This is a genomic window from Niabella aquatica, assembly GCF_054779315.1.
The window spans coordinates 350,434-465,776 of sequence record NZ_BAAGYM010000008.1; the positions used below are offsets into that span (position 1 = coordinate 350,434).

The following is a 115,343-nucleotide window of genomic DNA, read 5'->3' on the forward strand; positions in this document are numbered from 1 at the left end:
CGGCCGGTGCAGCAATCATAACCGCATCGGGGTTTTGCTGATATATTTTAAAAGCAATATAAGCGATACAGGGCGCTGTATTTTTTCTGAACGGCTCTGTTACAATATTCTCTTTTGGAAGGGCGGGCAATTGTGTCTGTACAATATCGGTATAATCTTCTGAAGTAACCACAAAAATATTTTCTATCGGTACAATTTTCCTGTAACGTTCCAGTGTGGCCTGGATAAGGGTTTTCCCAATCCCCAATATATCCAAAAACTGTTTGGGAAAGCGAGTGCGGCTTTTGGGCCAAAACCTGCTGCCGATTCCACCCGCCATAATAGCTACATACTGATTCTTATCCATTATATTAAACCTTCTTTTAATAAGTCGTGAATATGTATAATTCCTGTATATTTCTCACCATTAGTAACAACCAGCTGGGTTATTGAATTTTTCCGCATCATATCAAGAGCAGTTATTGCCAGCTCCTCTTCCAAAATACTTTTTGGATACTGCGTCATAATATCTTTTGCCGCAATTTTTTCAATATCCGTATTTTTTTCGAGCATTCTTCTCAGGTCTCCGTCGGTTATAATGCCTATAAGTTTTTGCTGTTCATCCACTACAGCTGTAACCCCCAGCCTTTTTTTTGTTATTTCAACGATCACTTCTTTTAATGACTGATCGGGCAAAACCGCCGGTTTTTCATTATGTGTAAAAACATCGGCAACGCGTAAATACAGTTTTTTACCTAAAGTGCCGCCCGGATGAAACTTGGCAAAATCACCATCTTTAAATCCTTTTAGCTCCATAAGCGTTACTGCCAGGGCATCGCCCATTACCATTTGGGCGGTGGTGCTGGTTGTGGGTGCAAGGTTATTGGGGCAAGCTTCCTGCGCTACTGTCGTATCTAAAAATATATCGGCCTGCATGGCCAGCTGCGACTGGCTGTTTCCGCAAATAGCGACCAGCTTATTTCCAAAATTTTTAATTAACGGAATAAGCGCTTTTATCTCGGGGCTATTGCCACTTTTGCTCAGTACAATTACCACATCATTTTCCTGTACAATGCCTAAGTCTCCGTGAAGCGCATCGGCAGCGTGCATAAAAATGGACGGCGTGCCGGTAGAATTAAATGTAGCTGCGATCTTTTGAGCGATGATGGCACTTTTACCTATACCACTTAATACGATACGTCCCTTACAGTTTTGAAGCATTTCAATGGCGCTATCATAATGATCGTTCACTAACCGGCCAAGTCCTGAGATGGCAGCAGCTTCCATAGCAATCACTCTTTGGGCAATATTTTTAGGAGTCGGATCCATTTTGCTAAAAAGGCAAAAGTATTGGTTATGGTACAAACCAAAAAGCTTTTTGAATTATTATCGGCAGCCTTAAAAAGTCTGTTAAAACTTTAACCTTTTCTCCTTTTTGTGGTTTCTTAAGTTACGCTAACTTAGCATCCCCTTTTTGAAAGATTATTTTTTTTATTAAAATAACTGGTGTATCTTTTTACACTTGTTTTTTAAAATATTATGGAATTATTATAATGGCAGTTAAATCAGCAAAAGCGGCTCCAAAAAAAGCTAAAAAGGAGCCTGAGCAAAAATCTAAACCTGCAGTGAACCTGCAAAGCGAATTGCAGAAAAATTTTGGTTTTAAACAGTTTAAAGGAAAACAGGGAGCAATTATCGAGTCTTTACTGGAGGGTAACGACACTTTTGTAATAATGCCAACCGGCGGTGGGAAAAGCCTTTGTTATCAGCTACCGGCTGTTATTTCTAAAGGAGTGGCCATCATTGTTTCGCCTCTCATTGCTTTAATGAAAAACCAGGTAGACCTGGTCAGGGGGTATAACAGCAATGACGAGATAGCGCATTTCCTCAATTCAACCCTGAATAAAAAAGAAATAAAGGAAGTGCATGATGATCTGCTTTCGGGTAAAACCAAATTACTGTATGTAGCACCGGAAACCCTTACCAAGCAGGAAAATCTTTCTTTTTTCAGCGACCTGGATATCTCTTTTTTTGCAGTGGATGAGGCGCACTGCATCAGTGAATGGGGACACGATTTTCGTCCGGAGTACAGGCGCTTACGTGAAATGATGGACCAGATCAACTCCGGGATACCGGTGATAGCGCTAACCGCTACTGCTACCCCTAAGGTTCAAAGCGATATTGTAAAGAACCTCGATCTGCGTAATCCTAATATATTTATTTCTTCCTTTAACAGGGAAAACCTCTACTACGAGATCTTACCTAAAATAAAAAAGAGCCAGACCGATGAAAGTATTGTACGGTTTATTAAAGGAATGAAAAATAAAAGCGGTATCATTTATACGCTTAACAGGAAGACCACAGAAGAGCTGGCAAGCATACTGGTAGCCAATGGGATTAAAGCAGTTGCTTATCATGCCGGGCTGGATGCCAAGCTCAGATCAAGGCGCCAGGATGATTTTTTGAGCGAAGAAGTGCAGGTGATTGTGGCCACCATTGCTTTTGGAATGGGAATTGATAAGCCCGATATTCGGTTTGTGATTCATTACAACATTCCGAAATCTATTGAAAACTATTACCAGGAAACAGGCCGTGCCGGAAGAGATGGCCTTGAGGGAAAATGTATTTTATATTATTCGCACAAGGATGTCAGCAAACTGGAGCATTTAATGCGCGACAAGCCTTTGAGCGAGCGGGAGGTGGGTGCACAGCTGATAAACGAAACGGTAGCGTATGCTGAAAGCGGGGTCTGCAGGCGAAAGGTCATTCTGAGCTATTTTGGCGAACATTATTTAGAAGAGAATTGCGGAAACTGCGATAACTGTAAGCATCCGAAAGAAAAAATTGAAGCTAAATCTGAAGTGGTAACCGCTTTAAAAGCCCTGAAAGAGCTCGATGAAAAGTTTGCTACAGAATATCTGGTAAATATACTTACCGGAAAACCTACGCCCCAGGTAAAAATGTTCAGGCACGAAGGCCTGCCAAGCTTCGGTTCAGGGAAAAACAGGGATGCCCATTTCTGGAATTCGCTTATCCGCCAGATGATACTTGAAGGGCTGATAAGAAAGGATATAGAAGAATACGGCGTTTTAAAGCTGCATGATAAAGGGAACGATTTTATTAAAAAACCGAAATCGTTTACCATTGTGTTGAATAATAAGTTTGAAGAAGCTTTGGGCGATGATGATGAAGGGGCTGATAATACCGGCGACGGTGGAGCTACTGATGAGAAGCTTTTTGAAATGCTGAAAGAGCTCCGGCATAAAGAAGCAAAGAAAAAAGGCCTGCCTCCGTTTGTAATATTCCTGGAAAATTCGTTAATGGATATGGCAACATTGTATCCTACTACTATACAGGAGCTGGAAAAATGCCAGGGGGTAAGCAAGGGTAAAGCCATCCGCTACGGCAAACCTTTTGTTGAATTAATTGCAAGGTATGTTGAGGATAATAATATCGAAAAACCCGATGACTTTGTAATGAAAAGCGTGGTAAATAAGAGCGGTAATAAAGTATACATCATACAGCAAACCGATAAAAAGATCCCGATCGAAACCATTGCCAGGAATAAGGGATGGAAACTGGCCGAATTGCTGGAAGAAATGGAGACCATTGCGGCAAGCGGAACAAAGCTTAACCTTGGATATGCCATAGACGAGATGCTGGACGAAGAGGAACAGGATGAAATTATAGAATACTTTAAAAGTTGTGAAACCTCATCGCTCGATGTAGCGCAACAGGAACTGGCAGATTTTGATTTTAACTGGGAGCAGTTAAAAATAATGCGTATCAGGTTTTTGGCAGAATATGGGATGTAGCTTGAAGTGCTGATATTTTTTTTCAAATATTCATATTTGTTCTAAAAAACCACTATTTTTGCAGCCCGTTTACGGATGGTGCGGTAGCTCAGTCGGTAGAGCAAAGGACTGAAAATCCTTGTGTCGCCGGTTCGATCCCGGCCCACACCACATAGAAAATCAAGCAGTTACGAACAAAAATCGTAGCTGCTTTTTTCTTGGGTTGAGAACAAATAAGCATTCCTTTTCGCTATACCGAAAGCAATAACGCCCGGGATTTTGTTTTGAACGGAGCTTTTACTTTTATAAATGCTTTAAAAGCGTTCATGAAAGTTAAAAATTTTGTAATTAGGGCTTTAAAGAAATAACCAAACTTAAGCCAGCAGTTTGAGACATCATACTATATCCCGGTTTAACTTTAAAACTTAAATCCGGAGACACATCAAAGCCACTTAAATGTTCATCAACAGTCGCATCTACTACGTTTAATGCCCAGGCGATAATGAAGTATATTGCAGAATAGTCAACATACTTTCTTATGTCATCTCGCTCCTTTCTAATATAGTTTGCCTGAATACCTTGAGTACTTTCAAAATAGACCCTTCTTATTTGTTCGTCTAATTTTTTATACGCTATGCTTCCTATTGTATCTTTTCCTTTTAGAATATTGTCAGCTACTCTATAGGCATCTCTAAGCCTTATATACCATTGTACATTGCTAACAAAAACGACTCCTGTTCCACCCAGCGCTGCATAAACAATAGGAACTTTCCAAATTTTCATGTTGTAGGTTTGTCCGAGACCAGGTAGAAACACTGAGCGAATAGCTGCGGTACGAGGCTTTCGTAAACTTCGATTTTCTATTTTTAGTGTATCTATTTCAATATGGTCTGTTTTTTTTTCTGAGGATTTGGCAACAGAATCTTTTACATTTATTCGTTGCTGCTTATTGGCTGAATATAGGAGTTGTGATTGCACTACTGATATATTCAGTAACACTACAGACAGGAAAACTAAAGAAAGTTTCTTGGATAAGCTCTTATATAAGTAAATAAAAACCAGTTGCGATTTTAACAGCATTTTCGCCATTTTTAAATAATGGACAATAGGTTATTAAAAACGCAAACATAGGCCTTGCCACTGTATTGTTTAGTTATATTTTAGCTAAATTATTGGGTGGGCTTACATCAAAACGTAGCTATTGATTTTTCATCCTCATCCCAAATGAACGACGAGCAATAGGCGTGCTTAATTTTTTGCAGCAATTCTTTAAAGGGTTAAAAGAAAAAAGGTCCTTCCGTAGAAACGGACTGACCTCTAACGATTGCTTGCCATATGAAAAAACTTGAAAAATCTTTTTTTATCTCTCTTCCTCTTTTCTTTTTCCTCTGAAATAACCCCTTTGTGTTATTGTTACACAAACTTAATCACTATTTGTACAACTGTAAAGCCAACTTAAGCTTCAAAATGTTATTTTCAAAGAGGAAATTTTTTTTGAAACCCATTACTGTATTGTCTTCCGGTATATTTATCATGTGATACCCAAATAGAAAATTTCTTGTTTTTGTAATTGGAAAAGCGTATAAGAAGTAAATAAATGGCGTCATTAACATAATGACGCTGAATTAAACTACAACAATTACGGGGTATAAAAATTTCTTTTGTACCCGCCCCTCAATATTGTGTGAGCTGCCATATACCCGGCGTAGTTGAAATAATAGAAAACTGAGAATTAAAAAGCGTAAAAATGAAAAAGGTCCCTCCGTAGAAACGGACTGACCTCTAACGATTGCTTGCCATATGAAAAAAAAACTTATAATCTGTTTTTGCTAACTGCTGCTTCCTAATACAAAGATAAAATGGTTAAAAGTATAAGAATAATAACTTAATGTTAAATTTTTGGGCTCAATCATGAAAAAAGATAAACATTTTCGATTTTCAATTAGTGGCCTATTTAAATTATTGATCTGAAACAAGGGTTTTTTTAACCAGATCTTAATAAAATGCAAAAAAAATCAAAGAAAAAGTTAACTCCGTATGTAAAATAATTATACCTTAGCGTCCCATACGTCAAAAAAAGAAGATTGATGTATGGGAAAATATCATCTTAACGTAGCTGATATTTCAAAAAAGACCTCTAATTGATTGCCTCTAACGATTGCAAGCCGTGTGCTTTTTCAAATTGTTGATCCGGGTTTCTTCCCGGATTTTTTATTTTTCATACAGTCCCGTTCATTAAACAAAAAGGGTCCTTCCGTAGAAACGGACTGACCTCTAACGATTGCTTGCCATATGAAAAAAACTTAAAAATCTGTTTTATCCTCTTCTCTTCACTTTCTCCACACTAAAATAACCTTTTGCGTTATTGTTACACAAAGTTAACTATGAACTTTAATGATTTAAAACCAATTTCGTGCCATTAATCTCATTCTCAACCAACCTTTATCTGCTGAAAGGCTGTAGCGGTAAGGAGTGCGTAAAATATATTGCATTATATCCAACGTAAATAATAACGTATAAAACGGCCTTTTTAAACAGTAGGGCAATTATATTTTCCTTATCTGCAGTCCTAATTATGTCACAAAAAATATCAAGAGCAATAAATAAAATAACCTGCAGTTTATAGCGTTTTATAAAACAGGGGGAATTTAAAATGGGCGTGATTAACATTTCCTTGCAATTAAAAATTATCCTAATATCAGTAGATTTGTAATATATGTCTAAGACTACTTCACAAAATCAGGGCGCGTTCTCCTTTTTTGATGAAGTGGAGAAAGTAGATCCACTTCCTAAACCCAGAAAGCATATCTTAAAACCTCCTGCCCAGATAGAAGCAGATGCGGTAACAGAAAAGTCTGTAGAAGATACGCCCGCAGCAGCAACCGGCAATGGTCAAAAAGAGGAATTACATACCAGGGAAGAAAGAACAGAAATGGGTGAAGCATTTCAGGAGATAGTAGTAAAGCATCCCATGGCTAAAACACAGCCCCTTGAAGACCAGCCGTTTGCTGTGAAAGAGGTTGTTTTGGAAACTGAACAGCCGGATTTTTCCGATGCTATATCCATTGCAGGCCCGGCTGCTGAGGACCGGACCTTTGAACGCAAAAGCACCCGGGGCCGGAAGTCAGTAAAGGAGCATACTATTGCAGCAGGCATGATAGAAATGCCGGATGATGAAGTGTTGTTTTCCAAGCAGTACTACAGCATGGGAGAAGTAACCGCAATGTTCCGGGAAAATCACTCTCTTATCCGGTATTGGGAGAGCGAGTTTGATATTTTAAAGCCTAAGAAAAACGGAAAAGGCGACCGCTTTTTTCGTCCTATTGATGTAAAAAATCTCTATCTTATCTATGACCTGCTCCGTCGCCGCAAGTTTACCATAGAAGGTGCGCGCGAGTATCTGAAAAACAATAAAAAGGCCGAAGAAAAATTTGCTGCGGTGCAATCGCTCGAAAAAATAAAAACTTTTTTTTTAGAGCTAAAAGCCAGTCTGTGACCTTTAAGACCGGTATGATTAAATCCTGGAAAGTTTATATTTTCGCTGATTCATACAACATCCTGGTTTAATGAAACATGTATTTTCCATTTTGCTGACAACAATTTTACTGAACTATTGCTACGCACAACAGTTTGAAGTAACAAAAGACCGTACCGGCAAAAAGATGCTCAAAGGCTTTGTAACTGATAGTGTGATGAAAGCAGATACGACTGCGTTTGCCTGGTATGCTGATAATGAGCGAGTTTATGAACCGTCAGCCGATATTGTAAGGAGCTTTTCCGGTCAAAAGGACAGCGTCGCTTTTCTTATTTTTTTTGGTACCTGGTGCCCAGATTCGCATTATGTAGTTCCACGCTTTTACAAAATAGTGGAACAGGCGGGCTTAGATAAAAGTAGGGTGACCTTATTTGCTCTTGACCGTACAAAAAACGACGCAGCCCACCTGGCAGCCAATTTTAATATATTGCATGTGCCTACCATTATTGTTCTTAAAAATGGCAAAGAGCAGGGGCGCGTGATAGAATATGGCGCTACAGGGAAATTTGATGAAGAGCTTGCCGGTATTTTAAAGAGAACTAATTAGTTTCCGATGGGCTTTGGTTTACAATACTGATATTGGTAGCTTTTCCGGCTGCATCTACACCAAGCCGCTCCATCAGTTTCAGAATTTCCAGGTTAACAGTTTGCTTTACTTCATTATAACGCGCAATATTACGGGGTTCTGTATAGTAATCGCCTGTTATTACCAATGCACCGGGCATAATATCGTTAAAAAATACATTATAATTCTGGATCTCTGGTTGGGAAAGAATGGCTTTTACACCAGTTAAAAGCTCATTAACTTTAGCAGGTTCGGTATCTACACCAATCTCCAGCCTTAAATCGGCACGGCGCTGTGAACGGTTGCTCAGGTTGTCGAGCACACTGTCTACCATTTGCTTGTTAGGTACGGTGATATAAGTTTTAGCGTCTGTTCTGATGCGCGTGCTTCTGAGGCCGATTTTTTCAACCACACCGCTAAAGCTGTTAACCTTAACGGCATCGCCTGTTTCAAATGGTTTATCAAAAAATATGATGAAAGAGGCAATCAGGTTTTCCAGGCTTTCTTTTAGCGCCAGTGCCACCGCAGCACCTACAATGCTTAATCCGGTGACCAATCCTTTTATATCATAATTAAACGTGTATTTTAAAAGTACCATAACGCCCACCAGTCCAACCACTACCTTAATAAAGTCTTTAAAGAAAAACACCAGCTGATGATTGCCTGCATCGCCATTTTGCATATAACGGTCCTTTATCAGCATTACTACAAAATCCATAGCTTTTATCAGGAACGTAAAAAAGGTAATAGTCATGAGCGCGGTACCTGTCATTCTTAATAGCTCCTGTAACTTCAGGCGATAGATCGAAATATCGAGTATTTTCGGAAAATTAAGGCGGTCTAAGGCAATAACGGTTATCAGCACTGCTATAAATATACCTAATGGTTTTACAATAAGATGTATAAAAGAGGTATTATCAATGTTCCTGTAACGCTTTTTCAGCAATAAAAAAATAAGTGTTGCAACATATTGTGCAATCAGCCGCTTTAATAAAAAGCCTAAAAAAATAATGGCAGCTACTATTAAATAGCTCTGTATGGTATTATCTAAAACTACATGTTGCAAAAACTTCATATCTAGAGGTTATTAAGATAAAAGTACTGTGTATATTGCAAAAAAACGCATTCCAAAACATGCTCGCTTTAAATATCTGCCTGGCAGCAAATCTCATTATTTTATTCATCGCCTTTTTTTTCAGAAAAAACAATGCTTTGCCCAATAAAATACTGGCGCTTATTTTATTGGATACAGCCATTTCATTTTTGGGCAATGCCAGCATTACGGGAGGTTTCTTTGAGTATTTTCCCTACTTTTTTTTCCTGTCCTGGTGTACCAGTACTTTTTTCGGCCCCCTGGTTTTTGCCTATACCTGTTCATTCACAGGGTCCGCAATACGCCTGAAGCATCCTGTATGGCTGGTAGCTTTCCTGCTTGGTATATTCGGGTTTTCATTTCCGGTTACTTACCTGATACTGCCGGTGCAGGAACGCCAGGGGTTCGCAGCCTCGCTGCTGCAGGAACCGTTGCCCTGGCAAATGACGGTTATCAATATTGTTGGAATGCTGCTTATCCTGGCAAGTGTATTTGCTTCGGCTGTAAAAATCGCCCGGTACAAAAGGCGGATGATTGCAACAGTATCTAATCTTGAAAAAACCAAATTGTCTTTTATCACAAGGTTTATCGCTCTTGTAGGCATCCTTACCCTGGCTACATCTGTTTTGTACCTGATCTTGCCACAATACCTGGTAGAATACCTGTACCTTCCTTGCCTTATTACGCTTATTTATTTTTTTATTCTATACTACAGCTCCCGGCATCACGCTATTTTTACTACTGCAACCTATGAGCAGTTTTTGGAGGATACGCGCCCGGTTATAGAAGGGCCAGTTGAGAAACAGTACGCTGTTTCTCAAAGTGAGCTGGAGATATTGGCTGGGCGTATTGAGGATTTCCTGGTGCGTTCCGGCATCTATACCAATCCTGATTTTACTATCAACACGCTTGCGGATAGTATGTATGTTCCGGTAGAAAAAATTTCAGCAGCCATCAATAAGGTAATGAATAAAAATTTTTTTGAGCTGGTTAATGAAAAACGCATTGATAAGGCAAAACTGCTTTTAGACAATAAAATAAACCAGATCACCATCGAGGCAATTGCTTACGAATCCGGCTTTAACAGCCGGGCCTCGTTTTACCGGGCTTTTAAAAAATATACTTCTCTAACCCCTTCTGAGTATTTGAACCAATAGTCCTGAAACAACCTGTTTCAAAGGAGATTTATATATGAAGGCGGTTTGTTGCGACAAGTTTTCGCTTCATTGCGACAAACCGGGAGGTGAGTAAGCATCCTATCCAGCTCAATCCTGGGTAGTTTTGCTGGTGTTTAGCTTCCGTTTAAATTCAGCACCACTTCATCTGAATCAGTATTCATAAACCCCCCGCTTACATGTGTATATTTTAAAAGTCCTAAAAATCCAGTCATGAACCGCAAACTAATTGCTTTTCTCTTTTTCTTTTTTACGGCATGCCATTTTGTGATTGCCGCGAACGAGCCTTTTACTACAATATGGCAAACTCCTAATGCAGCAATCCGGATAGACGCCATCGGCGAATTTACCTATAGCTGGAAAGACCTGAACAATGTATCCCATACCGGGAGTGGAAACGGCGGCTCCGCATCGGGAAGCGTATCGTCTACAAACATATCGTTTGGAGCCGCCGGCAGGTACCAGCTTGAAATCACTCCTGCAGCAGGCGCTTATCCATTTTCTCATATAGAAATGAACTATGGTTATCCCCATGCCAGTTATCTCCGCGAAATTGCTCAATGGGGCGATATAGCCTGGAGCAGCATGGCCTTTGCATTTATGGACGCCCAGAATCTTTCTGTTACCGCTTCCGATGTACCTGACCTGAGCAGGGTAACCGATATGAGCCAGATGTTCCTGGGGTGTTCTGCTTTAGCTACTATTCCCCATATTGACCAATGGGATGTAAGCCATGTAACCGATATGAGCCGTTTGTTCGGATTGTGTATGTTGTTAACCAATATTCCCGGTATCAGCAGCTGGAATGTGGGTAATGTAACAGATATGAGCGGTATGTTTGGCGCTGCACACCTGTTCAATGAAGACATTAGTGGCTGGAATGTGAGCCAGGTGGAAAATATGGAAAACATGTTTGCAGACGCATCTGCATTCAATATCGATATCAGCGGGTGGGATGTAAGCCGTGTAACAAATATGAGAGAAATGTTTTATGTTGCTACCTCATTTAACCAACCCATCGGCAAATGGAAAAGTAAGACCGGTAAGGTGCAATCTACGATGGCCATGTTTTCTTCCGCCACCGCTTTTAATCAGGATCTTGATGAATGGGATATGAGCATGGTAACGGATATGCAGCAAATGTTTTACGGGGCAACGGCTTTTAACGGAAATATCAGCAACTGGGATGTCAGCAAAGTAGAATATATGTCTTTTATGTTTGCGGGTGCCACTTCCTTTAACCGGGATATCGGGAGTTGGAATGTAAGCTCAGTGATGGATATGTCTTCCATGTTTGCAAATGCCACCTCCTTTAACAGGAATATTGGCGGCTGGAACGTGCGCAAGGTAACCAACACCAGCTATATGTTTTCTAGGGCCACGGCTTTTAATCAAAACCTCGGGGGGTGGGAGCTAAACGCATTAAAAGTCTCCATCTTCAGCTCTTCTGCAGAAGGGATGTTATCATACAGCGGTTTGGATTGCAGCAATTACAGCAAAACCCTAATCGGGTGGGCAGAGAACTCCGCGAATATGCTTATGAATATAAAGCTTGGTGCAGACGGGTTGGTTTATGGCACCGGGGGCCAGGCTGCAAGAGGAGTGCTTACCACAGTAAATAAATGGACGATAACGGGAGACAATTATGATGGAAGCTGCAGTATCCTGCTGCCGGTAAACTTTGGAGCGGTTACCGCTATATTTAAAAATAACAGGCTACATATTAGGTGGGCCACTCTTTCGGAAACCAATAACAGCTATTTTGATATAGAAGTTTCTAAAAATGGGAAAGTATTTACGAAGCTGGAAACTGTAAGCAGCAAGGCGGTGAATGGAATGTCGGATACGCTCCTTGATTATGAATATACTATAACAATGCAGCCGGCAGTATCCATTGCGGGACTGTCGGTTTTTATTTTGGGCTTATTATTTTTTGGCTCCTGCAGAAAAAGAAAAACAGTTTGTTTTGTAGCATTGATATTCGTTTTAGGTTTCACATCGCTTATATCCTGTCAAAAAAATAATAGCAGCGTTGAAGCGTCGGCACAAATGAGTCAGCTGTTTATCCGTATCAAACAGGTAGATAAAAACGGGAATTTTGAATACAGTAAGGTGGTGAAGGCGGTAATGGAATAGAACTTATAGGACGTAATATATTATAATTTCCTCGAAATAAACGCTTATATTAAATGCCGCTTTCTCCTAACTTTAGGGTCCGAAATCTATTGTATACATGACAGACTGGGAAGGGAAATCCAGGGGTAATAAAACCGGCTACGGGATATTTATTGCTATACTAAGACGTGCAGGAGTATTACCCGCATACGTATTGCTGATTTTTGTAGCGGCGTATTATTACCTGTTTAGCTGGCAATCGTCCAAAGCTATCTGGAATTATTTCAGGAAAAGGCTGAAGTTTCCTTTTTTCAGATCCGTTCTAAAATTATACAGCAATTATTATTGGTTTGGACAGGCAATCATTGACCGTATTGTAATGATGGCGGGAATTAAAAACAGGTTCACCTTTAATTTTGATGGTGAAGAACATTTACACCAGATGGTAGCCCATGGGAAAGGCGGGCTATTACTGAGCGCTCATATTGGCAATTGGGAAATAGCAGGCTACCTGCTCAAAAGGCTCAATACCCGCATCAATATTGTGATGTTTGACGGGGAGCACCAACAGCTGAAAGAGTATCTTGAAAATGCCGCTGGCAGGCGCAATGCCCATATTATTGTTATTAAAGATAACCTGTCTCATATTTACGAGATCATGGAAGCGCTGAACAATAATGAACTGGTTTGCATGCACTCCGACCGGTTTTTGCCGGGAAACAAAACACTGATGGCTGAGTTCTTGGGCAAACCCGCCCGGTTCCCGCAGGGACCTTTTGCGTTGGCCTCCAGGCTTCATGTACCGGTATCGTTTGTTTTTGCTTTAAAGGAATCTCTTTTTCATTACCATTTTTTTGCAACAGAAGCGATTGAGTATAAAAGTTCAGGAAGCGCTTTACCTGAAGCGGTATTGGCAGAATTTGTAAAAGCTATGACAGAGAAAGTGCAGCTGTACCCGTCTCAATGGTATAATTATTATGACTTCTGGAAATAATAGCGATTGGGTTAACGGGCAACGTTAAGCCGCCGCACTAACGTTACCCGTTAAGATCGCCAGGGAAAAATAAATTGATGCAACCGCACGCAATAAGCCTTCACGGGTGTTTAACAACGGCGTTAGTTTTGGAAATAAAATGTGTAGCTTTACAATAAATAGAACGTTATGTTAATAGCCAACCGAATAACAATAAATTCCGAAGTATGCAATGGAAAACCTGCCATCCGTAATACACGTTATACGATTGATTTAATTCTCGATTTGTTGAGTGCAGGAATGACGCCGGCAGAAATAATTGAAGATATTAGGGCAGGGTTGGCTTATGCATCACAACTATCGAAAGTAAAAACTATACATCGCATTGTAGCATGAAGTTTCTCGTAGATGCAAATTTACCTTTTAAGTTAGCCCAATCCCTGAAAGACAAGGGCTATGATGTGATTCATATAGATGACTTGCTGCATAAAGAACGCACAAAAGACAGGGAAATTCAGACTTTGAAAAGATTGTTATGCTTTTTAATTCTTATGATTTGATTGAATTAGACAATGAGCAAATTATTGGGCACGAAAAGTAAAAAGATCCTGGCTTGCTGAGTTTTGCTGCCCGATGAAATGATTAGAAACGATATAAAAAATACCTTCAATTTCCTTACTTTTAACGCCATTAATTCATTTTTTTTGAGCATAGCCACTGATATACTGCCTCTTATACCCCAGCGAGCCCCATTTGTAATGGTCGATACCCTGGAAACCTGCAATGAAACCGGCGCTTCAACCCGTTTTACCGTGAAAGAGGATAACCTTTTTTTATTCAATGGGCGGTTGACGGAACCGGCGTTAATAGAGAATATTGCACAAACGGCTGCCGCGCATATGGGGTACAGTTACCAGCAGCAACAAAATCCGGTACCTGTTGGATTTATTGGTGCTGTTCAGCAGTTAAAGATCAGCGCCCTTCCGGAAACAGGGGATGTACTTGATACGGTTATTAAGATTAAACATCAAATATTCAATGCAACGATAATCGAAGGAAAAATGTCTTTAAAAGATACATGTATAGTTACCTGCGAGATGAAAATTTTTACTCAACAATAAAGCCTGGTTATGAAAAGATTTTTCCTTAAAACGATGTTTTCTTCTGTAGTACTTTTCACAACGCTCTTTGCCAAAGCCCAATCATTAGATGAAGTGCTGACTGATAAAGAAGCCCCCATTCTTTATTATGGGATAGATTTTACCAAAGCAAAATTAATCGGAGATCCTGATGCAAAGCCTGATGACATTGTAAGCAGGCAGTTTGCGGGAATTAACCAGGTAATAGTTAATGAGGGGGATAAATATAATATTGCAAAAGCGTTTAGAAAAAGCCATATCAAAAGCAACCTGGATATTGTTAATGAAAGAAATATGAAAACAGATCCGGGCCAGTTGCTTTCATCTAATACAGAAGATTATAACAGGCTTTCAGAAAAGGATATATCGGCGCTTATTAAAAATTTTAATACCGGGGGAAGAACCGAAACAGGTTTGCTGTTTGTTGTAGATGGTATGAATAAGACGGGGAAATTATTATCTGTTTGGGTCACATTATTTAATAGTAAAACAAAAGAGATACTGCTTTGTAAGCGTGTAGAAGGAAATGTAGGTATGGCTTTTAGTTTTAGAAATTATTGGGCCGGAGGCTTTAAAAATGTGATAGACCAAATAGAAAAGGCCCGGTATAAAGAGTGGAAATCTAAATAATGAAAACATTGACCCATACTATCGAAATTCTGATCCGCTTCAATGAGGCCGATCCGCTGGGCATTGTATGGCATGGGCATTATATCCGTTATTTTGAGGACGGGCGAGAGGCGTTCGGAAAACAGTATGGTATCGGATACCTCGATTTTTTCAAAAAAAATGTGGTAGTGCCTATTGTACATGTAGAGTGCAATTACAAAAAATCCCTCAAGTTTGGCGATGTGGTAGTTGTGGAATCCACGTACCACCCCTGCGATGCAGCCAAAATCATTTTTACTTACCGGCTCTATAAAAAAGGAGAACCAGCAGTAATTGCCACCGGTTCCACCACACAGGTTTTTTTAGAAAAAGATGCGCAAACCCTATTGTTAAACAATCCACCTTTTTTCGAAGAGTGGAAAAAACTACAAGGTGTGTAACACTTTCTATGAACCCAGCAGCAATATTATTATCAACCATTATAAACCGGTGCATACATCAGCAAACAAAAATTGTCAGCAATAGGATGCCCTGCCCGGAGAGAGGGGCTGGAGAAGAACGATGAAAGCTGTTTACGCCATATCAGATAATATTGTTTCGCCACTGGGCATTACAACCAGCCAAAATTTTTCGCAACTGCTGAAAGGGGAGAGCAGTGTGCAACGGCATGAAGCAGGCGATAAAAGTCCTAAAACATTTTGCAGTTCACTTTTCCCTGAAAATTTCTGGCAGCAAAATACCGTTCTTTTTTTTACAAAATTTGAGCAATTGCTGGCTTTGTCTGTTAAAAATGTGCTGGAGCAAACTCAGCTCAACCCGGCAGATGGAAAAACCGGTCTGATCATTTCTTCTACCAAAGGAAATATCAGCCTGCTGGAAGAGCAGGAAATTACAGACCAGCTAAAACGCGAGATTGGCCTTACTTCATCGGCAGGGAAGCTGGCTGCGCATTTTGGTTTTGCCGCGGCACCTGTTATTATATCCAATGCCTGTATTTCCGGCATTGTGGCTTTAATTACTGCCAAGCGAATGTTGCAATCCGGCCAATATGAGCACATTATAGTTACTGGTGCCGACCTTATCACCAGATTTATCCTTTCCGGTTTTCAATCCTTCCAGGCCGTAAGCGATGAGGCTTGCAAACCTTTTGATGCTGAGCGGAAAGGCATTAACCTGGGCGAGGCGGCTGCATCCATTGTACTGTCTGTGCATCAGCCTGGTACAGAAAATACCATAGAGCTGGGCGGCGGTGCGGTAAGTAATGACGCCAATCATATTTCCGGTCCATCGCGTACCGGCCAGGAATTATTTAGTGCCATGCAGCAGGCTATGAATGAGGCAAAGGTTACCGCAGAAGAAGTAGATTTTATTTCGTTACATGGCACGGCGACATTGTATAACGATGATATGGAGAGTAAGGCGGTTCGCCTGGCCGGGTTACAAGCTGTGCCGGTGAATAGTTTAAAGGGCTACTATGGGCATACATTAGGTGCTGCGGGGCTGATTGAAAGTGTTATCAGTATCCAGTCGCTCAAAGAAAATGTAATACTTCCAACCAAAGGTTTTATTACTCCCGGAACTACTGAAGGTATAAACGTTTGCAGTACCTTGCAGTACACAGAACTAAATACCTGCTTAAAAACAGCATCCGGTTTTGGCGGCTGTAATGCAGCAGTGATTTGGAAGAAAGTATGGAAAAGCAGGAATAGAATAGGATTTAAATAATAGAGCAGGAAGAAACTTCAAACTAAAAAATAACAAATCACAAATCGAGCAGATGGCGAATTTTTACTCAAAAGACAAAAGATCGGCTTTAAATGCAAAACACTATGCCCAGGTAATAGCACATGGCCCTATTGTATTCCAGGTGGCAAAAGTGCTGAGGGATAAAGGAATTTTAAGCACGATTGAAGAGGCAAAATCGGGTATTGCGCTTTCTGAAATCGCTGAGAAAACCAGGGTTTCTGAATATGGGGCCAGGGTCTTGCTCGAAGCAGCCCTGGGTATGGAAATGGTAACTGTTGATGATAAGGGGAAATACTACCTGGCCAAAACCGGCTATTTTATTTTGCATGATCCGCTTACCCGTGTAAATATGAATTTTGTGCAGGATATTTGCTATAAAGGCTTGTTCCACCTGGAAGAAGCGATCGATACCGGTAAACCTGCGGGGTTAAAGGAGCTGGGTAACTGGAGCACGGTTTATGAAGGGCTTTCGCAGTTGCAGCCTCATCAGCAAAAAAGCTGGTTTGAGTACGACCATTTTTTCTCCGATATCGCTTTTCCGCTGGTATTGAAACATATTTATAAACCGGAAAATCATATTAAAAAACTGCTGGAAATTGGCGGGAATACGGGAAAGTGGGCGTTAGCTTCCACAAAGTTTGATAAGGAGGTAAGGATAACCATAGTGGATCTGCCCGGTCAGGCAGCAATGGCTCAAAAAAATATCGAAGACTTAGGGTTAAGCAACAGGGTTGATTTTTATCCTGCCAACGTGCTGGACGAAAGCGTTCAGTTTCCTGCCGGGTACGATGCGGTTTGGATGAGCCAGTTTTTGGATTGCTTTTCAGAAGAGGAAATCGTTTCTATTATGGCGCGCTGTGGTGCTGCGCTGAACGAAGAAGGCGCTATTTACATTTTAGAAGCTTTTTGGGACAACCAGCGTTTTGAAACGGCGGCATTCTGTATCCAGCAATTGTCCATCTATTTTACAGCAATAGCCAATGGTAACAGCCAGATGTATGATAGCCGGGTGTTTAAAAAATGTATTGACAAGGCGGGATTTGATATAGTTGAGGAAATAGAAGGTATTGGGCTCAGCCATACGCTGCTGAAGTGCAGGAAGAGGAGATAGTTTACAGTTGAAAAGTTTATAAGTTGAAAGAAGGGAATGTTATGTGATATATATTTAAGTAACCGGTATGGAACTCCAGGTAATACAAAATAAAATTTACGAATTAAGAGGGCTGAAAGTTATGCTTGATTTTGATCTGGCAGAACTGTATGAAGTGGAAACCCGGGCATTAAAGCAAGCGGTTAAGCGTAATATTGAACGATTCCCGGAAGATTTTATGTTCCAGCTTTCAAAAGCGGAATGGAAGAAGCTTATCACAATTTGTGATAACCTGCCCGAAGGTATTAAGTATAGTCCGGCTACTCCTTTTGCCTTTACCGAACAAGGGGTTGCTATGCTTTCGGGTGTCTTAAAAAGCACAACAGCGATCCAGGTAAATATTTCTATAATGCGGGCTTTTATTGTATTGCGACAGTATGCTTTATCTCATAAAGATCTTACAGAAAAATTAAAAAAGATTGAACGTAAATATAATAAACAGTTTAAGGACGTTTATGAGGCGCTAAACTATCTGCTTACAAAAGATAAGCAACAGGAGGAGCACAGGAACAGGGAGCGGATCGGTTTTAAAAGAAATAGCGAATAAATAAAAATATATTAATCACAATAAATTAAGGTTCAAACATGCAGCCCGAACAAACAGACGTACTTGTAATTGGTGCAGGCCCTGCCGGTACCGTGGCCGCTTCTATCGTAAACCAGGCGGGATATAAAGTGAGGATCGTAGAAAAACAAAAGTTTCCGCGTTTTGTAATTGGCGAAAGCCTGCTGCCGCGTTGTATGGAGGCGCTGGAAGAAGCCAAGTTTTTGGATGCGGTAAAAGCGCGCGGCTACCAGCAGAAAAACGGGGCCAAATTTGAAAAAAACGGGAAAATATGCAATTATTTTTTCAATGATCAGTTTACAAAAGGCTGGGAATGGACCTGGCAGGTGCCCCGTGCCGATTTTGACCAAACACTGGCCCAAACAGTTGAAAGCCAGGGTGTACGGGTAGAATATGAAACCACGGTAACCGCTATCCATTTTAACCCTGATGGAAGCTCAACTACAACTATAGAAGACAAAGAGGGCAATAAAAGGGAGATTTTTGCAAGGTTCATCATTGATGGCAGCGGTTATGGCCGTGTTATTCCTAAATTATTTGGCATGGAGCGCCCCAGCAATCTGCCGCCGCGCAAGGCCGTATTTACACATTTGGTAGACACCCGGCGCTCGATGGACGACGAGCCGGATAGGATTACCATTATTGTACACGAAAAAGCTGTGTGGATCTGGGTGATACCTTTTTCAACAGGAATAACCTCTGTAGGTTTTGTAGCGGATCCTTCGTTCTTTGAACAATACACGGGCTCGCAAGAAGAGATAATGCGGGCCTTGATCGCATCGCAACCTTATATTGCCGAACGCATGAAAGATACCGAACTGGTGTTTGAACCAAGGGTGTTACAATCCTGGTCGGCAACAACCGATAAGTTCTACGGAGAGGGTTTTGTGCTAACCGGTAACGTAACCGAGTTCCTGGATCCGGTATTTTCTTCAGGTGTTACACTGGCTACCGTTTCCAGCCAGATCGCCGGTAAGCTGGTAGTAAAAAAATTGAAAGGAGAACCGGTGGATTGGGAAAGAGATTATATGGAAGTAATGATGCAGGGCGTAAATACCTTCCGCAGCTATGTCATGGCCTGGTATGAAGGAACCTTAGATACTATTTTCTTTGCCGATAACCAGGATACCGAAATTAAAAGGAAGATCTGTTCGGTGCTGGCGGGATATGTATGGGATACAGATAATGATTATGTAAAAAACCACGATACGGCATTGCGAAAACTGGCAAAAACCATCCACCTGAGAGATAGCATTACTTATATCAATAACGGGTTTAAAGACCCGGAATAAAATTGCAACGAAACCAGTATGGTATCAGAAGAAAGCCCCGTTCATATCATATCTACCTGCCTTATCCGTAATAATAAAGTATGGAAGGAAAAGCAGCTCCTTTTTGAAGGCAGGGAGCGAGGTATAAATTTTTTACATTCTCTTTACGAAAAGCTGGATAATAATTATCCAAAGTTTTATAAGATGGACGCGCTCTGCAAAATAGGTACCATTGCGGCACATGTTCTTTTGCAGGCGTTTGATATAGCCCTTTACGAACCTGAAGAGATCGGGATTGTATTGTCTAATAAAAATGGCAGTATTGAGGCCGATATCAATTATTTCGAATCGTCCAAAACCTACCCCAGTCCTGCTTTATTTGTGTATACGCTGCCCAATATTGTAATTGGTGAAATAAGCATCAGGTATGGCTTTAAAGGAGAGAATGCTTTTTTTATTAGTGAAAAATTTAATGCAGACTGGCTGTATTTCTATGTAAACAACCTGCTGCAATATCATAATATTAAAGCCTGTATCTGTGGTTGGGTTGATGTAGCGGATGAAGAATATGATGCCTGCCTTTTTTTAGTTGAGAAAAAAACTGAGAATGGCATTAACTTTACTGCCGAAAATCTGGACATTTTATATAACCGCCCATAATAAAAATTAACATACAGCGATGGATAGGAATGAGCTGATACAGCAGTTGAAAGAGCAAATTATAAAGCAATTAAACCTTGCCGATAAAAAACCGGAAGATATCAGGGATGATGATCCGCTTTTTGTAGAAGGTTTAGGCCTTGATTCTATTGATGCACTTGAGCTGATTGTGCTGCTGCAGCAGGAGTACAACATTAAGTTAAAAAATGCAGAAGAAGGGCAGACTATTTTCCGTTCTGTAAGCACTATGGCCGATTATATTTTAGAACAACGGGCAGGATCTGCTAACTAATTTCTTATACGTAATAAATGGAGCGCCAGTTGCCGGATGTTGCTGATACCCACGTATCCTCCAGGAGTGAGGCCGTTTTCATAGCAGGGTTGGGTGTAATTTCTGCCATTGGTAACAATGTTGCCGAGAACCTTGATGCGCTGACCTCGGGTCGGGCCGGAATAGAGACCATGAAGCGCCTTGATTCCATACATAAAGAAGTACTGCCTGTTGCAGAAGTAAAACTTACCAATAAAGCCCTGTCGGATTTAGCACAATTGCCGGAGCATACCAGCAGAACCGCTTTGTTAAGTACAGTTGCTGCAAAAGAAGCTTTAGATCGTTCGGAGATAGATATTACCCAATGGCGCACCGGCTTCATATCGGCCAACTCGGTAGGGGGTATGGATAAAACCGAAGATTTCTTTAAAGATTTTTTACAAAACCCCGGCACCGGACATTTACGCAATGTGGTAAATCATGAATGCGGTGCGGTTACAGAAATTACGGCCGACGCTTTGGGCGTTAAAGATTGGGTAACCACCATTAGTACCGCCTGCTCTTCTTCTGCAAACAGTATTTTTTTAGGAGCCAGGCTTATAAGGCAAAACCGGCTGGATGTGGTAATTGCCGGTGGCGCTGATGCGCTTACTAAATTTACACTGAATGGCTTTAATACGCTGATGATATTAGATAACCAGTATTGCCAGCCTTTTGATGAGAACCGCCGTGGGCTGAACCTTGGCGAAGGCGCTGGTTATGTGGTGCTGGTTTCAGAAAAAGTAGCAGCAACTTTAGCTCGTATACCTGCTGTAACTATCAGTGGTTGGGCCAATGCTAACGATGCGCATCATCAAACAGCTTCTTCTCCCGAAGGGAAAGGCAACCTGCTGGCTATGAAAGGCGCTTTGCAAAAGGCTGGCCTGCAACCGGCAGATATAGATTATATTAACCTGCATGGTACCGGCACCAATAATAACGATATTGCTGAAGGTACCGCTATTAAAACTTTATTTGACGGTAATCATCCTCTCATGAGCTCTACCAAATCCTTTACGGGGCATACTTTGGGCGCCAGTGGTGGTATTGAAGCCGTATTTTCTGTTTTGGCCCTGCAGGAAGATAGGATATTTCCCAACCTTCGTTTTGAAACACCCATGAAGGAGCTTCCTTTCTGTCCGGTTACCGAACTGCGAAAAGCAGCCATTAAAAACGTAATGTCCAATTCTTTTGGCTTCGGAGGCAATTGCAGCTCGCTGGTATTTAGCAAATACACATCCCGGTAAAACCAAAAGGCAGTGGTTACCCTATTTTTTCACGTCACCACTTTTCAAAATAGGCTCATATTCCTTAAACCGGTGTTCCCTGATGGGTTTTACAAAGGGTTCCGTTTTAAAATACAACAGCAGGCAGGGGCTGATATTATTGTATTTTTCTACAAATTCGTAATTCACCAGTTCGCCGTTTTTTATACGTTGCTTTATTTTGTTGTGATAAGGGTACATAAAGAAGAATACAGATTCATTTAAAGAGGTTGCCCGTCATTGTTTATATTTCCCATCCACAAAATCCTGCAGGTAGCTGCATCTTGTTAATGCTTCCCTGTAAAATTTTGTATCTCCATAAACTTTTTTGAATTCTGGGAAATACCGGTTATTCATAAAAGAAATAAAATACGCTTTTTCTTTCTGGTCATACTCGTCATAATTTTCAAAATCGCTGTAATGGGGTTTGGCAATCTGTTTCTGGCTGCACTTTGCCATCATGAACAGGCACCGGGCCTTCAACTCTTTATCTGAGCTCGCCTCCATTGCTTTTTTAAAATATTCCAACGCGGTAAAAGCCCCATAATACTCCTTTTTAAAAGTAGTGGCGTTCCCGGGGATGAAGTAGCCATCAGCGCCGCTGCGCCAGTACTCTACCAGGTTCCAGGCATAGCCGTAGTATGTAACATTATAATAACCCAGCGCCAGCCTATACAGGTATTTGGCGGCATTGGCTCTGTCTGTTTTGGCAAGCTCATGCAGGCGTATCATTTCCTTGGCATAAGATATTTTTGTGGTGGTTTTTTTATCATCGGGCAGGCGCTCTTCCCTGTCGAACAGGATATCAATAAAAGGATCTTTCTCAATAACCATATCCTGACCGGGTACTTTTTGTAACCATGCTATGGCTTTACCGTAATCATAATCCCGCAAATAAGCGGTTCCTGCAAAATCTGCCACATCTTTTATCTTTAGGTGGTTACGGGCAACCAGAAATTGCTCGTAAGACGTAAATTTTTTTGACGATAAAAAAGTGTACAGCTCTTCTGCCTGCTTACCATTAAACACGTCCCTTAAAAATGCTACGGATTGCGTGGAGTAATATTCCGGCAGTGCCTTTTCGGCGGCGCCAATAGCCAGTACCGCTTTATTTAAGTCGCCCTGTGCTTTATAACGCTTGGAAAGAACATCTACCATCAGGTTCCTGTAAAACCGGGGCCACTGGTTTTTTTCGCTATTACCATAATAATAATAATCATAATCCTTCTCCTGCTTTTGCCCGGCTGCTACGGCTTTATTATATAACCATTGGAGCGAGGGGAGTATACCAGCTTCCAGGACAGCATCTATCTTTTCCTGTGAGCTGATGTTCACCAGTAAATTGGTAAGCATCCACTGATCCTGCAAACGCGGCGTTAATGTCATTGATTTTGTTTGGGCAAGATAATTCTTTGCCTTCGCAAAATCTCTAAGCATATAAGCGCCGTAAGCGGCAGCGAGCTGCATCAGCGCCGGGTCATCTACTTTTTTTTCAGCGGCTATATGGTTCAGAAAGCTTACCAGCCCGGCAAGCCCGGGTTTTTCTTTGCGCAGTAAACTGTCTGTTTCCTTATCGGTATATTGATAGTAATAGCTGATGCCTAATAAACCGCTGTTATATTCTTTACCGGTAAGTGGCGTTAAATATGCTTCTTCATATTTGTTGATCTCTCGCACTACCAGGGTGGATAACAGAGCAGAAGAAGGCCTGATCGTATAAATTTCTTTCAATGCAGGTAAGTCTGTTTCAGGGTTCTTTAATGCGAATAAAGAAAGCATATCTGCTTTTTCATCATTACTCTTGCATAAAGCAAGGTATCGCTGTTTGTCATCAGCTTTTACAACGGCCCAGTCGAACCCGTAATAATTGGAAACTTTTTTCGCGTGGCTTTGATGAAATGCTTTGGAAAACAGGTAAGCTGCTTCTTCATTCTTTCCCAGCCTGAATAATGCGCCGGCTTTTAAGGCCAGGCTCATAGGTTGTAATACAGAGGGGGTGTGGTTGTCGGCCACCAGCTCATCGTAATATTTAACAGCATCTTCATAACGTTCATTGTAATGGGCGAGCCTCACAATCTGGTAGGCATACTTTAGCTTAAAAAGATCGGTTTTGGCTGCATTATATAATTGCAGGCCGTTCTTCAGCAATTGATCCATCACCATGCTGTCGCGGGTTTCAGGCTCCCAATGGTTGCTGCTTATTACATAAGGCTCTACTTTTTTTGCATACAGGATATATCCTAAGGCTTCTAAATCTTTTCCTTTTATAAAAAATTGCGACATCGTGTTCTTGCTAATGGAATCTGGCAGCATGGCCGGCTTCTTCTTTTCAATATGGTAATAAAGTGTACTGATATCCTTTGCAGGAAACCTCATCACGAAAGTCTTTACATCTTTTACAGAAGTACTATTGTTGGTAAAACCAGCCCATTCTTTTACCAGCAGCTCTTCGCTGCTGACCGGCTCCTCATAATCAAACAGAAACTGTTCGTTGGTATAAAAGAACGGTTTGTATTGAATTTGAGCTGCGGCATACTGGTTAAAAAAGCTCAGGTAGTAATCATAAGGGTCAATGCTTCCGCCACAACCAATAATATTTTGCGGAACCGAAACCAGTACAGCGCTAATAACGGCGCAGGTTGCGGTAAAAGCTTTCCAGTTCATGTAAAGAATATTTATTTAAAATTACCGAATCGCAATGATACAAAACTACATGCAGGCTTTTTGCCGTGAGTTTTTTATTCAGCAGCCGTATCACGTTCTGCACGGTTCCCGCATCGCTGTTTTCATACCGCAGTATATCTCCGGCTTTTAAGGCACGCCCCCATATAACCGTGTCTTTTAGTACTTCAAAATGACGGGAACCATTACTTTTAAAGCGGTTTAAAACAGGGCGGGGTATTGACAGGAACAGGCCGGCATAATGGTTCTTCCTGAACAGCACATACCAGTCGAACAAAGGCAGGCCTATATCAAGCGGCAGGGGATAGCTATGGATAAAAGATTGATATTCTTTGAATGTTTCCGCATCAATAATGGAATTCTGAGATGTTGCTTCCTGAAGATTCCCCATATTGTAACACATCAGTAGTCCTTTATGAACGGGCGGTATGCCTGAAGATGTAGTATACTTAACCTGGTGCAGCCGTATAGTAGCAGATAATACCGGCGCTATGTTTTGTGATCTGATATGTTGAAGAAAATAGAAGTACTTATTCTTTGTGGTCGCTGTCCAGTCGCAATCCATTTGTACTTCATCAATATTTGCAAAATCATAAAGTGACCTGTATTTTTTCAACAGCGATGTGGTGTTGGCCGCTAAAGCTTTGACCCCGGTGCTGTCTAATTTATAGAACACTTCATTGGTGATAAAGACCGTAGGAACGATCTTTTTTTGCCGCAGATAAGCAGCATCACTGATATGGATTTTGGCTACAGGCAGCGCCTTATGAGCAAGGTCGTCCCAGGCTATGTCAAAAAACTTGACATAAAGGCGATTCACCTGCAGGCTGTCCAGTCGTTGTTTTTCAAAGGCGGTGGGATTAAAATAGCTTTTCCAGTAATAGATGCCGCAAGTAATGGTTCTTTCCGGCTTATTATCACAGGAAATAAAAAGCATTCCCCCTATAACATAAATGATTGCTAAACGAAGCATCTTACTTCCTACCTTTTTGTTTTAGTCTTGTATCAAAGCTCATTTTAGTGGTACGTACTACTTTAATTTTTTTTGAATCAGGATGCGAGGGATTTATGAGATAATTAAATTCCTGCGGAACGATGCTGCTCGGCACTTTCAATATTGCTGCTTCGTTTTGAAAAACGAAATCATCTCCCACTATCTGGGTAGATAAGCCCGGTGGCTTCGCATTCCAGTCGAGGGGAAGGTCTTCTATCTTTACTTCTAAAACACCTATATTATCGGGTATTTCTATTTCAACAAAACGCCTGTCTGTTGGTAAATCCTCACTTAAATCCAGGTGAACGGACACTTCCAGCATTGCTAAAGCTCTGCTTTCGGCAGTATAAACCAGTTTTGTATTGAAGCTATTCCACCGGTATCCTTTTGACATTGATGCCCCGATACCGGTTAGAGTAGTTTTTAAATATTTTTCCCGCTCAATTCTAAAAACTCTCATTTATGCAAAGTTTCCGTACTCAATTCTGTTAAGGCAGAACTTCACTTCATCAATTCCTGTAATGGTGTCCAACAGGCTTTCCGGCGAATTTCCACCAAGCGCCTGATTATTTTTTTTTAACCATCTTTGAAATTTTTCCTCCTCGTTATTAAATACTTCAATACCGTAGTCTATCAATTCGGTTATCAGCACAATGAGTTCGCTGTTCCTGCTGTCTAATATAGCCTGTTCATTTTTTCGCTTATTATATGTTGTTTGTGGCATACCAATAATTGACAACACAGACTTAACGGGCTTGTTTAACCGCTTGCTTATTGTTTCAATTGTATTGTAGGCTACGCCTTGCCTTATAATTTCCATTCGTTCCATTTTATTAACCCATACATAAGTTTTGCCATCTGCAGCTAAAGACCACCTAAACGAGCGGGGCTTTAAGCCTGCGGCTTTTCTAATGCTTTTTTTGGTATTGAATGGTTGTGTTGGTATATCTCCTTTATTCATGGTACAGCATATTTGTTGTAAATATACAACAAATATGCTGTATTATATACTATCTAAAAAAATAGTTGCCGTATCAATCACCCATTTGTATTATCCGTCAATTCCTAATCCTTTGTAAATAGCATCCTGTATATTTCCCCTGATATTGTATGAGCCCAGGCGTGGGTTATTGCGTGTAGGTGTTACCCTGTTGGAAAGAAAGATATATACAATATTATACTTAGGATCTATCCAAACGCAGGTTCCTGTAAACCCTGTGTGTCCATAGGTTTGGGGTGAAGCCAGTCTGCTTGGATAAGACTGGTTAGCGGCCGGTGCGTTATCGCCGCCTGACGGACGGACAGGCTTTTCGGGTTTATCAAAACCGTAGGCCCTGCGGCTGATATTGCTGCGATAGGCCGTAAAATTCTGAATGGTTTCCCATTTCAAAAACCGATGGCCGTTGAGCTCTCCGCCGCTTAAAAGCATCTGGTAAAGCTTTCCCAGGTCATAGGCGGTTGAAAATAAACCGGCATGGCCGGCTACACCTCCGCCTAACGCGGCACCCTCGTCATGTACCGTGCCCTGTATCAGCTGGTTCCGGAAACCGGTTTCTTTTTCTGTTGGCACTATTTCTTCCAAAGGGAATTTTTTTAAGGGCTGATAACCGGTTGTTTTCATAAACAAGGGCGCATAGAAATTATCCTGAACATATTCGTTTAAAGGCTTGCCGGATACGGTTTCCACGATCTTTCCCAAAAACCAGAAATCGTTGTCGCTGTACTCGTACTTTTTCCCCTGTAGCGTAACCGGGCTTTCTATAATGGTTTTCCAGATAGTATCTTTCCAGTCGTTTCTCAGGTACAGTTCACGGGCTACCTGCGTAGTAAAGCCGGGTTCGGAGTGAGCTCTGTATAAATCTGTCCTGGGGTTGCCGTCTGCATCCAGCGTAGCTTTATAAAAAGGAATGAACGGCACCATTCCTGCCTGGTGCAGGATGATATTTTCTAAAGTAAGATTCGCCTTGCTGGTTCGTTTAGTAAAGAGAAGATAGTCCGAAAGCTTTTTTTTTAGATCTACCTTACCCTGCTCTGCCAGCTTCATAATGGCAACGGTAACCGCCGATGTTTTGGTAACCGAGGCCAGGTCAAAAATACTATTCAGGCGGGTGGCATCTAAACTGTCGTAATTAAAGCTCCCAAAGGCCTTATGATAAACGATCTTTCCATCTTTAGCGGCCAGAATAACACAGCCCGGATAGGCTTTTTTTTTAATACCATCTATTGCAATAGAGTCTACAGCGCTGAAACGCTCATCTCCTATCGGTTCAAGATAGGTAAGGTCGCCGGGCGAAACCAATTTCCCGTCGCCCTGTGTATAAGTGCAAACGCTAAAGGGCAAAGTGCCCGAGGCCACAAAATCGCCACGGAGCCAGTCGGCAGCGGCATTTTGAAATACGTCATCATCTTCATAACAAACTGCCAGCGACTGGGCGGTGCAAAGGCGGGTGGCCGACAGCGGATTGCCGAATATCAGGGTAATGGCATTGGTTTTATTCAAAGAATACCAGTTCTTTACCGCGCTTTCCGATATGCCGTAATTGGTGTATCGCTTTCCTGCCAGGGTAAAGTCTTTTCGGGGGTTAATATCGTGAAAGCCAATGATCACGTCGTCGTATTTCCCTTCCTGAATCTTTTTTACAACTGCACCGCCCTTGTCTATCGGGTCGTTATAGTTGATATAAAACACATCTGCATTAAAGTCGTTTTTTAAGCGGTCGCCCAACACCTGTTTGCTGTCATTACCAAATGCCACATACGCTATTCTGCGCTCTTTTTTAAGTGGCCAGGTAAAAAAATCATTCCTGAATGTGTTGGGGCTGGTCAGGCTGAGGAGGGTTAAAGATTTTTCCGCTACCTGCTTGCGGATATCATTGGTTGCTGCATTCAGATCGTTTAATAAGTTTTCAAGAACAACAGGCTGTGGGTTGCTTAGCCCCAGGTTATATTTTGCCAGCAAAACTTTTTTTACTTTTTGTTCGATATCTTCCCAGGTCAGGCGCTTTTGCCGGATCGCTTCTTTTACTGCCTTGATCGTACCTTCCACGCTTTCGGGCAAACAAAGCATATCGTTACCGGCAATTAAAGCCTCTACTGCAATTGTGCCTCCCGGGAAATATTTAGCCACGCCTTTCATTTCCAGGGCATCTGTAAAAGTCAATCCTTCAAATCCCAGCTCTTTTCTCAGCAAACCATCTACCGCGTTTTTTGAAATAGATGTGGCCCTGTTTTTACCCTTGTCGATAGAAGGTACCGATAAGTGCCCCACCATTACGCTTTGTACGCCGGCGTTGATCATTTCCTTAAATGGATATAACTCTAAGTTATCCAGCTCTGTGCGCGGCTTATTAATTACCGGCAGGTCCAGGTGAGAATCTACATCCACATCACCATGTCCCGGGAAATGTTTGGCGCAGGCCATAATGCCTGCATCCTGCATTCCTTTCATAAAAGCAATACCGTTCCTGGCTACGCGGTATTTATCTGCTCCAAAAGACCGGAAGCCGATCACCGGGTTGTTGGGATTATTGTTAATATCTACTACCGGGGCATAATCTACCTGTACACCTAAGCGTTTATGCTGCTGGCCAATAGCCTTACCGGTTTTATATACCAGTGAAGCATCGGTAATTGCCCCGAGTGTCATCGCATAGGGATACTGGATCACACTGTCCAGCCGCATACCCAAACCATACTCTCCGTCAATCGTAATAAGAATGGGGGTTTTAGCCAGGCTTTGATAGTAATTGGTCAGCTGTGCCTGCCTTACCGGTCCGCCCTGGAAAAAACAAATGGAGCCTACATTATATTTTTTAATATCGTTAACCACTTTGGTCTCAACGCCTTTGTTGGAGTAAGCGCGTATAATAACCAGCTGTGCGATCTTTTCATCATCGCTTAAGGTTTTATAAGTATGGTTGACCCATTGCCGGGCAGCAGGGCTGGTTTGTGCCTTGCAAAAAAAAGAACAGGCTACTATCAGCAGAAAAAAACCGAATTTCTTCATCATTACTATTTTGAGGTACGTATACAAATGTAGCCTAATATTAATAAAATATCCTGCCATAAACAATACAGGCCGATCAATAATATCCGCATTAACGCCAGCGCTATCATGGCGCTGCTTTGTTCCGATTTGTAGTACCTACAAAACCCAGACTCTTTAAAACCGGCTGCTGAAACAGGTAAACAAAGATCATCTAAATGCAATAGAAGCTGTATTCACCTCTTTTTTTAAATATCACTACTTTGCAGCATAATTAATTACAACAATGGGATCAATATTGAAGGTGGAAAGTACAAAGGATTTTAAAAAAGTGCATAGTGCTTTCTGGACATTTTGGATATTACTTTCTGCTGTATTAAATTTCAGCACGAAGGAAAATTTCACCTTTGGCTTGTTTTTACTAAGAACTCTTTCTGTAAATATCTGTCCGTTTTACAGTGTTTACGCAGCATTGAAACTATCAAAAAAAGGAGAAAAAGTAGATTACCTGCTGCGCGTTTTATTGCTGTTGCTGGGTATGGGCGTAAGCTATGGGGCGCACTGGTGGTATTTTGTGTACATAACACCCGCTACAGCAGAAATGCCACAAACAGCCCTTACCGGTAAAATAGTTGTGGTCTCCTTTATTGCCAACTACTTATACTTCTTTCTGTTTGGACTCATGTTTTACTTTTTTGAAGACCTGGTTCAAAAACGGGAAGAAGCCAAATGGGCAGAAAATAAAAGACATGCAGCCGAAACAGCTTTTTTAAGGGCACAGATCAATCCCCATTTTCTGCTCAATACACTTAACTTTCTGTACGCAAGCGCAGCTTTGGGAAAAAGCAAGGAGCTTGCTAATGGGATATTGAAACTGTCAGATATCATGCGCTTTGCTTTAACAGAGAGTAGTGATGCCATGGTTTCACTTAAAGATGAAATCAGGTTTATTGAAGCCTACATTGAATTAAACCAGATGCGGTTTGAAAACAAACTGGCGGTTGAGTATAGTGCTCCATCGGAGGACGAAATAGGCGATGCAAAAGTGGTGCCCCTGGTTTTAATAACCCTGGTGGAAAATGCTTTTAAACATGGAGCGCTTCATGAGCCTGAGAGCCCGGTAAAAATATCGCTCGAATTGAACCGGTCTGAAAACTATTTAAAATTCATTGTAAAGAACAAAAAAAAGCTGGGGCCAAAAGAAAGCGGTCATGGAATTGGCCGGGAAAATACTATTTCCCGTTTGCAAAACGAATACGGCAGTAAATTTCAACTTACATTTAATGACGCTGGTGAAAATTACAACGCCGAGCTGATCATTCAAGACATTAAGACTCAATTAACGCAAAGTTTGTAGGTAGGATAATAAAGTGCCCATTGATTATTGTACCTTTACACGCTTAAAAATTTTGTGAAGCGTGCCTGATAAAATAGTTTTATTACCCGACAATATTGCCAACCAGATAGCGGCCGGTGAGGTAATACAGCGCCCTGCCAGCGCCGTGAAAGAGTTGCTGGAGAATGCGGTGGATGCTGGTGCAACAGCAATAAAACTGATTGTAACAGATGCCGGTAAAACCCTTTTACAGGTAGTAGATAATGGCAGCGGTATGAGCGAAACAGACGCCCGTATGTGCTTTGAGCGCCATGCTACTTCCAAAATAAAAAGTATAGACGACCTGTTTCATATCAAAACAATGGGCTTTCGTGGCGAGGCTTTGGCTTCTATTGCTGCGGTAGCGCAGGTAGCGCTTAAAACCAAACGCGCCGAAGATGATGCCGGTATTTTAATTGAGGTCGAAAACAGCATGGTAACCCGGCAAGAGCCGGTAGCGCTGCCTAACGGTACCAGCATCGCCATGAAAAACCTGTTTTTCAACGTCCCGGCACGCCGTAACTTTTTAAAAAGCAATGCTGCGGAAATGCGCCATATTGTAGATGAGTTTACGCGTGTGGCGATGTCCTTTCCTCATATATTGTTTACCCTTACAGCCAATGGCCAGCAGGTATTTCATTTAGAAAAAGGTTCCTTAAAACAGCGCATTGTGCAATTGCTGGGTAACCACTACAACGCCAAAATGGTAACTGTAAAGGAAGAAACAGATTATATGAACATTTTTGGCTTTACCGGCAAACCGGAAACAGCCAAAAAAACGCGTGGCGACCAGTACTTTTTTGTAAATAACCGGTTTATCAAAAGTGCCTACCTGAACCATGCCGTTATGAGCGCTTACCAGGAAATGATCCCTGGCGATAGTTTTCCTATGTATGTGCTTTTTATTGAGATAGACCCGGAGCAGGTAGATGTGAACGTGCACCCTACCAAGCAGGAAATCAAATTTGAGGATGAAAAGATCGTATATGCCTTCGTTCAGGCGGCAGTAAAACATGCGCTGGCGCAATTCAGCGTTACACCCACGCTGGATTTTGACCTGGATGCGTCTATCCAGCAGCTTCCTTCGGTTTCCAGGCCCTTCACTTCCGAACAAAAAGAAGTGGCTTCGGACTCTCCCATTTATAAAGGATTTACACAAAAGCACCAGGCCCATTTTATAGAAAAGCCTTCTTTGTCTGAGCTGCAGCACTGGAAAGATTTTTATGAGCCGGTAAAAAGAGAAGCAGCTCTTTTTGAATACGAGAAAAATCCGCAAATATTTTCGGCACCCCAGGCCGCATCCGTTTTTACAGTAGATGAGCATACAGACCTTGCACAGGTTTTGAACACCTATATTCTTTATCCTACAGAGAACAGCTTCCTGCTCATTAACCAGCAAGCGGCGCATGAGCGGGTTTTGTATGAACAAATGATAACAGCAGCCGATGGAAAACCTGTTGCTACTCAAAGTAATATGTTTCCGCCTACTTTGGAGCTTTCTCCTGCAGATGCTGTTCTACTAAGTGAATTATTACCTGATTTCAGGATGCTGGGTTTCCTGATAGAGCCGTTCGGAAATAATGCCTTTATTATCCAGGGCACCCCTGCCGACCTGGAAAGCGGAAACGAAAAACAAATCGTCGATTTCACCATAGAGCAGTACAAACATTTTAATACCGATATAAAAATATCCAGCCGTGAAAAACTGATCAGATCGCTGGCGAGGCAACGGGCCATTAAAACGGGCACCCGGCTTACCGAAAGGGAAATGAAGCAATTGCTTACCGATTTATTTTTATGCAATCCTTTTAATGTAGCTCCTGACGGGAATCCTACTTATCTTGAATTTAAACAGGAACAGATAGAGCGGATGTTTGGAAAGTGATTTGTATATTTATCAAATAAATTCAAAATATAACTGCTAATAATGGAGGTAGAGTTGGTAAAATCAATATATTAGCGGCGATAATATAAGTTAAGTAATGCAGTACGAAATAAAGCAACACGATAAATTCAGCTACATAGAAGAGGGAGAAGGAGAGCCACTCGTGTTGTTGCATGGGTTGTTCGGCGCCTTAAGCAACTTCAAGCCACTGGTGGATTATTTTAAACAGTACAATAAAGTGGTGGTGCCTATGCTGCCTTTGCTGGATATGGATATACTACATACCAGCGTAAGCGGACTTGCTAAGTATATTCATAAATTTATTGAAACAAGAGATTATAAAAATGTAAACTTGCTGGGAAACTCGCTGGGCGGCCATGTAGGACTGGTTTATTTATTAAAGAACGCAAACGGCCGTGTAAAAACAGTGATTTTAACAGGCAGCTCCGGATTATTCGAAAGCGCTATGGGCGACAGTTATCCCAAGCGTGGCGACAGGGAATATATCCGTAAAAAAACAGAATATACCTTTTACGATCCTGCAATGGCTACAGAAGAGCTGGTGGAAGAGGTTTTTTCTATTACCAATAACCGTTTAAAGGTAATAAAGATCATTGCCCTGGCTAAAAGCGCCATCAGGAACAACCTGGAAAAAGAACTCCATCAAATAAAGATCCCTGCGCTTTTAATATGGGGGAAGAACGATAATATCACTCCTCCGTTTGTTGCAGAAGAATTTCATAAGCTTCTCCCCGACAGTGAACTGCATTTTATTGATAAATGTGGCCATGCGCCTATGATGGAAGTTCCTGAAGCGTTCAACAAAATTTTGTTTGATTTTTTAAAAAAACATTCCGCTATTGCAACAGAAGCCTGAAGATGGGAGTCTTAGTATAAAAAAGGCAATATGTTAGTTAGTAATTTACCCTTAGAAAATCTGCCCCAGATCAAATTGTCTGATAAGGTTTATTATGTGCTGCAGCTGATGTACGATTATAATGTACACGAACTGGCCGTTATTAGTGAGGGTGAATTTGCAGGCATTATAAAAGAAGAGGCGGTACTCAATATTGATGAAAATACGTTGGTTAAAGGCATTCAGCATTTACTTCTTAAAGTGTCTGTAAACTCCGGAGATCATCTTTTGAAAGCCGTTTCATTAGCTGTAGCTTCTCATTTAAGTATGCTGCCGGTAACAGATAATGAGAATAAACTGACCGGAATTATTGAAACCAGCCATTTATTGCAGGATGTAGCGGATTTTCTACAGGTAAATGAGCCAGGTGCGCTGATAGTACTTGAGGTAGACGCCTTCCAGTATTCTTTTTCAGAAATAGGCAGGATTGTTGAAAACAATGATGCGCAGATCACACAATTAAATACTTCTCAAAGCGATGATACAGGCAGGATACAGGTAACACTGAAGCTCAATAAGCTGGAAGTTTCAGATATAGTAGCTACTTTCCAACGGTATGACTATTTTGTAAAATATTTTTTTGGAGAAGAGCTCTATACCAATGAACTCAAAAGCAATTATGAAAACCTGATGAGCTATCTGAATGTTTAATACGCCACCATTAAATATAACTGAACCCTTGTGATGACGTAAGAATGCCTGGTATAAAAAAATATTTGTTGTGGCTGTTATTGTTTATCGGCACCTGTTCAATGAGTATTGCACAGGAGGATAGCACCAAAACCGGGAAGCCAGACAGAGAAAAAACACCGTCGCCTATCAGCCCTAATAGCTTTAACCTGGATAGCCTTAAAAAGAGAACGGATGACAAAGTGTTGTTTGTACGCAGCATTAGCGTAGAAGGCAACAGGTTTACCAGCAAATCTATTTTGATGAGAGAACTGCCATTTAAAGAGGCAGATAGCGTTCATTTATACGATCTCCCCGAAATTTTTGCGCAGGCTAAAACACAGATAATGAATACGGCACTATTCCACAGGGCCGATGTAACCGTTAAAGATGTGGACGATGGCAGCATTGATGTTATTATTACGGTAAAAGAAAAGTGGTACATTTATCCTATTCCTTATGTTAAGCCAATCGACCGTAATTTAAACGAATGGCTGTTCAAAAACGGGGCCAGTATAGGACGGCTCGATTATGGAATTAAACTGAATTATGACAATCTGACGCGGAATAATGATAAGCTCAGGTTTTACCTGGTTACGGGATACACCAAACAGTTATTGCTGAGTTATAGCAGGCCATATATCGACGACAAAATGAAATGGGGCGCCAATATCAGTTTGGCCGTCGGTAAAACACATGAAATCAATGCAATCACGGTACACGATAAACAGGTGTTTGTAACGGATTCTATTGATTATATACGCAACTTCTTCAGGGGTTTTGTAGAAGCTACCTACCGTCCTGCTTTTTTCACGCGGCATACATTTGGTTTCGGCTTTAACACATTAAAAATAGGGGATTCGGTAATCCGTGCAAACCCCAATTTTTTAAAAAACGGCAATACCCAGGTGTCGTTCCCTGAGTTTTACTATAAACTTACTTATCAAAACCTTGATTATATTCCTTATCCTACCAGCGGCCATGCCGGAGAGCTTTCTGTTTTAAAGCAGGGAGTGAATTCCAGGCACAACCTGTGGCAGCTGACGGCCAAATTACAGGGCTACTGGCCGCTGGGTTCCAAAACCTTCTATAATATCTCGGGTTTAGGAACCGTGAAGCTTCCTTTCAGGCAACCTTACTATAGCTTGTCGTTACTGGGATATGGAGATATGACCTTACGTGGATATGAATCTTATGTAATCGATGGTGTCGCAGGAGGTATGATTAATGCTACTTTATTTAAACAGCTTACCAATTTTAGCTTCAGCCTTCCTTTTTTAAAATGGCTTACAGACCGGTTGATTCCACTTAAAGTTTATGGAAAAATTTATGGCAATGCTGGATATGTGCATAATCCATGGGCCGGCGATAACCGCCTGCCGAATCAGATGTTATTTGGCGGCGGTATAGGGTTCGACCTTTGGACCGTGAACGACTTTACTTTTAAGTTTGAGTTTTCTTTCAATCAGTTAGGGCAAAACGGGCTATATTTACACAAGAAGACATTATTTTAACGAATATGAAGGTAGCGGTATATAGCAGGGGTATAGATCCGGAATCGTTTGCTGATGTAAAAACGTTTTTCGAAGAGCTTAAAAATTACAGGCTCAAATATACTGTTTACGAGCCTTTACTGGCCAGCTTAAAGCCCTACCTCAACCTGCCCGACCAAACGCCTACTTTTACGACCGGGGAAGAACTGGATAAAGAAGTTGAATTTATTATTGGCCTGGGCGGCGATGGAACGATACTGGATACTATTACCCTTGTAAAAGACAAGCCCATCTCTATAATGGGCATCAATTTCGGTCGCCTGGGTTTTTTGGCCAGCATAGGGCGCGATAATCTGTCGCTGGCTATAAAAGCACTGGCATTGAGAACTTATATCAGCGAAAAACGGTCGTTGATTCACGTGGATGCTGACATGCCCCTGTTTGCCGACATACCGTTCGGACTGAATGAATTTGCCATTCACAAACGCGATATGGCATCCATGCTAAAGATCCATACCTATATTAATGGTGAATTTTTAAATACTTATTGGGCAGACGGCCTCATTGTTTGCACGCCTACCGGCTCTACCGGCTATTCGCTGAGTTGCGGAGGCCCAATTGTTTTTCCCGATTCTGAAAACTTTACCATAACTCCTGTGGCTCCCCATCACTTAAATGTAAGGTCGCTGGTTATAAATGACAACAGTATTATTTCTTTTGAAATTGAAAGCCGGTCCGATGAGATCATCTGCGCGCTTGATTCGAGAAAAGAGATCATCTCAAAAAACGTTTCGCTGGCGGTAAGAAAAGAAAAATTCACTATTAACCTGTTGCGCCTCAGCGAGAATAATTTTCTTCACACTATCCAAACAAAACTCATCTGGGGGCTGGACCGGCGCAATAATTAAGATTTGTCTGTATGCTGGTTCAGAATATTTTCTACATCGCAGTTCCTGCAGCTGATTTCAACATCCAATAATTCCAGCATAAAAGTAAAAATGCAAAAAGCTAAACAGGCTGTTTAATCATATGTAATAGGCCCGACCTGAATTAATGGCTGATAAGCAGGCTGGCGTTTCAGGTGTTTATCCTACAAACAAAAAAAAGGCATATCACGTATTTTATTGCACATCTGCACCAGGTATGCTGACGCAGATGTGCCATTTTACTTTTATTATGCCCTTTCTGTTTTTACTATATAGCCGTTCTTATGGCCTCGGGGGCAATGGTGGATGAGGTGGTAACGGTGGATGATGGGCAAAAGGATGGCGTGGCGGCCTGGGGGGTAATGGTGCGCGCCGGTATTTATGGCGGGGATGATATTTCTTATGATGATATTTTGCTATATGATGCTTTCCGGGCTTTTTGTGCTTATATTTTTTATAATGCACCTTATGAGGTGGATGCGGCCTTCTTTGTGAAAATGCATCTGTTGCAGCTAAAGTAAATACTGCAAGAAACAGGAACAGGATTATTCTTTTCATCGTTAATAAGTTTAATAGTTCAGATAATTATTTCAACCACTATGCCAAAGTGGTGTTCCTGTATAACAGACCGCTATTGAACGCAACAGGTTGTGTACAAAAAAAAGTGTTAACTATTTTTTAGTAAAGAGTCCTGTTTACACTTATTTAAAAAAGAAGCAGTGCTCCCCGCGAATTTTCTGTGGTTAAAACTGATAGCTTAAGCAGGCTTTAATAAAAAGTCCCGCTGTAGCGGGACTTAAAAAATTATTCTTTTTCCTTTTTTTTCTTTTTAAAAGGAGAAGGCGGCTTACGCGGACCTTCTTTTTTTACTGCTTCTTTATCAGCTTTTGCATCTTCTTTGCCGGCCTCTTTTTCTTCCTTTACGTTAGATGGTTCTTTTCCACTATTTTTTTCTTTGGCTTCTTTTTTTTCTACATGCCGTTCGTGCTCTCGTTTCCAGAAATCGGCCTGTGCGCGTCCGAACCGGCGCATATCTTCTTTACGGCGTTCATCACGCTCTTCTGCTGTTTCTTTTTTGTTTTCAGTTTTTTTGCTTTTCTCTTCCTTTTCAGTTTTTTTCGCTGTTTGCCCATAAGTATTATTAATACTGATAGCAAAGCCTAAAGCAGCTATTAGCAATACTTTATTCATGTGTATATTTTTTGATTTTTATAATTTAATTCCGCCAAATGGGAGTGTACGGGCTATTTTACCAGATTTAAAAATAAAGAAAATTCAGGGGTATTGAAGCATATCCCTAAAATTGGCTATACGTACACGGCATTTTTAGATACTCCAGGAAAATGACAATCAACAAGTTGCAGCTGAATTATTTGAATGGATCCTACTCAAAAAAGCTGAGCTGGGCAGCGGTTATCTTAAAACTTTTTCTATGGTGCTCGCAAATGCCATAGGTTTCAATAGCTGAACGATGCTCGGGCGTTCCGTAGCCTTTATTGGAATGCCAGTTATACCGCGGGAAAACTGCATGTAGCTGCCGCATATAATCATCGCGGTAGGTTTTGGCAAGTATGCTGGCTGCTGCAATATGCGCATATTTGGCGTCGCCCTTAATAATGCACTGATGACGCACTTCTTTATAGGGAATAAAATAGTTGCCGTCTACAGAAATAAATTGCGGCCGAACCTGTAATCCATCCAGGGCCAGGTGCATGGCCTTTTGCGAAGCTTTCAGAATATTAATCGTATCAATTTCTGCTACATCTACCATAGCCACGCTGTATGCTAATGCAGCCGATTCAATATAAGTCCGTAAAATATCGCGCGTTGCCGCATTTACCTGTTTGCTGTCGTTCAGCAACGGATGATAAAAGCCGGCAGGTAGTATCACTGCGGCTGCAAATACCGGCCCGGCAAAGCAGCCGCGCCCGGCCTCATCACAGCCGGCATCAACGGTATCGGGCATATAAAAACTAGGCAACTTTAATGTATCGGGCATTACAAATTTTTTTTATTGGTAAGCAACTTAAAGCAGGACGGCTCTGTTATAATATGTAATTTTTGTACTGTTTCCACGGGCTCACCGTCTATATGTAAAGGAGCTTCATTGTAATTACTTATACTTATTTCGCTGGTTTGAAAGTATATAACACTTTTGCTTTCGTTAATGTTTTCTTTTTTCTGTAAACCATTCAATCCGCTCACCTGCATCATTGTATTGTATAGCAGTGTCAGCCTGGATTGATCGGTAACGATCACCACATCAATCTTACCATCGTTGAGGCTGGCCTTGGGTGCAATGGTAAAATTATTGCCAAACTGGTTGCTATTGGCAATACTTATAAAATAGGCTTCGGTTTTAAAGGTTTTATTGTTCAGCTTTATTTTAAAGGAATATGATTTTGCAGAGAAAAAATTGTGGAACACTTTTTTTACATAAGTTATCAGCCCCCGCTGGTTGGCTTTTGCAAAATCGTGGGCTACCTGCGCATCAAAGCCGATGCCGCAAAGCATACAGGCAAACTGGTTGTTGATCCTGAAGCCGTCTACTAAATGTGTGCGGTTATTGAAAATAACCTCAAGTGCTTTTTTAGCCGTTTTAGGAATCCCCGCGCCAAATGCAAGCCCGTTCCCCGATCCGCAGGGAATAATACCAAAATGGACCGGCATGTCCTTTAAGCTATCCACTACCTGGCTTACGGTACCGTCGCCGCCTACAATTACAATGTCTGTTATTTTTTCTGAAGTGACGGTGTCCCTCATGAACGAGTAGTTCCCATCGGCAACCGAAGGAAAAAAACGGAAAGGAATCCCTGTCTTCAATGTTTCGGCCGCTATAATATTTTGAACCCTGTCCTTAGAGCTTGTGCCGGAAATGGGGTTTACAATATAAATGATCCTTCGACGCATACACAAATGTATCTTTAAACAAAGAATAGCGCTGCATATACCAAAGTATTTTTAAAAATATTATTAAGATAATATTGTACTAACTTCATGACTTATTAGTAATTATCTTTACGCTTCAAAATTGCACCCCAATGAATTTTATCCTCAAAGTGCTGATCACTGGTTTAATTGCTTACCTGTTACAGAATATTTTAAGTGGCGTACATTTTGCCGACATGAAAACAGCAGCGCTTTTTGCCCTGGTATTAGCCTTGCTTAATGCTATCGTAAAACCCATCCTGGTGATATTAACTATACCCGTTACTATGCTCACTTTGGGTTTATTTCTGCTGGTTATTAATGCGCTTATGGTGCTGCTGGCTGAAAGTTTTTTTAAAGGAGCCCAGGTAGATGGCTTCTGGTGGGCACTGGCCTTCAGTATCTTATTGTCGCTGGGCTCTTCTATACTTTATTCCCTAGTTGGCGGTAAAAAGGAATAAACTTGATCGGCGTTAATTAATGGAAATTAAAGAGATATTTTTTTTGGATTTTTTATAAAAAGCATCTAATTTAGATCCCCTAATCAAAACATTAATCAAAAGTCCTGATGTTTCTACCTCAGGGCTTTTTTGTGCTTACCGGCTGCAATTTATACATACACCTTTCGCAACTACTTCAAGATCAGCCAGTTTATAGCCTCTGGGCAAATGGATATCAGGAGTTACCACCCCATCCAAACAGTAAGTATTGTTACAGGAAGTACAAACGAAATGTACATGCTGATCATGGTGATGGCCTTCGGTACAATCGTTCTTACATAAGGCATATTTTATAGAATTATCCGAAGTAGGAATGGTATGTATCAGTCCTTTCTCCACAAAAGCCTGTAAAGTACGGTAAATGGTTACCCGGTCAAAATGCTCCCCTGCACTTTTTTCTATATCTGCATGTGCCAATGCGCCGCCGCTGTTCAGGAACATCTGCAAAATTTTCTGCCTGCCTGATGTGACGCTTAGTTTATTCGCTTTTAATATGGATTCAATAGATTTCATAGCTGGGAATTATAAAGTCTTTAATTCTTTTTCAATGTCTTTAATCAGCCCGTTGATTTCCTTTTGTTTCAGCCCATCATAAATAGCGATTACCTCGCCTTTTCGGTTTACCAGCGCCCATAGCTGACTGTGGACAAAGTCATCTTCAATATTAGCCAGGTTATTATTAACATCGTCAATAGAATAACTGAACCTTGCCATATTGTAGAGACTATCCTTCCTGCCGGTAAGAAATATCCATTTATCGGTATTTACCTTCATAGAATCGGCATATACTTTAAGTCTTGCCGCGGAATCTGTTTTGGGGTCGCAGGTATAGGAAAGGATACGGAAGCCGGGCTCATTTTTAAACTTTTCGTATACCTGTTTCATATTATCGTTCATCATAGGACAAATACCAGGGCAGGTGGTAAAGAAAAACTCGGCCACATATACTTTACCTTCCACCTCTTTATTGGTAAAAGGCTGCCCATCCTGATTCGTGAATTGAAATTCAGCCACCTTACTGATGGGTTCCAGCTTTCTGTTATTATAACCGGGAATAAACCACGATGCAATAGCATAAAATACCAGGGACAGCACAACAAAAAAGACGATATAAAAGATGGTTTTTTTTCGCACGTTGATCATTTTTACAGGGACAAAGTTAACTCATTGTTTAAATAGATGTATGATGTGCGTGGATGCCTGATATTTTTGAAGGGTTTTCGGTTGGGGAGACAACGTAACCCGGGATATTCAGGTCCCGCGCTGTTTACTCAAGCTACCTGCTCTTATTCGCGGCACAAATCAAAAGTTGTGCCCTCGGTGAGCGGTGTTCGGGTATTACATGATACACCATTATATTATATATTTACGGGTTTTGCTATTATAAATTAATGGAATTGTTGCTAAGTTGTTATTTTTGGTGCTTATACTTTTAAAAAAGTAATATGGAAAAAGAAGCGCTGAAACAACAGGTAAAAGAGCAAATAGTAAAGTTTTTAAACCTTAACACTGTAAACCCTTCCGATATTAAGGATGAGGAGCCGTTATTTGGTGAGGGACTGGGATTAGATTCTATTGATTCTATTGAGCTGATAGTGATGCTTTCACGCGAATACGGAATTAATATACAGGATCCTAAAGAGGGAAGAAAAATATTGACCAATGTAAACACAATGGTTGATTATATTGAGCAACATCGTATTAAATAATCTGTTGCAGTGGGCCGGGTTGTAGTAACAGGTATGGGTATTATCACTGCAGCTGGAAATACGCTCAGTGAAAACCGCGCCGCTTTAATAAGTGGTAAAAGTGGTATTGGCAAGGCCCGTTTTTTGCGTAGTAAATACACGGAAAAGCTACCTTTCGGGGAAATTAAAACGGCTACTGCTGATCTTGCTGAAAAGCTGAACATTACAGATGTTTCGGCTACGAGAACAGATCTTATGGCTTATCATGCTGCACAACAGGCGATAACAGATGCCGCTTTATCAAAAGCGGAACTTAATGATGCTGCTACTGCGCTGATTGGCGGCAGTACCGTTGGTGGTATGTGCCTGACCGATGAAATGTATACGGATGCTAATTCGCTGCGGCAAAGCACTTCTCCCTACCTGCAATCCTATTCTAACAGCGCTAATACGTCCTTTCTGCAGCAGCAGTTTGGTATTGGTGGAATTATAAACACATTTAACACGGCCTGTTCGTCATCGGCTAATGCTATAATGTATGGAGCGCGTTTAATTAAAAACGGGCTGGCTAAGAAAGTTATTGCAGGGGGTGCGGACAGTCTTTCCAAATACACGGTTAACGGGTTTAATGCGCTGATGATATTATCTGATGAGCCCTGCAGGCCATTTGATGCCGGCAGAAAGGGATTAAACCTGGGAGAGGCGGCGGCTTTTTTAGTATTGGAAAAAGAGGAGGATGCAACTGGTAAAAATATATATGCAGTCATAGGCGGCTATGGGAACAGTAATGATGCTTTTCACCCTTCTTCTACTTCGGCTGAAGGTAACGGCCCCTACCTGAGTATGCAAAGAGCACTTGAAACGGCCGGCCTACAGCCAGAAGACATTAATTTTATAAATGCACATGGCACCGCTACCGAAAATAATGATGAAACAGAAAGTGTTGCCATGCTGCGGCTATTCGAAAAAGTACCTCCGTTTGCAAGTACCAAATCCTATACCGGCCATACATTGGGCGCAGCCGGTTCCGTAGAAGCAGTGTTCAGTATTCTTTGCCTGAAACACCAGGAGGTATATTCTTCTTTAAATTTCAGCCGGGAAATAGCAACCACAAAGCTTCATCCCGTAAGGCAATACGAACAACGGCCCCTACGTTATATTATGTCTAACTCGTTCGGGTTTGGAGGCAATTGCACTTCGCTGGTGTTTTCAAAAGCGTGAAAAAGGGTTCTTATAATTATTCATGTATATTCATCAACATACCTGTATCTCTCCGCAGCAAACAAACAGTGCCCTTCCCCCGGAAGAAATAAGCGTTTCTGCTGATGGAAAACTGTTGGCTAAAGAACCTGTACTGGAAGGAGTGCCACCGGCTATGCTGCGCCGGATGAGCAAGGCGGTGAGAATGGGTATCGGTGCCGGATTGCCTTTAATAAAAAACAACGATATCAATGGGATCATTATTGGCTCGGCTAACGGCGGTATGGAAGATTGTATCCAGTTTCTTAACCAGCTCATTGATTATGATGAAGGGCTGTTAACACCAACCAATTTTGTACAAAGCACCCCTAATGCTATTGCCGGGCAATTAAGCCTCCTTACCCAAAACCGGGGCTACAATGCCACACATGTACATAATGGTTTGGCTTTTGAAAATGCCTTGCTGGATGCTCAAATGCTCATTAATGAGCATCCGGGTCACAATTATCTGGTTGGGGGAGTAGATGAAATATCTTCTTATAACTATAATATAGACTACCTGGCCGGCTGGTACAGCAAAACAAAAACCAGCAATGAGCTATATACTTCCGATTTACCTGCAACAATTGCCGGGGAAGGGGCCACCATGTTTATTGTAAATAATAATCCTGATAAAGCTTTGGCCAAATTAAAAGCCATACAAATATTTCATAGCGGAGATGATCGCCTGGTTACAGAAAAATTTACACAATTCATTAGCCAAAATGTGCCGCATAGAGATAACACGATATTTATTACGGGTGAAAATGGCGACAACCGGTTCATTCCCCTGTATGTAAAATGCGAAGAGGCTTTTGGCTCGGCCATACCGGTTGTACGGTATAAACATATAACCGGGGAATACCCCACCGTCTCTTCCTTTGCGCTCTGGCTGGCCTGCCAGGCGCTGCAGTTACAAAACCTGCCGCCTCATTTCTATAAAAATGAGCACAATCTTACTCAAATCAAGCATATTATTTTATACAATCAGTACCAGGGAAGACAACATAGCTTTACTTTTGTAACACAATAAATTTTAAATAAAAACCAACGTTTATGAAACTGTATTCGCTCTCGTTAATAGCGTCATTGCTATTGTTTTGCAACCTTGCAAATGGTCAGAAAATAAAAGTAAAAGAAGGAAACGCCCATGTTCTTAAAGGCGAAAAAGCCCTGAACATAGAATTTACCTACGACAACCTGAGTGTAGGCAAGTTCAAAAATGAAGAAGAGTACATTGCGAAAAAGAGAGAGGAATACAATAAAAAAGAGGAAGGAAAGGGCGACAAATGGGCTGAATCATGGATCAACGACAGAAGCCGGGCTTACCAACCCCAGTTCCTGGAACAGTTTTTAGAAAAATCGGGTGTGAAAAATGAAAAAAATGCAAAATATACGCTGATATTTCATACTACCTTTATAGAACCCGGCTTTAATGTAGGCGCATGGAGAAAGAATGCATATATAGATGCTGTTGTTACTATTGTAGAAACAGCTAACAGAAACCAGGTTGTGGCTGTTATTACGATCGACGATGCACCGGGCCGTGATGCAATGGGATATGATTTTGATACAAGCTGGCGAATTTCTGAGGCGTATGCCAAGGCGGGTAAATCGCTGGCAAAGCTTATGTGGTAGGTTTTTGCTATACGAGGTCAGACAACAATTTTTCCTCCAAAATAACTCTGGATGGATTTGCGGTTTTATTCTGCCACTTTATGAGGCGAATAAAGCCGCTTTCTATTTCTATACCCGTTATATCGCCATCCGAGAAACAGCAGCAGCCTGTGTTAAAATATGTAGGTTTAATGGTAGTATAATCTTCATCGAGCGTATCAAAACGTTTTTGATAGGTTTTTACCTCATCATTGATCTTTGCGATCAGGTTTTTGTCTTTACGCGCTTCTGCCAAACGCATTTGCCGGTGCAGACGTTCCAGGTGGGTGAGCGACTCAAATACCGGCTGGTGCGTGTGGCCTGTTATTAATATCATATTTTTTTGTGTGGCGCTCCATTCATACATAATTTCGTTGTGTACTGTTTTTTTGTAGCTGTCGTTGGAGGGCTCATTGGGATTGATGCGCAGGAAAGATTGTAAAGGCGCCCATACCCTGGCTATAAAAAATTTTGTAAGCCAGTTGCCATCGCTGTTCGCATCGCCCTGGTGGCCATGTGTGCATAATATTTGCAAAGGGGTGTCATTTACTGCTGTTGTCAGAACAGCTCCTTCATACACTTTCACTTTTTGCCCGTATATGTTTTCCAGCTCAAGTGAAGCAAGGGGGTCATTCGCCCAATACAGATCGTGATTGCCAAATATTTTTATAAAAGCGTTCTTTGACAGGAACCTGCTTTCCAGCTCAAAAGTAGTTTTATAGGCTTTTTTCACCTGCCAGAAAAGATTTTCCCAAAGCTCTTCACAGTCGCCCAATGCAATGAAACAAAAATCATTTTGCAAGTAATAATCCAGTGCTGCGAGGTAGCTTGCTTCAGCGGTTACAAAATCGTCTGCGCCGTTTCGGTTGCCTTTATGCTGATCTGAAAAAATAATAAAGCGCCCGCCATAATTGCTCAGGGAAATTACAGGCCCTTTTTTTCCGGGCTCTTCTAAAATGTTATCGTACAGCTTTGAAAGAGCGTTATAAATTCTTTCTTTATCCGGGCGCGAGGCAAACCTGTCCGAAAGCCATAAAACAGGCTTCCTGAATAGGTATTGCAAAAATTTACGCATATCTCTTCAAAAATAGGGATCCCTGTTCTATTATGAATTCGTACTGCTTTCTTTAAAAGAATTTCCCGGGTTTTTTTGTCTGTATTATTTATTTTAACTGTTGCGTTGAGATAAATTTATACGTTGTACAAAATACAAAATCTATACGATTATGAGTAAAGCCGCTTTTTTTTTACTGGCTGCAATTATAGCCTGCACGGGTTGTCGTAAAGAAAAGCAGGGAGAAAAATTTACAGGGATAGAAAATATCTCTTTCGAAAATTATCCCAGGGTGGATGGCTCTACCTCTTCATATATACTGAACGTAACGGTAGCCTGTAAAATGTTAGGGGTACCTTACCAATGGGTGGCGCCGGGCATTAGTTCTGAATGGATCTTGCAGCCGGTATATGAAAAAATCCCTGAAAAGTATTATTCTTTTTTCTGGCAAAGATTAAAAAGCTCTAAAACCCACGATGCGTTTATAAACCTGGTTGATGGTTCTGCAGACATTATACTTAGAAGCAGCACCGCTTCGCCCGATGAAAAAGCCTATGCTGATGCCGCCGGTGTTACGGTTATGGAAACTCCTGTTGCTTCAGATGCTTTTGTTTTTTTGGTAAACAAGAAGAATCCCGTAAGATCGCTTACAGTGGAGCAGATACGCAAAATATATACCGGCGAAATAACCAACTGGTCGCAGGTGGGCGGTAAAAACGTGGCTATAAAAGTGTTTACGCGCCCGCGCAATTCGGGCAGTGAGGAAGTGTTCCGGGCGCTGGTAATGGGAAATCTGGAACCAGCCAACTTCCCGGCAAGTGCCATCGGCGGTATGGCTGGTGTATTTACAGAAGTACGGGGTGAAGAGAACGCCATCTGTTATACTTTCAACAACTATAAAAATTTACAGGCGCGTATACCCGATAGTGAAGTACCTAAAATAGCCATCAATGGCATTTTTCCTGGTGAGAGCACCATTAAAAACGGTACCTATTCTTTTATAACAAAATTGTATGTTGCCATCCGGTCTGATGTAGACCACCACTCCATAGCCTATAAACTGTATGAATGGTTACGATCGGCAGATGCAAAACCTACGCTTGCTGAATGTGGCTTTATTCCAGAATAAACGGTGTATTCAATTAAAACACCGGTCCGTATCTAAGTTTTTTATCGTTCCGGGAAGTAAATTTATCAGGATAAATAATATCGTGGGCTGTTTCGTATCCCTCATCGGATGCAGCCGAAAGCCGGTGATGCGATCTGCGTTTGCGTATTTCACATAAAACCCCTGCCACGGTTGTAACCGCAACACCCAATAACACTAAACCTATTACACTGTACGTTTTCTTCATCAAATAAAATTTATCCCGGTTGTGGTTAACAAAAATATGGCTGCGCCATTGATTTGTAGCAAATTATATACCGGTTTATCATAATAACAAATTTACTTAAAAAAGTTTTTGTTGGGCGGCCAAAATAACATGTTTTTAAGGATAAAATAATACGATTAGAGTGGATTTAATAAGATAATAATATAAAGGGTAAGCCTTTTTTTATTTACGCTGCTGCGAAAATAACCAGTTCAATAACCCTGGTTCTGCAAAAGCTGCATCCCAGCTGTTATGATTGGCATCAGGATATAAGGTAAACATAACATTTACTTTATTTTTTTTCATTGCAGCGACCATTTCTTCTGAGTATTTGGGAGGTACCACATCATCTTTAGCTCCATGAAACACCCACCATTTTACACTTTTAAGGTTAGGAGCTGTAGCGGTGCTGGCCCCGCCACATATAGGTATTGCCGCAGCGAATGTTTGCGGCATCCTGTTTACCAGCTCGAAAGTGCCCATGCCACCCATGCTCAGGCCCATAACATATACTTTTTTTCGCTGTACGTTGTATTTGTCAAAAAGCTGCCTCGTAAGCTCCATTACCAGTTGCATAGGAAATGTAGGGGTACCGCCGGCTGTAAAGTCAAAAGACCTGTCTTTGCCCGCACCTGTTATTTTTACATTGCTCCAGAAAGACCTTTGGCTGCATTGCGGAAATACTACGATGGCGGGGAATTGGGCCCTGTTCTCATTTTTAAGAAAAAGAGCCGCTCCGTGCGTAAGCTGTTTTTCGTTATCATTGCCCCGCTCACCGGCACCGTGTAAGAAAATCACCAGCGGGTACTTTTTATGCGGGTCATAATTATCGGGCAACAACAGCCTGTAAGGTAAGGTGTCCTGATCTTTTATAAGTACATGTTTTTCGAAAGCATCGAAAGACTGGGCATATGCACCAGAAAACGAAAAAACAATGTATAACAGCAATAACAACTTATTCTTCATGGAAGTATTTTACGGCAAGTTAAAAACAGATTGGGTATAAAAATACTTTTATTTTTTTCATATTGTAATTGAACCCAATATTGAATTTATCTTTATGCTTCTTTATTATCTTTAGCAAAAGCTTAAAGATTAAAAAAAGCTTCTAGAATATGCAATTAGCGCTGCCCAAAGTGGTGTCCGGTACCAGCCTGCTTGGAAATCTTTACAAAGAAAGAACCCTTCAGGAGAAAATGGATATTGTAAAAGAATATATTGATGCCTGCCCCGGAACACCCATGTTTGACTCTGCGGGAAAATACGGCGCGGGGCTGGCTCTGGAAGATTTGGGCAAATGTTTAAAAGAGCTGGGTATTGCCAGAGATACGGTGCTTATCAGTAACAAACTTGCCTGGGTAAGAAAGCCGCTTACCACTCCTGAGCCTACTTTTGAGCAGGGTATTTGGGAGCACCTGAAGTATGATGCCGAGCAAAAAATAAGCTATGAGGGCATATTACAGTGCTTTGAAGAAGGCAATGAACTGCTCGGCGGCTACGATTCGCAGCTGGCATCGGTACATGACCCCGATGAATACCTGGCAGCGGCTAAAGATGATGCCGATTATCAAAAAAGATATGCAGATGTACTGGAAGCTTACCGTGCTTTAACCGATCTGAAGAATAAAGGGATAGTGGCGGGTATTGGTATCGGCGCTAAAGACTGGCGCTCTATTGAAAAAATATCGAGGGATGTGCGGCTGGATTGGGTAATGATAGCCAATAGCTATACCATCTACCATCATCCCAGGGAGCTGATTGATTTTGTAGAAACCCTGCATCAAAAAGGGATTACTGTTATCAACTCGGCAGTTTTTCACGGAGGCTTTCTGATGGGCAGCGATTTTTTCGATTATATACAGCTGAGCAGGGAGAATCCGGAGCATACAAAATATTATAAATGGCGCGACCGGTTTAATGAACTATGCGGGGAATACAACATCGCGCCTGCTGCTGCTGCTATTTATTTTGGTTTGCATATTCCCGGCGTAAAAAGTATCGCCTTAAACAGCAGCAATCCTAAACGGGTAAGGCATAATATAGAAATGGCGAATGCTGAAATTCCTGCTATATTCTGGCAAAGAATGAAAGAAGAAGGGCTGATTGATGAAAGATACCCGCATTTGTAGCCCGCTTAATAATTTTTCTCTGAATTGGGCTTCCTGCCGTTGGATCATACCGGAATGGTGCTAAGGCTATGGACAAGTATTGGTGAATTTGGGCGGATTTATTAAAGAACAGTAAATAATGAGAACATTAGTATGCACATCACCCGGGTTATTTGAATATAAAAATATCCCGGTTCCTGAACTCCAAAAGGATCAGGCTATTATAAAGATCAAAAGAATTGGCATTTGTGGTACCGATCTGCATGCCTATGAAGGAACACAGCCTTTTTTTAGTTATCCCCGTATTTTAGGGCACGAACTTTCGGGTGAGTTGATGGACTTTGATAATGCGCCCGGTTTTAAAAAAGGAACTGCGGTATCCGTCATTCCTTATTTTAATTGCGGCACCTGTATTGCCTGCCGCAGGGGTAAACCTAATTGTTGTGCTGATATAAAAGTGTTTGGCGTTCATATTGATGGAGGCATGAAAGAATATATTTCTGTACCCTCAAAATATTTATTACAGGGCGAAGGATTAAGCTTTGATGAGCTGGCGCTTGTAGAACCGCTTGCTATTGGAGCACATGGGGTAAGACGTGCCGATGTTCGCCCCGGCGATTTTGTGCTGGTGATCGGCGCCGGCCCTATTGGACTGGGCACCATGGAATTCGCCCGTATTGCAGGCGCTAAAGTAATTGCGCTGGATATAAATGAGCAACGCCTGCAGTTTTGCAAAGAAAATCTGAGGGTTCATGCGGCAGTTAATGCTATGGATCCCGATGTTACGGATCAGTTAAAAAAGATTACAGGAGGCGACATGCCAACGGCTGTAATTGATGCCACCGGTAATTTAAGGGCTATCAATAATGCTATTCACTACCTGGCACATGGAGGTAATTATGTATTGATAGGGTTACAAAAAGAGCCATTCTCATTCAGCCATCCGGAGTTTCATAAACGTGAATCAACCCTGATGAGCAGCCGTAATGCCACGCGCGATGATTTTGAACATGTTATCAAAAGTATGCAAGCGGGTTGGGTTAATCCTAAAACATATATCACGCATACCGTTCATTTTGAGCAGGTGAAAGATCACTTTGCATCGTGGCTGAATCCTGAAACCGGTGTTATTAAAGCAATGGTTGAGATGTAACTGCTTGCTTTACAGGTATATAAGCGGCATTTTAATAAAAGCATAAAGGACGATCAAATAAATCTTACCTCCTGAACACTGAAATGAAGCCGACCGGTACTACCTTTTTAACAAATTGAAGTTAAAAAACTCAGCTTTCTCTTGTAAATTTATTATTGTTTTGGGCCAGGAACTTACCGGTTCGGCAGTCAGGTAATTCCTGTTAAATTTTCCTTCATCCTTTGTGTATTTCGTGAATGAAAAATTTTTAATGTAGGTTTGATATATGGGTACAATAGCTCGTAAAAAATCAGCAAAAAAAGAGATCATTCTTCAAACAGCGGCAGCAATGTTCCGCGAGAGAGGCTTTGCTGCAAGCTCTATGCGTGATCTTGCTGAAAAGATCGGTATAGAAGCTGCCAGCCTGTATAATCATATAGAATCCAAAGCCCAGATATTGGAAGAGATCATAGAAAGTGTGTCTGAAGAATGCAGGCTTCATTTAGAGCATCTTCAAAAATCAGATACCAGCTCGCTGGAAAAGATAGAGTCGCTTATTCGCTTTCACACCCGTATGATGATGAACCGGTTTGAAGAATACTCTGTTATGGTAAGCCAGTGGATATACCTGGAAGGAGATAAATTTTCCATTTTTGCCACTGATCGGCGGGATTATGTGAAACAGATGGAAGCCATCGTGGAGGACGGTATTCAAAAAGGAGAACTGAAGCCGGTAATGCCTTACGTAGTGGTATTAAACATTCTGTCTTCGGTACGTGGGCTTGAGTTTTGGCAGCGCAGTGCCAAAAGCCATACCGCCCAGGAAATGGAAGATAATATGGTGACCCATTTAATTGGGGGAATAAAAATCCATGACTGATAAAATCATACTTGCGGTTTATCAGCCGGTAAGCAGGCATTATTTTAAGACAATGGATCGTGCTACCGGCAAAAAATTTACCAGGCTACCTTAATTTTGCAGAAATACTCCACTATTCATTTTCAAAAAAACTACTGCCCCGCTTTTAATTGTAGCGTTAGCGCTTATGGATGTATCGTTAAAATTATACGCTATAATTATCTCCAGGACATTGGTTTTAGCAGGATCTACCATTTGCAGAAACTTAAAGCTGCCGGCTTCTGATAAAAACAATTTTTTGCCGGTAGCGCGTTCGAGCAGTTCTTTTATGATCTGCAGCTGGCATACCCCGGGCAATACGGGCTGACCGGGAAAGTGACCCTCAAAAATTTTATGATTGGCGTTTACGGTTATGGTTGCTATTGCCTTGCCGCCTTCGCTGCTAAACGTATCAAGTGTGTATAAATTTTCAATCAGCATAAGGCTGCAAATTTATGAGTTTCTCCAATGGAACGATTTCATATCCCGCCTGTTGTACCTGCTCTATCAACTCAGGCAGAATCTTTACAGTAATGGCTGCCGTATCATGGAACAGAAAAATACTTCCCGGCTTTAAAGAACGATGTAATTTTTTCAGCAAAGCTGCTTCATTTTTAGCTATGCTATCCATGCTGCGCACATTCCAGCCAATGGCTTCATATCCCATTGTTTCAACTGCCTTTTTTAAATGAGGTGTTGTGACTCCATAAGGCGGGCGAAACCATTTCATTTCAATATTCAACGTTTCCTTCACCAACTGGTGCATTTGCTTTAGGTCTTTCAGCATGTTTTTTGATGATAACAGGTCGAACCAGTAACCGTGGGTGTGGCTATGGGAGCCAATGGTATGTCCCTGATGATGTAACTTTTTCAGTAGTTCCTTATTCGCTGCTGCATTTTTGCCGATACAAAAAAAAGTAGCTTTTATATGATAGGTGGCCAGTATTTGTAATATTTGGGGAGTGTATTGTTCCTGGGGGCCGTCATCAAAAGTAAACGCAATTTTTTTTTCATTGGTATAAGCCGTGCAAATAGTTTTCATATAAAACTGCGAATGCACAAAATAGCTGCCGTAAAAAAGTAATAAAAGATAGGAAATGGCCAGTAGTGTATAAGCTGCGAGAGATACGCCGGAGCAAATATCCAGTATAATAAGCATCAGGAGCAGCAATGCAAAGGTAATATTGGTGTTCTTGAAATTTAACATGCAGATAAAAGGTACAGGGCCGGGTACCTTTGCAGGTAATTGTTGTAGACCAGGATATTGGTTACAGCGGCTTCCCCGAATTTTTTCTCTTTTAAAATATGAGATGCCATCCACAGGGCAAAGCTAATGGATGTAGGATACTCCCCGCAGTACTGTTTATAAGTAATCACCTTGTTTTTTGAAAACAGGTTACGGATCAGCTCGCTGTAGTGTATATTTTCCCCGCTATTACCGTTATTGCCGGTTATTACCAGGTCTATATCTTCAACAGGAATGTTATTTTCTTTTAGAAAACCTTCCGTTAAAGAAGTCGCCGGCATTTCGGGGTTGTAATAATTTTTAAATGCCGTTAACCGGGCCAGCGCACCATGCTTGTTTTTGTCAAGCACAAAGAATGCGGCGCCTTCGCCAGCCATGGTGCCCTTAGTGTTACTGTCTGTAAGCAATAAGCTTTCTGTTTCTGTTTTATATAACCCAAAGCGCTTCAATATAGCGTGGCTTTTGTCAGTAATTTCATCTGCTGCCCCTACTAAAACGTTCCGTGCTTCGCCTTCTTCCAGCAAAGAAACGGCATCTGTTAATGCGGCTTCGAACGAAGCGCCCCGGTGCACATAGGTATTATTATAGTTGTGGCACTGTAACATCAGGGCTATTTGCGCAGCCACGGTATTATGAGTAGATTGGATAAAGGCCGTTGGCGATAGCAGCGTTTCTTCAAACTCTATCATCCTTGTCAAAAACTGGTCTGTATCGGCCAGGCAGCCGTAAGCGGTTCCGGTAATAATAGCATCGGGACTTTTTATGCCAGCCTGCAGCAACGTTTCTGATGCGGCAGCTACGCCCATTTTAATAATGCGGCTCATGCGGCGGATCAGTTTCGCATCCACATACTTTGTATAGTCTGGCTCAATGCAGCGGAGCTTATCTCCCTGGTAATTTGCCGGCGCCGTCATCATTGTTTCAAAATCCTGCTGCGGCGATACGGCGCCGGTAGCTTTTATATAAACAGGAAGACCTGGTTCTTCAGATATTGTACTTTCAATAAGCATGTAAATAGGATATGTGCGAATGTATATCAAAAAAATGTATCTGCCGGCAGTTAACCCTGAGCTGGTTTTGTTTCTTTTTTCTCCATGGAGCAACGATCTAATGGGCATCAAAGCGTCTCTCGGTCCGGAAGTACTGGCACTTCTTTTCAGCAGAATCTGATAAAGCAGGAAGTATCTGCAGAAAATAGCCCACTATCCCTGATGAAGTACGCAACATATATAGCATTTGGAGGCCAATGCCTTTGCATCGTGCTTATGAACCGGAAAAGGCAAGGGATACGCGGCCAAAATTTAAGTAGGGAGGGGATAAGTCGTGCCGGGCCGCATAAGTCTAACACGGCAGCACCTTTTATTTGAAATATGAAGAAATAGCAACGAACTTTTTAGCTCGCTGTTATTTCTTCATCTATGGAGTGCTCTAAAACAGCACTTTCTCCGGTTATTCAGGTTGTTTTAGCCTGCTGAATAATTAAAACAGCTGTTACAACGGCTTTATTTATCATAAGGCTTTCAGGTTGATTTCAGATTTTGCCAGCTTTGTTAAAAGCGTATCACAGCTCTTCTCCTGCTTTAGGGTTTCCAGCAGTAATTTAAGACCTTCTTTATTTCCCAATAGTTTGGCATATGTGGCCAGTGTGCCATACGTAGCAATTTCGTAATGCTCTACTTTTTGTGAGGCGGCAATAATGCCGGCATCTCTTACCGGCCCGGGTTGGGTTTCTTTAATAATATTTTCTCCTTCTTTCAAAAGCCCATCCATGGCATCACATTTTTGCGCCTGTGCTTTTTTGCCCAATGTTTTAAATACTTCTTCAATTCTTGTTACATGACTTTTCGTTTCTTCAAGATGGTCGCCGATAGCCTTTTTCAGATTCGCTGAGGCCGCATTTTTTTGCATTTTGGGTAATGCTTTTGTTAATGCTTTTTCTGCCCAGTAAATATCTTTAAGCCCGTCTTCAAAAAAGTCTTTCAACGCTTCTGCTGCGTCTTTTGCAGGAGCTATTTTTCCTGTTGTACTTGCTTTTGCCATTTTTTATACAATTTATGGGTAAATAAATAATGCTGAAAAATCCTTTATCCTTATTAAGGGTGAATATATGTGTGGCATGAGGTTTATTTTTTCATTTTCATAATAAGGGCTATCGCTTTATGCTGTTTATAAGAAAAAACTGTACCAGTCTTTATCTGTATTTTTATTATCCGGGATATTCCTGAAAAATGTTTTAACCGTTGTTACGCCGTAAGCCTACAACACCGATCTGCTCCTACTATATTGGCCAGGATGGCGATAAGATTGTTACAGGTATTTTTTACTTTGGTAACAGGAAGAAGTGAATTTTTTTATTAAAGGGACCTCCGTTTTATGACTTTGGTAGGATTCCGTTTCACAATGATCTTTTCTTCCAGTATGGCCTGCGCAACCGATCTGCCCATGGCTTCAAAATCTGTTGAGATGACGGTGATGCCGTCTTCCAGTATTTCCTTCACATCGGTATCATTATAAGAGATCAGGCCAATGTCCAGACCCAGTTTTAGTTTCTTTTTTCTTGCCATCTTGATTAAGGCCACATCATCGGTGTCGTACCGGCTAAACGTTACATAAGCATTTCCTTTCTGCAAATTTTTTTCATCAATTTCCGATTGTATCAGGTACGGGAATGCTGTTTCCGTGCAATAATGCAGAAAGCCTTCGATCACCATTCGCGCATGAACCGCTTCGGGGTGTGCCACCAGCACGAGCCGGTTGTATTTGCATAATTCATTTTTAAGTTTATGAAGGCTGTGGTAAATATCATACCCATAGTCCTGGTAGATGCAGCTGTAATTACCTGTCAGGCCCTGCTGGTTTAAGTCGATAATAATTCTTTTCTTATCAGGGATCAGGTTTAGGAGCGGCGCCACATCTTCTTTAAGAAAGGTGGCAATCACATAATGAGTATATTTTCCCAGGTTTTCTTTTATCAGCTTTTCAAACACTTGGTAATTGTGGTGGTGAAAATAAATATCAATATCAGCCCGTTTTTCCAGTTGGTTAAAAAGGTTCCGGTAAAACTGTTCGCGCAGGATATTCATTTTATCCAGCAGCAGGAAGACGCGAAAAGAATGAACAATATTTTTCTTGCGTACAAAATATCCTTTCCGGTACACCGATTCAATAATGCCTTTCTCAACCAGCTCGCTCAACCCTTTCAGCAGGGTTTCCTTGCTCATCTTTAATTGTTGCTGGAGTTTTTTTAAGGAGGGAACCTGATCGCCTATATGGAGCTGGTCATTTTCAATCAGTCCGATAATATAATCTGCCAGCTGTTGGTATTTCATTCTGCCCGGGCCGCCTTTTTGAAAATCATTTTCGTTTACAGTCACCATAAATAAATATTTGAACAAATTTAGTTAATAGACCATACAAACCAAACCAGCACTTATAATCACGTTTATTTATTACCAGGAATGAAGACCTTGAAATTCGGCCTGCAAAAAAGAAAAATATTTTATTATTTAAAAAAATGTATTATGTTTGTTTTACAAACCAGACCAGACCATACTGTTTTTAAAATTTAACGATTGAATATGAAATTAACATTAACACTTTTCGGTTGCTTTTTACTGGGCCTCTTTTGCTATGGCCAGGAAGTTAAAAGTATTTCGATTATTGTATTGGATGAGAATGGCAGTCCTTTGCCACAAGCAACTGCTATTGTTTCTCAAACCAAAAAATCTGTTATAGCTAACGATGTAGGATATATTAAGCTGACTGATGTAAACGCAGGAGAAACCGTTATAGTTTCTATGGTAGGTTATTTAAGCAAGAACATTACTGTTGGTACGGCATCTACTATTACAGTCCGGTTGACACCTACCGAATCGACGTTAGAAGATGTAGTGGTAATTGGATATGGAGAAGTGAAACGAAAAGATTTAACCGGCTCCGCAGGTTCTGTAAACATGAAAGACATACAGAAAGCACCTGTGGCCAATGTAGATGATGCTTTAGCAGGGCGCGTGGCGGGCGTTCAGGTTGTTTCAGCCGATGGGCAGCCGGGAAACAATTCATTTATTACCATTCGGGGTTCTAACTCTATAACGCAGGACAACAGTCCTTTATTCGTAGTAGATGGTTTTCCTATTGAAACGTCTATTAATGGGTTGCTCAATCCAAGCGATATTGAGTCAATTGACATTTTGAAAGATGCCTCAGCAACCGCTATTTATGGCGCCAGAGCGGCGAACGGGGTGGTCATTATTACTACTAGAAAGGGCAAAGCCGGCAAGCCGGTTATTTCTTACGAAGGATGGGCGGGTGTACAGCAGAATATTAAAAGGCATGAAATGCTAAGTCCTTACGAGTTTGTGAAATATCAATTGGAATACAATGATGCCGTATATAGGCCAGTTTTTATAAACAGCGAACACCCGACGCTGGAATCTTATAAAGATGTAAAAGGGTTTGACTGGCAGTCTTTGCTGATAAAGGACGCGCCGATGCAAAGTCACACCCTTTCGCTAAGAGGCGGCGATACCAAAACCAATTATAGCCTGAGCGCTTCTGCGGTTGATCAAAAAGGCATCATCATTGAAAGCGGCATAAAAAGGAACACCGGCAAGCTTTATTTAGGCCAGGTAATTAACGATAAATTGAGGCTGGGAATTTCAGCATATTACAGCTACCTGAATAGGTACGGTGAGCTCGCCAACCAGCAAACAGAAGGAACCAGCGGAAGTTCTACAGCGTATATTATGAATAATATATGGGGGTACAGCCCTGTTACCGGCACTAGGGAAGATGATGAAGCGCTGATGAATGACGGTCTTGATCCTAATGTAATAGCAACCGCAGATTTCCGTTTCAACCCTTTATTGAGGACTAAAAATACCTATGATGAGTTTTTCAATAAACTGTCATTGGTTAATGCGTTTCTGGAATACAAACTTTTAAAAGATTTACGGCTAAAGATTTCAGGAGGAATTACTAATAGTAATTCAAGGTATGAGAAGTTTTATAATACCAATACGCCCCAGGGAAGCCCGCTAACGGGATACGGTTCCACCAATGGCGTTAATGGTTCTATCAGCAATTATAATTATTACAACTGGTTAAATGAAAATACGCTCACCTATACTAAGAAGATAAAAGACCATAACCTGGTAGTTCTGACAGGATTTACTTTACAGCGAAATTCAAATAAGAGCGATGGTGTTTCGGCGATTTTAATTCCTAATGAAAGCCTTGGCATTAATGGTCTGGACGAGGGTACAGTCAGCGGCGCACTTGCGGGCGCGTCTTACTCTACATTAGCTTCTTTTTTAGGAAGAGTGAATTATAGTTATAAAGATAAATATTTACTGACCGCATCGCTCCGGTATGACGGGTCTTCTAAATTTTCTGACGGCCACAAGTGGGGAAGTTTCCCTTCTGTATCTGCCGCATGGAATTTTAAAAAGGAGAACCTGTTTAAACCGCTGTCTTTCCTGTCCAATGGCAAGTTGCGTGCAGGCTACGGGTTGATTGGCAATAACAGGGTTTCAGATTTTGCCTACCTGCCCAGCCTCAAGGTTAACATATTATCAAACAGCGCTAATACCACATCAGGATATCCGTTCAATAATTCACTTACAACCGGGGTTATACCGGCAACGCTTGGAAACGACCAGTTAAAATGGGAAACCACTGCATCGGTAAACGTCGGTTTGGATTTAGGGTTTTTAAAGAACAGGGTTGAAATAATTTCCGATTATTATTATAAAAAAACTACCGATTTATTGCTGAACGCAACGCTTGCCGCATCTACGGGCTATGGGTCTGCATACAAGAATATAGGGGACGTTTCCAACCGCGGGTTTGAATTTACATTAATCACTAAAAATGTCAGCACAAAGAATTTTAGCTGGGAAAGCAACTTTAATATAAGCTTTAACAGGAATAAGATATTAAATCTCAACGATGATCAGCCATCTCTTACAACCTTGGTTGCATGGAATGCCAATTATAATACGGCTCAGCCCTATATTGCACGCCCGGGATATCCTATTGCCATGTTTTACGGGTATGTGTTTGATGGAATTTATCAGTTTTCTGATTTTACAACATCCGGCGGCAAGTATGTGCTAAAACCCGAAATACCCAATAATGGGAACACGGCAGCTTCTATACACCCGGGCGATATTAAGTATAAAGATATAAACGGGGATGGAATGGTAAACAGCATGGACCAGACGATTATCGGCAATCCTAACCCGGTGCATACCGGGGGCTTTACCAATAACTTTAATTATAAAGGAGTTGACCTGAATATTTTCTTCCAGTGGTCTTATGGAAATGATGTATTAAATGCAAACAGGCTGGTTTTTGAGGGAAGCGGACGGCCGCTGCTGAATCTTTTTAAAACCGTAGAAAACAGGTGGACACCTGATAACCCTTCAAATACGCTATATAGTGCAATAGGCCAGGGGATTACAGCCTATTCCAGCCGTGTTATAGAAGATGGTTCGTACCTGCGGCTTAAAACAGTTTCGTTGGGATATAATTTCTCCGACAAGCTGCTCAGCCGTGCAAAAATGAAAGCCCTAAGGGTATATTGTTCCGCGCAAAACCTGCTTACATGGACAAAATACTCCGGCCTCAACCCGGCGGCGTCTGTGAGGCCAACGGCTTTAACACCGGGCTTTGACTGGTCTGCTTACCCGCTTGCCAGGACAATAGTGTTTGGAATGAACCTTACCTTTTAACTCTTTAAATTCAGTAATCATGAAACAGTATAAAAATATTATAGCCGTTATACTATTGCTTCCTTTTATAGTATCCTGTAAAAAGTTTCTGAGCACAGTGCCGCCAGATTCATTGTCGCCGGTAAATTATTATAATACACAGGCAGACCTAGAGCGCGCCCTGGCTGGTGTTTACGACAGGTTGCAGGATACCAGGGTATATGGCGAGTGCATCCCCACCAATCTTTCTTTTAGCGATGAATTTTTTTATGCCCGTGCCACTAGCGAAATCAAAGCCAATTTTATTGACCCTTCCACGCTGGAGCTGAACAGGAATTATGAGTCATTATATGCTGGTATCGAAAGGGCTAATATGCTGCTGGAAAATGTAGATAAAGCCAATACCACCGATGCCGTTAAGAACGAAGTGAAAGGGCAGGCGCTGTTTTTGAGGGCATACTATTACTACCTGCTTGCAGATATGTATGGCGATGTGCCTTTCAAATTAACTTCGTCCAAATCACCTGCCGAGCCCCCGCTGCCACAAACGCCCGCCAAACAGATATTTGAAAAAGTAGTTGCGGATATGAAAGAGGCTGCAGGTCTTGTTGTACCATCGGTTACTTATGGAGGAAAAATATCCAAAAGCGCGGTACAGGGAATTTTAGCAAGAGTGTTATTAAAAATGGCGGGTTATCCGTTTAACGATACAGGAAAATATGAGGAAGCAAAAGCTTATTGCGATAGTGTCATTACTTCTGGGCTTCATGAGCTAAATCCCGATTATAAGCAGATATTTATTAACCATTGTGAGGATAAGTATGATGTAAAAGAGAGTATCTGGGAGGTAGAATTTTATGGAAACAACGCCGCCCAGATAAAGGAAGCGGGCAGGATCGGCGTTGTTAACGGAATTTCTTGTACCAACCTGAATATAGGCTATGGTTATGATATGATAAGGACTTCCGCCAAATTGTATAATAGTTACGGCAGCGGCGACCTGCGCAGGGATTGGTGCGTGGCCCCTTATGTGTACCAGGTTGTAAATAATATAACCTCAAAAAAAACCTGGCTGGCAACCCAGGTATATGACAGGAACCCGGGCAAATGGCGCAGAGAATATGAGGTGTTTTCTCCAAAAGTCAAAGACTTTAGTGCTATAAACTTTCCACTTTTGAGGTATGCCGATGTGTTATTGATGCGTGCGGAAGCCGGAAACGAAATGAACGGGCCGGCAGATGCCCTTAGCTTTATCAACCAGGTAAGAAGGCGCGCCTTTGGTATACCCGGTAATACGCTAAATGTGGCTGTAGATATACCTTCCGGTATTTCACAATCAGCCCTGCGTGATACGATTAGAAATGAGCGCTTCAGGGAACTGGCTTTTGAAGGTTTAAGAAAGCATGATTTAATCAGGTGGGGCGTTTATGTTAGTACTATGAAGGACTTTGTAAACGATATTGCAGCAACCGCGCCTGCCGATTACAAATACGCGTCTACAGCCGCTAAAAATGTTGCGGAGCGCAGTGTACTTTTCCCCATACCCAATACAGAGATAGCGGTGAACAAAACCATCATTCAAAACCCCGGGTGGTAATTTTTAACCTTAAAGTAATTGAATTATGAATAAAGTATTAAGTGTTTTATTTGTTTTAATGATTTTCATTTCCTGCGCTAAAAGAGATGAAGTGAAAATGCCTGATGATTTTGAGGTATTTGCCGATAAGCAAACATATAAGGTAGGCGATACAATATCATTTAATTTTTCTGGAAATCCGGATCATATTGTTTTTTGGTCAGGCGCAGATGGGAATAATTACGATTATAGAACGAGAACAGAGATCGAAGGAAATAGCCTGGTGCTGAACTTTAAAAGTTTTTCCCAGCTTGGTCAGGTAGATAAGGACAATATTAAATTGCTGGTATCAAATGATTTTAGTGGTGTATATGATTCTGCAAACGTTCGTTCTGCTACATGGTTGGACGTTACAAACAAGGCTGTGTGGTCTTCGGGTGCCGATCAAACGCCTTCAGGCGATATTGTATTGGATGAATTCGCAGAAGGAAATAAAAATATAGTCATTGCGTTTCGCTATGTAACCAATGTTGTTAAGCCTTTGACACTCCAAAACAGGTGGGTTATCCGGTCATTTGATCTCAATAGTATCAATCAGGCAGGAAAAACAATTCCATTATTAAATATGGCAACAGCCGGATGGAAACGTTTTAGTTTTGCAGGGGTTGCTACGACCTGGGAAATTTATTCTGCGCAACTTATTTCACAGCGAAATGATGTAGAGTTAGATGATGATTGGATACTTACCAAACAGATACGCCCTAATGCTGTTGATCCCGATAGAGGTGCTGCTATAAAAACTATTACCGGCTCAATGCCTGATTTTAAAACGACATATAGTAAACCTGGAGTGTATAAAGTAGTTTTTGAAGCTACGAATGCAGGCTTGAAGGAATCCAAAAGAGTGCTAAGAGAATTAATGCTGACAATACAGCCATAACCCACTATTTAATGATGTTTGAAATAAAAATAGATTTAAAAAAAATAGCTCGCTTATTTTTATTAAAACCGGTATGCAAATATGGTATCCTGGTTACAGGGTTTTTGTGGTTATTCTTTCAGGATGGCGCGGCTCAGAATTTATTAATCGAAGCTGAGGACTTCCAGTTTAAAGGTGGATGGATTCTTGCAAAGGAGCCGGGTGTTTCAGGTACCGGTGGTTTTACCGTAGTCAGCACCCCTGCCAATGATGCGTTGACCGTAATCAAAATAAATAAAGAAGCAAAGTATAATGTTTGGGTGCGTACCCGGGATTTTCCAAATCAGTCGCCGGGCACCCGATTGTCCCGTTTATCCATCAATGACGAACAACTTGCAGAGCAGGGGAAGCACGGCCGTGATGGTTATTACTGGGAGAAAGTAGGCGCCGTATCCCTCGTGAAAGGAGAGAGTGTGATTAAGATACATGATACGAAGATGAACCATGCCAGGGTGGACGCGATATTGTTGTCGGGTGATGATGCATTCAATCCCAATGACAAAGCAGTCGCTGATTTAGCCGTTTTTCGGGTAATGCCCAGCCTGGTCAGGTTGATGGAAGACGAAAGCGAAAACTCGGAAGGTTCAGTTTCCTCCGAAATACCTTCGGGTTCAAAAGAGGTACGCCGTATTGGGAATGATAAAATCCGCCTAAGCGTATTGCAACCTACCGGGAATGCCGGTGGCAGGCTGTTTACAAAGATAGAAGGGAACATCGGGGGGCAGTGGATTAGCTTAGACAGCAGGCAGGAGGACAGCCGGATATCATTAATTTCTACGGATAAAACCGGGGTGTCGTATAGTTCTTTCGTGCCATCGTGGAGCAGTACGCAACAGAGTAAAAAGTATATTTTGCTAAACGGCAAAAAACACTATGTGTTGGGAAAAGATGATGCCACCAACCCGTTTATGGCTGGTGTTGTAACACGTGCTATTCCCATGAAAATAAAAGCTGCTTCAGGAAATACTCTGGAAATAGAATATAAACTTTCGGATAATGATGCGCTAACAGCACTTTGGAACATCAGGCCGGGAGCTACCCATGTAGATTTGTCCGTTACCTATACTACTAAAAAGGCCGGGTATTACAGTATCGCGGTAGAAGCTTTCAACGGCGTGGACAGCTCATTGGTTTCCAATGTACAGTTGCCCCCGTTGTATCAGTATCAGCGGTTGCCGGCAGCGCCCACGCTTGTGCCACTGGCGCTAAGCCCACAGCCGCTAAGCATTGTTGAAATAAAGACTTCTGCTAATCTTCCGGTTAGTTTTTTTATTACAGGAGATCCTGAGCAATTTTCAAGGCAATGGGCTGCCTATGATTTTGGATTGGGCTTAAAGGGCATAGATAATAAGGTGCAGCCGGTAGCTTTTTCGCCCATTATAGGGCTTGAAGGGAGCCATAACAATAAAGGTGTTCAAATAACCAGATCCTTTAAGTTAGGGATGGCGGCTGTAGGCTGGGATCATTTACTGCATTATATTTCTGATAGTATTTTTCAGGTTAAAGACTACAGGAAGCAAAGCACTCCTTTAACAAAATCCTTTTTCAATATTATAGATTTAATGAAGAACGATACGGCATCCGGCTGGAGCGCCAAGCGCAAGGGTTTTTTAGACATTGAGTCCGACCCAGCGAAACTGATAGAGGTAGCACAGCCATCACCGCTAACGGTATTGTCGGCAGCCGTTTTAACGAATGATGAAGACCTGTATATAAAAAGAGCGCTTCCCATTATAGAATTTACATTGTCAAGAAAAGGTTATCGGTGGGGGATACCGCCGCCACAAAGTGCTAATAAACAGATAACCGAGTTCAATCCTTTTAAATCGCAGTTCAATACAGCTTATTATGAAGGGCTTAATGCCTTGTTGGGGAACAAGAACCCCTGGATAAAAGATATAGCCATGCCTGACGGAAAGCCGAGGTATAGTGGGGGCTACGGTACCCAGGAAGGATGGACAGGAGATCTGGCAGCATACAAACTAACAAAGGATAATGAGTGGCTGTCGCTTGCCAAAGAAAAGGCAAATACTTTTATCTTTCAAGAGGTGTTGGGGCAAAAAAACAAAATTTTAAGCCATTGGGCTTTTTACAATGTTTCGTCTTACCCACCCTGGTTCGACTTAATGGATTTATATGATATCACCGGCGATGCGAAATATTTAACAGCGGCCAAATATGCAGCGTTTTTTACGATTGCTGGAATTAGATCCTATCCGCTTGTAAAAAATGAACCCCAGGTCATTCATCCCGGAGGTAAATATGTGGGCAATAGCAGGGTTTTTTGGAGAGAAGACAAACCGTTTAAGTTAGGATACCCCCGCATTCCCGGCGATATGAAAGAAAAAACGGTTTTGGATGTAGTGGTTTCGCCGGTCGGGCTGGGTATTGAGCAGCCTGCAACTTACTTTAACGATGGGAAGGGTGTACAAAATGTATATATGTCCAGTTGGGCGCCTTCATTGCTCAGGCTGACAGGTTCCAAAGGAGATGACATTTTCAACATATACGCACGGAACGCGGTTGTCGGAAGGTTTACGAACTATCCGGGGTACTATGCCGCCGGTTATACAGATGTGGTCTTGGATTCCATATACCCCTATAAAGGACCGGATGTAACGTCTATATACTATCATCATTTGCCGGCGCATTTATCGTTCTTATTGGATTTTTTGATTACGGAAGCGGTGCAGCGGTCTAACGGTACCATTACTTTCCCTTATTCCCGGCAAAACGGTTTCGTTTGGTTTAGTAACCGCATCTATGGAACGCAGCAGGGCAATATCGGGAATAAAAAAGTATCTCTGTTTCTTAGAAAAAGGCTTATTCAGATAGATGAGCCGGAGATCAATTACCTGACTGCCATTTCTGATGACAGCCTGTACCTGGTATTACTGAATGAAAGTAATAACGCGATTGCGGCAAATATTAAAACGAATAATTCCGGCGGGTATATCGCTGCTAATAAAATTTCGAAGCAGGTACCGGCCAAAGGAATAGCGATAGTAACCGTGCCTTTGTTAAAAAAGTACAGCAATGCTGCTGATGGTTTAAAGCCTGTAAAAAACGGTATGAAGATCGTTGATCTCGGTAAATCTTTTGGCAGGTTATTCCTGTACCGGATCCGCTCACCCTTTGGATGGGACTCGGTTTTTGGTTTTGTAGATCAGGATTTTAATGTGGGCGGCTCTGCCAGAACAGCCAGCCTTTCATTGGAACAAAGCAGCGGTAACAACGACAAAGGCTCATTTCCCTATGAATGGTCTTTCCTGAAAATCGGAACGGAGGAAAAAGTGGACCTGGTATTCTTGGTGAAAGAAGGAGCTAAAGTATTAAAAGAGCTTAAAATTAAAATGTAAGATGAAGAAGAAGCATATTGGTATTTTATTGATATTGATTATAGCTCTCGCTAACCGGTTAGCGGCACAGTATATAGCACCGCAATATAAAAATAAGCCGGTTTTCTATCCGCTTAAATATGGAGATGTCAATCCAGCTGGTTGGTTGAAAGACTGGTGTATTACAGCAAAGAATGGGCTTGTACTTCATAACCCAGCGTTTAGAGAAGGGTGGATAAATGGCCATCCGCCTACCTTTTTAAATGAACAAAGTGCTTATTGGATAGATGGCATGATGCGGCTGGGGTTCATATTGAACGATCAACAGCTTATACAAACTGCTTCCACTGACATTAAATCGGTGATCAGAAATAACTATTTAAGCCCTTCTTCATGGGCTACAGCGGTGTATGCTAGGGCTGTTTTGGCATATTATTATGGAACCAAAGATCCGGTTGCACTAGAATATCTTTTATCTTTTTTTAAGAGTGCCAATGTATATGGATTCTCAGACGTGGTCGCTATGAAGGCGCCAAACGATCCGCGTGGCGAATTTCTGGCCACCACCCAGCCCAGAAACCTGGTGCAGGTAGAGCCTATGCTGGAAACCTATATATTAACCGGTAATGATACTATTTTGCATAAAGCGCTGGCCGGACTGGATTTTTACGCCAAAAGATTTGTAGAGCATTGGTTGGCAACGAATATAGAGCAGCTTAATATGCGTGGTTGTTATGCTGGAATGGACAGTGCCATTTTTAAAACTTTGCCGCCTTACAAAGATGCTTTTATGGCCTGCCTTCCGGCTATGCATGGTGTTTCTTTCAACGAATTTGCCAAGTTGTGGGCTATTGGTTATTTGTTCAATGGCAATAATGATTATCTAAAAGCTTCGGTTAACGCTTATGCTCAAATCGATTCATTGCACATGATGTCTTATGGCGTTAATTCCTCCTGGGAAAACCTGATGGGCATAAGTCCGGAACTGGGTACAGAAACATGCAACATATCTGATTTTATCAACTCTAACATCTGGTTATATCGGATTACCGGCGATGCCGTTTATGGTGATAAAATTGAAAAAGCGTTTTTTAATGCAGCGCCCGCGGCGGTAGATAGCGGGTTTCAGCATTTGGTGTACCTGCAATCGGCTAACGAGGTAAAGCAGGATGATAAGTTTGCGTATAAAGAAGTTCACGACCCCATGTGCTGCAATGGTAACGTTGCCCGTATGTTGCCTAACTATATTTTACATATGGTAATGGCTACGGCAGATAACGGTTTGGCTGTAAATATGTATGGTCCTTGTAAAGTTAATACTTTGATTAACAATCAAACTATAATGTTTAAAGTGCTTACAAAGTACCCTTTCAAACATGATGTAACCATTAAATTTGATCAGAAGCAGGCAGTGTTATTTCCACTTTATTTAAGGGTGCCCTCCTGGTGTAATGCTTTTGAAGTGTATTTGAATGGAAAGAAAATACCCGCGAATTTGAGAAATGGTTTTCTGAACTTAAACAGATTTTGGAAATTAAATGATGAAGTAACCCTAAAGTTTCAAACAGAAATAAAAGTAAAAGATGGCATTACCCGGTCCAACGGTGCAGTAAGCTCTCTCACCGGTGCAGATGTCGCAGTTGCGGGCAAGCCATATTCCACTGTAGAGTATGGACCGCTGTTGTTTGCCCTCGACCTTTCAACAGGAAGCAGGTATAATTATTCTTTAGCAGATGAACATTTTAAGGTTAAGTACTCTGGGTCAGGTAAAAGTTTTAACTGGAAGCAGCCTCCTGTTACCATTGTCGCAGATTTGATAGAAACAGATTGGAAAAATGCACCTGCTTTGCCAGCGAGTATTAAAAAAAACGGAGATGCAATAGAAAAAATGATATTGATTCCTTACGGAAGTACAACGGGACAAAAGATATCCGTGTTTCCATTTTATAAAGCTGATTAAACAATGAAGTTATACTCTATATTATCACGCTTCAGAGAGTCATTTTTTGTGGTATTATTGTGGGGGCCATGCCTAAAATTATGTGCACAGGTTAATAAACATGATGTGGTTGATTTTGTGAATCCTTTAATAGGTACTTTTTCTACTACCGCTTTGTCTGCGGGCAATACTTATCCATCGGTAGGCAGGCCTTTTGGCATGAATACCTGGTCGGCCCAGACCGGTGATAATAATGATCGGGGCTTATACACTTACCAGTCTAATTTTATATACGGTTTCCGGCAAACGCGCCAGGCAAGCTACTGGATAGGCGACTACGGGCAGTTTTCCATAATGCCGGTCATCAGCAGGTCGCAGTTCACGCAGGAAAAAAGAAGGAGTTGGTTTTCGCATAAATCAGAAAAGGCAACCCCGTATTATTACCAGGTTTACCTGGGAGATCATCATGCCCATGTCGCTTTTACTTCAATGGAAAGGAGCGCCTTGTTCCGGGTAAATTTTTACCCCACAGACAGCGCTTTCATTGTTGTGGACGCCTTTGACAAAGGTTCTTATGTGAAAATATCCGCAGATAAAAAACGTATTACCGGATATTCTGTTAAAAATGAAGGAGGCGTTTCGTCCAACTTTAGAAATTATTTTGTCCTGGAGTTTAGCGAACCTTTCTTGTCTGCCGATGTGTGGGACGGCGATTCGCTGTATAGCGGAAAGCAGGAAATAAAAGGCAATCATGCGGGCGCCATCGTGGGGTTTAAGAATAATAACCCGGAAAAGCCGTTGGAAATAAAAGTAGCCTCGTCATTCATCAGCCCTGAGCAGGCGCTGATAAATCTTGAAGAGATCGGTAATAAATCCTTTGAAGAAATAAAAGCGGCATCCAGGACTATTTGGAATCAGTCGCTGCAAAAGATACTGGTTGATGGCGGTACAGAAAAACAGCTACGTACTTTTTATTCCTGTTTATACCGTATGCTCATCTTCCCGAGAAAAATTTATGAGATCGGCAAAGACGGAAAGCCGCTTTATTACAGCCCGTTTAGCGGCAAGGTACGGGAAGGAAAATTGTACGCGGACAATGGTTTTTGGGACACTTATCGAGCCCAGTTCCCTTTCCTGAATCTTTTTTTTCCTGAAATTGTTTCAGAAGTTTTGGAGAGCATGGTTAATACCTATAAAGAAAGCGGTTGGCTGCCGGAGTGGTTCAGCCCCGGTCACCGGGATTGTATGATAGGCTCTCATTCCGCATCCATAATTGCGGACGCGTATTTAAAAGGCATACGAAGTAAGGATATAGACCTGCTGTATAAGGGGATACTTCAAAACTCGGAAAAAGAAGGCCCGCTTAGCTCGCTGGGCAGGTTGGGTGCATCATACTATAACAGGCAGGGTTACGTTCCCTGTGATGTAAATATCAATCAGGATGTATCCAGGACACTTGAATATGCGTATGATGATTTTGCTGTTTACCGGTTAGCGAAAGCGCTGGGGCGCAACAGCGATGAGGTTCAGACTTTTTTAAAGCGAAGTTTTAATTATAAATATCTCTTTGATGTTTCCACAGGGTTGATGAGGCCCAGAAACGCGGACGGTTCTTTTCTTCAGCCTTTTAACCCATTCAGTTGGGGCGGCCATTTTACCGAAGCGTGTAGCTGGCAATACACATGGTCTGTCCCTCACGATCCGGCAGGGCTTGCGCGGTTAATGGGTGGATATGAGCCGTTTATTCAAAAGCTGGATTCAATTTTTTTATTGCCGCCTGTTTTTGATGTAAGCTATTATAAACGGGGCGTTATTCATTTGGCAAGGGAAATGCAGGGTGTGGATATGGGGCAATACGCGCACCTGAACGAACCCATGCACCATGTAATTTACCTGTATAATTATGGCGCTCCCTGGAAAGCGCAATACCGGGCAAGAGAGGTAATGGACCGGTTATATTCAGACCAGCCGGACGGATATCCCGGAGAAGAGGACAACGGCCAGATGTCCGCCTGGTACGTATTTTCGGCTATGGGGTTTTATCCTTTAAATCCTGTTAGCAACGAGTATGCGATAGGAAGCCCGCTGTTTAAAAATGTTAAAATGCAATTGCCCAACGGAAAGATAATAGCAATAAAGGCTGCTAATAACAGTAAAGAAAACAGGTATGTCAATAAACTGCTGATAAACGGGTGCGTCAGTTCAAAAAATTATATCAGCTACGATCAGTTGAAAAACGGAGCTGTATTAAACTTTGAAATGGCGCCGCAGCCCAACAAGAAAAGAGGTATTGCCAAAGAAGATTATCCCTCATCAGCATCTGATGAAATGAGGAATTAAATATAAAAAAGAGAGATAAAGTTTTTCATGTTGAAATTTACTTTTAATACAGCTTAATAAACAATGCGCTATAAATTAAATAATATGCTACAAATTAAATCAGCGGGAGTATTTGTTTGTTTTTTATTACTTACACAAATGTCCTTGTCCCAGTCTCTGCAATACACATCGCCCAACGGGCAAATAAAGTTAAATGTGGATTATAAAAACAGTGTATGTTTTTCAGTGTTGCTTGGCGAAGAAAAAGTGATTGATAATGCCTGCACAGGACTGCGATTTAAAAATGAAAACCCGGGCGGGTATGTATTACGAAGTAAGAAGGATAAGATTGTACATGAAGAAATTAAACCGGTTGTGCCATTAAAGTTTTCTAACATTCAATCTGATTACCGCCAGGTATTACTAACTTTTAAAAACAATCGTACACTGGAGTTCAGGTTGTTTGATGATGCGGTGGCCTATCGTTATTTAACCACCTTAAAAGGTGAGCAGGAAGTATCAGATGAAAAACTTGAATTGAATTTTGATACCTCTGCACGGTTTCACATGCAGCAGCCCGGTTCGTTTAAGACCGCGTATGAAGAGCCTTATGTAACTAAAAATATACCAGCCTGGCAGGAATCAAAAAAGATGGCTGTGCTACCGTGGTTAGGGGTCACATCAGGAGGAGTTAAAATTCTGATGTCCGAAACGAACTTGCAGGACTACCCCGGGATGTTCTTTATCCCGGAGTCCGCAAATAGCATAAAAGCTGTTTTTCCCAAGGTTCCGCTGGCCTTTGGTTATGAAAGTGATCGCAGGGTTAAGATTACAAAGGAGGCTGACTACATTGCAAAGACAAAAGGCACAAGAGATTTTCCGTGGCGTTACTTTTTAATATCAAAAAGTGAAACGGTCATGCTTACTAACACCATGAACGCGAAGCTTGCCGGTCCCCGCCAGGTACAGGACGTATCATGGATCCATCCCGGGCAGGTAAGCTGGGAGTGGTGGAATGATGCATCGCCTTACGGGCCGGATGTGAATTTTGAGGCAGGATATAATTTGGAAACCTATAAATACTATATAGATTTTGCTGCAAAAAAAGGCATTAAATATATTCTCATGGACGAAGGGTGGGCGGCAAACACGAGAGATCCGTTTACGCCAAATCTTAGGATAGATTTAAAGCAGTTACTGGAATATGGTAAGCAAAAAAACGTAGGTATTGTATTATGGCTCACCTGGCTAACGGTCGAAAATAATTTTGATCTGTTTAAAACCTTCAATGAGTGGGGCGTGAAAGGAGTGAAGATTGATTTTATGGAGCGTTCCGATCAGTGGATGGTAAATTACTACGAGCGTGTGGCGAAAGAAGCCGCGAAATATCATTTGTTCGTGGATTTTCATGGTGCCTTTAAGCCGTCCGGCCTGGAATATCTTTATCCCAATGTTCTTTCTTATGAAGGCGTAAGAGGCATGGAGCAGATGGGGGGTGCCACGCCCGATAACAGCCTTTTGCTTCCTTTTATCCGTAACGCTGTTGGCCCTATGGATTATACCCCCGGCGCCATGATCAGCATGCAGCCGGAAGTATATGCTGCACAGCGTCCCAATGCGGGTTCCATTGGTACGCGGGCATACCAGCTGGCATTATATGTAGTGTTTGAAAGTGGTGTGCAGATGCTGGCCGACAACCCTACGATGTATTATAAAAATATAGATGCGACTGATTTTATCACATCGGTACCGGTTATCTGGGATGAAACCAAAGTATTGGATGCAAAGTTGGGCGAGTATGTGGTTGTAGCGAAAAGAAAAGGAGATGAGTGGTTTATTGGCGGCATAACAAATGCTTCTGAAAAGTGGAGAACCTTTAAAATAAAACTGGATTTTCTTGACCCGGGTGTGCATTACAGGATGGATATGTTTGAAGATGGTATCAATGCGCCGAAACAGGCAATGGATTACCGGTTTAATACAAAACAGGTAAAGAAGGGGGACTCGCTTGAGGTGAAGTTGGCCAGAAATGGTGGTTTTGCAGCCAGGATAAAAAACAATATTTAAATATGAAAAAAAATATGGTTTTGCTATGGCTCCTAATTGCTGGTTATTCACCGAGTAGTTTTTCGAAAACAGTCGTACCCCCCCAAGTCCGCTATATAAAAAAAGCTCACGCTAAAAATAATTTCACCCAACTGGCGGCAATACCAGGATTAGCTAATAGCGCACTGCGTCTGGATTGGGAGCGTACAGGCGATGGATATAAAGTAAAACAGCTACAGGTAAACGGGCAAAACGGCTGGCATTCCCTCGCCGGTGCCCTTGGGCAATACACTCTGCTTTACAGCGCCGTGTCGCCGCAAATGGATGCGCAACCTATCATGGATAAAAGCGGGAAAGAGATCAAGTTCCCCGAACCGGAATACCGGTACATTATTCCTGCCTGGCGGGCGAATACATCTGCTGTTTCTATGAATAAAGAAGGGCGCGCATTATCCTTTTTTCCGCAACAATATAAAACGGATGGTTCTGGTCTTATATTTCAGCAAAAAACAGCAGTAGCAACGATTGAAGCCGTTTGGCAATTAGATCCTGTTTACAAAAATGATCTTCTTGTTTCCATCCGTTTAACGGCGGATGCTCCGGGCTATTATTCAATAGCAAGCCCGGCATTGGCAGTCAGCGATAAAAACCAGTTTCAATGGGCTTGCATCCCCGGGCTTTTTCAGGGCAAAAGCATCAATACCGATTTTGTGAGAGCCTATGCTTATGGACAGGGAATCCCCGATAAGCCTGTGGTTGTACGGGAAAGAACGGCGGCCGCACTTACGGCCATACTTACCAATAAAGAGGGCATCACGCTCGGCGTTACCGCGGAACCGGAAACAGGAAGGGACCCCTGGGCGTTCGACAAATTTACCCATTCGGACTGGCTGCTGGGCTTATCACTGATCAACCGCCATGAACAATTTGTGCCCACATTGTACCATCCTGTACTGGGACAGAAAAAATCCTATTTAAAAAAAGGAGAAACCATTTCCTTTAATTTCAGGTATACGGTTAACAGCTCAGGCTGGTATCCCGTATATAAGCATGTGGTGAATGATGTTTACCACTTTGACGAACTGCTGCATTTAAAACAAACCCGCTTATCCTTATCCGACAGGATAGCGCTGCTTTTCAGCTATGTAAAAAATGACAGCACTTCGCGCTGGCGTACGTTTGACTATAATGGCCGCACTATTGGCGCGCAGGAATATTTAGGAGGCGTGTACGAGTCAGATAACGATGCGGCTAAAAACGCAGACTATGGCGCCATGTGGATGCTGGCAACCGCTACACAGGATTCCATCCTGGTACATAAGCGCCTGGAGGCCACGCTGAACTTTAAGCTGGCACAGCAAAATACAGGAGGCGGTTTTTTCAACGGCGCTGCCGCGGGACAGTATTACCTGTACCGGTCCAAACGTTTTACAGAAGAATGGGGACCTTATACCGAGCCGATAGCTACCACGTATTATATGATGCTGGATATGGGCAACATACTTTTGTTTGAACCCCGGCAGGCGCAGCTCAAGAAGGCCTTGCGACTGGCGGCAGACTGGCTGCTTGCCCGGATGAAGCCGGAAGGTTATTGGGAAGTAGCCTATAATAATACCACACAGCAGCCTATGTTCCGCGACCTGAAAGATTATCGCCCTACTTTTTATGGCCTTGTGGTTGCATATAAAATACTTCGGGATAAGAAATATTTAGATGCTGCTGTAAAAGCTGCTGACTGGTTTATTAAAAACGCTGTTGAAAAAGGTTACTTTTTAGGTGTTTGCGGTGACACGCGGTTTGCGCCCGATTTTGCAACCGGCCAAAGCGCCCAGGCATTGCTCGATCTGTACGAGATCACAAAGGAATCCCGGTTAAAACGGGCCGCTATCGCCACTGCGCAGATCTACACTACTTCCATATACTCTCACCCAATACCCACCCGTAAACATAAAAAGATCGGAGCAAGGGAGCTTGAAGACTGGCAGATCAGCCAGGTAGGCTTAAGTTTTGAACATGGCGGCACCATGGGTTCGGCAAACCCCAACGGCCCTATTTTACTTGCAAGCCATGCTGGTATGTTTGTCCGGTTTTTCCAACTGACTAAGGATTCCCTCTACCTTAAAATGGCAAGAGCGGCGGCGCTAAGCAAGGAGGCTTTTGTAGATACTGCCACGGGCGTTGCTTCCTATTATTGGGCTTCCATGAACAAAGGCGCCGGGACATTTCCGCATCATGCCTGGTGGCAGATAGGCTGGATCACCGATTACCTGGTATCAGAGCTGTCATTGCGGTCGCAGGGAAATATCAGTTTTCCTGCGGGATTTATTACGCCAAAGGTAGGCCCTCATAAAACCTATGGGTTCCGGCCGGGAAAAATATTTGATAAAGAAGGAAACCTGGTACTCATGGAAAAGCTGGTTGCGCTAGCCAATCCTAATATGGATTATCTGTGCGCATTGGATCAGCAGGAAAAAAAGCTTTACTTGTTTGTGCTCAATAACGATGATGAAATACAGGAAGGGGATCTTCATATAGATGTATCCCGCTTTCTTCCGGGGCATGCGCTGCAACTGAAAAGCGCCGAATGCTTTTCGGCATCGGGAGAAAAGATGCGTTTTTCAATGGGAGATAAAATAAAACTGGCTTCCTACGGTATGCAGGTGTACGCATTTAGCTACGACTAAATTTTTTTAAGGCGATAGTGGGTAAATAAAATCCAAAATCTATAAATATGACAGGTAAAATATTCAATAAAAAGTGGTGGTTGTTAATCGGGCTTATCATTCTGGCGGGTAATGTATTTGCCAATAAAATGACCGGCGATTCCATTGCTATCATACCGTATCCCGCGGAGCTTAAACTTTTAGAAAACGAGAGTTTTATCATAAACAACAAAACCCCAATTTATATAAGTCAGAACGACCCAATCCTGTATCAATTGGATTGGGAGTACGGATGCAATAATTGGTAAATAGAAAAATAGATGTTACAGGACCAACGTAAATCAAAGAGAAATTTAAGAACGGAAGTTTTATCCGCACATTTTGCCATCATCGGCGGTGGTATGTCCGGTGTATGCGCTGCTATTACCGCCGCGCGGCAGGGGTTAAAGGTAGTGCTGGTACAGGATCGCCCGGTGCTGGGCGGCAACGCTTCCAGTGAGGTAAGGTTATGGATATTAGGCGCTACTTCGCATATGGGCAATAACAATCGTTGGAGCCGGGAAGGCGGCGTGATAGATGAGGTACTGGTGGAAAATACTTATCGGAATCCTGAAGGCAACCCTGTAATATTAGACATGATCCTGCTGGAAAAAGTAACGCAGGAAAAAAACATTACGTTGCTGCTGAATACAGCAGTATATGAAGTAGAAAAAATTGACGATGATACTATCAAAAGCATCAAAGCCTTTTGCAGTCAGAACTCAACAGAATATAAAATCAGTGCTCCGCTCTTCTGCGATGCTTCCGGAGATGGAATCGTGGGTTTTCTTTCGGGAGCGGCATTTCGTATGGGCGCAGAAAGCAGGGATGAGTTTAATGAACCCATGGCGCCCGATGCGGCTTATGGCGAGCTGCTGGGCCACTCGCTTTATTTCTATACAAAAGACACCGGCCGGCCGGTTAATTTTCATCCGCCTTCTTTTGCGATCAATGTTCAAAAAGAAGTACCAAGGTTTAAAAGTTTTAATGCCCGGGAGCATGGTTGTAAATTGTGGTGGGTAGAATATGGAGGAAGGCTCGATACGGTGCACGATACAGAACAGATCAAATGGGAGTTATGGAAAGTAATTTACGGTATATGGGATTACATTAAAAACTCCGGCAACTTTCCTGAAGCCGAAAATATGACGTTGGAATGGGTGGGAACCATACCTGGCAAAAGAGAAAGCCGCCGGTTTGAAGGCGATTATATTTTAAGCCAGTCAGACCTAATACAACAACAGGTCCACAAAGATGCCGTAGCTTACGGCGGCTGGTCCATCGATCTGCATCCGGCTGATGGGGTGTTTAGCGAGCGGCAGCCCTGCAACCAATGGCATAGTAAAGGTGTGTTCCAGATCCCTTACCGCTGTTATTATAGCAATAATATCAAGAACCTGTTCTTTGCCGGTCGCATCATCAGCGTCAGCCATGTAGCTTTTGGTGCTACGCGTGTAATGGCCACCTGCGCTTACGGTGCGCAGGCAGTGGCAATAGCCGCATCACTTTGCCTTAAATATAACAAGCAGCCGGCAGAACTATACACGGAAAATTATATGCCTTTGTTGCAGCAGGAATTGATAAGGGCCGGGCAGCATATACCGGGCATGACTTTGGAAGATAAGGAAGACCTCGTACGGCAGGCGGTTATAAAAGCCAGCTCGGAGCTTTGTTTTAAAGGATTTAAAAGAGAAGGTATTCTGTTTAAACCGCTCTCTGTTGCTGCGGCGCAAATGCTTCCGCTACGTGCCGGTAAAATGCCAGCAATAAGTGTATGTGTACAGGCTGATGAGGATACAAATCTGCAGCCGGAGTTGAGGCTGAGCAGCAGTTTGAGCAGCTTTACTCCTGACACTATCAAGATAGTTCAAAGTATCCCATTAAGGAAGGGAGCGCAAGAAGTGACTATTGATTTTGACTGTGAGATAGATGTAGATCAGTATGTATTTGTTTGTTTTGCGATTAACGAGAAAATATCATTGCCTTATACGAATGAGCGGGTTACAGGATTGCTTTCTGTTTTTAATGGAACGAATAAAGCAGTTTCCAACAATGGTAAGCAGGTAGCGCCCGAAGGGTCGGGCGTAGACTCATTTGAGTTCTGGTGCCCGCAAAGAAGGCCCGAAGGACAGAACATTGCCGTAGAATTATCACAGCCTCTAAACGCTTTTAGCGCACATAATATCAGTAACGGAACAAACCGCCCTACTACGCAACCCAACGCCTGGGTAGCCGATTACGAAGATAAATTGCCTGCCGTTGAACTTATATGGGAGCAGGAGCAATCGATAAAGAAGATGGTTTTTGTATTTGACACAGATAGCGATCACCCGATGGAGTCCGTACTGATGACCCACCCCGAAACTGTAATGCCTTTTTGCGTAAGAAATTATCATATAGAAGATGAAACAGGAAAGATCATTTATCAAAAGCAGGATAATTATCAAACGAGGAATGAGATTATACCCGAACAACCTGTAAAAACAAAAAGACTAAAGATAGTGTTACAGCATCCTTCACCAGATGTGCCTGCTTCTTTGTTTTCAGTAAGATGCTATTCATAAATAATTTACGATATGATAGATACAGTAGTAGTCATTGTTTTCTCCGTATTCATTTTGCTGGTAGGCATCAGCTTTTCCAAAACCGGCAGGAACCTCAAATCTTTTTTTGCAGGCGGTGAATCCGTTCCCTGGTTTATCGGCGGCTTGTCCTTGTTCATGAGTTTTTTTTCGGCGGGCACTTTTGTAGCCTGGGGAGCAATAGCCTACCAGCATGGCTGGGTAGCTGTTACTATACAATGGACGATGTGCATCGGTGCATTGATCACCGGTTTGTATCTCGCACCGAAGTGGAAAGCTACCGGCAATCTTACTGCCGCAGAGTACATCAAAGCGCGGCTGGGCAGTAAAGTGCAGAAAAGCTATATCTATATTTTTACCATTGTATCGGTTTTTATAAAAGGATCTGTTTTATATTCGGTTGCAAAACTGGTGTCTGCATCACTCGGGTATCCGTTGATGCCGGTAACTGTTGTGCTGGGCATTTTAATGATCTCTTATACCGCAGTTGGCGGCCTTTGGGCTGTAATGGTTACCGATATCCTGCAGTTTGTCGTATTAACGGCTGCAGTACTTATTATTTTGCCGTTGGTATTTAATGAAGCAGGTGGCGTGCAAAGCTTCCTGGATAAAGTACCGGCAGATTTTTTTAATCTTACAAACGGTGAATACACCTGGGGATTTATATTCGCCTTTGCTATTTATCATATATTTTATATTGGAGGTAACTGGACCTTTGTGCAACGGTATACCAGTGTCGATGCTCCTAAGAGCGCTTCCAAAGTAGCCTATCTTTTTGCCGCACTGTATATTTTAAGCCCTGTTCTCTGGATGCTGCCGCCCATGGTATACCAGGTGCTGAATCCGTCTTTAACAGGTCTTGACGCCGAAAATGCCTACATCATGGTATGTAAGCAGGTGCTGCCTGCCGGGCTTTTAGGATTAATGCTGACAGGTATGTACTTTTCTACTTCTGCATCTGCCAATACAGCGCTCAATGTAGTATCTGCGGTATTTACCAATGATATTTACAAAGGATCGGTAGACCCCGGTGCGAGCGATAAAAAGCTGATGTTTGTGGCCCGTGCGTCCTCCTGGTTTTTTGGAGTATTCATGATTCTGATTGCGCTGGGAGTACCTTATATCGGCGGTATCGTGGAATTTACTTTAAGTGTGGGCGCCATAACCGGAGGGCCTTTACTGTTACCGCCCCTCTGGGCTTTATTCTCAAAGCGGCTGACAGGGAAGGCTACCATTTATATAACGGTTATTTCACTGTCAGTAAACCTGCTGTTTAAAATGATTATACCATTTATAAATGGATATAAATTGTCACGGGCTAATGAAATGCTGTTGGGGGTGTTGTTGCCACTGGTAATGCTGATCATTTATGAGCTGTGGATGAAAAAGAAAACAGCAACCAGTGCCGACTATGAAGATTACCTGGAATACAGGGCCGCAAAAAAAGCAGCTGCGGTGCAGATAGATGAATCGGAAAAGCTGGCCATCAAAAAGCAAAACGTATTTGGTTTAAAGATGATCGCTTTTTCGCTGTTGTTCATGTCCGTGCTGATGTTAATACTGTCTTTTATCACCTCAAAAGGCGGTGGGCTGGTTGCGGCAATTGCCGTTGCTATCATGCTGGGAGCTGTTATACCGTGGAGAGCGGCAGTGCGGGCAAGAAAGCGTTAGTGACGTTTTGATCCGGATGAAATTTTGCGGGAGAAAGAAGCTTTTTCACGAACCTAGGATGACTCTAACCGATTATCATCATTGGTCTGTAAAAGAATGAAAAAGTATGTCCATTTTCAGGTCATTCTGAACCAGGGCTCCGGCGTGCTCGTTTTTGACCAGTCCATAGGTAGTGATCATTGTCAGAAATATAGCTTTCCGGGTGGCCGTAGCTTCCCGAAACGCTTTTATTTTATTCCTCAGCTCTCCTGCGTATTTTTTTGTTATTGTAAAATTGCCGATAGAACATTTCATTTCACAAAGGTTGATCACCTGGTCTTTCCGGTCTATTATCAGGTCTATTTGTGCGCCATTGCCGGCCCAGGAAGAAACTGATGTCTGTACCCCGCTGATGCCGAGCGCCTGTTTGATTTCCTTTACATGGGCCAGGCATACCTGTTCAAAGGCGTAGCCGCTCCAGGTTCTGTGTTTCGGATCATTCAGCCCATTGATCCAGTTGTTCTCATCCTCCCGGTTTCTGATAAAGCGGAGGTAGAATAAGGAGTAAAAGTCGTATAGCTGGTAAAGGCTGTTGCGCTCTTTTTTGCCAAATGCCTTGTATCTGCGGATAAAGCTGCTTTCCTCCAGCTCTTTTAACAGGCGGGTTGTGCTGCCGGCGTTGGGAAGCTTTGTAATGCTAATAATTTCATCACGGGTAAGCCCTTTTGCTTTTTTGCTCAATGCTTCTATTATGGAAATATGTTTTTCTGCTTTGTTGAACAGAGAATGGTACAGGTCATCAAATTCTGTAACCAGTGGCCCGTTTTCCTGGAAGCAGATCCGATCAATGTTCTGTGCAGCGCTGCTGCCCCGATCAACCTGGTTCAGGTAAAAAGGGATCCCTCCCATTACCATGTATAGCTGTATGATTTGATAACGGTCAAAAACAGCGCCCCGGCTTTTTAAAAATGCCTCACACTCAGCCAGGGTAAATGGTTCCAGTTTGATGCGCTGGGTGACCCTGTTGTGCAGTCCGCCCTTATTATGGATGAGCTTATTGATCATCCAGGAAGCCGCTGACCCGCAAACCACCAGTACTATGTCTTTTCTGCTGCTTGCCCATGAATTCCAGAAATGCTCCAGCGCAGGCATAAATCCCGACTGTGCTGTATCAAGCCATGGCAGTTCATCAAGAAAAATGACTTTCTTTTTGCTTTCTTTACCTTCCAAAAGGGTGATTAATTGTTGAAAGGCGATCAGCCAGTTTTCAGCAGGTTTGTTTTCCTTTCCGGATGGGTCATATTTTTTTAATGCCAGGTGAAAATTGAGTAATTGCTGCTGTGTATTCACGTTTGCTATTCCGGTAATATAAAAGTCAAAGCGATTGTTGAACGCTTCTCTTATCAGAAAGGTTTTACCTACCCTGCGCCGGCCATACACCGCCAGGAATTCAGATTGGTTTGATAGACGGAGTCTGTGTACCAGTTCCTGTTCTTTTTTACGACCGATAAGCATTGAAATGAAATTTGGCTGTAAATGTACATAGATAATTAGTTAGAGCCAAATTTTAAATATAATTTGGCTCTAATTAGTATTTTATATGTGATAAAGCCAAACTAGCATGAATTTTTCATGAAAATACTCAAGGAAGGGATGAATCCTGAAGTTTTTGAGATATCAAAGGTTGACAGTCTAAAAAAATGGTTAAAAAACTGATGACTTTTTTGCTGCCTGTACGATAGTAGTACAAACTACTATCTCATGAACGCTTCAAAGATCTTAAACCGGCTGCTTTTTGCAGCCTTCTTTTTTGCAGCGGCAATGAACCTGCAGGCGCAAACCTGGAACGGCAGCGCCAGTTCTGACTGGAACGATCCCGCTAACTGGACTGGCGGAGTGCCTGCATCGGGAAGCAGTGTAACCATTCCCGCAGCAGGCAGCATCACCAACTGGCCAAAACTTAATGCAGATATTACCCTTAATTGGTTAACAATGGAATCCGGCAGCAGCCTCGATGTAAACGGGCGGCAGCTTACGGTAACCGGGGTATTGGGGTTGAATATTATTGACGGCCCTGATGAAGTTACTATTGACAACAGCGCCGGCGGAGATATTATTTTCAACCTTGGCACAGGCGGTACCAATAAGCAGATCGGGAAAGTTGCATTTACCAAAAATGTTATTTTTAATCTTAGCGGTTCTTGCATTTTTTACGATGGCTACGGTAGCGGGGCTACCCGGTATTTGGGCAATGTTACATATAACATAGCTACTACAGCCGCCTTTACAAGTGCAAACCACTATGCCAACGAGTACCGTGGCAACCTTACCGTTACGCGAACTGTACCCGGGGCTACCACTCTTTTTAGGGAGGGGCTGGCAGCTTTAACCGGCAATTTCAGCTATACCAATACGGCAGGTGGCAGTAGCGCTATCAATGCTAGCGGTCAGCCGGCCAATGCAGCCGCGGCGACAATTGGCGGTACTGTCAATATTAATGTAAACGCACAAAACAACGGTTATTTTAATATGCAGTATATTAAAAACAGCACGGCGGGCGGTGCCATACTGGTAGAGAATGTGGGTCCTGGTTTTGGTGGCGGTATATATATGTATGATAATGTGCTTTTGGCCGGTATAAACCTGAATGGATACCTGGGCGTGGGAGATTTCTATAGAAATGATATTACCGGCAGTTTTACCCTTACGCAGGCAATAGGAAATTCCGGCTATACTTCTTTGGGCGGCAACCATATAACCGGCAATACTACCATTACCCAAAATTCTTCAGCAACTTTTAGTACCGGTATTACTGGCCCTGATGTGTACGATGGTGATTTCTCCCTTACTAAAAATGGCACAGGCGCAGTGTATATTGCTAATAACCACGGCCAGGATTTTAATGGCAATGTTATATTGAATGCTGTATCAGGCTTAACTATTTCTGACAACCTCGTTACTTTTGGCGGCAGCAATAACAGCACGCTGGAACATTCAGGTACCCAGCCATTGGTTTTCCCCAGGATTCGCATGAACAAAACCGGCGGTGCTGTTTTAACGCTGAACGACCCGGTAACTATTGCCACCAACGCTACTTTTGATAATGGCTGTATCGTTAGTTCTGCCGGTAATTATTTGCGCTTTAATAATAACGCCGTTCATTATAACGCTTCTGCGACCAGCCATGTGGTTGGCGTGGTGCACAAAGCCGGCAACCAGGCTTTTACCTTTCCTACAGGCACTGCCGCCAGCTATAACCCGGTAGCCATTGCTGCACCAGCTGTTGCAACGGATGTATTTAGCGCTGAGTATAAGCAGGAAAATCCCACCGTCGCAGGATACAACACGGCTGATCATGTCAATACGGTACAAAGTGTAAGCCGGTGCGAGTATTGGAATGTGCAGCGGCTGAACGGTACTTCTGAGGTGAAGCTTACATTTACTTTCAATCCGCCCTGCGCCGGTGGAGCTGGTTATGTTTCCGATCCTGCCGCGCTTCGTGTAATGCACTGGAACGGAGCCACCTGGAAAGACCTGGGAAATGGCGGCTATACCGGCAGCACAACCGGCACAGTTACCACGGCCGAGGCGGTAAGCAGTTTCAGCCCGTTTACCTTTGGCTCCGCCGATGCGGGCTCCAACCCGCTTCCGGTTACTTTTGGAAGCATTACAGCCACAATGCGAAACGGGGCCCTGGAAGTAAAATGGGTTACAGAAAGCGAAACCAGTAACAGTCATTTTAATATACAGGTATCCCGAAACGGTACGGACTTTACCACCATTGCTACTGTACCATCCGAAGCGCCTGGTGGAACTACTGACCAGGTTATGAATTATGAGCAAACCATACCATTACCGGCGGCCGCACTGTCGGGCCTTACTATAGCATTCGCCCTGGTTGCCTTTGGTGTTAGAAAAAGAAGAAGCCTGTACGTGCTGACAACAGTAATATTATGGGTAGGCAGCCTGTTTGCCTGCTCGCGCCGGGAGCTGGCAGAAGCAGATAAAAATGAAAAGCTGTTCGTGCGCATTGAACAGGTGGATATAGACGGTACCACCTCTTATTCTAAAGTAGTGCAGGTGGTGAGGGAATGAGCCAATTAGCTAATGTGATGATTTGTTTGAACGTTTAAAGGTGGGTACACATGCATGTACATCCTACATCATCTATCTTCTGCCTTCCGACAATGAACCATGAACCATCAATATAAACCCTCGTTATTATGTTACAAAAAACAATGCTTGCAATTGCGATGGTCTTTTTGTCCTTTACAGGTGTCAAAGCGCAGGGCTTTGTTACCGTATGGAAATCAACAACGTGGTTAGATCAGGTTTGGTTGCCGGTTATTGGCACCAATTTAACGATCACCTGGACAGTGGAAGGTACTGCGCTTGGCGGCAGTATGTTTGTCGCAGAGTCCCATAGTTATGAGGTTGTTGATCTGGGTGAGGTGGGTACCAGTAGGAATGTTGTTGTAACAGTAACCGGTAACTTAAAGCGGTTTAAGGCCGATGAGGTCGGAAGTTCCAAAAGTTCGGAGTTGCGTGAAATACGGCAGTGGGGCGGTATCAGGTGGAATTCAATGGAATCTGCTTTCAGGGGTTGCTCCAATCTGCAACTGACCGCTACAGATGCGCCCGATCTTTCTGAGGTAAGCAGCATGGCTTATATGTTCCAGAATTGCCCTGTTTTTACCGGGCTCAGCAGCATGACTGGCTGGAACACTGAAAATGTAACCAACATGAATTACCTATTTGGTGGCTGCCCTGTGTTTAACGCGGATATCAGCGGCTGGAACACAGGCAATGTAGCATCCATGTCCGGCATGTTTGAAAATGCTGCTGCATTTGATGCGGATATCAGTGGGTGGGAAACAGGCAATGCGGTCTATATATCAGGGATGTTTAAAAACGCTAAGGCATTTAACCGAAACATTGGCGGCTGGAATACGGAAAAAGCAAGATGGATGACTGATATGTTTTCCGGCGCTACGGCATTTAATCAAAACCTTGGCAAATGGAATCTTTCCTCGGTTTGGGACATGACCGGTATGCTCTCCAACTCCGGCATGGATTGCGAAAACTACGACCGCACGCTGCACGGCTGGGCCACCGGCGGTACCGCACAGGACTACGTTCTCCTTGGTGCTGACGGGCGTATATATTCTGCTTCTTATGGAGTAGCTGCCAGGAGTACGCTTATCAGTACTTATGGATGGACCATTACCGGAGACAGCCCTGATCCCAACTGCAACACCACGCCGCTGCCTGTGGTTTTTGGCAGCCTGGAGGCTTATGTAAAAAACGGTTTGCTACACATCAACTGGTTTACCCAAAGCGAAACCAACAACAGCCATTTTATAATAGAAGGTTCTTCCGATGGAAAAACGTTTACCAAAATCGCGACTGTTGCTTCCAAAGCACCGGGCGGCAACTCCTCCGCGGAAATTCAATACGCTTTTGAAATGAAGCTGCCGGAAGCCCTGGGGCTGATGGGTATGGCATTGCTGGGTCTGATGCTTACCGGTATGCACCGTGGTAAATACCTGTATCATCTCGCCCTTGTTGCAGTACTGGGTTTCTGCGCCATTGCCTCCTGTAATAAAAATGAAATATCTGTACAAACGGATAAACCTGATAAAGCGTTCGTGCGTATTGTGCAGGTGGATATAGATGCAACAAAAACATATTCTAAAATAGTGAAGGTCATTAAAAGATAGGCTGTCGGTTACCGGATGTATAAAAATCAGTAAAAACCGATGACATCGCTGCTCTGCTTACGATAATAAGTACAAACGATATTATCACCATGCAAATAAAACATTTACAACGTTTCGTGCTAATAGCGCTGCTGTTGGGCGCCGGCTTTAGCCTGATGGCGCAAAACGATCCCTATGTTACCGTATGGAATACCGAAACAGGTGACCCGGGCAGTAAGGAAATTACTTTAAACATTATTGGTAGTAACCTTACCATTGATTGGGAGGAAGTAGGCAACGCCGCTAATCACGGTACCATCACCGGGGCAAACCCCGCCAACGGCTACCTTTTGGTCTTTCCTTCGGCGGGTAGGTATAAGGTAAGCGTGCACCCTGCAGGCCTTACCGGTTTGCGTAATAGCGGTTCTGCTAACGGCGTGAAGCTGATGACTGTAACGCAATGGGGTGATGCCACTTTTACCTCTTTAAATAGGGCGTTCAGCGACTGTAGGAATATGGAAATCACTGCCGGTGATGCACCCGTTCTTACCAATATCAATGCTTTCGGATTAAACGCAATGTTTTTCAATGCGGATGCTTTCACCGGGCAGCAAACACCTATGGAAAACTGGCAAACCGGCGCTATCACTGACATGAGCGATATGTTTTTAGGCGCTATCTTTTTTAATGGGAAAATAGGAGGCTGGGATGTAAGTAATGTTACCAATATGCTCAATATGTTTTCAGGGGCAGGAGCTTTTAACCAAAACATCAATAGCTGGGATGTAAGTAATGTAACCAACATGACCAATATGTTCAATCGCGCAGGCACATTCAACCAGCCGCTTGATAACTGGGCCAATAAGCTAGGAAAAGTTACTTCCATGACGGGAATGTTCCGGAGCGCTGAAAAGTTTAACCAGGACATCAGCAGCTGGAATGTGAGCAACGTATCAAGTTTTGTAGAAATGTTTAAGCTTGCCCTGGCGTTTAACCAGCCGCTGAACGCCTGGGGCGATGACCTGGAAAGTGCCCTTTATACACAGAGCATGTTTGAGGGAGCCCTGGCTTTTAACCAGCCTTTAAATAGCTGGAATGTGGGCAATATAACAAATCTCTATCGCATGTTTTTAAACGCTGCCGCCTTCAACCAGTCTCTTGCCAACTGGACATTTAATGCAAACGCTTTCCTGGAGCATATGCTCTATGGCACCGGCCTGTCCTGCTCCAACCTTTCCGCCACCCTACATGGCTGGGCCAATAACCCCAATACGCCCGATGGCAGACTGCTGTCGGACATATCAGGAAGCTATGGCCCTTTAGGACTGGCGGCCTACAATAAGCTTGTTAATGATAAAGGATGGACTATAAGCGGCGGCACTTATGATGAGAACTGCGACGAGTCCTCATTGCCTGTGCACTTTGGTCCGGTAGCTGCCATCCTGAAAAACAATGAATTGCTGGTAAGATGGTCTGCCTTATCCGAAACCAGCAACAATCATTTTAATATACAGGTATCCCGAGACGGCATCGACTTTACTACCATTGTAACTGTACCATCCAAAGCGCCCGGAGGAACCACCGACCAGGTTACTAATTATCAGCAAATCATACCATTGCCGATCAGTGTACTGTCTGGTATTACTATAGCATTCGCCGTGCTTGGCTTTGGTATTAAGAGAAAGAGCAGGCTGTACCTGCTTACTTCGGTGGTACTTTTTGTATGCACTCTTTTTGCTTGTTCACGGCAGGATATGGCAGGAATAGAAACAAATGAAAAGCTGTTTGTACGCATTGAACAGGTGGATATAGATGGTACTGCATCGTACTCAAAAACAGTGCAGGCGGTGAGGGAATAAGCCAATATGCTAATGAGCTGATATGATCTTCCCCAAAAATAAAAAACTGATGACCTTTTTTCTTCCTCTGCGATTTAAAATGGGGGACGGCAGTTCTTGTATACTTTCTAATATATAAAAAAACACAAGCAATGAAACAAATCACATTTGCTATACTATGTATGGCTTTGATAACTGCTGTACAGGCACAGGATTTTAACTTCGGCGTAACAGCGGGACCCAATCTAAGCACAGCAAAAATGAAAGGTGAGGGTGCTGAACAACCTAAATATGTTGCCAGCTTCCACATCGGGGTCTTTGCCGAATTGGAGCTGACCAACAAAATCAGCCTGCGGCCCGAGCTGAAATACCAGGCTCTGGGATATAAGTATACTGCTGATGAAAACGGGCCCGGGTTTCGAGAAAAAACCACCTACATTACACTACCGGTATTGGCAGAATATGGCATTACAGAAAAACTGAAAGCAGGCTTAGGTCCTTACTTATCAGCCAAGCTCAAAGCCCAATGGAAGTGGCTTCCATCCCCCGAAACAGAGGAGGTGTACGATGAAGAATTTTTTGATTATACTGATGCAGACAACGAAGAGTTCAAAAACCTTGATTATGGTATAAGTACGGGTGTCAGTTACCAGGTTTTGCCAAAGCTGGGTGCCAATTTGCGTTACAGCCACGGGTTATCCAATATTTTTAAAACAGAAGCCACGGATGGCTCAAAAGCCTATAACCGCTTTTTTTCGTTGGGGGTAAGCTATACGATTCCATTAAATAAAGGAAAGAAATAACCTTCCTGAGTTCCTCCGCTCAAAGAGGATAAAGCTATTATCATTCATCACAACAAAGATGCAGCAATTATGAGATCAATCAGCATACTATGCCTCCTGTCTGTACTATTGATAGCAGGCTGTAAAAAAGAAAGCGCTAAGAAAGCAGAAACGCAGCAAGAGAAAATTGAGGAAATCATCCCCGGAAAGTACCTCAATGTTCTCAAAGAAATGGGGATGCCCATCCACGCGGGCGCCACCCCACCCGACATCACCGGCATTTACCTTGCTAACCCGTGGCTGTTGCAGAAAACCAATATTGAGGGAGATTTTCCGCCCGGCTATCGCTATAATGACAACCGGTTCGGTTTTTCGGAGCAAAATGTGAATGATTTTTCGATACAGGCGGCCATAAGTGGAGGGGGAGCAGCCACTTATAGCGAGAAGGCCGTAATATCCGGCTCCGGCAATAATTTTACGGTGTATGTTATGACAACCGGTTCAAGCAGTATAAATTCAGGTGTATATGCCATCCTGTATTCCGGTACGCTGGAGGGTAATGCCATCAAAAGCCTTAAGGAGGCTTTTATCTGCGTGTACAACAGCAATAATGCTTCCCAGGTTATAAAGGAAGGAAATGCCCGCATCAAGTATGATGAGAATAATATTTCCGAACGCGTCAGCTCGCTGTACCCCTAAGCACTAACGTAACCTGCGATATGCAGGGAGATATAGAAATCCGGTCGGATGCAGACGGTGCATCGCAGGCGGAGTAACGCATTCAGAAATTCAATTAAAACATACAAATCATGAAAACGTTAAAGATCAATTTGACAGGTAAAATACCCACCAGCGTAGCATTGCTTTTGGCGGCTTTTGTTTCTCTTCTCATGCTAAGTTGCAGCAAATCCGGTGTTGAAAAGGAGGGTGAAGACGAAGGCGACACGGAAATAAGGTATACCATAGCATTGGATAACACGGCCGCCAAAAACGCGGGACTTACCATCACCTACGCTACAGGCAACGGCCCGGTAACAACCGATGCGCCCGGTTTTGGTCTCAGCACCACATCTGAAAGTGCCGGCAAAAACGTAAAAGTTTCAAAGCCATTTCCGGCCAGCCTATCGGTATCCGTACAAAATTCAGCAACGGCACAGGCGGATTTCAGGCTACAGATCCAGGTAAACAATGCGGTTAAAAAAGTTGTCGCCTTAAAAGTTCCTGCTCAAAGTACGCGAACCGGCAGCGTGGAGTACACTATAGCAGAATAAAAACAAACATTATGAAACATTATCTAAATTTCAGTACAGCAGCTTTGTTGAGCGTACTCCTGCTCAGCGCCTGCAAAAAAGAAAAGCAAGGCCCCGAAGAAGGCCCGCAGGGCCCAAAAATAACCCTTACCAAAGCTGCCGATGCTAAAAGCGGCTGGACATTGTACTTAGAAGCGGCCGAAGCCGACCAGGCAGGGATATGGGTAGACCTGAACAACAACGGAACCAGGGACAATGGTGAGGCTATCACCAAATTTGGCCGGGAGTATGCTAACCGGAACCTTTTTTCTTTGGGTGCGTCTAAAACCGTTGTCTTATATGGCCGGGTTACAGTATTTTATTGCCATGATGGTGAGTTAACGAAACTGGATGTATCCAAAAGTCCCGAGATGAAAGAATTGTATTGCATGGCTGGTGAGCTAACGGAGCTGGATGTATCAAAGAACATTGCTTTGGAAAAGCTGTCGTGCTACTCCAATCAGCTTATGGCGCTGAACCTGTCCGGTAACACACATATTAAGTATGCCGAAGTGTACAACAACCGTATTTCGGCTGCAAATATGACACAGCTAATCAGTAGCCTGCCTGCACGTATGCCGGCGGATGCTGCTGCATTGTATGTGCGGCAGGTAGCCGATAACAACAGCAGGCCTGCCGCAGCCGATATAGCCACTACCAAAGCCAAAAACTGGAAGCTATACGAATTTGTAGATGGTGCCGGCTGGACCGGATTGTAACAAAAGGACAGAACAGGTCATGTTTTTGTAAAATAGCTTATTTTTAGCGTCATCAATCATGCTATGAGTAAGCTGAACTTTACTGAAACTCCCGACAGTATTTATATTGAGGCGCTAAAGACCAATGACGAAAAGGCGTTAAAAGAGTTGTATGCTGCCAATTACCATAGGGTAGAAGATTATGTAATAAAAAACAGCGGCAGCACCGAACATGCCAAAGATATTTACCAGGAGGCTTTTACTGCCCTGTGGCGCAATGTACAGTTGGATAAGTTTACGCCTGCAAATGCGGGTTCCCTCAATCACTACCTTTTTACCATAGCGAAGAATAAATGGCTCGATCACCTGCGAACGGTAAAGGTTAAAAAAAATATAAAGCTTGATGATGATTACGGAGAACTGATGTCCATTGAGGAAACAGACGATGTTACTATAAAGCGGCTGACCCTGGTTAAAGAGAAATTTAAAGCGTTGGGGGATAACTGCCGCAACCTGCTGAAAAGGTTTTATTACGGCAGGGAGTCATTAAAAAGCATTGCAGCCGTTTTCAACTGGACAGAGGCCACGGCAAAGAATAATAAATACCGCTGCATTGAAAAGTTACGAAGCCTTCTAAAAAATTAAATCATGAACAACGAAAACAATATATCGCAGGAGGATCTGGCATTGATAGAACAATACCTGCACCTTCATCTGCCTGCAGCAGAACTGCTCAGTTTTGAGCAGCGGTTGTCTGCCGATGCGGGTTGGCGACAAAAGGTTGAAGAAGTGCGCTTGATGATGGTGGGTATACAGGAAGCTGTACTGCAGGATAAATTAGATCAGTTTCATAATGAAATAAATCCTGCAACGTTAAAAGCAGTAAGCGTTCAGAAAAGCAGCTGGAAAAAATGGATGGCAGCGGCTGCGGTTATCGTTATTGTTATTTTAGGTGGTTCACTGTTATTCCAATTCCCAGCGCATGAAAAACTCTTTGCTGCATATTACAAGCCTGACCCCGGCTTGCCAGTAGTGATGGGAGCAGAAGGTAAGAGCCATTATACTTTATATGATGGCATGATTGATTATAAGGAAGGAAATTATGCTAAAGCCATTGAAAAATGGAAAAGTATTGGTGATGGCCATACAGATACGCTCAGCTATTATATGGGCTTAGCCAATATGAGCGCAGGAAATATGGAACAGGCTGTTAAGTATCTTGATGATGTGCTTGGAAAAGAAGGCAGTGTCTATTGGCAAAAAGCAACCTGGTACCTCGCATTAATTTATATAAAGCAGGATAATAAAGAAGCTGCGGCAACCCTGCTCAAAAAAATAGAGGATATGCCGTTGGCAAAAGAGCTGTTAAGCCGTATGTCCCGTTAAGAGGCACTACATAAAGATATTCAGTTGGATGAAGAATTTACTGCTCATATTTTTAGCTGTATCCGGCTATATTACGGCCATTGGTCAATATACCGCCGGTGATTACGTAAAAGCAAAAATGGCGCTCCGGCAGAACAGGCTCGACAGCAGTATTTATTATATAAACAATGCCCGTCAATATTTTACCAGCCGTCAAAACTTCGACAGTCTTGCGCTGACCTTAGCTTTAGAAGCCCAGGTTATATGGGAGAAAGAAACACTTGCCAGCGCAATGGCAAAAGCATGCTCCTCTATACAAATTGTATTGGGAAGGCTTCCGGCTAAAAGCGCTGGCAGGGTGGCATTAAATGCTGTAACGGGTTGTCTGTATGCAAGCAAATATAAGTTCGATTCTGCCGCTATATACTACAAAAAAGCTTTACATGCCGCTGATACCATGCGCCCTCATCTTCCTTTGGTGATTCTGTATATGAACCTTTGCCAGATGGAAATGCTGAAGGAGCATATTGAAAAAGCGGATTATTACTATAACAAAGCATACAACACGCTGCAGTCTGTTGATCCCGCTGACGAAATAACATTGGCAGACCTGTTGATCTCCCGGACGCAATATTTTATCGTAGGAGGAATGTATAACCAGGCGCTGGAAACAGCATTGCAGGTGGAGCCGCTATTAAAAAAACATTACAGGCCTGATAATCCTAAGCTGGCAAAGAATTATGGCAATCTTTCCGCTATTTGTTATTACCTCAGCCGTTATGAGGAAGCCTTAGTGTACCGTCAGCAGGCACTGAATGTTTATCTGCGCAATGGCGTGCAGGACATCAGCAACAACGGTTCATTTTATGTTACCTATTATAATATGGGGCAATTATATTATTACCTCAATGAATATTCGCTTGCCACCAATTATTTAAGCAAAGCCCTGCATATCGGCGCTAATATTTACGGGCGGCAAAGCTTAGGCATGGTAAATATCCTGGTACAGTTTGGCTCGGCGCAGCAAAAGCTGAAAAGGTATGGCGAGGCAAAAAATTATTTTGAGGAAGCATACCACATTCAAAAAGAGTTAAATCCGAACGATTACTGGACATTGGGGTATATCGAATCTTTTTACGGCGATATGTTTGCCGATGGTAAAGAATATGACAGTGCTATTTATTATTATAATACATCTGTAGCAAATTACAGCAGGATCAACGAGGCGCAGTCTTATTATAGCCTGTACACCCGCGCATCTCTTGCCTGCGTATATGCGGAAACCGGCAACACGGCTATGGCCTTGCATATTCAAAAAGATGTGCTGCAAAAATTCCGTAAAAGCTTTCCCTTTTTAAAGCAGCCGGTTATTGAGTTTTTTAATGATATCGCTCAAAGCTATTTAAAAGCAAATAAGCTGGACAGCGCTATGCTATATGCAGACAGCAGCGTCTTATTTCAAACAGGATTGAAAAGTTTGCCCGATGACCCTGCCGGATGGTTGCCAAAGCTCCCTTTCTCCTTTAAAGTAAGTGAGCTGGTTAGAGTAAGGCTCAGCATTTTGTATGAAATGTATGAGCAGTCGAAGCAAAAAAAATACCTGCACAAGCTGCTGAACATCATAGCCGCTTACTCAGATCATATATCAGCAAATATTTATAAGCTCCGAACGCAGCAGTCCCTGGCAGAGCAATCAGAAATGAATAAAGCCATTTTTTCCATTGGCATTGATGCCTGCTGGGAGTTGGGCAATGATGATAAAAACGGGCAGCAATACCTCGAAAAAGCCTTTATGCTTTCCGAGCAGGGAAAGGCATTGCTGCTGCGGCTGGCCTTCAACAGCTTTATGATAGATGATGCTATGATGAATGATGATGCCATTGTAATGCGGGATATTGAGCTGAGAAAGCAGATCAGCAGCCTGAATGAGCAGCACCTGAATGCAGAAGCAGGCTCAGATTCTCTGCTCAGGCTGCTGACAACCTCCATTGAAATATACCGCTCATTTCAGGATAGTCTGAAAAAAACAGGAAACCCTTATTTCAACAAAAGATATGCAGTAGCAGCTTTTTCGTTGAAGGAAATAAGAAAGGAGCTTTTAGAAGATGATGCGACATTGATAGAATATGCGCTTACAGAACGTTACCTGTATAGCTTTGTTGTTACGAAAAACAGCTTCTATGCAAAGAGGGCCAATATCGGCTCTATCAGCACCGTTAAAGCGCTGCAAAATCCCCAGGCCCTTTCCGCAACTGCTTTCCGCGACAGCGCATATAAATTATATACTGATTTAATAAAACCTGTTGAAGCTTATTTTACATCCGGTAGATTAATTATTGTACCGGATGCAGACCTGTACTACCTGAATTTTGAAGCACTGGTTACCGAGACAGGGAATCATGACTTTACTTCTCTCCGGTACCTTATACATCAATATACCATATCGTATTTACTTTCGGCGAATGTTGCCGTTCAGTTGAAGCAGTTTGATCGAAAGGATAAAACAACGGATAAGGCGCTTTTGTTTGCACCTGTATTTACCGATGCGATGAAGCGGTTGTATCAAAAGCGGGCGAATGCCATACAGGGCGATTCCGCTTACCTGTATTTATTTCGCCAGCCCTTTGCATTGCAGGCTGCCCGCAACATCTATTCCCTTATGTCTGCTGATATGTTTATTGAGCAGCAGGCGCAGGAGTCAATCTTCAGGCAAAATTCATCCCGCTATAAAATATTGCATCTTGGCACACATGCGCATGTAAATGATATAGATCCTCTGCAGTCGCAGTTGTTTTTTGCAAAGCCGCTTCAGGCAACAACACCGGATAATGACGGGAACCTTTATGCGTATGAGATCTATTCAATGCAACTTAGGGCCGAGCTTGCCGTATTAACTGCCTGCGAAACAGGCACCGGTGCTGTTCACTCCGGGGAAGGTGTAATGTCACTGGCCTACAGCTTTATGTTTGCAGGCTGCCCAAGCGTGGTTATGAGCCTGTGGAAGATAGATGAAAAAACAAATGCGGACATTATCACCCGTTTTTATAAATATTTAAAAAAAGGTAACACTAAAAGTGAGGCTTTAAGGAAAGCCAAACTTGACTTTTTAAAAAGTAACTCTGTAGAACTGGCCAATCCTTTCTACTGGGCAGGGTTGTGTATAATTGGCGATGATCATCCTGTATATAGTAATAACAGTATTTACTATTGGCTGGCCGGGGCTGTGGCAATAATAATACTGCTTGCTGTTTTATTGAAAACCTTTGTTGCCCGGCGAAAAATAAGAAAATACAGTTGAAGTTTTTTATCTTACCCGCTCTGCCCGGGCTAATTCTCTTGCCTGAAAGAGTAAAAAGCTAACAGCACCGTTTAAAATAGGTACCGGCCTTTTAATAAAAAGTGCAAACGGTTGCGCATTAAAATCATCTTTTGGTATCAAAAAATTGATTAATATAGCCAAAATAAACCTGTTTACTGGGAACCCGTTACCTAAATCAGAGCGCCGTTTAACCTGGTTTTTAACGATTGCAAGGTTTAATGATTTAATAATCTGATTTGAATAAAATTTAAACAGGAATTGTTTTCTTTTGAAAACTGCAGGCGCTGAATATGGGGACAGATATTTAGCATAGGCTTAATACTATACTTTATGACGAAGTATTTTCAATATAGTGATGAGCATTTGATTCATTTGTTGCAGAGCGGTAACAGGGATGCTTTCAGTGAAATATATTCCCGGTACTCATCCCTGTTATATAATTATGCTTATAACATCTTAGAGAACGAAGATGAATGCATGGATGCAGTGCAGGATATATTTGTGTGGTTATGGATCAATCGTCAAAAACTGCAGGTTAGCTGTTTAAAGGCTTATCTGCTTGCTGCGGTAAAGTATAAACTGGTTAGAGTGATACGTACCAGTAAAAGAAGATCTGAGATTTTAAGCCGGAGAGCGGTTGTACCCGATGCTTTTATTGATGACAGCGTAGAGGTTAAAGAGCTGAAGGCGGTTATTAATGATTTTGTAAAAACATTGCCGCAGCGGGCCAGAGAAATTTATCTACTTAGCCGCGAGCAGCAACTAAGCAATAAGGAAATAGCAGTACAGCTGGGTATTACCGAAAAAACTGTAGAAAATCAAATGACCCTTACCCTTAAAAAGTTAAAGCTCCATTTGGGTAAAATGTCTTTCTGGTCCGTCTTTTTATAAAAAACTTCTATTCTCTTTTGGGGGGTAAGCTATTCTCATGTACCTGATATATTAAGAGGGTTAATACAGGCCTGACTTTTTATATCATGTTAAATGAGAAAGACCTTATAGAAATTCTTAAACGTATACAGCAGAATGTTGCTACGGAAGAGGATATCCGTACTTATAATAGCTGGTGCAATTCCTTCCAGAAACAGGAAGACCAGGAAGCTTCAACAACATTTGAAGCCAAAAAGGCCGAGCTTTTAGAGCAGATAAACAGGGAGATAGATAAAAAATCGAACCGGGCATACCGGTTTATGAGTGTAGCGGCAGCCGTTCTGGCACTGGTTGTTCTCACAACATTTTTATACCGGTATAATAAGCCGGGAGTAGAAAATCCTCCTGCTTTCGCATCAAATAATATCAATGATGTGGCTCCGGGAACAAATATGGCCACCTTACTATTGGCCGATGGTCAGAAGATCGAACTATCCTCACAGCACAGGGACTGGATCACTACCCGGGATGGTGTAGATATTATACAGTCTGCAGACAGTATTGTTACCTTTAAAGAAACAGCAGCTACGGTATCGCAAACAGGCGGCTCATTACCATACAATTCTTTGATCACCGGTAAAGCCCAAAAATTCCAGATACTATTGCCCGATGGTTCAAAGGTTTGGCTAAACGCCGCCACTACCATAAAGTTCCCAACAAGTTTTGCAGGCCTTTCGCAGAGAAGAATAGAGCTGGAAGGAGAGGCTTATTTTGAGGTTGCTAAAAATCCATCCAAACCATTTATAGTTGTTACAAAGGAGCAGGAAATAAAGGTATTGGGAACGCATTTCAATGTAAAATGTTATGCAGATAAGAAAGGCACCATTACTACTTTGTTAGAAGGTTCCGTTAAGGTGAACAATAAGCATACTTTAAAACCAGGGGAACAGGCTGAATCAGATATGAAAGGTGCCGTTCATATTTCAAAAGTAAATGCAGTTGCAGAAGCCGCCTGGCAAAAGGGCTATTTTGAATTTAACGATGAAGATGTGTATGAAGTAATGAACGAGTTATCGCGCTGGTACAACGTAGAAATTATTTATGAAGGAGAAATTCCCCTCGAAAAAATGCAGGGCTCTATTTCCCGCTTTCAGAATATTTCCGGCGTATTGGCTGTGTTAGAGGCTACAGGGGTTTTCAAATTCAAAGTTGAAGGCAATAAAGTATATGTGCACGAAGCTCCTTTGTAAGAGGCGTAAGCAGCAACGATAAAATCAGGGTACAATTATGGGAAATACTATGAATCAATTTTATATAAAGTAACAGCTTGGCAAAAGCAATGGGTACATAAAGAAATTTTCTCAAAACAAAATCATTTTCAGCGCTCAATGGCCTTAAGCCTCTATCTGTAAGGAGAGGGGTTGAGGGAGCCGCTTTCTATAAAAAAAACAATAAGTCTGAAAAATAATTAAAACACACTGCCATGGAAATCTTTTACGCTTATTCATTTAAACCAAAAATCAGTAGCATGAATTTCAGGAAGAGAACTGTCCGGGAACAGCAAGCAGGTCGCCATTACTATCTGTACCTAAAAAAAATGCTTTCTGTTCTGTTATTAATTTGCTTTTTGCAGGTAAATGCAGGAACCAATGCGCAGCGATTAACGCTGGTAACAAAAAATACACCGTTTGAGCGGGTTATGGAAGATATTAAAACCCAGACCGGCTACAACTTTTTTTATGTGAGGTCACACCTGAAAGATGTAAAGCCTGTAACTTTTTCTGTTACCAATGCGTCCTTACAGGAAGTGCTGGAGCTGCTGTGCAAAGAGCAGCCCGTGACCTTTGAAATTAAAGACCGTGTAATTATTATAAAAAAGCGAAACGCTGCTGAGGCGCAGGTTTATGCCCTGCCCCCGGTAACGGGCCTAGTAACGGATGAAGCGGGAAACCCGCTGGCCGGTGTAAGCATTAAAATAAAAGGCACCAGCATCGGCGTAAGCACTGCTGAAGACGGCCGCTTTTCAATTGATGTCCCGGAGAACAGCATTCTTGAAATCTCCTATGTTGGTTACATCACGCAGGAAATAAAAGCAGGAGTTGGTAGTAATCTGAATATAAAATTACTGCCTGGCGATAAGAACCTTGATGAAGTAGTGATTGTGGGATTTGGCGTTCAGAAAAAAGTGAACCTGACCGGTGCCGTGGACATGATCACTTCCAAACAGTTGGAAAGCCGGCCTATTGCCAATTTGGGTTCCGGTTTGCAGGGATTGATCCCTAACCTGAACATTACTACCTCCAATGGCCGGGCTACCACTAATCCTAATTTCAATATACGGGGCTTTACCTCGATTAATGGCGGCGATCCGCTGATTGTTGTAGACGGGGTACCTTATTCTATGTCTGAAGTGGCGCGTATTAATCCTAATGACGTGGAAACCGTTTCTGTATTAAAAGATGCGGCAGCAGCAGCTATTTACGGTGCGCGCGCCTCATTTGGCGTGGTGCTCATCACTACTAAAAAAGCCAAAGGGAACAAGCTGAATGTAGCATTCAATGCGATGGTTGGTTCCCGCACTATTGGTAAACTGCCCGAGTTTATTACAGACCCTTACGAAGTAATGGTCATCAAAAACGAAGCGGGCAAACCACTATATAATAATTACCCCGAGTCTGACCGGGGTTATGCCAAACAGCGTTCGGAAGATCCTTCCCTGCCGGCTGTAACAATTTCTACAGATGGCAAAAACCGGTGGGTGTACACCGGTACTACCGACTGGTTAAGTGAGGCATATAATAAATCGGCTCCCACTTATAATGCTAATCTCAGCATTTCCAAACGTGCAGAAAAGCTGAGCTACTATTTTTCAGGCGACTATTACCAGCAGGATGGGCTGCTTAAGTATGGTAACGATGTGTACAAACGTTATAATATGAGGGGTAAAGTAGATTTTGATGTTACCGACTGGTTAACGTTTTCTAATAACACACAGCTTACCAGCACCGATTATGAGGCGCCGGTTTTCCTGGATGGCGACTTTTTCTGGAACGTAAACCGCACCAATTCATTAGATGTGCCCAGGAATCCTGACGGAACCTGGACGCGCGCAGCTGCCCAGGTGCTTGGCGCGCTGCAGGAGGGCGGCAGGCGCAGGGATAAGCTCAACGAGTATATAACCACTTTCTCTGCAAAGGCAGGGCTGGTAAAAGACGTTTGGGATCTGAGTGCTGATGTTACTTTCAGGCGTGGTTCGGGAGGCGTCCGCTCTTATGATGTACCTGTAGCTTATAAAATAGGGCCCAACGATCCGCTTGAATATACGTTTGCCAATACCTGGGCAAGAAATGAAAATACCACCACAACCTATAATGTGTTCAATATTTATACAGATTTCCATAAAAATTTTGGAGATCATTACCTGCAGGCGCTGGTAGGGTTTAACCAGGAGTATTATAATTCAAACTACTTCTGGAACAGGCGCGATGGCCTGATCTCTACTTCTTTGCCATCTCCGGGAACAGCTACCGGTAATATTACGGGTAGCGAAAGCATCAGCGACTGGGCTGTTCGGGGCGTATTTTCAAGGCTGGCTTACAATTTCAGGGAGAAATACCTGCTAGAGCTGAACAGCCGTTACGATGGATCTTCCCGGTTTCCGGATGGAAGCAGGTGGGGCTTCTTCCCTTCTGCTTCCGCAGGTTGGGTGCTTTCACAGGAAAGCTTTTTTGAACCGGTAAAAGAGGCCATTGCATTAAACCTCTTCAAGATCAGGGCTTCTTATGGTACTTTGGGTAATCAGTCGTCAGTAGGTAATTATGCCTATATACCTACTATGAGCAACGGTCAGGTAGGCTATATCCTGGGTACAACAAGGCCTCAGGCGGTATATGCGCCAGGTTCGGTTTCAGACAATTTTGGCTGGGAGAATATAGCTACGGTAAACTTTGGTGTAGACCTTGCTTTTTTAAACAACAGGCTGGCTGTTAATTTTGATAAATATACCCGTTATACGAACGACATGCTGATCCCGGGTAAACAACTCCCCGCAGTCTTTGGTGCTTCTGTACCAACAGAAAACGCCGGCGACCTCAAAACCAAGGGATGGGAGCTGCGCCTGAACTGGAGAGATAACGGAGCGTTGGCAGGATCTCCTTTCTGGTATAACCTGGCCTTTACGCTGGCTGATAACCGCACCTGGATCACCCGTTATGACAATCCTACAAAATCGCTTGGAAATAACTGGGACAGGTATTATGTAGGCCGGGAAATTGGAGAAATATGGGGCGCTGATATTATTGGTGTTTTTAAAGATGAAGCTGATATCGCCAATTCTCCTAATCAGACGGCTATGGGCACAGACGATCAGTCTTATAAATTTTATCCCGGCGATCCCAAGTTTGCCGATCTTAATAATGATGGTAAAGTGGACATGGGTAAAAAAACAGTGGATGACCCGGGGGATATGCATATCATTGGCAACAGCTCTTCCCGCTTTCCTTACAGTGCCGACCTTTCTGCCGGATGGAAAGGAGTGGATCTGCGCATCTTCCTGCAAGGGATTGGCAAAAGGGACTGGTATCCCGGCGCTTCCAATATTTATTTCTGGGGTGTATTTGCACAGCCCTGGACCAACCCCACTGTTCAGAACGCAGATTACTGGACGCCGGACAACCCGGATGCATATTTCCCGGCAGTACGAGCTTATTCGGCCGAAGATAGTTACCAGCAACTGGGCATTCCCAACAAGCGCTACCTGCAGAACGGGGCCTATATGCGCATAAAGAATGTAACAGTCGGGTACACTTTACCACAACCTGTATTGCAAAAGCTGAGGTTAAGCAAACTGCGTTTTTATTTCAGCGCGGAAAATATTTTTGAGATATCGCATATCAAAGTAAAGCTGGATCCGGAGTCGTTGGGCGGCGGTAACCGGCCCCAGGCATCGTATCCCTTCCAGCGGACCTATACTTTTGGCTTAAACCTGAATCTTTAATACAGTAAATTTTTGACAATGAAATGTAGCATGAGAAAAAATCATTTTCATACCCAACGGAATGGAAATATTCTTTCTGCGAAATTCCATGTGACTAAAATCAATAAAAACACACACATGAAACGAATTAATTATATTTTATTAGCGGTTGTGCTGCTCGGCGTTTCCTGTAAAAAAGATTTTTTACAGCGAAATCCACAAACGGCCATAACCAAAGAAGTATTTTTTAATACGCCCAAAGACCTGGAAACCTATACCAATGGGTTATATGGCCAGTTAAGGGCAAGATATGAAGATCTTTTTTCTGATAATATCTCCATTAATACAGGTGGCTCAGAAGCGGATAACCTCATCAGGGGCGCTCTCAATCCGGGTAATGTAGGCGGCTGGAGCTGGGGCAACCTGCGCAGTATTAATTTTATGCTGGATAATGCCGGCAAAGCTACCGGCGACCAGGCAGTTATCAATCACTATATAGGCGTGGCACGCTTTTTCAGAGCAAATTTTTACTACAATATGGTAAAACGCTACGGCGATGTGCCCTGGTATTCGCATGTAATAGGCACAAATGACGAGGATATGCTATATAAAGCCAAAGACCCCCGTACTATGGTAGTAGATTCCATTATGGCCGATCTTGAATTTGCAGCGGCTAATGTACAGTCTGCCCTTACCAATAATACTTATATCACAAAATGGGGGGCCTTAACCCTGCTGGCGAGAATTGCGCTGCACGAGGGTACTTACCGTAAATATCATACCGAGCTGAACCTGCAGGCATCTGCCCAAACATTTTTACAGCGCGCAGCAACAGCTTCGCAGGAAATTATGACCAATGGCGGTTTTGAAATAACGGGCAGCGGCATTGCTGCTTTCCAGGCACTTTTTTCCAGTGAGGGGTCACCGGGCCTTTCGTCTAATAAGGAAGTCATTTTTCTTCAAAAGGGTAGTAAAGACCTGGGTGTTACTAATAACAGCAGTACAGTATTTGACTGGCAATGGGCTTTAAGCTCCAGCTTGGCAGATGAGTTCTTAATGAAGGATGGTACACCATTCACTTCCCAGGCAAACTACGATAAAAAGGGTTTTGTGGATATGTTTGCTGATCGCGACCCGCGTTTGGGAGAAACCATTATGCCACCCGGGTTCAAAAAATTACCTACCGATAATCCTTACAGAACCCGTCCTAATTTTGGCGGACTACTACAGCTAAAGTTCTATCCACGTTACCCATCTGTTCCAAGTTATGATCTTAATTATACGGATCTGCCTATATTCCGTTTTGCGGAAGTACTGCTGATCAATGCAGAAGCTAAAGCAGAATTGGGCACGCTTACCCAGGGTGATATAGATGCAACCATCAACAAAATACGCGGCCGCGTAGGAATGCCTGCGCTGGTTATGGCAACAGCAAACGCAAATCCTGACGCTTATCTTGCCGCCAAATACCCGCTGGTTACAGGAGCGAATAAAGGTGTGATACTGGAAATACGCCGTGAGCGCAGGGTAGAGCTGGCCTGCGAAGGACGGCGTTTTGATGACCTGTATCGCTGGAAAGCAGGTTCGCTTTTAGCGCAAAATACCAGTGGTATGTATGTGCCTGCCCTGGGCGCGCTGGATGTGACCGGCGATGGCGTAGTGGATATAGCCATCCTGAGATCAGAAGACGATGAGAGCCCGATTGCAGGGCTGCCGGAAAGCGTAAGAAACAGTATTGCCAAATACTATATTTCCGATGGTACGTTCTATTTGTCCAACGAAACATCGGGCCGGGTAGTGTTTGTGTATGACCAAAAAAATCCCAGGAGCTTTGTTGAGCCCAAATATTATTATTTCCCGATACCGGTAGAACAGACTGTATTGAACCCCAAACTTACACAGCCGGATGGCTGGCAATAAATAATTGCAAACCGAAAGGGAATTAGCTTCTTAATATGGGTATAAAAATTTGTTGGTCAATAAGGATAGAATACCTTTTTATTTAATTATTTAAATTTTTTATCATGAAAAAGTTAAAACAAATTACAGTATTGTCGCTCATAATAATGAGTTGTTTGCTTATTAGTTGGCAAAAAGGTGAAAAAATCAAAAATTTTGCCTGCCCTGAAACAAGATCAGTAACAAATGGAATGGCCACAAGTATTAATAATGTGCTGCAAAACAACCAAATATCAGTTAATATTTCAGTAAGTGATCTTGGGGACAAACCTTTACAAATACAATTTACCCCGGTAAGCGGAGGAAGTTATACGTCAGTTATTTGCTTTTCTTCAACAAGCTTCACTGTCCCAACAGGTATTTATGATATCAAATTCTCTATTCCTGCGAGCGGAGTTCAACTACATCAGATTGACATCCCAGGATATAGCCCCATTTGGATACAACCGTTTCCAGACAATCCTGCAGTTCGTGGCGCGATTTTACCAAGTTACTCCATTTCAAGTAACATAACTATAAACATTAGTTAAGGTAACCATAAGAACATATTACCAGGGGACAAAAAATATTATTCGTTGGATACTATGTTTACCTTGTTTAGTACCACGATTAGCGATGGCAATATTTATAATATTGCGATTAGTAGACTCAACAACTATCTATAGTAATAGTATATTTTCTAAATACATGGGACAACCTGTATTGAACGACAAACTTGTATTATCTGCCGGCCAGCAATAAAAAATCGCTGGCCAAAGAAAAAGCTTTTCATTGTGAAAGGCTTTTTCTTTTTAAAAAATAAACAAATGAAGCGAAACGATTTTCTTAAAAGTATCTCATTAACCACAGGCGCTCTGGCGCTTACAGGAACAGCTACGGCTGCTAAACCGGATAAAAAAAGGCCTGTACTTACCATTGCCCATATAACGGATGTGCATATCAGGCCGGACGAAAATGTTCCGGCCAGGTATATGAAATGCCTCGAAGAAATTAAAAAAAGAAAAGTAGATTTTTTTCTGAATGGCGGCGACAGCATCCATGCTGCGGATTATAAAGATATCACACGTGAACGCGTGCTGGAGCAATGGAAATGCTGGGACGAATGTATGCAAACCTTAAAAGGATATGAGGTGTACAGTTGTGTGGGCAACCATGATAACTGGTGGGCAGCGCCATCAAAAAGCGATGAAATGTATGGTGTGCATTATGCTGCTAAAAGAGCCGGTATGCCGCACCGCTATTACAGTTTCTCAAAAAAGAACTGGCATTTTATAATTCTCGATGGTAATAATGATGGCATCTCATTGGACAAAGAGCAAATGGAATGGCTGAAAAAAGAGCTGGAGCAGGTGCCTGCCGGTAATTATGTATTGCTTATGTCGCATTTTCCTATACTTACGGTAACTAATACCTGGGAAGGCGGTCAGCATAAAGATCATAAGGAGCTAAAGCAATTATTTTATCAGTATAAAGATAAAGTGCGCGTTTGCCTGAGCGGCCACCAGCATTTGCTGGACCGTGCATGGTACAATGATGTTCATTATTTCTGTAACGGGGCTATGAGCGGTTTCTGGTGGGGAAAAGGCAATGAGAAATCTGCACAGCCCTATTATTACCAGGAAACGCCACCGGGTTATGCCATCATTAAATTGTACGAAAATGGAGCAGTAGAAAATGAATATATCGTTCACCAGTATTATTAGTTTGCATTGATTTTCGCTCTGGCTGTAACTTTCTCTAACCGGCAAAGGCATAGTTCAGCTTTTACAATAAATAGTATGAGGGTTATTGGGGGGCTGTTTAAAAATGCAAAGCATGAGTTCAAAAGCAAAATATATAGTAAGCATTTTTTTACTGATCTCCTGTTTGTACAGGCCCTGCACCGGGCAAAACGCTTATGTGCAGAGATCGGGTATTTTATTAAGGGATAGCACAGGAAGAATGTTGCTTTTAAGGGGCTTGAACTATATAAACAAAGACAGTAAGAACCAATACCTTAATCTTATAAAAGATGAAGCATTCGTGAAGATGCGGAGCTGGGGATACAATGCCGTTCGGCTGGGCATCAACTGGTCGGCGCTTGAGCCCTCACCCGGCAGCTATGACAGCGTTTACCTGCACGACCTGGACAGGCGCCTTCAATATGCAAAAGAGCAGGGCATTTATGTAATACTGGATATGCACCAGGACCTGTTTAGCGAAAAATTTGGCAACGGCGCTCCGCTCTGGGCCACTTTAGATGAAGATAAACCGCATTACACCGGTGGTACATGGAGCGATGCTTATTATATAAGTCCTGCTGTACAGGCTGCTTTTGATAATTTTTGGAACAACACCTTTACAACAACCGGGATAGGTGTTCAGGATCACTATATCAAAACCTGGGTGATGCTGGCAGAACGGTACCGGAATGATAATAATATTGTTGGTTTTGATGTGATGAATGAACCTTTTATAGGATCTGCTGTGGGCGAGGCGATGCAGGCTATGATAACAGAAGTGACCAGTTTCCTCAATCAAAAAAACACAGGGAAAACCTATACCGCTGAAGAAGTATCCGCTATGTGGATGGACGAAAAAGGCAAAAGCTTTATTTTAAAAACATTGACTGACAAAGAGGTTTTTGTTCGTGCACTGCAGCGCATGGAGCCCACTTACCGCTCCTTTGAAGAAAACAAGCTATTGCCGTTTTACAGGAAGCTGGCTGTGGCCATTCGTAAAGTAAACAAAGCGCATATTTTGTTTTGGGAACCCAGTGTTTCCAGCAATAATGGGATTCCGTCTTGTATATCTCCTGTAACAGAAGCAGGTAACCAGCAAGGGTATATGCCGCATTTTTATGATATTGTTTTAGACACAGAGCAGGCAGGGGAAGCCGATCCCGGCCGCCTAGCCTTTATGTTTACGCAGCTTCGCTATACCATGCAAAAATTGCAGTTGCCTGCATTGATTGGAGAGTGGGGCGCTTTTTACGGCGGAGACCGGGGCGTAGTAAGCGCTGCAGCAATAATGGCCGCAGGAATAGACTCGCTTTTGGCTGGTGATTTTTATTGGGATTATTTCAGCGGGCTGGAAAACCAGGCTTATTTTAAAGAAGTGCTGCAGCGGCCTTATATGCAGGCAGCAGCCGGGAAAATAATAAAGCAGTCTGCCGGAAAAAATTCATTGTTGCTGACCTGGCAGGAAGATAGGATCACGAAAGCGGATAACCTGGTATTTATTCCTGCTTCTGAAAATTTAAAAATAACCGGGAAGGTGAAATACAGCATACTCCGGTTGAATGACAACGGCGGCTGCCTGCTGAAAATAGCCCCGCTTAACAGGCGCACCATCCGTACCATAAAAATTTACTGGGAAAAACAATGAATATCAAAAGAGCATACTTTCTGGTTACTGCATGGTTTATGGCAGCCTGTACGCAGGTTAAGTATACAACATCCCTGATGCCTGATCTTTTGGGCACCCGCAGCTGGATACGTGTTAGCTGGAGCAATGTTCCCGATGCCAATGAGTACAGGCTTTACTGGAGTGCCGGCGATAAAAAACCCGGACATCCCAATGCCGTGGTAAAGGCAGGAGCAAACAGGTTTTACATACAGGAGGTGCAGCCTGAAACAAAATATAAAATATGGGTGGCGCCGGTTGCCAACGGAAAAGTAAAGCATACTTTCACCGGCACTGTAACCACGCAAAAAAACTGGCTGCCCGACCCCATCGAATTAAAAGAGCTGCAAACCAACCCGGCATCAGCAGCAGTGCCCAAAGGCATGCAGATTTACTGGCAGGATGAGTTTAACGATAGTCTGTTAAACAGGAACAAATGGTTCACCCATTATTATTCCAGCATTGACTACCTGTATAAAGTGAATTTCGATAAAATGAAGGGAGGTGAGCTTCCGGAAGCGGCCTATGTTCTGAATGGTAAAACCATTAACCTGTTTACCAGCGACTCACTGCCCCGCGAAGTGTACGATGTAAAGAACGACAAAAAAATATCTTCCATACAAACATACGATTGGGGCACCAACGAAAACCTATTAGACAACAGCCGCGGCGGCTATTTTGAAGTAAAAGTAAAAAGAAGCAGCACAGGCAAGCCCCGGGGATTGAATACGGCTTTCTGGTTCGATTCGCCCGGACCTGATCTGAAATATTACCTGCAACAAGGTACCACACTGGATGGTGTAAAAGGTATCCGTCCCAAAGGGCAGGTATTTGAAATAGACGTGTTTGAATACCTCAATGCCCAGTTTGTGCTGCACGGGCATGTGGATAGCAACGGGAAGTTCCTGCGGAATCTCAACACACATATTGCCGAAGGATATACGCATATAGATAAATGGGTGGTGCACGGCATGTTGTGGACACCTACTTCTATCAAACATTATATCAATGGCAACCTTATTAAAGAATATACCGATAAAAATCAGGTGTACTCACCCAATCATTTTATGAATGTGCTGCTGGGCAGCTATGGCGGCGGCGGTACTGTTAACATGGAAGTGGATTATATCCGTTATTATACCTGGCCGTTAAAGGATGGCAACGAATTGCCCAATCCCGGTTTTGAAGACAGCGGCAGTCTTTCTCCCTGGGAGGGCAATGGCACCTGGCTACCCGCCGCTGGCAGGAACAAAACAGCCGGCATATTATTAAAGCCCGGGCAAAAAGTGGAGCAATATGTGTACCTGCATAACGATACAGATTATAAACTGGAATATTGGCATTACGGAAGTAGCAGGCTTAAGCTGGCCGTGGACAATATGAAAGTTGTTAGCGGTGAATTATCTCCTGTTCTTAAAAAAGAAAGCCGTGGCAGAAGCCGGTTTATAAAGGAAACGGTGAACTTTCGTTCAGGGAACGAATACGAAAATAATATGAAAACGATTCGTATCTCTATTGTTAATGAAGGCGCAGCAGATGTTATTGTAGACGATGTTACTATTAAAACATATTGATGTCAACTGAGAAAATCTGGTTTTATTTCGTTGCCGATGCCATGTTCCTCAGTATACAAATAAACTTTTTAACCAGGGATAACAATGGTATGGTGTTCGGTGAATCAATAGCAAATGTTATTGATTCATTGGCCGGATGATAGACAAATATGGCGGCAGCGGGTGTTTAAGAAGATTCGGCCATCTGCTGTAAAGATTGTGCATTGCTATACCCGCTTTCAAACATGGTATTATTGAAATAGATAAAAGCATTTTTTTTAACCGGTAGCCCCTGGTACAGATCTGCTAACTCTTTGGCGGAATAAGAAGATTTAAATAATTCGGGTACGCCGTGCATACGGCGGTACAAAAAACTACCCGTAATGATATTATCGCCAGGCAGACCCGGGTAACTGACACTGCAAAAATTAATATGATGCTTTTTAAGCAGGGTGTACACCTCCTGGTTCCACCAGGACACATGACGGAACTCAATAACATTTCGTTTATCAAAGGATAAATGTTTCACAATATTTATTAACCGCTCTTCTGAAAATGTGTAAGAAGGGGGCATCTGGTAAAGAATACAGGCTAATTTATTGCCCAGTCCTTCCTGCACAATATCCATAAATTCCTGTATTTTATCCTTAACGTCAACCAGTCGTTTTGTATGCGTTATAATCTTGTGTGCTTTTACAGAAAAGGTAAAATCTTCGGGCGTAAGGCTTGCTGATCTTTTCAAGGACGCTACAGCCGGGAACCTGTAAAAGCTGTTATTCAATTCAAGCGTGCTGAACCGGGTTGCATAGTACGACAGCCACTGCGAAGCCGGTAGTTTCTCGGGGTAAAACCTGTTTTTCCAATAGGTATAGCTATAGCCTGATGTGCCAATATGAATCATGGAATAGGATTATAGAATCAAAAGCATTCTGTAAAATGATTTGTTTAAAAAAACAATAACTATACCAATCCAAAACCGGCACCTATCATATTATGGAAATTGTATTTAAGGAATAATATTTGCTCCTATTTAAAAAAACGAATGCCCGAAGGTCCGTCTATATTATTAATGAAAGAAAACCTGGTGAAATTTGTCAGAAAAAAAGTAACCGCAGTCGAAGGCAATGCCAAAATAGATAAAATATTATTGAAAGGAAAGGTGCTGCGCGAAGTAAGAACCTTTGGAAAACAAACCTATCTCGTTTTTGATAAAATAAGCGTAAGAATTCACCTCCTGATGTTTGGCTCTTACAGCATTAACGAAACAACAAAACCAGACAGCCGGTTGCGGCTTGGGCTGTATTTTAAAACCGGCGCCATGTTTTTTTATACCTGCTCTGTTAAGCTGGTTGATAATACCTCTTTAGCAGAAATAGACTGGGATGCGGATGTATTAAGCGATAAATGGGATCCCGGACGTGCTATGGAAAAATTAAAATCCCAGGCTGGCTCGCAGGTTTGTGATGTGCTGTTAGACCAGCATATTTTTTCCGGGGTAGGTAATATTATTAAAAATGAGGTGCTTTTCAGGATCGGTGTTCAGCCTGAAAGCCTGGCAGGACATCTTCCTCCCCAAAAATTAAACGAATTAATTGCTGAAGCCAGGAATTACAGTTTTGATTTTTTAAAATGGAAAAGAGCATTTGTTTTAAAAAAGCATTGGTTGGTTCATAATAAAGTTTCATGCCCCTGTTGCGGGAGCAGGCTTATCAAAAAAATTACGGGAAAAGCTAAACGAAGAAGCTTTTATTGCGAAACAGATCAGAAAATTTATTAGAGCCTGTTTAGCCGTTACTCTGGTCGTTCATTACATTAGCGCTGCTTATAGAGGAATAACATGCACTTTTTAATACGTCGTTTGTGCAATCGTAGCGCAACGATTGGAGATAAAATGTTTCAGGACAAATTAAGGGCACCGGTACTGGGGTCACTACTTCAGAGACCGGGCGTTTTCCGACTAATGCTACTGCAGGAGATGTGCTGGTATTCTCCATAGTGGGATATCGAACACAGGAAATAACTATTGCCGATCAGGAAGTTTTGGATATACCTATTACGCAGGTTTTGCAGGGAACCGTAGCAAACCTGAACATCAGCACACCTAATGGTGCACTGGGCGGCTGCAAACGAATTGATTGTAAGCAAAATCCCGGTTGGGCGCTAAAAAAGCACAATGGTAAATTGTATTCAGCTTGCCAGAAACCATTGATGCTTTCTGGGTTGCTGCGCAAACGTTAGCACAGAAATTAATGGTGCTAATGCTTTATGGCCCGTAAAAATTCATCTATCTTCAAAATTCAATAGTTTATATTTTCAGTTATGAAGACAATAAGGATTTTACTGCTGATCGCGATTGCTCATTTTAGCATCAATAGTATGGCGCAGGATGTGAGCCTGGCTTTACAAAAGCCGCTGAAATTAAGTGCCACGGAGCGAAACGCAAAATGGAGTAAACTAACGGCGCCTGTAGTTGTGGGCTTTGGTTCCAGTGGCGTACGTTATCAGCAGGATATTCCTCCCGTTGCTGCACCCAAAAATATATGGCACACATCGGCCTGGAAAAATGAAAAAGTACACACGCAAATGGTGGTTTATTCTAAAAAGGATGTGAAAAATGTTACTGTTGCCGTAAGCGATTTAAAAGATGCTAAAGGCAATGTTATCAGCAATGAAAATATTACGGCGGGTTTCGTGCAATATGTAATGACCGATGAGTTCCGGAATGGCTGCGGCCATCGTCAATCCAAAGATTTTGACTCTTCAATGGTAGCGGATAGGATCAATACGGAAATACAAAGCATCGGTATTCAAAAGAATACCACACAACCGGTTTGGGTTACTGTGAAAGTCCCTGAGGACGCAATCGCCGGAAAATACAATGGAACAGTTACTGTTAAAGCAGACAAAGAATATAAACTGCAAATAGTATTAACAGTTGTAAATAAAACCCTGCCATCGCCTGAAGACTGGGCCTTTAGGCTCGATTACTGGCAGCACCCGGCTGCGGTGGCAAGAGTGCATAACGTGGCGCTTTGGAGCGATGAACACTTTAACCTGATGCGTAAATACTATACTATGCTGGCTAATGCAGGTCAGAAAATTATTACCGCAAGTGTGGTCGATGAGCCCTGGGGGCATCAAACCTATGACGATTACCCGGGATTAATTAAGTGGACAAAAAAAGCCGATAACACCTGGAAATATGATTACCGCTTATTTGACAAATACATTGACTTTGTAATGAGCTGTGGCATCAAAGAGCAAATTAACTGCTATAGTATGGTGCCCTGGAAAATTGCTTTTACCTATTATGATGAGGCTTTACAAAAGGACACCGTATTCACTGGTAATATAGGAACACCAGCGTATAATGAATTCTGGCGTATGATGCTTACGGACTTTACGACTCACCTAAAAGAAAAAGGCTGGTTTGGTATCACTACCATAGCTATGGACGAGCGTCCTATGAAAGCCATGAGATCGGTAATCGACCTGTTGAAAACTATTGACCCTGGCTGGAAAATTTCGTTGGCCGGCGATTATCATCCCGAGATCGAAAAAGATATTTATGACTACTGTGTAGCTTCACGCTGGGTTTTACCGGATAGTGTTTTAAAGGGCAGGAAGCAGCAGGAGAAAGTGAGTACATGGTATGTTTGCTGCACTGAAAAGTATCCCAATATGTTTACCTTTTCGCCACCCGATGAAGCGGTATGGGCGGGCTGGTACACGGCCGCTACGAATATGAACGGGTTCCTGCGCTGGGCATACAATAGCTGGACAAAAGACCCGCTAAACGACAGCCGCTTTACTGCATGGCCAGCGGGGGATACTTACCAGGTTTACCCGGGCCCTTTATCATCTATCCGTTTTGAAAAATTAATAGAGGGTATACAGGATTTTGAAAAAATAAATTTGTTGCGCAGGCAGTATAAAGAGCAAGGCGAAACAGCAAGGCTGAGCGAACTGGAAGCCGCCTTAAAAACGTTCAAAATTAAAGAACTGTCTAAACAGTCGGCACAGCAGATGATAGAAAAGTATAAGCGTTTGCTGAATTAGGTATATAAAATGCTGCATACGCCTTATTCCTGATTTACTTCAGGACTTATTTTGCAGAAAACAGGAAGGACGCATTGATCTCATACTTTTGCATCTATAAAACCATTTATCATGCTACACATATTTATAAGATTTCTGCCAGCTTTTATGTTACTGGCCCTGCTTTCCTGTTCTTCTCAGAAAGTGCAATCTGGCGCAGTAAAAAGCACTATCAAAGTCATGACATATAATGTACATCATTGCAACCCGCCGGAAAAGCCCAATGTGATCGATGTAGACGCCATTGCTGCTATAATTAAAGATGAAAACGCTGATATTGTGGCCGTGCAGGAAGTGGATGTAAATACAGGCCGTTCGGGCAAAATAAACCAGGCGGAACAATTGTCCGCCAAAGCAGGATACAAATCTTTCTATTTTGCAAAAGCAATGGATTATGACGGGGGGCAGTATGGTGTGCTGATCCTGTCCAAATATCCGCTTACAGATACAAAAACATATATGTTGCCCAGGGCCGAAGGGAATAACAGCGGCGAGCCCCGTGTATTAGCCGCAGCAACTATTACTTTACCCGGGGGAAAGTCTGTTCGTTTTGGTTGCACACACCTGGAAGCATATAATAAAGAAAGCCGGTTATTACAAATAAAAGAGATCAATCGCCTTGCAGGAGCAATTTCTCTGCCTTTTATTGTAGCAGGCGACTTTAACGCGCGTGAGGGCAGCGAGGTAATCAATTCGCTTGATGCGCATTTTACCCGTACCTGCAATAATTGCCCTGCCACTTTTTCAGAAGGCAAAACAGGGGGTGTGATTGATTTTATTGCATCTGCGCCAAAAGATGCATTTAAAGTTATATCTCATAAAGTAATACCAGATAGAAAGGCTTCAGACCACATGCCGGTAGTGGCTGAGTTACAGTTTAACCGGTAATAGCGAATAACTATTATATGCGAATATTGTCATTGTTGTTTACGATAGTGTTGCTTACCTCTTGTGCAAGGGCACACTATGTTCAGAGATCAAAATTAGTTTGGAAAGAAAATTTTAACCAGTCAGGTTCTTTCGATAAAACAAAGTGGTCGAAAATACCAAGAGGCACATCCGACTGGAACCGGCATATGAGCGATTTTGACAGCTGCTATGACATGCGGGATGGTAAGCTGGTATTGAGAGGAATTAATAACACAACACTTTCCGGCGATACTTCAAAATACTTAACGGGCGGTGTTTATACAAAAGACAAAGTAAGCTTTGGTTTGGGAAGGTTAGAGATACGGGCAAAACTGGATAATGCAACCGGCGCCTGGCCTGCTTTCTGGCTGCTGGCACAGGGAGAAAAATATCCCAACGGTGGTGAAATAGATATGATGGAACATTTGAATGAGGATACTATTGTTTATCAAACAGTGCATTCTTATTACACTATTACGTTGAATATAAAAGACAACCCTAAGCATGGAGGTACGGCAAGTATAAATCCCGGTGCATTTAATACGTATGCCGTAGAAAAATACCGGGATAGCCTTGTATTTTATGTAAATGATAAAAGGACCTTTGCTTATCCCCGTATCGAAACGGATAAAAAGGACCAGTTCCCGTTTGCGGATGTAAAGCATTATTTACTGCTCGATATGCAATTAGGTGGTAGCTGGGTAGGAAGGGTAGAGCCAGCGGACCTGCCTGTTGAAATGGAAATAGACTGGGTACGGTTTTACAAGTTCAAATAGATTTGAAACCAAATAAAATGATATTCATGCGTTATTTATTCTTTATTGCTTTTGTAAGTGCAACCATTACAGCTGTTGCTCAAAAACAAACGCTTACATTTCAAAATACCATCGCCGTTGATGCCAATGACAGCAAACAGCGGATCATTGAAAAGGCCGCTCATGTAGTACCCACAGCGAATCAGCTAGCCGCTTTAAAAAAGGAATTTATAGCCTTTGTTCATTTTGGGCCTAATACCTTTACCCGCCTGGAATGGGGCAATGGTAAAGAAGATCCTGAAATATTCGCTTTAAAAAAGCTGGATACCGACCAGTGGTGCAGGGCCATGAAGGCTGCGGGCATGAAGATGGTGATCTTTACTGCAAAGCATCACGATGGGTTCGTGCTGTGGCAAAGCCGCTATACGAAGCATGGTATTATGTCTACCGGTTTCAGGGATGGAGAAGGAGATGTATTAAAAGATCTATCTGTTTCCTGTAAAAAATATGGGTTAAAGCTGGGCATCTATCTTTCTCCTGCTGATCTGTACCAGATTGAAAACCCCGAAGGGTTATATGGTAACCTGAGTAAATATACCAAACGCAGGATTCCGCGCGAAATACCGGGCAGGCCATTTGCCAATAAAACCAAATTTGAATTTGTGGTAGATGATTACAATGAATATTTTTTAAACCAGTTGTTTGAGCTGTTAACAGAATATGGCCCGATAGATGAAGTTTGGTTTGACGGTGCCCATCCCAAAAGAAAAGGGGGACAGCAGTATAATTACATAGCCTGGAAAAAGCTGATCCATACTTTAGCGCCCAAAGCAGTAATATTCGGCAAGGAAGATATCCGCTGGTGTGGTAATGAAGCTGGAGCTACGCGCTCCACCGAATGGAACGTGATCCCTTATCCTGAAAACCCGGATACCGCAAGCCATTTCCCTGATATGACAAACGAAGACCTCGGCAGCAGGGAACAACTGTATAAAGCGAAATTCCTGCACTACCAGCAGGCAGAAACCAATACGTCTATACGTGAAGGCTGGTTTTACAGGGATGATACACACCAGAAAGTAAGAAGCGCCGATGATGTTTTTGATATTTATGAACGCTCTGTTGGGGGTAACTCTACATTTCTTTTAAATATTCCCCCCAACCGTGAAGGTGCATTTTCTCTCCCCGATGTGCAGGTATTAAATGAAGTGGGTAAGCGCATTACAGAGACCTATTCTAAAAATCTTTTTGCAGGGGCTTCTGTTTCTTCAAAGGTTTTAGATAATGATCTGAATACTTGTATGGTACTCAATAAAAAAGAAAAAGAGATCGTTATTATTACTCCAAAGCCGGTTACGATCAACCGCTTTTTAATACAGGAATCAGTAAATACGCATAGTGAACGGGTAGAACAACATGCTGTAGATGCGTGGGTGAATAATGAATGGAAAGAAATAGCTTCAGCTACCAATATTGGCTACAAGCGCATCCTGCGTTTCCCCGAAGTAACCGCATCAAAATTCAGGTTGCGTGTTGTAGAAAGCAGGCTGGATCCGGCGATCGCTACTATTGGCGGATATTTTTATAAAACCCGCCCGCCGCAATTGCAGGTATCAAGAAATAAAGAAGGGCTGGTGATGATTCAGCCCCTGGAATCAGATTTTGGCTGGAAGCCGCATGGGGAGAACACTACGGAAAACCTGTATAAGGAAATGAGCATTTTTTATACTCTTGATGGCAGCGAGCCAACAGGCGGCAGTAAAAAATATACAGGCCCGTTCCAGTTGCCAAAAGGCAAAGTAAAAGCCGTTGCTATCATCAATAAAGAAAAGGGGGCAACGGTTAGTGAAGTATTAGGTATTGCCAAAAATGACTGGAAGATAATAGAGGCAGACAGCGAAGCGGATACCCGGCACAAAGCAGTTTTTGCCATTGATGAGAACAGACAAACCTGGTGGCAATCAAAAAAAACCACATCCGGTCATTTTATAACAATAGATCTGGGAAAAGCATATCATTTAAATACATTTGCTTACACGCCGCAAAAGCAAAACAGCCAGGGTATGATGGCTAAAGGAACCGTGGAGGTAAGCAATGATGGGGAAACATGGCAAAACGCAGGCCGCTTTGAATTTGGAAATTTGGTGAATGATCCTACAACCCGCAAATACTTTTTCAAAGCACCACTTACAGCCCGTTATGTGCGTATTGCAGCCACAGATATAGCCGGTGGAGACAATACGGTGTCTATTGCAGAACTGGATTTTTTTGAAAAGTAAACAGCATGAGTTTTTGCTTTTTATATGCTGAAGATCAATAATATAAACCTCCATGCCGGCTAGCAGCGCCTTCATCATTGTGGTGATGGCTGAGCGTTCTGTCAACTTGAGCGAAGCCGAAAGGTCTTCTGAATAGGAGTGATTCCTCTCCTGCTTCGCAGGTATCGGAATGGCCACTGATAATTATAGTGTTAGAAAATATATTTATTTCCCTGGCGGGTTTCTGCTAATAGCCTTGTGCATGAGTCAGACCCCGCCATTTTTATTTTCTGCCTTACGCAGGTATGCTGTATAGCAACAAGCCTGGCCGGGTTGAGTATTATTATAATAACAGCAGCCTGAAAAATTTAACCAATCTTCAATGCTAAACCATTTTTGTTTTGAAAACAAACAAAGGCCCTCTTATGTGTTTTTGATATTTTTTAGTATTACATGGATTCTTATCGACTAAAATAAATTTTTTCAAAAGCCGCTCATTATCTTAAACGCTACATTTGCTGCCACAGAATACGGTCATTTATGACCGTATTCTGTGTGAAGTCAGGCGTGCCCCAATAGGTTGCTGTTGAGGGTTCGTATAGTTTTCCTGAACAGGCTTCCGTACATAAGATCTGCAAAAAGGTAAACCAAAAACATATATACAGATGAAATCGATGTATTTTCCTGATGAATTACAGAACGTTGAGCTTAAAAAATGGGTAAGTAAAATGGCCGCGCTATGCAAGCCCCTTGCAGTACATTGGTGCGATGGCTCTGATAAAGAGTACCAGGCCCTTTGTAACCAAATGGTAGAAAAGGGCACTTTTATCCGCCTTAATCCTCAAAAAAGACCTCATTCATTTTTAGCACGCTCACACCCGTCCGATGTAGCGCGCCTCGAAGACCGCACTTTTATATGCTCCTTTACCGAAAAAGATGCAGGTCCAACCAACAACTGGATGCACCCTCAAAAAATGAAGGAAATATTAATGCCTAAACTGGAGGGGTGCATGAGAGGCAGAATCCTGTATGTGATACCATTTTGCATGGGGCCTGT

95 protein-coding genes and 1 tRNA gene (2 of these 96 only partly in view) are annotated in these 115,343 nt (G+C 42.5%); 71 read left to right on the forward strand and 25 right to left on the reverse strand.

The window, feature by feature from the left end; genetic code table 11:
• A protein-coding gene (locus ACYVBM_RS08475; RefSeq protein ID WP_460685209.1) for a mannose-1-phosphate guanylyltransferase crosses the window boundary here: on the reverse strand, nt 1-346 show its beginning. It extends 737 nt beyond the left edge of the window; the window shows 346 of its 1,083 coding nt (coding positions 1-346); it begins with the start codon at nt 344-346; its stop codon lies off the left edge, out of view.
• Entirely contained in the window at nt 346-1,344 is a 999-nt protein-coding gene (locus ACYVBM_RS08480; RefSeq protein ID WP_460685210.1) for a KpsF/GutQ family sugar-phosphate isomerase, read from the reverse strand. The genes ACYVBM_RS08475 and ACYVBM_RS08480 overlap by 1 nt, the downstream gene beginning before the upstream one ends.
• Before the next feature lie 188 nt (nt 1,345-1,532).
• Here ACYVBM_RS08480 and recQ point away from each other — a divergent pair, with 188 nt between their 5' ends.
• Both recQ and ACYVBM_RS08490 read left to right on the forward strand, forming a co-directional pair.
• Nucleotides 1,533-3,794, forward strand: coding sequence for a DNA helicase RecQ (gene recQ / locus ACYVBM_RS08485; RefSeq protein ID WP_460685211.1), 2,262 nt, complete (start codon nt 1,533-1,535; stop codon nt 3,792-3,794).
• Between the two features lie 77 nt (nt 3,795-3,871).
• Nucleotides 3,872-3,944: transfer RNA gene (locus ACYVBM_RS08490), tRNA-Phe, on the forward strand.
• 177 nt (nt 3,945-4,121) lie between these two features.
• Here ACYVBM_RS08490 and ACYVBM_RS08495 read toward each other — a convergent pair.
• Entirely contained in the window at nt 4,122-4,853 is a 732-nt protein-coding gene (locus ACYVBM_RS08495) for a DUF5683 domain-containing protein (RefSeq protein ID WP_460685212.1), read from the reverse strand.
• Between the two features lie 1,636 nt (nt 4,854-6,489).
• Between ACYVBM_RS08495 and ACYVBM_RS08500 the strand changes: the two genes are divergently transcribed.
• Nucleotides 6,490-7,269 carry a MerR family transcriptional regulator gene (locus tag ACYVBM_RS08500; RefSeq protein ID WP_460685213.1) on the forward strand — a complete coding sequence of 260 codons (780 nt, stop codon included), beginning with the start codon at nt 6,490-6,492 and terminating at the stop codon, nt 7,267-7,269.
• Between the two features lie 70 nt (nt 7,270-7,339).
• Nucleotides 7,340-7,855, forward strand: coding sequence for a thioredoxin family protein (locus ACYVBM_RS08505; protein WP_460685214.1), 516 nt, complete (start codon nt 7,340-7,342; stop codon nt 7,853-7,855).
• On the opposite strand, the gene ACYVBM_RS08510 is transcribed toward ACYVBM_RS08505, so the two are convergent.
• Nucleotides 7,848-8,948 (reverse strand): mechanosensitive ion channel family protein, encoded by a 1,101-nt coding sequence (locus tag ACYVBM_RS08510; protein WP_460685215.1) that lies wholly within the window; start codon nt 8,946-8,948, stop codon nt 7,848-7,850. The two genes, ACYVBM_RS08505 and ACYVBM_RS08510, sit on opposite strands and share 8 nt — an antisense overlap.
• Before the next feature lie 59 nt (nt 8,949-9,007).
• Here ACYVBM_RS08510 and ACYVBM_RS08515 point away from each other — a divergent pair, with 59 nt between their 5' ends.
• The 15 genes from ACYVBM_RS08515 (at nt 9,008) to ACYVBM_RS08585 (ending at nt 21,926) form a co-directional block, all read left to right on the forward strand.
• On the forward strand, nt 9,008-10,123 hold the full coding sequence (locus ACYVBM_RS08515; protein ID WP_460685216.1) for a helix-turn-helix domain-containing protein: 1,116 nt from the start codon (nt 9,008-9,010) through the stop codon (nt 10,121-10,123).
• Between the two features lie 231 nt (nt 10,124-10,354).
• Complete coding sequence (locus ACYVBM_RS08520; protein ID WP_460685217.1) at nt 10,355-12,277, forward strand: BspA family leucine-rich repeat surface protein; 1,923 nt, start codon at nt 10,355-10,357, stop codon at nt 12,275-12,277.
• 97 nt (nt 12,278-12,374) lie between these two features.
• Nucleotides 12,375-13,250: an LpxL/LpxP family acyltransferase gene (locus ACYVBM_RS08525; RefSeq protein ID WP_460685218.1), complete on the forward strand. Its 876-nt coding sequence runs from the start codon at nt 12,375-12,377 to the stop codon at nt 13,248-13,250.
• Between the two features lie 168 nt (nt 13,251-13,418).
• A complete protein-coding gene (locus tag ACYVBM_RS08530) occupies nt 13,419-13,625 on the forward strand; it encodes a DUF433 domain-containing protein (RefSeq protein ID WP_460685219.1) in 207 nt (68 codons plus the stop codon).
• Nucleotides 13,622-13,789, forward strand: a complete 168-nt coding sequence (locus ACYVBM_RS08535; protein ID WP_460685220.1) for a DUF5615 family PIN-like protein — start codon at nt 13,622-13,624, stop codon at nt 13,787-13,789. Before ACYVBM_RS08530 ends, ACYVBM_RS08535 begins: the two co-directional genes overlap by 4 nt.
• 144 nt (nt 13,790-13,933) lie before the next feature.
• Entirely contained in the window at nt 13,934-14,350 is a 417-nt protein-coding gene (locus tag ACYVBM_RS08540; RefSeq protein WP_460685221.1) for a 3-hydroxyacyl-ACP dehydratase, read from the forward strand.
• Nucleotides 14,351-14,359: 9 nt separating this feature from the next.
• Entirely contained in the window at nt 14,360-14,998 is a 639-nt protein-coding gene (locus ACYVBM_RS08545; RefSeq protein WP_460685222.1) for a hypothetical protein, read from the forward strand.
• Nucleotides 14,998-15,417, forward strand: coding sequence for an acyl-CoA thioesterase (locus tag ACYVBM_RS08550; protein WP_460685223.1), 420 nt, complete (start codon nt 14,998-15,000; stop codon nt 15,415-15,417). Before ACYVBM_RS08545 ends, ACYVBM_RS08550 begins: the two co-directional genes overlap by 1 nt.
• 121 nt (nt 15,418-15,538) lie before the next feature.
• Nucleotides 15,539-16,702, forward strand: coding sequence for a beta-ketoacyl synthase N-terminal-like domain-containing protein (locus tag ACYVBM_RS08555; RefSeq protein WP_460685224.1), 1,164 nt, complete (start codon nt 15,539-15,541; stop codon nt 16,700-16,702).
• A gap of 52 nt (nt 16,703-16,754) precedes the next feature.
• Entirely contained in the window at nt 16,755-17,834 is a 1,080-nt protein-coding gene (locus ACYVBM_RS08560) for an SAM-dependent methyltransferase (protein ID WP_460685225.1), read from the forward strand.
• Nucleotides 17,835-17,901: 67 nt separating this feature from the next.
• Nucleotides 17,902-18,420 (forward strand): ORF6N domain-containing protein, encoded by a 519-nt coding sequence (locus ACYVBM_RS08565; RefSeq protein ID WP_460685226.1) that lies wholly within the window; start codon nt 17,902-17,904, stop codon nt 18,418-18,420.
• 38 nt (nt 18,421-18,458) lie between these two features.
• The gene (locus ACYVBM_RS08570; protein ID WP_460685227.1) at nt 18,459-19,730 is read left to right on the forward strand and encodes an NAD(P)/FAD-dependent oxidoreductase; all 1,272 of its coding nucleotides are present in this window, start codon (nt 18,459-18,461) and stop codon (nt 19,728-19,730) included.
• A gap of 18 nt (nt 19,731-19,748) precedes the next feature.
• Complete coding sequence (locus ACYVBM_RS08575) at nt 19,749-20,369, forward strand: hypothetical protein (RefSeq protein WP_460685228.1); 621 nt, start codon at nt 19,749-19,751, stop codon at nt 20,367-20,369.
• 19 nt (nt 20,370-20,388) lie between these two features.
• On the forward strand, nt 20,389-20,661 hold the full coding sequence (locus ACYVBM_RS08580) for a phosphopantetheine-binding protein (RefSeq protein ID WP_460685229.1): 273 nt from the start codon (nt 20,389-20,391) through the stop codon (nt 20,659-20,661).
• A 17-nt stretch (nt 20,662-20,678) separates the two neighbouring features.
• Entirely contained in the window at nt 20,679-21,926 is a 1,248-nt protein-coding gene (locus ACYVBM_RS08585) for a beta-ketoacyl-[acyl-carrier-protein] synthase family protein (RefSeq protein WP_460685230.1), read from the forward strand.
• A gap of 21 nt (nt 21,927-21,947) precedes the next feature.
• Here ACYVBM_RS08585 and ACYVBM_RS08590 read toward each other — a convergent pair whose 3' ends face one another.
• The 6 genes from ACYVBM_RS08590 to ACYVBM_RS08615 all read right to left on the reverse strand — a co-directional run bounded on the left by ACYVBM_RS08590 (nt 21,948) and on the right by ACYVBM_RS08615 (nt 29,629).
• Nucleotides 21,948-22,145 carry a hypothetical protein gene (locus tag ACYVBM_RS08590; RefSeq protein WP_460685231.1) on the reverse strand — a complete coding sequence of 66 codons (198 nt, stop codon included), beginning with the start codon at nt 22,143-22,145 and terminating at the stop codon, nt 21,948-21,950.
• Between the two features lie 36 nt (nt 22,146-22,181).
• The gene (locus ACYVBM_RS08595; RefSeq protein WP_460685232.1) at nt 22,182-24,608 is read right to left on the reverse strand and encodes a hypothetical protein; all 2,427 of its coding nucleotides are present in this window, start codon (nt 24,606-24,608) and stop codon (nt 22,182-22,184) included.
• Nucleotides 24,568-25,599 carry a hypothetical protein gene (locus tag ACYVBM_RS08600; RefSeq protein ID WP_460685233.1) on the reverse strand — a complete coding sequence of 344 codons (1,032 nt, stop codon included), beginning with the start codon at nt 25,597-25,599 and terminating at the stop codon, nt 24,568-24,570. The genes ACYVBM_RS08595 and ACYVBM_RS08600 overlap by 41 nt, the downstream gene beginning before the upstream one ends.
• 1 nt (nt 25,600) lies before the next feature.
• Nucleotides 25,601-26,080: an RES family NAD+ phosphorylase gene (locus tag ACYVBM_RS08605; RefSeq protein WP_460685234.1), complete on the reverse strand. Its 480-nt coding sequence runs from the start codon at nt 26,078-26,080 to the stop codon at nt 25,601-25,603.
• Complete coding sequence (gene parS / locus ACYVBM_RS08610; protein WP_460685235.1) at nt 26,081-26,581, reverse strand: type II RES/Xre toxin-antitoxin system antitoxin; 501 nt, start codon at nt 26,579-26,581, stop codon at nt 26,081-26,083.
• A 90-nt stretch (nt 26,582-26,671) separates the two neighbouring features.
• The gene (locus ACYVBM_RS08615; RefSeq protein ID WP_460685236.1) at nt 26,672-29,629 is read right to left on the reverse strand and encodes a glycoside hydrolase family 3 N-terminal domain-containing protein; all 2,958 of its coding nucleotides are present in this window, start codon (nt 29,627-29,629) and stop codon (nt 26,672-26,674) included.
• A 262-nt stretch (nt 29,630-29,891) separates the two neighbouring features.
• On the opposite strand from ACYVBM_RS08615, the gene ACYVBM_RS08620 reads away from it, so the two are divergent.
• From ACYVBM_RS08620 to ACYVBM_RS08650, 7 genes are all read left to right on the forward strand, one after another.
• Nucleotides 29,892-30,962: a sensor histidine kinase gene (locus ACYVBM_RS08620; protein ID WP_460685237.1), complete on the forward strand. Its 1,071-nt coding sequence runs from the start codon at nt 29,892-29,894 to the stop codon at nt 30,960-30,962.
• A gap of 61 nt (nt 30,963-31,023) precedes the next feature.
• Nucleotides 31,024-32,865, forward strand: a complete 1,842-nt coding sequence (gene mutL, locus ACYVBM_RS08625) for a DNA mismatch repair endonuclease MutL (protein WP_460685238.1) — start codon at nt 31,024-31,026, stop codon at nt 32,863-32,865.
• Between the two features lie 97 nt (nt 32,866-32,962).
• Complete coding sequence (locus tag ACYVBM_RS08630; protein ID WP_460685239.1) at nt 32,963-33,742, forward strand: alpha/beta fold hydrolase; 780 nt, start codon at nt 32,963-32,965, stop codon at nt 33,740-33,742.
• Between the two features lie 30 nt (nt 33,743-33,772).
• The gene (locus tag ACYVBM_RS08635) at nt 33,773-34,432 is read left to right on the forward strand and encodes a CBS domain-containing protein (protein WP_460685240.1); all 660 of its coding nucleotides are present in this window, start codon (nt 33,773-33,775) and stop codon (nt 34,430-34,432) included.
• Nucleotides 34,433-34,533: 101 nt separating this feature from the next.
• The gene (locus ACYVBM_RS08640; RefSeq protein WP_460685241.1) at nt 34,534-35,964 is read left to right on the forward strand and encodes a POTRA domain-containing protein; all 1,431 of its coding nucleotides are present in this window, start codon (nt 34,534-34,536) and stop codon (nt 35,962-35,964) included.
• 5 nt (nt 35,965-35,969) lie between these two features.
• A complete protein-coding gene (locus ACYVBM_RS08645; RefSeq protein ID WP_460685242.1) occupies nt 35,970-36,851 on the forward strand; it encodes an NAD kinase in 882 nt (293 codons plus the stop codon).
• A 302-nt stretch (nt 36,852-37,153) separates the two neighbouring features.
• Nucleotides 37,154-37,390, forward strand: a complete 237-nt coding sequence (locus ACYVBM_RS08650; protein WP_460685243.1) for a hypothetical protein — start codon at nt 37,154-37,156, stop codon at nt 37,388-37,390.
• Nucleotides 37,391-37,673: 283 nt separating this feature from the next.
• Here the strand turns inward: ACYVBM_RS08650 and ACYVBM_RS08655 are convergent, their stop codons facing one another.
• The 3 genes from ACYVBM_RS08655 to ACYVBM_RS08665 form a co-directional block, all read right to left on the reverse strand.
• Nucleotides 37,674-38,060, reverse strand: a complete 387-nt coding sequence (locus tag ACYVBM_RS08655) for a hypothetical protein (RefSeq protein ID WP_460685244.1) — start codon at nt 38,058-38,060, stop codon at nt 37,674-37,676.
• Nucleotides 38,061-38,253: 193 nt separating this feature from the next.
• Nucleotides 38,254-38,868 carry a ribonuclease HII gene (locus ACYVBM_RS08660; protein ID WP_460685245.1) on the reverse strand — a complete coding sequence of 205 codons (615 nt, stop codon included), beginning with the start codon at nt 38,866-38,868 and terminating at the stop codon, nt 38,254-38,256.
• Nucleotides 38,868-39,779, reverse strand: coding sequence for a diacylglycerol/lipid kinase family protein (locus ACYVBM_RS08665; protein ID WP_460685246.1), 912 nt, complete (start codon nt 39,777-39,779; stop codon nt 38,868-38,870). The genes ACYVBM_RS08660 and ACYVBM_RS08665 overlap by 1 nt, the downstream gene beginning before the upstream one ends.
• A 131-nt stretch (nt 39,780-39,910) precedes the next feature.
• Here ACYVBM_RS08665 and ACYVBM_RS08670 point away from each other — a divergent pair, with 131 nt between their 5' ends.
• Nucleotides 39,911-40,258 carry a phage holin family protein gene (locus ACYVBM_RS08670; RefSeq protein WP_460685247.1) on the forward strand — a complete coding sequence of 116 codons (348 nt, stop codon included), beginning with the start codon at nt 39,911-39,913 and terminating at the stop codon, nt 40,256-40,258.
• A gap of 135 nt (nt 40,259-40,393) precedes the next feature.
• On the opposite strand, the gene ACYVBM_RS08675 is transcribed toward ACYVBM_RS08670, so the two are convergent.
• Entirely contained in the window at nt 40,394-40,810 is a 417-nt protein-coding gene (locus ACYVBM_RS08675; RefSeq protein WP_460685248.1) for a Fur family transcriptional regulator, read from the reverse strand.
• A 9-nt stretch (nt 40,811-40,819) separates the two neighbouring features.
• The gene (locus ACYVBM_RS08680) at nt 40,820-41,431 is read right to left on the reverse strand and encodes an SCO family protein (RefSeq protein ID WP_460685249.1); all 612 of its coding nucleotides are present in this window, start codon (nt 41,429-41,431) and stop codon (nt 40,820-40,822) included.
• A 311-nt stretch (nt 41,432-41,742) separates the two neighbouring features.
• On the opposite strand from ACYVBM_RS08680, the gene ACYVBM_RS08685 reads away from it, so the two are divergent.
• The 4 genes from ACYVBM_RS08685 to ACYVBM_RS08700 are packed head-to-tail and all read left to right on the forward strand — an operon-like array spanning nt 41,743 to nt 44,862.
• Nucleotides 41,743-42,006 carry a phosphopantetheine-binding protein gene (locus ACYVBM_RS08685; RefSeq protein WP_460685250.1) on the forward strand — a complete coding sequence of 88 codons (264 nt, stop codon included), beginning with the start codon at nt 41,743-41,745 and terminating at the stop codon, nt 42,004-42,006.
• Nucleotides 42,007-42,015: 9 nt separating this feature from the next.
• On the forward strand, nt 42,016-43,206 hold the full coding sequence (locus ACYVBM_RS08690) for a beta-ketoacyl-[acyl-carrier-protein] synthase family protein (RefSeq protein WP_460685251.1): 1,191 nt from the start codon (nt 42,016-42,018) through the stop codon (nt 43,204-43,206).
• 22 nt (nt 43,207-43,228) lie between these two features.
• Nucleotides 43,229-44,257: a beta-ketoacyl synthase chain length factor gene (locus ACYVBM_RS08695; protein ID WP_460685252.1), complete on the forward strand. Its 1,029-nt coding sequence runs from the start codon at nt 43,229-43,231 to the stop codon at nt 44,255-44,257.
• A 23-nt stretch (nt 44,258-44,280) separates the two neighbouring features.
• Nucleotides 44,281-44,862 (forward strand): hypothetical protein, encoded by a 582-nt coding sequence (locus ACYVBM_RS08700; protein ID WP_460685253.1) that lies wholly within the window; start codon nt 44,281-44,283, stop codon nt 44,860-44,862.
• Between the two features lie 7 nt (nt 44,863-44,869).
• Here ACYVBM_RS08700 and ACYVBM_RS08705 read toward each other — a convergent pair whose 3' ends face one another.
• The gene (locus ACYVBM_RS08705) at nt 44,870-45,955 is read right to left on the reverse strand and encodes a metallophosphoesterase (RefSeq protein ID WP_460685254.1); all 1,086 of its coding nucleotides are present in this window, start codon (nt 45,953-45,955) and stop codon (nt 44,870-44,872) included.
• Between the two features lie 151 nt (nt 45,956-46,106).
• Here ACYVBM_RS08705 and ACYVBM_RS08710 point away from each other — a divergent pair, with 151 nt between their 5' ends.
• Entirely contained in the window at nt 46,107-47,063 is a 957-nt protein-coding gene (locus ACYVBM_RS08710) for a PstS family phosphate ABC transporter substrate-binding protein (RefSeq protein WP_460685255.1), read from the forward strand.
• Nucleotides 47,064-47,076: 13 nt separating this feature from the next.
• Here the strand turns inward: ACYVBM_RS08710 and ACYVBM_RS08715 are convergent, their stop codons facing one another.
• Together ACYVBM_RS08715 and ACYVBM_RS08720 are read right to left on the reverse strand one after the other, a co-directional pair.
• A complete protein-coding gene (locus ACYVBM_RS08715; protein ID WP_460685256.1) occupies nt 47,077-47,289 on the reverse strand; it encodes a hypothetical protein in 213 nt (70 codons plus the stop codon).
• Between the two features lie 201 nt (nt 47,290-47,490).
• Nucleotides 47,491-48,273 (reverse strand): carboxylesterase family protein, encoded by a 783-nt coding sequence (locus tag ACYVBM_RS08720; RefSeq protein WP_460685257.1) that lies wholly within the window; start codon nt 48,271-48,273, stop codon nt 47,491-47,493.
• 149 nt (nt 48,274-48,422) lie between these two features.
• Between ACYVBM_RS08720 and ACYVBM_RS08725 the strand changes: the two genes are divergently transcribed.
• The 3 genes from ACYVBM_RS08725 to ACYVBM_RS08735 all read left to right on the forward strand — a co-directional run bounded on the left by ACYVBM_RS08725 (nt 48,423) and on the right by ACYVBM_RS08735 (nt 51,427).
• Nucleotides 48,423-49,436, forward strand: coding sequence for an aldo/keto reductase (locus ACYVBM_RS08725; protein WP_460685258.1), 1,014 nt, complete (start codon nt 48,423-48,425; stop codon nt 49,434-49,436).
• 118 nt (nt 49,437-49,554) lie between these two features.
• A complete protein-coding gene (locus ACYVBM_RS08730) occupies nt 49,555-50,568 on the forward strand; it encodes a zinc-binding alcohol dehydrogenase family protein (protein WP_460685259.1) in 1,014 nt (337 codons plus the stop codon).
• Between the two features lie 265 nt (nt 50,569-50,833).
• Entirely contained in the window at nt 50,834-51,427 is a 594-nt protein-coding gene (locus ACYVBM_RS08735) for a TetR/AcrR family transcriptional regulator (protein WP_460685260.1), read from the forward strand.
• Nucleotides 51,428-51,517: 90 nt separating this feature from the next.
• Here the strand turns inward: ACYVBM_RS08735 and ACYVBM_RS08740 are convergent, their stop codons facing one another.
• The 5 genes from ACYVBM_RS08740 to ACYVBM_RS08760 all read right to left on the reverse strand — a co-directional run bounded on the left by ACYVBM_RS08740 (nt 51,518) and on the right by ACYVBM_RS08760 (nt 56,068).
• Nucleotides 51,518-51,886, reverse strand: coding sequence for a 3-hydroxyacyl-ACP dehydratase (locus ACYVBM_RS08740; RefSeq protein ID WP_460685261.1), 369 nt, complete (start codon nt 51,884-51,886; stop codon nt 51,518-51,520).
• Nucleotides 51,876-52,652, reverse strand: a complete 777-nt coding sequence (locus tag ACYVBM_RS08745) for a polysaccharide deacetylase family protein (RefSeq protein WP_460685262.1) — start codon at nt 52,650-52,652, stop codon at nt 51,876-51,878. Before ACYVBM_RS08745 ends, ACYVBM_RS08740 begins: the two co-directional genes overlap by 11 nt.
• A complete protein-coding gene (locus tag ACYVBM_RS08750; protein ID WP_460685263.1) occupies nt 52,646-53,701 on the reverse strand; it encodes a beta-ketoacyl synthase N-terminal-like domain-containing protein in 1,056 nt (351 codons plus the stop codon). Before ACYVBM_RS08750 ends, ACYVBM_RS08745 begins: the two co-directional genes overlap by 7 nt.
• Nucleotides 53,702-54,200: 499 nt before the next feature.
• Nucleotides 54,201-54,731, reverse strand: a complete 531-nt coding sequence (locus ACYVBM_RS08755) for a YciE/YciF ferroxidase family protein (RefSeq protein ID WP_460685264.1) — start codon at nt 54,729-54,731, stop codon at nt 54,201-54,203.
• Nucleotides 54,732-55,045: 314 nt separating this feature from the next.
• On the reverse strand, nt 55,046-56,068 hold the full coding sequence (locus tag ACYVBM_RS08760; RefSeq protein WP_460685265.1) for a GntR family transcriptional regulator: 1,023 nt from the start codon (nt 56,066-56,068) through the stop codon (nt 55,046-55,048).
• Between the two features lie 201 nt (nt 56,069-56,269).
• On the opposite strand from ACYVBM_RS08760, the gene ACYVBM_RS08765 reads away from it, so the two are divergent.
• The 11 genes from ACYVBM_RS08765 (at nt 56,270) to ACYVBM_RS08815 (ending at nt 78,556) form a co-directional block, all read left to right on the forward strand.
• A complete protein-coding gene (locus ACYVBM_RS08765; protein ID WP_460685266.1) occupies nt 56,270-59,425 on the forward strand; it encodes a SusC/RagA family TonB-linked outer membrane protein in 3,156 nt (1,051 codons plus the stop codon).
• A gap of 19 nt (nt 59,426-59,444) precedes the next feature.
• A complete protein-coding gene (locus ACYVBM_RS08770; protein WP_460685267.1) occupies nt 59,445-61,001 on the forward strand; it encodes a RagB/SusD family nutrient uptake outer membrane protein in 1,557 nt (518 codons plus the stop codon).
• A 25-nt stretch (nt 61,002-61,026) separates the two neighbouring features.
• Complete coding sequence (locus ACYVBM_RS08775) at nt 61,027-61,920, forward strand: DUF5017 domain-containing protein (RefSeq protein ID WP_460685268.1); 894 nt, start codon at nt 61,027-61,029, stop codon at nt 61,918-61,920.
• 11 nt (nt 61,921-61,931) lie between these two features.
• Nucleotides 61,932-65,318, forward strand: a complete 3,387-nt coding sequence (locus tag ACYVBM_RS08780; protein ID WP_460685269.1) for a hypothetical protein — start codon at nt 61,932-61,934, stop codon at nt 65,316-65,318.
• Between the two features lies 1 nt (nt 65,319).
• Nucleotides 65,320-67,257, forward strand: a complete 1,938-nt coding sequence (locus ACYVBM_RS08785) for a beta-L-arabinofuranosidase domain-containing protein (RefSeq protein WP_460685270.1) — start codon at nt 65,320-65,322, stop codon at nt 67,255-67,257.
• A 3-nt stretch (nt 67,258-67,260) separates the two neighbouring features.
• On the forward strand, nt 67,261-69,576 hold the full coding sequence (locus ACYVBM_RS08790; RefSeq protein ID WP_460685271.1) for a GH92 family glycosyl hydrolase: 2,316 nt from the start codon (nt 67,261-67,263) through the stop codon (nt 69,574-69,576).
• Between the two features lie 84 nt (nt 69,577-69,660).
• Nucleotides 69,661-71,622, forward strand: coding sequence for a glycoside hydrolase family 97 protein (locus ACYVBM_RS08795; protein ID WP_460685272.1), 1,962 nt, complete (start codon nt 69,661-69,663; stop codon nt 71,620-71,622).
• Nucleotides 71,623-71,624: 2 nt separating this feature from the next.
• Nucleotides 71,625-74,285 carry a glycoside hydrolase family protein gene (locus ACYVBM_RS08800; RefSeq protein ID WP_460685273.1) on the forward strand — a complete coding sequence of 887 codons (2,661 nt, stop codon included), beginning with the start codon at nt 71,625-71,627 and terminating at the stop codon, nt 74,283-74,285.
• A gap of 47 nt (nt 74,286-74,332) precedes the next feature.
• Nucleotides 74,333-74,572 carry a hypothetical protein gene (locus tag ACYVBM_RS08805; RefSeq protein ID WP_460685274.1) on the forward strand — a complete coding sequence of 80 codons (240 nt, stop codon included), beginning with the start codon at nt 74,333-74,335 and terminating at the stop codon, nt 74,570-74,572.
• 12 nt (nt 74,573-74,584) lie between these two features.
• Nucleotides 74,585-76,867: an FAD-dependent oxidoreductase gene (locus tag ACYVBM_RS08810; RefSeq protein ID WP_460685275.1), complete on the forward strand. Its 2,283-nt coding sequence runs from the start codon at nt 74,585-74,587 to the stop codon at nt 76,865-76,867.
• 12 nt (nt 76,868-76,879) lie between these two features.
• Nucleotides 76,880-78,556: a sodium:solute symporter family protein gene (locus tag ACYVBM_RS08815; RefSeq protein WP_460685276.1), complete on the forward strand. Its 1,677-nt coding sequence runs from the start codon at nt 76,880-76,882 to the stop codon at nt 78,554-78,556.
• Nucleotides 78,557-78,634: 78 nt separating this feature from the next.
• On the opposite strand, the gene ACYVBM_RS08820 is transcribed toward ACYVBM_RS08815, so the two are convergent.
• Nucleotides 78,635-80,050 (reverse strand): AAA family ATPase, encoded by a 1,416-nt coding sequence (locus ACYVBM_RS08820; RefSeq protein ID WP_460685277.1) that lies wholly within the window; start codon nt 80,048-80,050, stop codon nt 78,635-78,637.
• Nucleotides 80,051-80,296: 246 nt separating this feature from the next.
• On the opposite strand from ACYVBM_RS08820, the gene ACYVBM_RS08825 reads away from it, so the two are divergent.
• From ACYVBM_RS08825 to ACYVBM_RS08910, 18 genes are all read left to right on the forward strand, one after another.
• Complete coding sequence (locus ACYVBM_RS08825) at nt 80,297-82,630, forward strand: autotransporter outer membrane beta-barrel domain-containing protein (protein WP_460685278.1); 2,334 nt, start codon at nt 80,297-80,299, stop codon at nt 82,628-82,630.
• 128 nt (nt 82,631-82,758) lie between these two features.
• Nucleotides 82,759-84,255: a BspA family leucine-rich repeat surface protein gene (locus tag ACYVBM_RS08830; RefSeq protein ID WP_460685279.1), complete on the forward strand. Its 1,497-nt coding sequence runs from the start codon at nt 82,759-82,761 to the stop codon at nt 84,253-84,255.
• A gap of 89 nt (nt 84,256-84,344) precedes the next feature.
• A complete protein-coding gene (locus ACYVBM_RS08835; RefSeq protein WP_460685280.1) occupies nt 84,345-86,093 on the forward strand; it encodes a BspA family leucine-rich repeat surface protein in 1,749 nt (582 codons plus the stop codon).
• 131 nt (nt 86,094-86,224) lie between these two features.
• Entirely contained in the window at nt 86,225-86,875 is a 651-nt protein-coding gene (locus ACYVBM_RS08840) for a porin family protein (protein ID WP_460685281.1), read from the forward strand.
• Nucleotides 86,876-86,944: 69 nt separating this feature from the next.
• A complete protein-coding gene (locus ACYVBM_RS08845; RefSeq protein WP_460685282.1) occupies nt 86,945-87,553 on the forward strand; it encodes a hypothetical protein in 609 nt (202 codons plus the stop codon).
• 110 nt (nt 87,554-87,663) lie between these two features.
• Nucleotides 87,664-88,125, forward strand: a complete 462-nt coding sequence (locus tag ACYVBM_RS08850; protein WP_460685283.1) for a hypothetical protein — start codon at nt 87,664-87,666, stop codon at nt 88,123-88,125.
• 11 nt (nt 88,126-88,136) lie between these two features.
• Complete coding sequence (locus ACYVBM_RS08855; protein WP_460685284.1) at nt 88,137-88,862, forward strand: hypothetical protein; 726 nt, start codon at nt 88,137-88,139, stop codon at nt 88,860-88,862.
• Between the two features lie 63 nt (nt 88,863-88,925).
• Nucleotides 88,926-89,486 (forward strand): RNA polymerase sigma factor, encoded by a 561-nt coding sequence (locus ACYVBM_RS08860; RefSeq protein ID WP_460685285.1) that lies wholly within the window; start codon nt 88,926-88,928, stop codon nt 89,484-89,486.
• A 3-nt stretch (nt 89,487-89,489) separates the two neighbouring features.
• Nucleotides 89,490-90,227: a tetratricopeptide repeat protein gene (locus tag ACYVBM_RS08865; RefSeq protein WP_460685286.1), complete on the forward strand. Its 738-nt coding sequence runs from the start codon at nt 89,490-89,492 to the stop codon at nt 90,225-90,227.
• Between the two features lie 28 nt (nt 90,228-90,255).
• Nucleotides 90,256-93,504 carry a CHAT domain-containing protein gene (locus ACYVBM_RS08870; RefSeq protein WP_460685287.1) on the forward strand — a complete coding sequence of 1,083 codons (3,249 nt, stop codon included), beginning with the start codon at nt 90,256-90,258 and terminating at the stop codon, nt 93,502-93,504.
• Nucleotides 93,505-93,855: 351 nt separating this feature from the next.
• Nucleotides 93,856-94,416 (forward strand): RNA polymerase sigma factor, encoded by a 561-nt coding sequence (locus ACYVBM_RS08875; protein WP_460685288.1) that lies wholly within the window; start codon nt 93,856-93,858, stop codon nt 94,414-94,416.
• A gap of 86 nt (nt 94,417-94,502) precedes the next feature.
• Nucleotides 94,503-95,645 carry a FecR family protein gene (locus ACYVBM_RS08880; RefSeq protein ID WP_460685289.1) on the forward strand — a complete coding sequence of 381 codons (1,143 nt, stop codon included), beginning with the start codon at nt 94,503-94,505 and terminating at the stop codon, nt 95,643-95,645.
• Between the two features lie 278 nt (nt 95,646-95,923).
• Complete coding sequence (locus tag ACYVBM_RS08885; protein WP_460685290.1) at nt 95,924-99,391, forward strand: SusC/RagA family TonB-linked outer membrane protein; 3,468 nt, start codon at nt 95,924-95,926, stop codon at nt 99,389-99,391.
• Nucleotides 99,392-99,508: 117 nt separating this feature from the next.
• Entirely contained in the window at nt 99,509-101,290 is a 1,782-nt protein-coding gene (locus ACYVBM_RS08890; protein WP_460685291.1) for a RagB/SusD family nutrient uptake outer membrane protein, read from the forward strand.
• 104 nt (nt 101,291-101,394) lie between these two features.
• Nucleotides 101,395-101,859, forward strand: a complete 465-nt coding sequence (locus ACYVBM_RS08895; RefSeq protein WP_460685292.1) for a hypothetical protein — start codon at nt 101,395-101,397, stop codon at nt 101,857-101,859.
• A gap of 276 nt (nt 101,860-102,135) precedes the next feature.
• Complete coding sequence (locus ACYVBM_RS08900; protein ID WP_460685293.1) at nt 102,136-103,032, forward strand: metallophosphoesterase family protein; 897 nt, start codon at nt 102,136-102,138, stop codon at nt 103,030-103,032.
• A gap of 112 nt (nt 103,033-103,144) precedes the next feature.
• A complete protein-coding gene (locus tag ACYVBM_RS08905; RefSeq protein ID WP_460685294.1) occupies nt 103,145-104,695 on the forward strand; it encodes a glycoside hydrolase family 5 protein in 1,551 nt (516 codons plus the stop codon).
• On the forward strand, nt 104,692-106,287 hold the full coding sequence (locus ACYVBM_RS08910) for a family 16 glycosylhydrolase (RefSeq protein WP_460685295.1): 1,596 nt from the start codon (nt 104,692-104,694) through the stop codon (nt 106,285-106,287). The genes ACYVBM_RS08905 and ACYVBM_RS08910 overlap by 4 nt, the downstream gene beginning before the upstream one ends.
• 166 nt (nt 106,288-106,453) lie before the next feature.
• On the opposite strand, the gene ACYVBM_RS08915 is transcribed toward ACYVBM_RS08910, so the two are convergent.
• Complete coding sequence (locus ACYVBM_RS08915) at nt 106,454-107,167, reverse strand: DUF72 domain-containing protein (protein WP_460685296.1); 714 nt, start codon at nt 107,165-107,167, stop codon at nt 106,454-106,456.
• A 141-nt stretch (nt 107,168-107,308) separates the two neighbouring features.
• On the opposite strand from ACYVBM_RS08915, the gene ACYVBM_RS08920 reads away from it, so the two are divergent.
• From ACYVBM_RS08920 to ACYVBM_RS08950, 7 genes are all read left to right on the forward strand, one after another.
• The gene (locus ACYVBM_RS08920; protein ID WP_460685297.1) at nt 107,309-108,043 is read left to right on the forward strand and encodes a DNA-formamidopyrimidine glycosylase family protein; all 735 of its coding nucleotides are present in this window, start codon (nt 107,309-107,311) and stop codon (nt 108,041-108,043) included.
• Nucleotides 108,044-108,261: 218 nt separating this feature from the next.
• The gene (locus ACYVBM_RS08925; RefSeq protein ID WP_460685298.1) at nt 108,262-108,504 is read left to right on the forward strand and encodes a hypothetical protein; all 243 of its coding nucleotides are present in this window, start codon (nt 108,262-108,264) and stop codon (nt 108,502-108,504) included.
• 81 nt (nt 108,505-108,585) lie between these two features.
• Entirely contained in the window at nt 108,586-110,325 is a 1,740-nt protein-coding gene (locus ACYVBM_RS08930) for a glycoside hydrolase domain-containing protein (protein WP_460685299.1), read from the forward strand.
• 111 nt (nt 110,326-110,436) lie between these two features.
• Nucleotides 110,437-111,252, forward strand: a complete 816-nt coding sequence (locus ACYVBM_RS08935) for an endonuclease/exonuclease/phosphatase family protein (RefSeq protein WP_460685300.1) — start codon at nt 110,437-110,439, stop codon at nt 111,250-111,252.
• 17 nt (nt 111,253-111,269) lie between these two features.
• The gene (locus ACYVBM_RS08940; RefSeq protein ID WP_460685301.1) at nt 111,270-112,049 is read left to right on the forward strand and encodes a glycoside hydrolase family 16 protein; all 780 of its coding nucleotides are present in this window, start codon (nt 111,270-111,272) and stop codon (nt 112,047-112,049) included.
• 26 nt (nt 112,050-112,075) lie between these two features.
• A complete protein-coding gene (locus tag ACYVBM_RS08945) occupies nt 112,076-114,307 on the forward strand; it encodes an alpha-L-fucosidase (RefSeq protein ID WP_460685302.1) in 2,232 nt (743 codons plus the stop codon).
• A 644-nt stretch (nt 114,308-114,951) separates the two neighbouring features.
• Nucleotides 114,952-115,343: the beginning of a phosphoenolpyruvate carboxykinase (GTP) gene (locus tag ACYVBM_RS08950; protein WP_460685303.1), read on the forward strand. It continues 1,483 nt past the right edge of the window; the window shows 392 of its 1,875 coding nt (coding positions 1-392); its start codon is at nt 114,952-114,954; its stop codon lies off the right edge, out of view.

Excerpts from the sequence above, each read along its gene's own strand:
- recQ (WP_460685211.1), top strand. The coding sequence starts at position 1,533 with ATGGCAGTTAAATCAGCAAAAGCGGCTCCAAAAAAAGCTAAAAAGGAG.
- ACYVBM_RS08495 (WP_460685212.1), bottom strand. The coding sequence starts at position 4,853 with ATGCTGTTAAAATCGCAACTGGTTTTTATTTACTTATATAAGAGCTTA.
- ACYVBM_RS08500 (WP_460685213.1), top strand. The coding sequence starts at position 6,490 with ATGTCTAAGACTACTTCACAAAATCAGGGCGCGTTCTCCTTTTTTGAT.
- ACYVBM_RS08505 (WP_460685214.1), top strand. The coding sequence starts at position 7,340 with ATGAAACATGTATTTTCCATTTTGCTGACAACAATTTTACTGAACTAT.
- ACYVBM_RS08510 (WP_460685215.1), bottom strand. The coding sequence starts at position 8,948 with ATGAAGTTTTTGCAACATGTAGTTTTAGATAATACCATACAGAGCTAT.
- ACYVBM_RS08515 (WP_460685216.1), top strand. The coding sequence starts at position 9,008 with ATGCTCGCTTTAAATATCTGCCTGGCAGCAAATCTCATTATTTTATTC.
- ACYVBM_RS08520 (WP_460685217.1), top strand. The coding sequence starts at position 10,355 with ATGAACCGCAAACTAATTGCTTTTCTCTTTTTCTTTTTTACGGCATGC.
- ACYVBM_RS08525 (WP_460685218.1), top strand. The coding sequence starts at position 12,375 with ATGACAGACTGGGAAGGGAAATCCAGGGGTAATAAAACCGGCTACGGG.
- ACYVBM_RS08530 (WP_460685219.1), top strand. The coding sequence starts at position 13,419 with ATGTTAATAGCCAACCGAATAACAATAAATTCCGAAGTATGCAATGGA.
- ACYVBM_RS08535 (WP_460685220.1), top strand. The coding sequence starts at position 13,622 with ATGAAGTTTCTCGTAGATGCAAATTTACCTTTTAAGTTAGCCCAATCC.
- ACYVBM_RS08545 (WP_460685222.1), top strand. The coding sequence starts at position 14,360 with ATGAAAAGATTTTTCCTTAAAACGATGTTTTCTTCTGTAGTACTTTTC.
- ACYVBM_RS08550 (WP_460685223.1), top strand. The coding sequence starts at position 14,998 with ATGAAAACATTGACCCATACTATCGAAATTCTGATCCGCTTCAATGAG.
- ACYVBM_RS08555 (WP_460685224.1), top strand. The coding sequence starts at position 15,539 with ATGAAAGCTGTTTACGCCATATCAGATAATATTGTTTCGCCACTGGGC.
- ACYVBM_RS08560 (WP_460685225.1), top strand. The coding sequence starts at position 16,755 with ATGGCGAATTTTTACTCAAAAGACAAAAGATCGGCTTTAAATGCAAAA.
- ACYVBM_RS08565 (WP_460685226.1), top strand. The coding sequence starts at position 17,902 with ATGGAACTCCAGGTAATACAAAATAAAATTTACGAATTAAGAGGGCTG.
- ACYVBM_RS08570 (WP_460685227.1), top strand. The coding sequence starts at position 18,459 with ATGCAGCCCGAACAAACAGACGTACTTGTAATTGGTGCAGGCCCTGCC.
- ACYVBM_RS08575 (WP_460685228.1), top strand. The coding sequence starts at position 19,749 with ATGGTATCAGAAGAAAGCCCCGTTCATATCATATCTACCTGCCTTATC.
- ACYVBM_RS08580 (WP_460685229.1), top strand. The coding sequence starts at position 20,389 with ATGGATAGGAATGAGCTGATACAGCAGTTGAAAGAGCAAATTATAAAG.
- ACYVBM_RS08585 (WP_460685230.1), top strand. The coding sequence starts at position 20,679 with ATGGAGCGCCAGTTGCCGGATGTTGCTGATACCCACGTATCCTCCAGG.
- ACYVBM_RS08590 (WP_460685231.1), bottom strand. The coding sequence starts at position 22,145 with ATGTACCCTTATCACAACAAAATAAAGCAACGTATAAAAAACGGCGAA.
- ACYVBM_RS08595 (WP_460685232.1), bottom strand. The coding sequence starts at position 24,608 with ATGAACTGGAAAGCTTTTACCGCAACCTGCGCCGTTATTAGCGCTGTA.
- ACYVBM_RS08600 (WP_460685233.1), bottom strand. The coding sequence starts at position 25,599 with ATGCTTCGTTTAGCAATCATTTATGTTATAGGGGGAATGCTTTTTATT.
- ACYVBM_RS08605 (WP_460685234.1), bottom strand. The coding sequence starts at position 26,080 with ATGAGAGTTTTTAGAATTGAGCGGGAAAAATATTTAAAAACTACTCTA.
- parS (WP_460685235.1), bottom strand. The coding sequence starts at position 26,581 with ATGAATAAAGGAGATATACCAACACAACCATTCAATACCAAAAAAAGC.
- ACYVBM_RS08615 (WP_460685236.1), bottom strand. The coding sequence starts at position 29,629 with ATGATGAAGAAATTCGGTTTTTTTCTGCTGATAGTAGCCTGTTCTTTT.
- ACYVBM_RS08620 (WP_460685237.1), top strand. The coding sequence starts at position 29,892 with ATGGGATCAATATTGAAGGTGGAAAGTACAAAGGATTTTAAAAAAGTG.
- ACYVBM_RS08630 (WP_460685239.1), top strand. The coding sequence starts at position 32,963 with ATGCAGTACGAAATAAAGCAACACGATAAATTCAGCTACATAGAAGAG.
- ACYVBM_RS08635 (WP_460685240.1), top strand. The coding sequence starts at position 33,773 with ATGTTAGTTAGTAATTTACCCTTAGAAAATCTGCCCCAGATCAAATTG.
- ACYVBM_RS08640 (WP_460685241.1), top strand. The coding sequence starts at position 34,534 with ATGAGTATTGCACAGGAGGATAGCACCAAAACCGGGAAGCCAGACAGA.
- ACYVBM_RS08645 (WP_460685242.1), top strand. The coding sequence starts at position 35,970 with ATGAAGGTAGCGGTATATAGCAGGGGTATAGATCCGGAATCGTTTGCT.
- ACYVBM_RS08650 (WP_460685243.1), top strand. The coding sequence starts at position 37,154 with ATGGCCTCGGGGGCAATGGTGGATGAGGTGGTAACGGTGGATGATGGG.
- ACYVBM_RS08655 (WP_460685244.1), bottom strand. The coding sequence starts at position 38,060 with ATGAATAAAGTATTGCTAATAGCTGCTTTAGGCTTTGCTATCAGTATT.
- ACYVBM_RS08660 (WP_460685245.1), bottom strand. The coding sequence starts at position 38,868 with ATGCCCGATACATTAAAGTTGCCTAGTTTTTATATGCCCGATACCGTT.
- ACYVBM_RS08665 (WP_460685246.1), bottom strand. The coding sequence starts at position 39,779 with ATGCGTCGAAGGATCATTTATATTGTAAACCCCATTTCCGGCACAAGC.
- ACYVBM_RS08670 (WP_460685247.1), top strand. The coding sequence starts at position 39,911 with ATGAATTTTATCCTCAAAGTGCTGATCACTGGTTTAATTGCTTACCTG.
- ACYVBM_RS08675 (WP_460685248.1), bottom strand. The coding sequence starts at position 40,810 with ATGAAATCTATTGAATCCATATTAAAAGCGAATAAACTAAGCGTCACA.
- ACYVBM_RS08685 (WP_460685250.1), top strand. The coding sequence starts at position 41,743 with ATGGAAAAAGAAGCGCTGAAACAACAGGTAAAAGAGCAAATAGTAAAG.
- ACYVBM_RS08695 (WP_460685252.1), top strand. The coding sequence starts at position 43,229 with ATGTATATTCATCAACATACCTGTATCTCTCCGCAGCAAACAAACAGT.
- ACYVBM_RS08700 (WP_460685253.1), top strand. The coding sequence starts at position 44,281 with ATGAAACTGTATTCGCTCTCGTTAATAGCGTCATTGCTATTGTTTTGC.
- ACYVBM_RS08705 (WP_460685254.1), bottom strand. The coding sequence starts at position 45,955 with ATGCGTAAATTTTTGCAATACCTATTCAGGAAGCCTGTTTTATGGCTT.
- ACYVBM_RS08710 (WP_460685255.1), top strand. The coding sequence starts at position 46,107 with ATGAGTAAAGCCGCTTTTTTTTTACTGGCTGCAATTATAGCCTGCACG.
- ACYVBM_RS08715 (WP_460685256.1), bottom strand. The coding sequence starts at position 47,289 with ATGAAGAAAACGTACAGTGTAATAGGTTTAGTGTTATTGGGTGTTGCG.
- ACYVBM_RS08720 (WP_460685257.1), bottom strand. The coding sequence starts at position 48,273 with ATGAAGAATAAGTTGTTATTGCTGTTATACATTGTTTTTTCGTTTTCT.
- ACYVBM_RS08725 (WP_460685258.1), top strand. The coding sequence starts at position 48,423 with ATGCAATTAGCGCTGCCCAAAGTGGTGTCCGGTACCAGCCTGCTTGGA.
- ACYVBM_RS08730 (WP_460685259.1), top strand. The coding sequence starts at position 49,555 with ATGAGAACATTAGTATGCACATCACCCGGGTTATTTGAATATAAAAAT.
- ACYVBM_RS08735 (WP_460685260.1), top strand. The coding sequence starts at position 50,834 with ATGGGTACAATAGCTCGTAAAAAATCAGCAAAAAAAGAGATCATTCTT.
- ACYVBM_RS08740 (WP_460685261.1), bottom strand. The coding sequence starts at position 51,886 with ATGCTGATTGAAAATTTATACACACTTGATACGTTTAGCAGCGAAGGC.
- ACYVBM_RS08745 (WP_460685262.1), bottom strand. The coding sequence starts at position 52,652 with ATGTTAAATTTCAAGAACACCAATATTACCTTTGCATTGCTGCTCCTG.
- ACYVBM_RS08750 (WP_460685263.1), bottom strand. The coding sequence starts at position 53,701 with ATGCTTATTGAAAGTACAATATCTGAAGAACCAGGTCTTCCTGTTTAT.
- ACYVBM_RS08755 (WP_460685264.1), bottom strand. The coding sequence starts at position 54,731 with ATGGCAAAAGCAAGTACAACAGGAAAAATAGCTCCTGCAAAAGACGCA.
- ACYVBM_RS08760 (WP_460685265.1), bottom strand. The coding sequence starts at position 56,068 with ATGGTGACTGTAAACGAAAATGATTTTCAAAAAGGCGGCCCGGGCAGA.
- ACYVBM_RS08765 (WP_460685266.1), top strand. The coding sequence starts at position 56,270 with ATGAAATTAACATTAACACTTTTCGGTTGCTTTTTACTGGGCCTCTTT.
- ACYVBM_RS08770 (WP_460685267.1), top strand. The coding sequence starts at position 59,445 with ATGAAACAGTATAAAAATATTATAGCCGTTATACTATTGCTTCCTTTT.
- ACYVBM_RS08775 (WP_460685268.1), top strand. The coding sequence starts at position 61,027 with ATGAATAAAGTATTAAGTGTTTTATTTGTTTTAATGATTTTCATTTCC.
- ACYVBM_RS08780 (WP_460685269.1), top strand. The coding sequence starts at position 61,932 with ATGATGTTTGAAATAAAAATAGATTTAAAAAAAATAGCTCGCTTATTT.
- ACYVBM_RS08785 (WP_460685270.1), top strand. The coding sequence starts at position 65,320 with ATGAAGAAGAAGCATATTGGTATTTTATTGATATTGATTATAGCTCTC.
- ACYVBM_RS08790 (WP_460685271.1), top strand. The coding sequence starts at position 67,261 with ATGAAGTTATACTCTATATTATCACGCTTCAGAGAGTCATTTTTTGTG.
- ACYVBM_RS08795 (WP_460685272.1), top strand. The coding sequence starts at position 69,661 with ATGCTACAAATTAAATCAGCGGGAGTATTTGTTTGTTTTTTATTACTT.
- ACYVBM_RS08800 (WP_460685273.1), top strand. The coding sequence starts at position 71,625 with ATGAAAAAAAATATGGTTTTGCTATGGCTCCTAATTGCTGGTTATTCA.
- ACYVBM_RS08805 (WP_460685274.1), top strand. The coding sequence starts at position 74,333 with ATGACAGGTAAAATATTCAATAAAAAGTGGTGGTTGTTAATCGGGCTT.
- ACYVBM_RS08810 (WP_460685275.1), top strand. The coding sequence starts at position 74,585 with ATGTTACAGGACCAACGTAAATCAAAGAGAAATTTAAGAACGGAAGTT.
- ACYVBM_RS08815 (WP_460685276.1), top strand. The coding sequence starts at position 76,880 with ATGATAGATACAGTAGTAGTCATTGTTTTCTCCGTATTCATTTTGCTG.
- ACYVBM_RS08820 (WP_460685277.1), bottom strand. The coding sequence starts at position 80,050 with ATGCTTATCGGTCGTAAAAAAGAACAGGAACTGGTACACAGACTCCGT.
- ACYVBM_RS08825 (WP_460685278.1), top strand. The coding sequence starts at position 80,297 with ATGAACGCTTCAAAGATCTTAAACCGGCTGCTTTTTGCAGCCTTCTTT.
- ACYVBM_RS08830 (WP_460685279.1), top strand. The coding sequence starts at position 82,759 with ATGTTACAAAAAACAATGCTTGCAATTGCGATGGTCTTTTTGTCCTTT.
- ACYVBM_RS08835 (WP_460685280.1), top strand. The coding sequence starts at position 84,345 with ATGCAAATAAAACATTTACAACGTTTCGTGCTAATAGCGCTGCTGTTG.
- ACYVBM_RS08840 (WP_460685281.1), top strand. The coding sequence starts at position 86,225 with ATGAAACAAATCACATTTGCTATACTATGTATGGCTTTGATAACTGCT.
- ACYVBM_RS08845 (WP_460685282.1), top strand. The coding sequence starts at position 86,945 with ATGAGATCAATCAGCATACTATGCCTCCTGTCTGTACTATTGATAGCA.
- ACYVBM_RS08850 (WP_460685283.1), top strand. The coding sequence starts at position 87,664 with ATGAAAACGTTAAAGATCAATTTGACAGGTAAAATACCCACCAGCGTA.
- ACYVBM_RS08855 (WP_460685284.1), top strand. The coding sequence starts at position 88,137 with ATGAAACATTATCTAAATTTCAGTACAGCAGCTTTGTTGAGCGTACTC.
- ACYVBM_RS08860 (WP_460685285.1), top strand. The coding sequence starts at position 88,926 with ATGAGTAAGCTGAACTTTACTGAAACTCCCGACAGTATTTATATTGAG.
- ACYVBM_RS08865 (WP_460685286.1), top strand. The coding sequence starts at position 89,490 with ATGAACAACGAAAACAATATATCGCAGGAGGATCTGGCATTGATAGAA.
- ACYVBM_RS08870 (WP_460685287.1), top strand. The coding sequence starts at position 90,256 with ATGAAGAATTTACTGCTCATATTTTTAGCTGTATCCGGCTATATTACG.
- ACYVBM_RS08875 (WP_460685288.1), top strand. The coding sequence starts at position 93,856 with ATGACGAAGTATTTTCAATATAGTGATGAGCATTTGATTCATTTGTTG.
- ACYVBM_RS08880 (WP_460685289.1), top strand. The coding sequence starts at position 94,503 with ATGTTAAATGAGAAAGACCTTATAGAAATTCTTAAACGTATACAGCAG.
- ACYVBM_RS08885 (WP_460685290.1), top strand. The coding sequence starts at position 95,924 with ATGAATTTCAGGAAGAGAACTGTCCGGGAACAGCAAGCAGGTCGCCAT.
- ACYVBM_RS08890 (WP_460685291.1), top strand. The coding sequence starts at position 99,509 with ATGAAACGAATTAATTATATTTTATTAGCGGTTGTGCTGCTCGGCGTT.
- ACYVBM_RS08895 (WP_460685292.1), top strand. The coding sequence starts at position 101,395 with ATGAAAAAGTTAAAACAAATTACAGTATTGTCGCTCATAATAATGAGT.
- ACYVBM_RS08900 (WP_460685293.1), top strand. The coding sequence starts at position 102,136 with ATGAAGCGAAACGATTTTCTTAAAAGTATCTCATTAACCACAGGCGCT.
- ACYVBM_RS08905 (WP_460685294.1), top strand. The coding sequence starts at position 103,145 with ATGAGTTCAAAAGCAAAATATATAGTAAGCATTTTTTTACTGATCTCC.
- ACYVBM_RS08910 (WP_460685295.1), top strand. The coding sequence starts at position 104,692 with ATGAATATCAAAAGAGCATACTTTCTGGTTACTGCATGGTTTATGGCA.
- ACYVBM_RS08915 (WP_460685296.1), bottom strand. The coding sequence starts at position 107,167 with ATGATTCATATTGGCACATCAGGCTATAGCTATACCTATTGGAAAAAC.
- ACYVBM_RS08920 (WP_460685297.1), top strand. The coding sequence starts at position 107,309 with ATGCCCGAAGGTCCGTCTATATTATTAATGAAAGAAAACCTGGTGAAA.
- ACYVBM_RS08930 (WP_460685299.1), top strand. The coding sequence starts at position 108,586 with ATGAAGACAATAAGGATTTTACTGCTGATCGCGATTGCTCATTTTAGC.
- ACYVBM_RS08935 (WP_460685300.1), top strand. The coding sequence starts at position 110,437 with ATGCTACACATATTTATAAGATTTCTGCCAGCTTTTATGTTACTGGCC.
- ACYVBM_RS08940 (WP_460685301.1), top strand. The coding sequence starts at position 111,270 with ATGCGAATATTGTCATTGTTGTTTACGATAGTGTTGCTTACCTCTTGT.
- ACYVBM_RS08945 (WP_460685302.1), top strand. The coding sequence starts at position 112,076 with ATGCGTTATTTATTCTTTATTGCTTTTGTAAGTGCAACCATTACAGCT.